Consider the following 115,001-nt stretch of genomic DNA (forward strand, 5'->3'; position numbering starts at 1 on the left):
GGCGAGTTCCAGCTGGGCATGGAGCTGCATGGCAAATACACCATCTTTGCCGAAGGCTCGCGCGGCAACCTGGGCAAGCAACTGATCGCCAAGTTCAAGCTCGACGAAGGCAAGGACCCGCAGACCTATGGCCTGGGCGTCAAGGAATTGTGGGAGATCGATCCCCAGCGCCACCAGCCCGGCTTTGTGATGCACACCGCCGGCTGGCCGATGAACAACGACACCTATGGTGGCGCCTTCCTCTACCACCTGGACGACAACAAGGTCACCTTGGGCTTCATTACCGGTCTGGATTATTCGAACCCCTACCTGTCTCCGTTCGAGGAGATGCAGCGCTGGAAGACCCATCCCAACATCCGCTACTACCTCGAAGGCGACGAGTCCAAGGGCATCAAGCCGGCCAAGCGCATTGGCTATGGCGCGCGCGCCATCACCGCCGGCGGCCTGATGAGCCTGCCCAAGACCGTGTTCCCCGGTGGCGCGCTGGTGGGCTGCGATGCCGGTTTCCTGAACGTCAGCCGCATCAAGGGCAGCCACGCCGCGATCAAGACCGGCATGCTGGCCGCAGAAGCGGCCTTTGAGGCGATTGCCGCGGGCCGCCAGGGCGATGAGCTGAGTGCCTACCCTGCCGCTTTTGAAAAGAGCTGGCTGTACGACGAGCTCAACAAGAGCCGCAACTTCAAGAGCTGGTTCAAGAAGGGCCTGGTCACCGCCTCCATCATGAATGGCCTCGAGCAGTTTGTGCTGCGTGGCAACATGCCCTGGACCCTGCACCGCGACAAGCCCGACCACGCCTACCTCAAGCCCGCGTCGGAATGCAAGCCCATCGTCTACCCCAAACCCGATGGCAAGCTGACCTTTGACCGGCTCTCGAGCGTCTTCATCAGCGGCACCAACCACGCCGAGGACCAGCCCGCCCACCTGACCTTGAAAGATGCCAGCGTGCCGGTGCAGATCAACCTGGCCCAGTACGCCGGCCCCGAGCAGCGCTACTGCCCGGCAGGGGTCTATGAGTTCGTGGCAGATGAAAGCCAGGGCGGCAACGCCCAGCGCCTGCAGATCAATGCGCAAAACTGCGTGCACTGCAAGACCTGCGACATCAAGGACCCGACCCAGAACATTGTCTGGGTCACGCCCGAAGGCGGCGGCGGCCCCAACTACACGGGCATGTAAACACCGCCGTTAGCACTGCTTCTTGCGGGTTTCCATGGCAGGGCAAACACGGGCCGGCCCGCGATCGATTGCCGAACTTGGCCGACAAGCGCGCCCTGACGGGCGTGCAGACAATGGTCCTATGTTTGTCTGGTCACGCTTCCCACGCCTTTCAGTTCAACCCAGCCCCTGCCAGGGCCGGGTGCCGGCGGGCAATGCTCGGACCCATCCTTTGCTCCAGCTGGTAAGCGCACTGCTGGCCGGCGTGCTCTGGGCCGGTGGCAGCATGGCCACCCCCGCGGCGGATGCGGCGCCCGCTGCATCCAGCAAACGCGCCAAGCGCCCCCCTCCTGCTGCGGCACCCAAGGCTGCCGCGCCATCGCATGCTGCGGCGGTGGCCCCTGCCCCTGCCCCCCTGGTATCGGCTGCCAACCTCGATCTGGAGCGCTTCATGGGCCTGTGGTACAAGGTCGCCAAGGTCGAGGAGCCGCAGGACGCGCTGCGCACCCGGGAGCGCTATGAGTTTCTGCAGCGCTACGACGGTGGCGTGCGGGTGATAGCGACCTCGTACGACCCCCTGTCCAACCGCTGGGACCGCCGGCAGGATTACATGGCGCCGGTCGATGCCAAGGGCGCGGCGCTGAGCAGCCACTACCAGTTGCCGATACCCGTGCATTTCAGCATCAGCCGCTTCGGGCCCTTTGGTGTCAGCTACTACGTCGTGGCGCTCGACCCTTACTACCAATGGGCGATGGTGGCCGGACCCGGCCCCAGATCCTTTTCGATCTTGAGCCGCCGCAGTGAGCTCGAGCCGGAGATGCGCACGTCGCTCGAGCAGCTGGCGACGCGCCAAAACCTGCTCAAGGCCGCCTTGCAGTGGGCCGGCCCCGATCAGGAATCTGCGCCTCGGTGATTACCCGCAGTGCGGGAAATCGCCGCATGCTGGCTTTGCAGCAGGCCAAATTCCACGCACAGTTTTATTGCCACAGCGCTGCATATTTCTCAGCCAAACACATTTTTATTGATCAAAAATACTATTTTGAGAAATATTACTGCGATCATGTGGCCACTTGCGCAAGCCAGCACAGCTTTTCAGGCAGGGCTGCAACTAGGGCAATCCCATAGATCACAAATGTGTCATCCCATGGGTGCTGGAGTGTAGACTGCTGCTACCTGTTTGCCACCTGTTGTTACTGGGGCAGATGAAGCGGTAGTGGCTCTGGGGCACTACCGCAGGCTATTCAACAAACCTGGCGGAGATATACGCATGAAGAAATTGGCTTGGGCCCCCTTGGGCGCAGTGGCACTGGCAATCGCGGCCATCGCGCCCGCACAGGCAGCAGACCAGAAATCTGTAGCTGTGACGGCCATCGTGGAGCACCCTGCGCTGGACGCAGTGCGCGACGGCGTCAAGGCGGCACTCAAGGCCGAGGGCTTTGAAGAAGGCAAGAACCTCAAGTGGCAGTACCAAAGCGCCCAGGGCAATCCTGGCACCGCCGCGCAGATCGCCCGCAAGTTTGTCGGTGACAAGCCCGATGCCATCGTGGCCATCGCAACGCCTTCGGCACAAGCCGTGGTGGCTGCCACCAAGACCGTGCCCGTGGTGTTCTCCGCGGTGACCGACCCCGTGGCCGCCAAGCTGGTGCCCAGCTGGGAGCCATCGAAGAACAACGTGACCGGTGTCTCCGACCTGCTGGCGCTGGACAAGCAGATGGAACTGCTCAAGAAAGTGGTGCCCAACGCCAAGCGCGTGGGCATGGTCTACAACCCCGGTGAGGCCAACTCTGCCGTGGTGGTCAAGGAACTCAAGGAGCTGCTGCCCAAGATGGGCATGACCTTGGTCGAAGCCGCAGCGCCCCGCTCCGTCGATGTCTCCAGCGCAGCGCGCTCGCTGGTGGGCAAGGCCGATGTGATCTACACCAACACCGACAACAACGTGGTGTCGTCCTATGAAGCGCTGGTCAAGGTCGGCCAGGACTCCAAGCTGCCGCTGGTCGCCTCGGACACCGATTCCGTCGCCCGTGGCGCCGTGGCAGCCCTGGGTATCAACTACCGCGATCTGGGCGAGCAGACCGGCCGCATGGTGGCCCGCATCCTCAAGGGTGAAAAGCCCGGCGACATCAAGACCGAAGTCTCGAGCAAGATGGAGCTGCATGTGAACCCCGGTGCCGCCGAAAAGCAAGGCATCAAGCTGTCCGACGAGCTGGTCAAGTCGGCTGCCAAAGTCATTCAGTGATGGATGCCGCCTCACCTGTGGCTGTGCAACCCGCACAGCGCAGGGGGTGACAAGACGCAGCCCCGCCAGAAGCGGGGCTTGTTTGTTATCCGGACTAGCTCTGATAAGAAAACTCCATGACCTTATTTTCATTTTTGGGAGCCATCGAGATCGGCCTGATCTTTGCGCTGGTCGCGCTCGGTGTGTTCATCTCCTTTCGCCTGCTGCGCTTTCCTGACCTGACGGTCGATGGCAGCTTTCCCTTGGGCGCCGCCGTCTGCGCGGTGATGATCACCGGCGGCTACAGCCCCTTTCTGGCCACCATCGGTGCCACCTTGGCTGGTGCGGTCGCTGGCCTGATCACCGGCTGGCTCAACGTCAAGCTCAAGATCATGGACCTGCTCGCCTCCATCTTGATGATGATCGCGCTGTACTCGATCAATCTGCGCATCATGGGTGGCCCCAATGTGCCGCTGATCAACGACCCCACGCTCTTCAACCAGCTGCAACCGGCCGGCATTGAAGACTATGTGTTCCGTCCGCTGCTGATGTGCGCGATTGTGGTGCTCGCCAAGCTGGCGATGGACTGGTTCTTCCTGACTGAGCGGGGCCTGGCCATTCGTGCCACCGGCACCAATGCCCGCATGGCCCGCGCGCAAGGCGTCAACACCGGCGGCATGATCTTGCTGGGCATGGCGGTCTCCAACGGCCTGGTCGGCCTGGCCGGCGCGCTGTTTGCGCAGACCCAGGGCGGCGCCGACAGCTCGATGGGCATCGGCACCATCGTGATCGGTCTGGCAGCAGTGATCGTGGGCGAGTCCATCCTGCCTTCGCGCAAGCTGATTTGGGCCACCTTGGCCGTGGTCCTCGGCGCCATCGTCTACCGCTTCTTCATTGCGCTGGCGCTCAACAGCGACTTCATCGGCCTCAAGGCCCAGGATCTGAACCTGGTCACCGCCTTGCTGGTCACGATCGCGCTGGTCATCCCCCAGCTCAAACGTCGTTTTGCGAAAAAGCACTGACAAGGAGAGAGACATGCTGAGCGCAAAAGACCTCAAGATCACCTTCAACCCCGGCACCCCGATCGAAACCCGCGCGCTGCGCGGCATGGCGCTGGATATTCCCGCCGGCCAGTTCGTCACCGTCATCGGCTCCAACGGCGCGGGCAAATCGACCTTTTTGAACGCCATCTCCGGCGACCTGATGGTCGACTCGGGCAGCATCGTCATTGACGGCGAAGACATGACGCGCAAGCCCGTCTGGGACCGCGCGCACAAGGTGGCCCGCGTGTTCCAGGACCCGATGGCCGGCACCTGCGAAGACCTGTCGATCGAAGAGAACATGGCCCTGGCGCATGAGCGCGGCAACTTTCGCGGCCTGTCCAAGGCCGTCAAGCAAGCCAACCGTGCGCTCTACCGCGAAAAGCTCGCCACGCTGGGCCTGGGCCTGGAAAACCGTTTGACCGACCGCATCGGCCTGCTCTCGGGCGGCCAGCGCCAGGCCGTCAGCCTGCTGATGGCAGCGCTCCAGCCTTCGCGCATTTTGCTGCTCGACGAGCACACCGCTGCGCTCGATCCGCGCACCGCCGATTTTGTGCTCAAACTCACCGCCCGCATCGTCGAAGAAGGCCAACTGACCACGATGATGGTCACCCACAGCATGCGCCAGGCGCTCGATGTGGGCGACCGCACCGTGATGCTGCACCAGGGCCAGGTGGTCCTCGATGTCAGCGGCGAGGAACGCGCCAAGATGGACGTGCCCGATCTGCTGCAGATGTTCGAGAAGGTGCGCGGCGAAAAACTCGCCGATGATGCGCTGCTGCTGGGCTAAACAGCCGCTCCTGCACCGCCACAACAGCGGAGACCACGCAGGTGGCTCCGCTGTTTTTTTATGCCTCAGAGCGCTGCAGCACGGCGCAAAAATCGCCGCAGTGACCAGGCCGCTAATGCAGGGAACAGCGCAAACACGGCAAACAACCAGAGCGCCGAGCGGCCCAGCGCTGCCGGGTCGCCCAGCGCGGTCAACCCCAGCGCATTGGCCACCAGGCCCACCAGCGCTGCGCCCACTGCCATGCCATAGAGCTGCACCATCGTGATGCCCGAGGCGGCGCTGTCGGCCTCCTGGGCACTGGCGCTGTGCATGATGGCATTGAGCACATGGGGCCAGGCCATGCCCACCCCCAGACCGAGCACAGCCAGCGCCAGGCCGCAGACCACCAGCGCCGCCTGGCCCTGCCAGGGCATGGCCAGCGCCAAGGCCACCAGGGCCAACGTGCACAGCACCGGGCCGATCAGCATCAGTGCCCTGCCGGCCCGGCCACTTTTGCCCGAGAACAACACCGACGCCACCGACCAGCCGCCGGCGAGCAAAGCCGTCACATAGCCCGCCGTCAGCGGTTGCAAGCCATGCAAGTGCTGCAGCAGATAGGGCACAAACACCTCCGTCATCGTCCCCACCAGCAGCAGTGCGATGGCGGCGTACAGCATGCCCAGCGGCTGGCCGAGCGCCGTGCTGCCCTCGGGCAGCAGGCGGCGGCTGGCGCGGCGCTCATGCCAGATCGCAGCCGCACCGGCCAGCAAGCCTGCCGCGCCCAGCAGCCATTGCCAGAGCGGTGCAGTCACCACACTGGCCGCCGCCACCAACAGCACCGACAGCGCCAGCAGCACAATCTGCAGCCCGGCAATGCGGCCGTCCTGCGCGGGTGTGCTGCGCAGCAGGCGCTGCGGGGCCAGTTGGTGCTGCACCAGCAGCATTTGCAGCACTAGCGAGGGCAACAAGGCGCCAAAGGCCAGCCGCCAATGGCCGGCCTGGGCGAACAGCCCGCCTACCGCCGGGCCGCTCAGGGTGGCCACGCCCCACATCGCCGAGATCAGCCCAATCGCACGCGGCCACAGCGCGGGCGGAAACACCAGCCGGATCAAGGTGTAGCTCAGCGCACCCACTGCCCCGCCCCCCAGGCCCTGAACTGCCCGGCCCAGCAGCAGCATCGGCATGGACGGCGCCATCGCGCACAGCAGGCTGCCCAGGCTGAACACCAGCAGGCCTGCGAGCATGGCACCCCGCGCGCCCCAGCCGGCCAGCATGCGCACCGCCAGTGCAGCGCCGATGATGGAGGCCACGACAAACAAGGTGGTGCTCCAGGCATACCAGGCCAGGCCGCCGATCTCCTGCACCACCGAAGGCAGGATCGTGGTGACGATGTGCACATTGATCGCATGCATGGCCACCGCGCCGGTCAGCGCCAGCGCCTTGAGGCCATGGGGCCGGCCCAGCAGCTGGGCCCAGCCGGCAGGCGCTTCGGGCACGGGCGCGGCGCCTGTGGTGAGGGGTGATGAAGTTGAGGATGCCATGCCATTCCTGGTTGTGAAATAATGCAAGTATTGTCTTTGATAATCCCACGCTCTCAGCAATAAAACAAGCTATCACTTGTATAAATAAATGCCATCGCTCCCCATCGACCCCTCGTCCACCATGCGCATGCTAGAAGCCCTGAAGCGCCAGGCCCCCGCCAGCACCGCCGACTTGGCGCGCACGCTGCAGATGACGGCCGAGGCCGCTCGCCAGCAGATCAACAAGCTGGCTGACCAGGGCCTCGTGCAGGCCGATCTGCAAAAACCGGCGGGCGCGGGCCGGCCGCGCCAGCTGTGGACCTTGACGGCTGCGGGCCAGCGTTACTTTCCCGATGCCCATGCGCAACTCACGGTGCAGCTCATTGGCGCCATCGAAAAGCTCTTTGGCCAGCAGGGCATGGACGGCCTGATCAGCGAGCGCGAAGCGCAATCACGCAGCCGCTACCGCCAGGCCTGCACCGCCCCCGGACTGCCCGAGCGCCTGGCGCAGCTGGCCGAGGTCCGCACGCAAGAGGGCTATATGGCCCATGTCGAGCCCCACCCGCAAGGCTGGCTGCTGGTGGAGCACCACTGCCCCATCTGCGCTGCGGCACAGAGCTGCCGGGGCTTTTGCCGTTCGGAGCAGGCGCTGTTCCAGGAGGTGGTCGCAGGCTTGGCTACGTTGGAGCGCAGCGAATACCTGCTCGACGGCGGCCAGCGCTGCGTCTACCTGGTGCAGCCGCTGTAAGAACCTGTTCAAAGTCTCCTCGCGCCGCGACAGTGTCTTTGCGAGATGGGATGCGAGGGGGGCGCCCAGCCGCGCAATACCGCCGCAATAGCCCAGCTATTGCGAGGATTTGCAACGACGCAGACCTCCCCTGCCCGGTCGGCCCTCGCCGGGTGCCCCTTCCCGGGCAGCGCAAAGCCACTGTCCCGAAGGGTTGGAGTGAAATCGGGCGATTTCTGCGCGCTGGCCCTTGCTTGCACCCCGGTGCAAGCTGCGTTCCATCCCTTCGAACTCATCCCGATTGCACTCCAACGCGGCTGCGTAGAGACTTTGAACAGGTTCTAAGGCCGCCGCCTGACGCAGCGCAGCTGGCTCAGGCGCAAGCCGCTGCTTCGCCATCCTCCTGGGATGCACTGCGGGACTGGGTCTGCGGCTTGGCCATGCGCAGACATACCAGCCAGGCCAGCAAGGCCAGGCCCGCGGCACCCCAGAGCGCATGCTGCAGGCCCCGGGCATTGGCCTGGCGGATGGTCTCAGCGCCAGCCCCTTCCAGCCCAGCCAGCGGCGCGGCCGCCAGCATCACCAGCAAGGCCAGGCCCAGCGCCGCGCCCACCTGCTGCGCGGTGGCAGCCACACCGGACGCCACGCCTTGGCGCGCCGGCGCAATACCCTGGCCCACGAGCACCCACATGCCGGTCCAGCTCGCACCCTGGCCCAGGCTCATCACCACAAAGCCGGGTACCAGCCCGGCATAGTTGCCGGCCAGCGGCAGCACCGCAGCTATCCAGACCATGCCCAGCACTCCGGCGGCCCAGCCCCGCAGCAGCACGCTGCGGGTGCCCTGCTGCGCCAGGCCGCGCTCGGCCAGGCGTATGCCCCAGGTGCACACCGCCGTCGGCAGCACAAAGGCCAGGCCGGCCTGCAGCGGGCTCCAGCCCAGCACCTGCTGAAAATACAGACCCAGAAAGTAATACTGCACGCCGTAGCTGCTCATGAACAGCATGGCCAGCAGCATGCTGGTCTGCAAGCTGCCCACCCGCAGCATGGCCAGCGGCATCAGGGGCGCAGCCACCCGCGCTTCGGTGCGCCAGAATAGACCGAGCGCGGCCAGCGCCAGCAGCAGCAGGCCCAGTGTGCGCCCGTCAGCCCAGCCCCATTGCGGGCCCTGCACCAGCAGCGCCACCCAGGCGCTGGTACCGACGGTCACGCTGATGCAGCCCAGCAGGTCAAAGCGGCGCTGTGCAGCCGGCACTGCTGGCATCGCAGGCAGGTAGCGGCCAGCGGCGAGCGCGCAGGGCCAGGCAATCGGCACCAGCACCCACAGCACCCAGTGCCAGCCCAGGGTCTGGGTGAGCAAGCCGCCCAGCAAGGCGCCAGCCGCCAGGCCGCCGGCACTGGCCATGCTCCACACGGCCAGCGCACGGTTGCGCGCAGCGCCTGCGGCATACAAGGTATTGATCATCGACAAGGTGGCCGGGAACAGCAGCGCCGCTGCCACCCCCTGCCCGGCACGCGCCGCCACCAACTGCCAGGGCAGATGCGCAAAGCCGCCAGCCAAGGAGGCCAGGCCAAACAGCGCCATCGCTGCCACATACATGCGGCGCTGGCCCAGCAGATCAGCGCAGCGCCCGCCCAGCAGCAGGCAGCCGCCAAAGGCCACGCTGTAGCCGCTGATGACCCATTGCAGGTGGCGGGCATCGAGCTGCAGCTGCTGGCCCATGGCATCCAGCGCGACAAAGACAATCGTCGCGTCGAGCGCAATCAGCAGTTGCGCAAACGACAGCAAGGCCAGCGCGGCGCGCGGATGGCGCAGCAAAGCAGGCTGGCGCAGGGGTTCTTCAAGGGTCACGTCATCACTCCGACAAGGGAAAAAGCATGCGGCGCGGTCTGCGCGCAGAAAACCTGCAGCACTGGGTGCCTGCAGGCGGGTGATGACCGGTCATGGCGCCATGGTATTTAAATCAATAACGAAGATAAATAGCAAAAATATCTTTTACTTATGCAAAAATGAATCAATACCCTTGCTGGAGCCATCCATGGATTTGAACGCGGTACAGATGCTGATCAAGGTGGCCGAGCACAAGAGCTTTACCCAGGCCGCGCACAGCCTGCGCACCACGCAGTCGCGCATCTCCCGCGCCATTGCACAGCTGGAGGCCGACCTGGGCACGCGCCTGCTGCACCGCAATACCCGCAATGTGTCGCTGACCCCCGATGGCTGCCTGCTGGTCGACCGCAGTGCCGCGCTGATCGCCGGGCTGGACGATGCCAAGCAGCAGCTGTTGGACCGGCGCTGCGAGCCCACCGGCGTGCTGCGCATGACGGCGCCTTCGGTGCTCGGCCGCATGGTGCTGACACCCCTGCTGGGCCAGCTGCTGCAGCAGCACCCGGGTCTGCAGATCGAGGCCAGCTTCACCGACCGCCTGGTGGACATGGTGGACGAGGGTTTTGACGCTGCGGTGCGCATCGGCCCCTTGCTCGACAGCCGGATGATCGGCCGGCCGCTGCCGCCGCTGCACTGGGTGACGGTCGCCTCACCGGCCTATACCGCCCGCCACGGCCGGCCGCAAAACCTGCAAGAGCTGGCCACGCACCGCTGCCTGTCGGTCTACAACCACTACCGGGGTTTTGCCGTTCCCTGGCAGTTTCGCCACCCCAACGGCAGCACCATCGACTGGCCCGCGCCCCACGCGATCAGATTCGACAGTGGTGACCCGTTGATCGAAGGCGCGATTGCCGGCCTGGGCGTGGCCCAGGTGATGGGGTTTGCGGTGCGCGATGCGCTGGCCGATGGCCGGCTGGAGCGGCTGCTGCCCGCGCTGGAAGGCCGCAGCCGCGCGCTCTCCGTGGTCTACCCGCGCACGCGCCATGCCTCACCCAAGGTGCAGGCGCTGTGCCAGCTGCTCTTGGCGCGCAGCGCCTGGTGATCGCACCAGCCCAGGAAGGCTCTGGCGCGCCATGCCGGCTGGCGGCGATTGTTCAAATCCATGCAACGCTGCGTTCAAACCCGGGGCACCCCAAACAGGCGCAGACGCCCTACAGTAGATCCAGGCGCCAAGAACGGATCGCATACCGGTTCTGGAGACGCTCCCACCGCTGTAGCGGTCCCTCTTCATCGACAAAGGAAATATTCACCATGGCTAAAGTTCTGGTTCTCTACCATTCCATGTACGGTCACATCGAGACCATGGCCGGCAAGATCGCCGAAGGCGCACGCAGTGTCGCCGGCACCGAGGTGGTCATCAAGCGCGTACCCGAGACCATGCCGCAAGAGGCTTTCCAGGCCGCTGGCGGCAAGGTGGACCAGGCAGCCGCTGTGGCCACGCCAGCCGAGCTCGCCGAGTACGACGCCATCATCTTTGGCACCCCCACCCGTTTTGGCAATATGAGCGGCCAGATGCGCAGCTTCCTCGACCAGACTGGGGGCCTGTGGGCCAAGGGCGCGCTGTCGGGCAAGGTCGGCAGCGTGTTCACGTCGACGGGCACCTTGGGCGGCCAGGAAACCACCGTGACCTCGTTCTGGAACACCCTGGCCCACCACGGCATGGTGATCGTGCCCGCCGGTTTTGGCCTGCCTTCGCAGTTTGACCTGTCGCAGGCCAAGGGCGGCTCGCCCTACGGCGCAGCCACCCTGGCCGGTGCCGATGGCTCGCGCCAGCCCTCCGCCCCCGAGCTGGAACTGGCCTTTGCCCAGGGCGCCAAGGTTGCTGCACTTGCTGCCAAGCTGAGCGCATGAACCGCTGCCGGCCCGCCCGGCGGCAACCGTCCTAGAACGTAAAAAAGCCAGTCAGATGTTCTGACTGGCTTTTCCGCTTTTGTGCCTTGGGGCGTCTGCCACCGGAGTGGCGGCAGGGCAATGCCGCTTACTTGGCGGCCAGGCGCTGCCAGGTGTCGATCACACTGTCGGGGTTCAGCGAGATCGAGGCAATGCCCTTGTCCGCCAGCCACTGCGCAAAGTCCGGATGGTCCGAAGGGCCCTGGCCGCAGATACCGACGTACTTGTTCTGGGCCAGGCAGGCCGTGATGGCGCATTCGAGCATCTTCTTGACGGCAGGGTCGCGCTCGTCAAAGTCGGCAGCCAGCAGCTCCAGACCGGAGTCACGGTCCAGGCCCAGCGTCAGCTGGGTCAGGTCGTTCGAGCCGATCGAGAAGCCATCGAAGTACTCCAGGAACTCATCGGCCAGGATGGCGTTCGAGGGCACTTCGCACATCATGATGACTTCCAGGCCGTTCTCGCCGCGCTTCAAGCCATTGGCCGCCAGCAGCTCGGTCACGCGCTTGGCCTGGTCCAGGGTGCGCACGAAGGGGATCATGATCTTGACATTGGTCAGGCCCATGTCGTTACGCACGCGCTTGAGCGCTTCGCACTCCATCTTGAAGGCTTCGCCAAAATCCTTGGAGATGTAGCGCGCCGCACCCCGGAAGCCCAGCATCGGGTTTTCTTCATCGGGCTCGTAGCGGCTGCCGCCGATCAGCTTGCGGTACTCGTTGGACTTGAAGTCCGACATGCGCACGATGACGGGCTTGGGGTAGAAAGCCGCCGCAATCGTGGCCACACCTTCGGTGATCTTGTCGACGTAGAAAGCGCGCGGCGAGGCATGGCCCCGGGCGACGGATTCGACGGCCTTCTTCAGATCGGCATCGACGGCGGGGTAGTCCAGGATGGCCTTGGGGTGCACGCCGATGTTGTTGTTGATGATGAATTCCAGACGTGCCAGACCCACGCCATCGTTGGGCAGTTGGGCAAAATCAAAGGCCAGCTGGGGGTTGCCCACGTTCATCATGATCTTGGTCTTGATGGGTGGCATCTCGCCGCGCTTGACCTCGGTGATCTCGGTTTCCAGCAGACCGTCATAGATGCGGCCGGTGTCGCCTTCTGCGCAGCTCACCGTCACCAGGGTGCCGTTCTTGAGTAGCTCGGTGGCATTGCCGCAGCCCACGACGGCAGGGATGCCCAGCTCGCGCGCAATGATCGCGGCGTGGCAGGTACGGCCACCGCGGTTGGTGACGATGGCCGCGGCCTTTTTCATCACCGGCTCCCAATTCGGGTCGGTCATGTCGGTCACCAGCACATCGCCGGCTTCAACCTGGTCCATCTGCGAGATGTCGGAGACCAGGCGCACGCGGCCGGTGCCGATCTTCTGGCCAATCGCGCGCCCTTCGGCCAGCACGGTGCCGCTGCCCTTGAGCTTGTAGCGCTGCTCGGCCTGGCCCTTGGACTGGCTCTTCACCGTCTCAGGGCGTGCCTGCAGGATGTAGAGCTTGCCGTCGGTGCCGTCCTTGCCCCACTCGATATCCATCGGGCGGCCATAGTGCTTCTCGATCACCAGCGCGTACTGCGCCAGCTCTTGCACTTCGGCATCGGTGAGCGAATAGCGGTTGCGCAGCTCGGGGCTCACATCGGTGGTGGCCACCAGCTTGCCCGATGCCGCCTTTTCTTCGGGCGTGGCAAATACCATCTGCACCAGCTTGGAGCCCAGGTTGCGGCGGATCAGGGCCTGCTTGCCCGCTTCGAGCATGGGCTTGTGCACATAGAACTCGTCCGGGTTCACGGCGCCTTGCACCACGGTCTCGCCCAGGCCGTAGCTGGAGGTGATGAAGACCACCTGGTCAAAGCCCGACTCGGTGTCGATGGTGAACATCACGCCAGCAGCGCCTTTATCCGAGCGCACCATGCGCTGCACACCGGCCGACAGCGCCACCACGTCGTGGGCAAAGCCCTTGTGCACGCGGTAGGAAATGGCGCGGTCGTTGTAGAGCGAGGCAAACACCTCCTTCATCTTGTGCAGCACATCGTCGATGCCCACCACGTTCAGGAAGGTTTCTTGCTGGCCAGCGAACGAAGCGTCGGGCAGGTCTTCTGCGGTGGCCGACGAGCGCACGGCAAAGGAGGCCTCGGTATTGCCCGCTTGCAAGGTTACAAAGGCCTCGGCAATGGCTTGTTGCAAATCGAGCGGGAAAGGCTGGGCCTCGACCATGGCACGGATCTCGGCGCCGACCTGAGCCAGCGCGCGCACATCGTCCACATCCAGCGCCGCGAGCTTGGCGCTGATCTTGTCAGCCAGGCCTTCGTGGGCCAGGAACTCGCGAAACGCATGGGCCGTCGTGGCAAAGCCGGTCGGCACGCGCACGCCTTGCGGCAATTGCGAGATCATTTCGCCGAGCGAGGCGTTCTTGCCGCCTACGACCTCGACGTCGGTCATTCTCAGGTTCTCAAACGGTACGACCAGGGCGGTCGCGCTGTAGAGGTTGGACATGGTGAAGCTCCGGAAGTTAAAAACTGGCTCGGGCGCCCATGGCCGCAGTGGGGGCAATGGCACGCACGCATAGACTCCTGCCGGGCCGCTGCGGGCTCGGACATCTGGCTTTGTATTTGTACTGGTAGGCCGGAGTACATGCGGGAAATGTGAATAATGGGCGTCATTGTAGGCGTGCTGCTGCCATTTTGCTTGCGACTTGCTGAACACCGTGGTCAACAATGACAAACCCCGCACGCAGCTGTGCGCAGCCTGCGCCAGAATTCGCCCGTTACCGCCGATGTACCACCATGCACCAACGCACCATTTTCTTTATCTCTGATGGCACCGGCGTGACAGCCGAGACCTTTGGCCGCGCCATCATGAAGCAGTTCGACATCACCACCCGTGCGGTGCGTCTGCCCTTTGTGGACACGGTCGACAAGGCCCACCAGGCCGTGCACCAGATCAACCACACAGCCGAGAAAGAGGGCAAAAAGCCCATTGTGTTCACCACCTTGGTCGAACCGGAGACCGTCAAAGTAGTGCATGAGCACTGCAAGGGCCTGGTGATGGACATGTTTGCCACCTTTGTGCAGCCGCTCGAAGACGAGCTGGGCGCCAAGTCGCACCACCGCATCGGCCGCTTTACCGACATCAGCGAGAGCAAGGAATATTTCGACCGCATGGAGGCGATCAATTTCAGCCTGGCGCACGATGATGGCCAAACCAACCATGACCTGGCCGGTGCCGATGTGATTTTGGTCGGGGTCAGCCGCAGCGGCAAGACCCCGACCAGCCTGTACCTGGCAATGCAGTTTGGCCTCAAGGTCGCCAACTACCCGCTGATCCCCGAGGATTTTGACCGCCAGCAGCTGCCCCCGGCCCTGCTGCCCTATAAAAAGAAGATCTTTGGCCTGACCATTGCACCCGAGCGCCTGTCCCAGATCCGCAATGAGCGCCGCCCCGACTCACGCTACGCCAGCCTGCAAAACTGCCGCATGGAAGTGGCCGAGGCCGAGTCGATGATGCGCCGCGCCGGCATCCAGTGGCTGTCGACCACGCACAAGTCCATCGAGGAGATTGCCGCCGTGGTGATGCAGGGACTGAAGCAGGACGAGTGAGCGGCGCGCTGCCGATCGCTGCAAATCGCTGCCCAACACGGCCCCTGGCTATTGCCTAACGCTGCGCGGTAGGGATGCGCAACGTTACCCTTGCTTCGCACAGCTTTACAGCAGGCCGCATGCGCGCCTGCTATAACCAAGCGATCACGGCCCCGTGTGGATGGGCCGCCGCTCAGGAGTTCAAGCATGAACACAACATTGACCTGGATCGCCAGCGCCGGCCTCTGTGCCGCGCTGCTGGCCGCCCTGTCCGCCCAAGCCGCCCAGCCGGGCGCTTTTTCCGTGACCGAGACCAAATCGGCCATCGGTAACAAACCCGCCAAGGCCCCGCGTACCAAGGACCGCTGCATCGGCCCGGAACTGGTGGACAAGGACGGCTTTCTCTATCCCGATCTGATCCTGTCCAAGCATTTCAGCCAGTGCCGCATCAAGGACAGCAAGCTCTTGGTCAAGAACAACAAGAGCTGGACGGTGACCTGCGGCAAGATGCTGACCGCCCAGGCCAAGCAAACCAATACCGGTGACAACTTTCATCTGCACATCGATGCAGCACTGCTGGGCGGCGCGATGAAGCAGACGCTGGACTATGAGGCGCAGAGCTTGAAGCGCCAGTGCACGCCCGAAGACGAGCCGCTGGAATAGGCCCAACCCTACCGCCAAAGAATCAGTGGGCCTTGGCCCACTCGGTTTCATACCAACAGCGGCCAGGCCCTGCCCTATGGTGCCTTGTCGGCTAGCGTGGAGGTCACCTAGCTGATTACTTCAGCCACTTCTGCGCCTCTTGCTGCAGCACGCCGCGCAGTGCCAGCACATCCCAGGTGAACTGCATCACGCGCTGGTAGTCGGCATCGTCCACCGGTAGCATAAAGCCCAGTTGGTTGACGGGGGTCAGCGGCTTGTCCAGGTAGGCGGCGTAGAGGCGCGGGTCGGCCTTGCTGTAGTGCAGCGCCTCATAGGTCTCGGTGATCATCGCATCGCCCTTGCCCTCGGCGATCAGGCCCGGAATCTCGGCGTTCTTGTCATGCGTGCTGACCTGGGCGTTCTTCAGGTTCTGCAGCACATAGGCTTCGTTGGTGCCGCCAGGGTTCTTGATCACGCGCACGCTGGCCTGGTTCAGGCTTTCGGGCGTGGTGAATTTGTCCTTGTCAGCCGCACGCACCAGGGCCACCTTGCCAAACGGCGCGTAGCCCGGCAGCATCTGCACCTTGCTCAGGCGCGCCACATTGCGCGTGATGCCGCCCACGGCCACATCGAACTTGTTGTCCTGCAGGTCCTGCATCAGCTTGGGCCAGCTGGTGTCCACATATTCGACCTTGACCCCCAGCTCCTTGGCCATGGCCTCGACCACCTCGATGTCATGGCCGGCGTATTTGCCATCGGCCTTCATCGCAAAGGGGCGGTAGTCGCCCGGGGTGCCTACGCGCAGCACCTTGGCCTGCATGATGGCATCGAGCCGGGGGCCCGCCTGGGCAGGCAGCGACAGGGCCGCAAGCGCCGTCGCACTGACGGCCATGGCGGCAAGAGTGTTGGTTGTCTTCTGGAACATGGTGGCACCTTGGTGGGGTCAACTATCGGGAGGGAAGATCACGCAAAAAAAGCGTGCACACCGTTGCGGTGTACACGCTTTTTGAGACACGCGGCGCCATTGTGTCCCAGCGCCAGCCGCCTGCCCATCGGGGTTCACCCAAGCCTGGCAGGCGCTGCGCCGATCAATAGCGCGAGATCTGGCCCTGGTTGATCTGCACGCGGTCGCCCGGGCGCAGATCGCCGGGGTTGGGCACATCAAAAATGCGCTGGCCGCCGTTTTGCAAGTTGATATGGATGCGGTAGCCGCTGACGGTGCTGCGGCCGCTGCTCGACGACTGCTCCAGCGCATTGCCGGCCGCTGCACCACCGGCCACACCCGCTGCGGTGGCGGCCATGCGGCCAAAGCCGCCGCCCACCTGGTTGCCCAGCACGCCGCCAACCACGGCACCCAAGATGGCGCCTACGCCGGAGGTGCTGCGCGACTGCGAGCGCAGCTCTTCAATATTGCCTACGGTGCCATATTCCATGCCGTAAGGCGCTTGCTGCGGATAGCCGCCCTGCTGCGGGTAGCTGCCCTGTTGCTGGGGCGCCGGGCCTTGCGGGTAGCGGTTGTCATAACGGGGCGGTGCCTGGACGCAGGCGGCGAGCACCGAGGTGGCCGCCAGGGCCAGGCCCAGCTTGCTGGCGCGTTGCAGCAAGCTGCGCGAGCTTGAATTCGATGGGGACATTGCGCTCTCCTTTCAGATCACAAAAATGACGTTGCGGTCAAGGCCATCGTGGCCCTGCCAGTCTCAATACGGTGGGGCGGCCTATTTGGTGCCGGTGGAGCCATAGCCCCCGGCGCCACGCTCGGACACATCGCCAAAATCTTCCACTACCTGAAAGCTCGCCTGCACCACGGGCACGATCACCATTTGCGCGAGGCGCTCCATCGGCTCCAGCACAAAGGGCTGGCTGCTGCGATTCCAGGCGCTGACCATCAGCTGGCCTTGGTAGTCGCTGTCGATCAGGCCAACCAGGTTGCCCAGCACGATGCCATGCTTGTGGCCCAGGCCCGATCGCGGCAGGATCATCGCCGCGTAACCAGGGTCGCGCAGATGGATGGCCAGGCCGGTGGGCACCAGTTGCCAGGCGTTGGGCTCCAGGGTCAGGGGGGCATCGAGGCAGGCGCGCAAGTCCAGGCCGGCGCTACCAGGGGTGGCGTACTGGGGCAGCTGCGCTTGCATGCGGGGGTCGAGAATCTTCAGGTCAACAATCATGGTGGTGGTTCAGCTATCAATGCAGCGAAGGCTAGCATATACACAACGCCCGCCAGCGCAGTTGGTGCACCGGCCTACAGCCATTTACCGTATGCATACAAATGCAAGGATTTGCAGCCACAGCCGCCAAGCAACCCGCCGCCCCAGACCGTGACCGCATTCTGGCGGGCCCTGGGATGCCGCTTAGTCTTTCTGGGACCAGCCCTTTTTGAAGGCCGCAATCAGCATCACGATGCCCAGCGGCGGAAACATGATGCCCAGGATCGCGGCAATCAGCACCCCGATGAGCTTGAAGCCGCTGAACGACTTCTTGCTGGCCGTACCACTGCCGGCAGAGGTAAAAATCGATGTGGTAGATGCGCCTGAACTGCTGCGCGTTGTGGTGGTCAGCGTCTGCGCCGCGCCCTGGCGCCTGCCCTTGCGCGTCTGGTCCATCTGGCGGATGCGGTCGAGCAGCTCCTGGGCCTGGTCGGCGATCGGGTTGCTGCTCGCGTGGCTGGATGCAGCCGATGGCAATGGCGCCTGGCCGTGGCCTGGCCGCGCCGGGCGCTGCATGCTACCCATCGTATGGGCGGCACCGGAGTTCTGCCGGGCGATGAGCTGGTCCACATAGCGCACAAAGTCGCCGTGCGGTGGTGTGTCATAGACAGACGCGCTGTCCCTGTTCAGCAGTGCCAATGGCCTCTCCTCTTGCCGCCGTCGCTTGCAAGCGGCAGCAGCGATTGATAGTTTCAAACTCCGGCATAGCAGCTGTGCATGCCTGGACCCTCTCGTCCCTCTGAGAGTGCATTGTGCTTGACATCTGGCGCCCCCACAACGCGTCAGATGCGGCGCGCGCTGCCTGCACCCGGCCTTGCTTTCTGTCACAATGGCCTCAACTTTTGTCCATGGCGCAACCCCTGGCGCCAAAAAACCCAAAATTTAACGAGGAACCTGCCATGTCGGAATCCCTGATCAAGCACACCAACGAAGCCAGCTTTGAAGGCGATGTTCTGCAACCCAACACCAATGTTCTGGTGGACTTCTGGGCCGAATGGTGCGGCCCTTGCAAGCAGATCGCTCCCGTGCTGGAAGAAGTGTCGGTCAGCTACAAGGACAAGCTGCAGATCGCCAAGGTCAATGTCGATGAAAACCGCGCCATCTCGGCCAAGTTCGGCATCCGTGGCATCCCCACGCTGATGCTGTTCAAGAACGGCGAACTGGCTGCCACCAAGGTGGGCGCACTGAACAAGGCCCAATTGACGGCCTTCCTGGACGAGCAACTGGCCTAAATCGAACCGCTGGATGCGCAGCCAGCGCGTCTGCATCCCGGCATGGCTGGCCAGATCTGGCGGCCATCGCCTACAAAGCACGGTTTTGGCCGTGCTTTTTGCATTTTTCAAGCATTTGATTTTTCTGTATTTTTATAAAAAAATCAAAAATCCTAGCCGCTCTCTGTCCCGCCTGATACATATAGTTGATAATTCAGGCAGGATGATCCTGCAGCAACCTGTCTATAATCGACATTTAGATCACCGATCGTATTCCGACCAAGAATAGATCAAGCATGGTCTCCGGCTTCGCGGTCTCCCGCTTATTGCACCGGCTCTGCATCCCCCCTACCTCTAACAGTTACTCCGTTCTGGAGTCTATCCATGCACTTAAATGAGCTCAAGGCACTGCATGTGTCTGAAGTCCTCAAGCTGGCAGAAGAGCTTGAAATTGAAAATACTGGCCGCATGCGCAAACAGGAGTTGATGTTTGCGATCATCAAGAAGCGAGCCAAGGCCGGTGAACAGGTTTTTGCCGATGGCGTTCTGGAAATCCTGCCCGACGGATTTGGCTTTCTGCGAAGCCTCGACACCAGCTTTACCGCCAGCACCGACGATATCTACATCTCCCCCAGCCAGGTGCGCCGCTTCAATCTGCACACCGGCGACATGATCGAAGGCGAAGTGCGCACCCCCAAGGATGGCGAGCGTTACTTTGCCTTGACCAAGCTCGACAAGGTCAACGGCCTGCCTCCCGAGCAAAACAAGCACAAGATGATGTTCGAGAATCTGACGCCGCTGTTCCCCAAGGAACAGATGCGTCTGGAGCGCGACATCAAGGCCGAGGAAAACATCACCGGCCGCCTGATCGACATCATCGCGCCGATTGGCCGTGGCCAGCGCGCACTGATCGTCGCGGCCCCCAAGAGCGGCAAGACGATGATGATGCAAAGCATTGCACACGCCATCACCGCCAACTACCCCGATGTGCACATGATGGTGCTGCTGATCGACGAGCGTCCGGAAGAAGTGACGGAAATGCAGCGCTCGGTCAAGGGCGAGATCATTGCATCGACCTTTGACGAGCCCGCCGCCCGCCACGTGCACGTGGCCGAGATGGTCATCGAGCGCGCCAAGCGCCTGGTGGAAATGGGCCAGGATGTCGTCATCATGCTCGACTCCATCACCCGCCTGGCCCGCGCCTACAACAACGTGGTGCCTTCGTCGGGCAAGGTGCTCTCCGGTGGTGTGGACGCCAATGCGCTGCAGCGCCCCAAGCGCTTCTTTGGCGCGGCCCGCAATGTCGAAGAAGGTGGCTCGCTCACCATCATCGCCACCGCACTGGTCGACACCGGCAGCCGCATGGACGAAGTGATCTTTGAAGAATTCAAGGGCACGGGCAACAGCGAGCTGCACCTGAGCCGCCGTCTGTATGAAAAGCGCGTCTTCCCGGCCATCGAGCTCAACAAGAGCGGCACGCGCCGCGAAGAGATGCTGCTCGCTCCCGAGATCCTGCAAAAGACCCGCATCCTGCGCCAGTTCATGTACAACATGGACGAGATCGAGTCCATGGAACTGATGATCAAGAACATGAAGCAGACCAAGAGCAATGTCGAGTTCTTCGACATGATGCGCCGCGGCGGCTAAACCCCGCCCTGCGCCCACCGGCCTGCCAACCCTCCGCTCAACACGGAGGGTTTTTTCATGCCTGCGCTGGCCTGTGCGTGCCCGCTACCGTCCAGGTCACACCACGGCCCGGTTGCACGGGCAGGCTCGATCACACCAGGCCAGGAGGCCCAGGCGCTGGGACGGCTGGATTTCCCGATGGCGCCCGTCTGGCTGCATGCGGGGCGCAAGCCGGGCTAAAGGCCTTCCCATCAAGACTTTGCCATGGCGTCGCGTATCCCGCAAATGGACATCAGCCGACTGAAACCCCAGGTTTTGCTGAAAACAAACCCATCCTATGCAATAATGGAGGGCTTTTATTGCGGAAAGTACGCCCAGTTTACTGGGATGCAAAGGTTGCATCCGGCTTGGCACGGCTCCCGCACTTGACCTAAGGAAGAATCATGAAAGAAGGCATTCACCCAGACTACCGCGAAGTGTTGTTCGTGGACCTGTCCAACGGCTTCAAGTTTGTGACCCGCTCGTGCGTGAACACCAAGGAAACCGACACCTTCGAAGGCAAGGAATACCCGCTGTTCAAGCTGGATACCTCGTCTGAGTCGCACCCTTTCTACACCGGCACCCAAAAGTCGGTGGACAACATGGGCGGCCGTGTGGAGCGTTTCCGCAACCGTTTCGGCAAGAAGTAATTTGCTTGGCAAAAGGGCTGCGGGCCGCAAGGCCTGGCGCCCTTTTTGTCTGTGCAATCCAAAGGCAGTGCGACACCGTACTGCCTTTTTTTATTGACCCGCTTGGCGGACCCGCAGACAATGCGCGGTTCTCCTACATTTCTGGTGCAGGGCCTGATAAGCTGCTGAGCCTTGCTCCCTTTGGTAAGCCCGTGTGAATTTTCCGACCCCAGCCATCGTCTCCCAAGCCGCTGTACGCCCTCTGCCGCGTGCACTCCTGCTGCTGCTGTGCCTGGCCTATGTGGTGCCCGGCTTTATCGCCCGCGCACCCTGGAAGACCTTGGACATCACCAGCTATGGCTACGCCTTGGCGCTGGCAGAAGGCCGGACCCCCTGGCTGGCGCCGGAGATTCTGGGCCTGAGCCCGGACACCGAGGGTCTGATCCCCTACTGGCTGGGCGCCTGGGCCATCCAGGCCTTTGGCGACTTCATCTCGCCTGAGCTGGCCAGCCGCCTGCCATTTGCCGCCCTGCTCTGGCTGGCCTTGATGGCCACCTGGTATGCCGTGTACTACCTGGCGCGCAGCCCTGGAGCGGGCCCCGTGGCCTTTGCCTTTGGCGGCGAAGCCAACGAGATTGACTATGCGCGCGCGATGGCCGATGGTGGCCTGCTGGCGCTGATTGCCTGCCTGGGCCTGGCCCAGCCCTCGCACGAGGCCAGCAGCTACGTGGTGCAGCTGTCGGGCGTGTGCTTTGTGTTCTATGCGGCTGCCTGTATTCCCATCCGCTTTGGCACGCCGCTGTGCATAGGCGCGGTAGGCTTGGTGATGCTGGCGCTGAGCGGCGCGCCCACCTATGCGGTCTGCCTGGGTCTGGGCGTGGCCTTGATCCTGGCGCTCACCCCCGTCGATGCCAAGCTGCGCGCGCGCAGCCTGCAGGCCGCAGGCGTCTTTGCCATTTTGGGCGTGGCCGCCTTGCTGCTAGCCGTCTACCTGCACCAGTGGCAATGGCGCATCCTGCCGGCCGAGCATTTCCGCCAGTTGCGCCCGCTGTTTGAGCTGGTGGTCTGGTATGTGTGGCCGGCCTGGCCGCTGGCGCTGTGGTCGCTGTGGATCTGGCGCCGCCAGGTGGCCGACTGGCGCTTTGTGCACCGCCATCTGTGGCTGCCCATCCTGCTGGGCGCCTTGGCGCTGGTCAACACCGTCATCACCACCCCGTCCGATCGCGCGTTGCTGCTGGGCCTGCCCGCGTTTGCCGCGTTGGCCGCTTTTGCGCTGCCCACCTTCCGCCGCGCCATGGCGGCGCTGATCGACTGGTTCACCCTGCTTTTTTTCAGCGCTGCGGCCATCACCATCTGGGTGATCTGGCTGGCGGTCTACACCGGCACCCCAGCCAAGCCAGCGGCCAATGTGGCCCGCATTGCCCCTGATTTTGTCGCGCAGTTCTCGCTGCCGCAGTTTGTCATTGCCGTGCTGGCGACCTTGGCCTGGTGCGCACTGGCCTTCTGGCGCGCGCGCCGCAACCGGCCCGAGATCTGGCGCAGCCTGGTGCTGCCTGCGGGCGGCACCGTGCTCAGCTGGATCTTGCTGATGAGCATCTGGATGCCGATGCTGGACTATGGCCGCAGCTACACCGCCCAGGTGCAGGCGCTGGGCAAGGTGCTTCCCGCCCCCGCATCGGCCGGCTGCGTGGCCGCCTGGGGCCTGAGCCGCTCGCAGATTGTGGCCATGCAGGCCCAGGGCGGCTGGCAGCTCAAGACCTTGACCGACCCCACCAGCGCATCGTGCAACTGGCTGGCCATGCCGCTCGAATCACAGCGCACCCCGAGCAACGAGGTGCTGGGCCCTGAGTGGACGCGGCTGGCGGCCGTTGCCCGCCCGACCGACAAGAACGCGGAGATCGTCATCTACCGTCGTCAACCGGGTTGAAGGCGCGTATGCGGGAGATGTTGACGCGCCTGCTGGCAGGCCGCGATATGCGGGTGCTGGCCAAACATGCGGGCACGGTGTTTGTCGGCCAGATCGCCGTGATGGGCTTTGGCGTGGTCGACACCATCGTTGCCGGCCGCCATGCCGAGGCGTCTTTGGCCGCGCTGTCGGTGGGCTCGGCCATCTTTGTGACGGTCTATGTCTCTTTGATGGGCCTTTTGCAGGCACTGATGCCGATCTGGTCGGAGATGCACGGCGCGCGCCGCCACGGCGACATTGGCGCATCGCTGCGCCAGTCTCTCTACATCTGCCTGGCCGCCACCTTGCTGGGCTGGGCCGTGCTGTTCAATCCCGCGCCCATCCTGCGCTGGACCGAGGTGCCGCAGGAGTTGCAGTCGCTGGTCAAAAGCTACCTGGCCATCATCGGCTGGAGCCTGCCTGCCGCGCTGCTGTTCCGCATTTTCAGCACCTTGAGCCAGTCGCTGGGCAAACCCAAGATGGTCACCTGGCTGCAGGCCATGTCCCTGCTCGTCAAGCTGCCGCTGTCCATCTGGTTCACCTTTGGCGGCCTGGGCCTGGCACCGATGGGCGTGCTGGGCTGCGCCTGGGCCACGTTCTTGGTCAATTTCCTGCTCTGCGGCCTGGGCTGGTGGCTGCTGCGCAGCCAGTCCGTCTATGCGCCTGCCGATATCTGGCGCCCACTGGAGCGCCCGCACTGGCCCACCTTGGCGCAGTTTGCGCAGCTGGGCGTGCCGGCCAGCCTGTCGATCCTGGTCGAGATCACCTCGTTCACGCTGATGGCGCTCTACGTGGCACGCATGGGCACGGCTTCGTCGGCCGCGCACCAGATTGCGGCCAATGTCACGGCGCTGATGTACATGGTGCCGCTGTCACTCGCCATTGCGACCAGCGCGCGCGCCAGCTATTGGCGGGGTGCGGGCGATGAGGCGCGGGCGCGCCAGGTGGTGTTTCTGGGCCTGTTTGCCGCGATGGGCTTGGCCACCACACTGGCGCTGCTGGTCTGGCTCGCCAAGGGCTGGATTGTGCCCATCTACACCGCAACGCCCGAGGTCGCGGCCATCGCGCTGGGCCTGCTGGGCTGGGTCAGCCTCTACCACCTGGCCGATGCCAGCCAGACCGTGTCCATCTTTGTGCTGCGCAGCTACCGCATCACCGTGATGCCCTTGCTGGTGTACTGCAGCCTGCTCTGGGGCGTGGGCCTGTGGGGTGGATTTCAGCTGGCCTACCACGGCATCGCCGGCCGCCCGGCGATGGACTCCCCCATCGCTTTTTGGATGTGTGCGGCCTATGCGCTGGTACTGGCAGCGGCCTGCTTTTTGGTCTTGCTGCAGCGCGTCACCAAAAACGCGGTGCGGCAAAGCGCCTAAACGAGCTCCTCGGTCAGCTGCTTGCGCACGCGCGATGGTGGAAACACCACGCTGAACTCCGACCCCTTGCCGATCGTGCTGCGAATCTGCAGCTGCGCGCCGTGGCGCTGCAGCACATGCTTGACGATAGCCAGGCCCAGGCCCGTGCCGCCGGTATCGCGCGAGCGGCTGCGGTCGAGGCGGTAGAAACGTTCGGTCAGGCGCGGGATATGCTCGGGCGCAATGCCCGGGCCGGTGTCGGTCACACTGACCCGCCCCGAGCCATCGGGCTGGCGCGTGAACTGCACACGGATTTCGCCGCCCGCCGGCGTGTAGCGCACGGCGTTGTTGACCAGGTTGGACAGCGCGCTTTGCAGCTCATTGCCGGCACCGGCGAGCTCGTAGTGGCCGGCATCGGCATCTTCTTGCGGAAAGAACAGCTGCAAGGGCTTGTCGCCATCCTTGGCGATCATGCGTGCCAGGCCATGCGCATCTTCTTCGCAGCGCTTGAGCAGGCTGCCCACACTGACCCATTCGTTGAGGCTGGGCGGCGGGTTGCCCTCCAGGCGCGACAAGGTCAGCAGATCGACCACCAGCCCCTGCATGCGGTGGGCCTGGTTGGACATCAGCGCCAAGTACTGGGTGCGCTCCTCTGCGCTCAGCGGCAGGGTCTGCAGCGTTTCAATGAAGCCGGTCAGCACCGTCAGCGGCGTGCGGATCTCGTGCGAGACGTTGGCCACAAAGTCGCGCCGCATCGCATCGGCCAGCTCCAGCGAGGTGACATCGCGCGAGAGCAGCAGCTTGCGGTTGCCGCCATAGGGGAACATCTGCACCGACATGCGCATCGGGCTGGCCGCGCGCATTACCGGGCTGACCATCACCACATCCTTGCTGAAGTTGTTGGCGTTGAAATAGCCGATGAACTCCGGCGCGCGCACCAGGTTGGTGATGACCTGCATATGGTCGCGCTCGAGGTTGAAGCCGAAGTGGTCGCACGCGGTCTGGTTGCACCACTCGATATGGCTGTGCTCGTCGAGCAGCACCACGCCATTGGGCGAGGCCTGGATGGCCGTCAGCACCTGGTGCAGCCGGTCATCGGACTGCGCCTCGTTCTTTTGCAGCTGGCGCACCAGGCGCCGCGCCCGGTCGGCCGCCTCGCCCCACATGCCCATCAGCTGCGGGGCGCTGTCCGCGTCGCCATGCCGCAGCCAGCCCACCACCTTGTTGCCGCGCCACACATCCACCACAAACCAGCACCAGGCGCCTAAGATGGCCGCCAACAGTGCGCCGGGCAACTGCCCCAGCCACCAGCCCAGGGCCGCGCCCAGGGCCTGAAAAAACAAAAAACTGACAATGCGAAACAGCATGCAGGCCTAACGCTCAAAAACAAAAAAAGCTGCGACCAGCGCAGCCTACAAAAAAGAGCAAGCTGCCCGAATGCGGAAGTATCCCCGCATCACAGGCAGGCTGCAAGCTAAGCGCGCTGCAGCGCCTGGGGCTGGCCGGTGATGCGGTAGCCGGCCCCACGTACGGTCTCCACCATCACATTGGCAGCGCCCAAGGCCTCGCGCAGACGCTTGACATGGACGTCCACGGTGCGCTCCTCGATGAACACATGGTCGCCCCAGACCTTGTCGAGCAGCTGCGAGCGCGAGTGCACACGCTCGGCATGCTTCATCAAAAAGTGCAGCAGCTTGAACTCGGTGGGGCCGAGCTTGAGCAGCTCACCCTGGAACGTGACACGGTGCGTGGCCGCGTCCAGCACCAGCTCACCAATCGTCACACTGTCGTTGACCTGCTCGGGAATGCGCCGGCGCAGCACCGCACGGATGCGGGCCAGCAATTCCTGCGTGGAAAAAGGCTTGGTGATGTAGTCATCGGCACCGGCATCGAGCCCGGCGATCTTGTCAGGCTCGTCGCCGCGGGCGGTCAGCATGATGATGGGAATGCCCTTGACGCGGGCATCCGCACGCCATTTGCGCGCAAGCGACAGGCCGCTTTGGCCCGGCAGCATCCAGTCCAGCAAGATCACATCGGGCAGCACCGCGTCCAATTCGCGCTGTGCGGCATCACCATCCTCTGCCCAGATCGGCAGGCAGCCGTTGTGTCGCAGGTTTACCGCGATCAGCTCGGCAATCGCGGGCTCGTCTTCGACAATGAGTACGCGTGGCAGTTTTTTCATAACTCAGACTCTACAAAACACTCGATTCGATTTCTTGCATGGTGGTGTGGCGCACATCGATACCCTTGACCAGGTAAATGATGAGCTCGGCAACGTTTTTCGAGTGGTCACCGATGCGCTCGATCGCCTTGGCCAGGAACAGCAGGTCCAGGCTCGGGGAGATCTTGCGCGGATCTTCCATCATGTAGGTGATGAGCTTGCGCACAAAACCGTCGAACTCGGCATCGATCAGGTCGTCTTCCTTGAGGATCGACACGGCCGCCGTGGTGTCCAGGCGGGCAAAGGCGTCCAAGGTCTTGCGCAGCAGGCCCGAGGCGAGCTCGGCAGCCACACGCAGGTCCGACGTGGGCAGCGAGCGGGCGGCGCCGCTGTCGATGATGGAGCCGACCATGCGGGCCATCTTGTGCGCCTCGTCACCCATGCGCTCCAGATTGGCCGTGGCCTTGGAGAACGCGATCAGCAGGCGCAGATCACGGGCCGTGGGCTGGCGGCGCGCAATGATGGTCGAGAGTTCGTAGTCGATGTCCACTTCCAGCTGGTTGACGCGCTTTTCCTGCTCTTCGACCCTGGCGACGGCCTCGGTGCTGAACTGCGACAGCGCGTAGATGGCCTGCTGGATCTGGGATTCGACCAGGCCGCCCAACTCCATCACCCGGGAGGAGATGCTGTTGAGTTCGCTGTCGAACTGTGATGAGAGATGTTTTTCCGTCATATCAGGCTCTTTTCGTTGTAGTGGAGGGCGTGACCGCGCGGGCTTAGCCGAAACGACCGGTAATGTAGTCTTCGGTCTCTTTGCGCTGGGGCTTGAAGAACATCTGCTCAGTGGCACCGAACTCCATCAGGCTGCCCAGGTACATGTAGGCGGTGAAATCGCTGCAGCGCGCGGCCTGCTGCATGTTGTGGGTCACGATCACCACGGTGTAGTCGTCTTTCAGCTCAGCGATCAGCTCTTCGATCTTGGCCGTGGAGATGGGGTCCAGCGCCGAGCAAGGCTCGTCGAGCAGCAGCACTTCGGGCTTGATCGCGATACCGCGGGCAATGCACAGGCGCTGCTGCTGACCACCGGACAGGCCCGAGCCGCTTTGGCCCAGCTTGTCCTTGACTTCGGTCCACAGCGCGGCCTTGCGCAGCGCCCATTCCACGCGCTCTTCCATGTCGCTCTTGCTCAGGTCCTCGAACAGCTTCACACCAAAGGCGATGTTGTCGTAGATGGACATCGGGAACGGCGTGGGCTTTTGGAAGACCATGCCAACCTTGGCGCGGATCAGGGCCACATCCTGCTTGCTGGTCAGCAGGTTTTCACCATCCAGAACAATATGGCCTTCGGCGCGCTGCTCGGGATAGAGCTCGTACATGCGGTTGAAGGTGCGCAGCAAGGTGGACTTGCCGCAGCCCGAGGGACCGATGAAGGCCGTGACCTTGTTTTCCGGTATTTCCAGGTTGATGTTCTTGAGCGCGTGGAACTTGCCGTAGTAGAAGTTCAGGTCGCGCACCGAGATCTTGGAGTTCAGTGCACTGGCGTTAGCCGCATTGGTTTTTGTCAACATAGGGTTCACCTGTGAATACTTATTTTTGGCGCGCCATGCTGCGCGCAAGAATGTTCAGACCCAGCACGGCCAGCGTGATCAGGAAGACACCTGCCCAGGCCAGTTGCTGCCAGTTTTCATAAGGGCTCATCGCAAACTTGAAGATGGTGACCGGCAGGCTCGCCATCGGCTTGGACAAGTCGGTGTTCCAGAACTGGTTGTTCAGTGCGGTGAACAGCAGCGGAGCGGTTTCGCCAGCGATACGGGCCACGGCCAGCAGCACACCGGTGATGACACCGGCACGGGCGGCACGCAAGGTCACCATGCTGATCACCTTCCACTTGGGCGTGCCCAGTGCGTAGGCCGCTTCACGCAGGCTCGAAGGCACCAGGATCAGCATGTTCTCGGTGGTACGGATGACCACCGGAATCACGATCAGCGCCAGCGCAACCACACCGGCATAGCCCGAGAAGCTCTTGAAGCGGATCACGATCATCGAGTAGACGAACAGACCGATCACGATCGACGGAGCCGACAGCAGAATGTCGTTGACAAAGCGGGTCACCGATGCGAGCCAGCCGGTCTTGTTGTACTCGGCCAGGTAGATACCGGCCATCACACCGATGGGCGTGCCCACGAAGGTGGCCAGGGTCACCATCACCAGCGAGCCCCAGATGGCGTTGGCGATACCGCCAATTTCATTGGGAGCCGGGGTCATCTGGGTGACCAGGGCCACACTCAGACCGCCCACGCCCAGGCGCAGGGTTTCCCACAGAATCCAGATCAGCCAGAACACGCCAAAGGCCATGGCTGCGAGGGACAGGGCAATCGCGACCTGGTTGACGCGGTTGCGTGCTCGGTACTTGGCAGCGCGCTGGCTGGCCAGATCGGATGCCTGGATCAAGCTTTCTCCGGTGGTCATGAACGGGCTCCTTCATTCTTTTGCAGGCGGCTCAGCATAAATTTGGAGCAGGCCAGGACGATGAACGTGATGAAAAACAAGGCCAGACCCAGGTAGATCAGCGATGCCTGGTGCAGACCTTCGCCGGCTTCTGCGAACTCATTGGCCAGCGCCGAGGTGATGCTGTTGGCTGCTTCAAAGATGGACAGCGAGTTGAGCTGGTTCATGTTACCGATCACGAAGGTGACGGCCATGGTCTCGCCCAGTGCGCGGCCCAGGCCCAGCATCACGCCACCGAACACGCCGGTCTTGGTGTAGGGCAGCACGACTTTCCACATCACTTCCCAGGTGGTCGAGCCCAGGCCGTACGCCGATTCCTTGAGAAGAGCGGGGGTGACTTCGAACACATCACGCATCACCGATGCGATGAAGGGGATGACCATGATGGCCAGGATCACGCCGGCCGAGAAAATACCGATACCCACGGGTGGGCCGGAGAAGAAGGCTTCCATATAAGGAACGCCTTGGAACAGGGTCTGCAGCGGCTGCTGCACATAGGTGGCCAGCAAGGGGCCAAACACCATCAAGCCCCACATACCGTAGACGATGGAAGGCACGGCAGCGAGCAGTTCCACGGCGGTACCCAGCGGGCGCTTGAGCCAGACGGGGGAGAGTTCGGTGAGGAACAGCGCAATGCCAAAGCTCACGGGCACGGCGATCAGCATCGCGATGAACGAGGTGGCCAAGGTGCCATAGATCATCACCAGACCGCCGTAGCGGTTCTGGACGGGATCCCATTCGCTGTTGAAGAAAAATCCGATGCCGTATTCACGGATGGCAGGCCAGGCGCCGACGATCAGCGAGCCCATGATGGCCAACAGCAGGGCCAGCGTCAGCACCGCAGCGCCACGGGCGAGGAACGCAAAAAAGCCGTCAGCGACGGAGTTGGAGAGCCAAGGCTTGCGCGTTGGCGGTTGGCTGGATTGCATCTGCGCTTTGCCGGCGGCAACCGTTTTGTTTTGAACAGGAAAGGATGTCGACACGTTTGATTCCATTCAGTGTGGAAAAGGGCCGCTACCCGAGCGACCCATCATTTTCGACTTACTTGGCGAACACAGCCTTGCCGCTGCCGTCCTTGATCTCGCCCCAGGACTTGTAGATGATGTCCTTGACGCTGGCTGGCATGGGCACATAGTCCAGGCCGTCAGCAGTGCCATCACCAGAGGTGTAAGCCCACTCGAAGAACTTCAGCGAGGTGGTGCCCTGGGCTGGCTTTTCCTGCAGCTTGCGCATCAGGATGAAGGTGGCCGAGGTGATAGGCCATGCATCCTTGCCAGGCTGGTTGTTCAGGATCTGGTAGAAGCTCTTGTTCCAGTCGGCACCGGCAGCAGCGGCCTTGAAGTTGGCGCTTTCCGGGCTGACAAAGTTGCCATCGGCGTTTTGCAGCTGGGCGAAGACCATCTTGTTTTGCTTGACGTAGGCGTATTCCACGTAGCCGATGGAGTTGGGCAGGCGGCCCACATAGGCGGCCACGCCTTCGTTGCCCTTGCCACCGGCACCGGTAGGCCAGTTCACGGCAGCGCCCTCACCCACTTTTTCCTTCCACTCGGTATTGACCTTGGAGAGGTAGTTGGTGAAGCCGAAGGTCGTGCCCGAGCCGTCAGCGCGGCGCACCGGAGCGATGGTGGCATCTGGCAGCGCCACGCCGGGGTTCAGCTTGGTGATCGCTGGGTCATTCCACTTGGTGATCTTGCCCAGGTAGATGTCGCCCAGCACTTGGCCGTTGAGCTTGAGTTGACCGGGGGTGATGCCCTTGATGTTGACCACGGGCACAATGCCGCCGATCACGGTGGGGAACTGCACCAGACCCTTTTGTGCCAGCTCTTCATCCTTCAAAGGCATGTCGGAGGCACCGAAGTCCACGGTCTTGGCATCGATTTGCTTGATGCCGGCGCTCGAACCCACCGATTGGTAGTTGATCTTGACGCCAGTGGCCTTGTTGTAGTCGGCAGCCCACTTGGAATACAGTGGAGCTGGGAAGCTTGCACCGGCACCCGTAGCCTCTTCGGCCTGCACCTGGGCAAACGCACCGGCGGCAACCAGACCAGCAACCAGCACTCGAATCGCGGACACTTTCATGAAAACTCCTGTTGGTGATGAAACGCAATGGAGTGAACTGTAAAAAATGTATATGACACTGGCATGACATTTTTCACCCCATTTGCCTCTGAAGGGGATCGATGTCACACAACAACAGCGCATAAGATTGTCATATTAGATTCACGGGAAAGACTTACTTTTAAGTTTTGTCAGCATGCCGCTGTATAGCGGACGTACACAGGAGACGAGGGATCCTGTGCAAAGCCCTCGCCAAGCGGAAGAACGCGGACAGTCTAAGACCGCGCACAGCCCACGGCAGGGAGCTTTGCACAGGGTGCTCAGGTGCTATGCTGCCTGCCTAGACTGCAGAACCGATAGATGACGACACTTATGCTTGATGGCACCTTGCTTGCCGCGGTGGATCTGGGATCCAATAGTTTCCGCCTGGAAGTTGGCCGCTATGCCGCGGGCCATATTGAACGCGTGCAATATTTCAAGGAGATGGTCCGCCAGGGCGCCGGTCTCGATGAGCAAGGCCTGCTGACGGCCGAGGCCATGCAGCGCGGCTGGGATTGCCTGGCGCGCTTTGCCGAGCGCCTGCAGGGCTTTCCTGCCGCCCATGTGCGCGCCGTAGCCACCCAGACCTTGCGCGAAGCGCGCAACAGCGATGTCTTCATCCAGCGCGCCAACCAGATTCTGGGTTACCCGATCAGCATCATCTCCGGGCCGGAAGAAGCGCGCCTGATCTACCAGGGCGCGGCCCACTCGCTGCCCCCATCGGACGAGCGCCGCCTGGTGGTCGATATCGGCGGCCGCTCCACCGAGCTGATCCTGGGCCAGCGCTACAGCTCGCAGCGCGTGGCCTCCTTCCCCGTGGGCAGCGTGGCCTGGTCGCTGCGCTATTTCCCCCAGGGTGAGTTCAGCAAATCGGCGCTGAAAACCGCGCAGATCGCCGCCCAGGCGGTGATGGAAGAAGCAGCCCACCATTTTGTGCCCGGCAGCTGGGACTGCGCCTATGGCACCTCGGGCACGGCCAACGCGATTGCCGATGTGCTGGCGCTGCACGGCGGCCAGCCCGACGTGGTCACGCGCGAGCAACTGCACTGGCTCTGCGACCAATTGCTGGCCGCCGGCAATGCCAGCGAGCTGCGGCTCGAAGGCCTCAAGGAAGAGCGCCGGGCGGTGATTGGCGGCGGCGTGACCGTGCTTTGCGCGGTGTTTGATCTGCTGCAGATCGGGGAGCTGCGCATTGCCAGCGGCGCGCTGCGCCAGGGCCTGCTGCGCGACATGGTGCAGCACGAGGAGTTCAGCGATATCCGCCACCGCACTATCGCCGCGCTCAAGGAGCGCTACCAGGTCGATCGCACCCAAGCGGGCCGCGTGCAGCGCACTGCCGCCACCTTGTACGAGCAGGCACGCCGCTATGCGGGTTCGACCGCGCCGGCCGAGCTGCAGTCGCCGATGCTCGACTGGGCCAGCCAGCTCCATGAGATCGGCTGCCTCATCTCCCACACCGACCACCACCACCACGGCGCCTATGTGCTGGGCCACAGCGATGTGCCCGGCTTTACGCAAACCGAGCTGTCCCACCTGGCAGCCCTGGTGCTGGCGCAGAGAGGGAAGCTGCGCAAGGTCGATGCCTTCTTGCAGGACCGCGATTTTGCGCTGGAGCTGCTGTGCCTGCGCCTCGCGACCCTGCTGTGCCATGCGCGCCGCGACCCGGCGCTCGACCAGATCTGCCTGCGCGACAAGACCGAAAAGTGGTCGCTCAAGGTAGCCCCCGGCTGGGCCGAGCAGTTTCCGCAATCGGCCTACCTGCTGGGCGAGGAGGTGCTGGCCTGGCAGAAGACGCCCTACCCCTTCCAGTTCAAGCAGGCGCTGGGCATCACCGCCAAATAAGGCGCGGCACACCCAGGCCGGTGACCGCATGGGTGTTTTTTCTGCCGAGCCTTAAGCGCCCAGATTCACGGGCGCGACGGCGCCCTTGCCCGAGAACACACCCGTCAGGTTGCCGATGAACTGCGTCAGGCTCGCCTGGGTGGCCTCTGGCGACCAGCCCGCCACATGGGGCGTGATGAGGATGTTGGGCAGGTCGATCAGCGGCTCGGGGCGATGCGGCTCACTCTCATAGACATCAATGCCGGCACCGGCAATGGTGCCGTCCTTCAAGGCGGCCGCCAGCGCCAGCGTATCGACCACCGAGCCCCGCGCGATATTGATCAGGTAACCCTGGGGGCCCAGCGCCTGCAGAATCTCTGCATTGACCAGGTGCTTGGTGCCCGGTCCGCCCGGCGTGGCGCAGACCAGGATGTCGGCCCAGCTGGCCAGCGCATGCAGCGAATCGAAATAGCGGTGGCCCACCCCTGCCTTGGGCTGGCGGTTGTGGTAGCCCACCGGCATGTCAAAGCCTTCAGCACGCCTGGCAATCTTCAGGCCGATATGGCCCAGGCCCAGAATGCCCAGCTTCTTGCCCGACACGCTGGGCGGATGGGCCAGGCTGTAGCGGTCGACACCGGCGCGGGCCTGCTGGTCCAGGGTGCGGAAGTTGCGCATCGACGCCAGAATCAGGCCAAAGCTGTGGTCGGCCACGCTGGTGTCGTTGGTGCCCGCCCCGGTCGCCAGCACAATGCCGCGTGCGCGCAGTGCATCGAGCGCCAAGCCTTCATAGCCGGCACCCAAGGTGCAGGCCAGGCGCAGCTGCGGCATCTGGGCGATTTCCTCGGCCGTGAGGCCAATCGAGCCAATGGTCAACACGGCCTGTGCCTGGGCGCCGTGCGAGGCCACCGCGCTGGCGCGCAGCTCGGGGGTGGGTGCATACACCACGTCAGCATGCGCGCGGATCTGGTCGAGCAGCGGCTCGGCCATGGGGTTGAACACCAGCAAGGTAATCGGCGGTTGTGGGGATTGCGAGAGAGAGCTCACCATAGGTCCTTTGGATAGCAAAAAACACTGCTTGCAGCACAAGCAGTGTTTTGATTATGAGGACTTTCCACTAGGCCTATATGCATCCATTCTGTATGCCTACGTTGCCGCCTTGGAATGGATCCGAGAGGTGAACCGTCACTTGCGTCCGGCATCCTTCAGAAGGGGATGCGCAGCGCTAGCAAGCGGCTTGCGCCATCAACCCAGAAAGTGCTTGCGGTAGCGCGCAGGCAGGCGGTCGAGCTGCATCAGCATCGGCAGATCAGCGGTGTTGAAGTCCGGATCCCAGGCCGGCGCGCCGATCACCTCGGTGCCGACCCGCAGATAGCCCTTGATGAGCGCAGGCGGCTCTACATCGACCTGGTCATTGAGTTGCCCCAGCGGCAGCGGCAGGTGCGGCACGACGCTGTATTCCTGGGAGATCTGGCCCTTGGCCAGCAGCTGGCGCCAGATGCTGGCAGCGGCATCGCCACTGACAATGCCGTTGTGCCACATGGGGATGCTCGCGCAGCCCATCATCACATCGAGCTTGTTACGCAGCATGAAGCTGGCCAGCGCGCCCCACAGCGCCATGATCACCCCGCCCTGGCGGTAGTCCGGATGCACGCAGCTGCGGCCGAGTTCCACCATGCGCGGGCGCAATGCATCAATGGCGCTCAGGTCAAACTCTCCGTCAGAATAGGTGCGGCCGGCGCGCAGGGCCTGCGCGGGGGTCAGCAGGCGGTAGGTGCCGATCACCTGCTTGCTCTGGCCCTGGCGCACCAGCAGGTGCTCGCAGTAGTCATCAAAGCCGTCGACATCATGGCCTTCCAGGCTGGTTTGCAGCTGCGCGCCCATCTCGCCGGCAAAAATCTGGTGGCGCAGACGCTGGGCTTCGCGCACCTCGTCGAGGTGGCAGGCCCAGGAGACCTCGATGTCCAGCGGGTTGGCCGCCGCGGCGGTTGCAGGCAGGCTGGCCTGCGGTTTCGGCGCCGAGGGCGTGACAATGGCGGTCTCGGATGCGCTGAAAAAGCTGTGTTTGTTGTGCATGGCAGAGCTCCTGTAGCGCCCTGCCGCCCTTGCATGGTGCCAGACCGCCGTGCGGCCCCGGCTGCTCGACGGGCTGATACAGAGCGCCTTCAGTGTCCTGCGCGCAGATGACAGTGCCATGTGCAAAACATGACAGTTGCATGACGCTGTGTGCCTACCACAGCACCCTCAATGGGCTGCGCGCACGCAGCCGCTCGTCAGGATTGGCGGGCCACTTCGGCCAGCTGCTCGGCGCAGCGGCTGGCCTGGGCCGCATCAAAGGCCTCGACCATCACGCGCAACAGCGGCTCGGTGCCGCTGGGCCGGATCAGCACCCGGCCCTGGCCGGCAAAGTCGTCGGTGATGCTGCGCTCCAACTCAAACAGCTGGTGGTTGTTGCGCCAGTCCTGCCCGGGCTGCAGGCGCACATTGAGCAGCACCTGGGGGCACAGATCCACGCCGTCGAGCTGCTCGGCCACGCTCTGGTTGCGGCTCACGCAGGCCTGCAGCACCTGCAGGGCACTCACCAGGCCGTCACCCGTGGTGTGCTTGTCCAGCGCCAGCAGGTGGCCCGAGCCCTCACCGCCCAGCACCCAATTGCGGCGCTGCAGCTCTTCGAGCACATAGCGGTCACCGACCTTGGCGCGCACCAGCTCCACGCCCTGCTTTTGCAAGGCCGCCTCAACAGCCAGGTTGGTCATCAAGGTGCCCACGACGCCGGGCAGCTTCTTGCCCCGGCGCAGCCGGTCCATGGCCATCAGGTAGAGCAGCTCATCGCCGTTGTAGAGCCGTCCCTTGGCATCGACCAGCTGCAGCCGATCGGCATCACCATCGAGCGCCACGCCCAGATCGGCGCCGTTGGAGCGCACCGAGCGCACCAGCGCATCGGGGTGGGTGGCCCCCACATCCTGGTTGATATTGAGGCCGTCGGGATTGCAGCCAATGGTGATGACCTCGGCGCCCAGCTCATGGAAGACCTTGGGCGCAATATGGTAGGCCGCGCCGTGGGCCGCATCGACCACGATCTTGAGTCCGCGCAAGGTCAGCCGGTGGTCAAAGGTGCTCTTGCAAAATTCGATATAGCGGCCTGCGGCATCGTCGAGGCGGCGGGCCTTGCCCAGTGCTGCGGACGGCACCCAGTCAAAGCCCTCCATCAACGCCGCTTCCACCGACTCTTCCCAGCTGTCGGGCAGCTTGGCGCCCTCGGCGCTGAAGAACTTGATGCCGTTGTCGTCAAAAGGGTTGTGGCTGGCGCTGATGACCACGCCCAGACTGGCGCGCTGGGCGCGCGTGAGGTAGGCCACGCCAGGGGTCGGCAATGGGCCCAGCAGCACCACATCGACACCGGCCGAATTGAGGCCCGACTCCAGTGCGCTTTCGAGCATATAACCCGAGATGCGCGTGTCCTTGCCGATCAGCACCGTCGGGCGCTCCTGCTCACGGCGCAGCACCCGGCCCACGGCATGGCCCAGGCGAAGCACAAAGTCAGGGGTGATCGGTGGCTTGCCTACCGTGCCACGGATGCCATCGGTTCCAAAATACTGTCGTGCCATAGTGTTCTTGCTTGTTGGGGGCCTGAGAGAAAGTGAAAAGGCGCCATCGGTGGTTTATGGCGCAGTAGCAGTGTAGCGCCTGACCAACGATGCCAGGCGCAAACCGCGTCAGCCCTGCGTATCCAAAGATTGCGGGGCGCGCATCGCCTGCAGCACGGCCAACGCATCGCAGGTCTCGCGCACATCGTGCACGCGCACAATGGCTGCGCCATGCTCCACCGACAGCAGGGCCGCCGCAATGCTGGCGGGCATGCGCTCGGCCACCACCCGCCCTGTGACCTTGCCCAGCGAGCCCTTGCGCGACCAGCCCGCCAGCAGCGGGTAGCCAGCTGCCGCCAGCCGGGGCTGCTGCTGCAGCAGCGCAAAGTTCTGGCTCGGGCTTTTGCCAAAGCCGGTGCCGGCATCCCAGACGATGCGCTCGGCCTGCACGCCCAGCGCTTGCAGGCTGCGGGTATGGGCCTGCAAAAAGTCCAGCACCTCGGCCGCCACATCGCTCTGGGTGGCCATGTGCTCTTGGTGCATGGTCTGCGGATCGGCATGCATGTGCATCAGGCAGACGCCGCATTGCGGGTGGGCCGCCACCACGGCCTGCGCGCCGGGCTGGCGCAGCGCCCAGATGTCGTTGATGATGTCCGCGCCCAGATCCAGCACCGCCTGCATCACCTCGGGCTTGTAGGTATCGACCGAGATCGGCACCTGCAAGGCCACGGCCGCCTTGACCACCGGCAGCACCCGGCGCAGCTCTTCGTCCAGCGGCACCGCAGGGCTGCCCGGGCGGGTGGACTCACCGCCAATGTCCAGGATATGCGCGCCATCGGCCAGCAGCTTTTCCGCATGGATCATCGCGGCCGAGACGCCTTCGTGGCTGCCTCCGTCCGAGAACGAGTCCGGCGTGACGTTGACGATGCCCATCACTTGCGGCGCGGTCAGGTCAATACGAAAGCGGGTGGTTTGCCAGTGGCGCATCAGAGGTGTCCTTTAAAAATAAGAAAAGCGCTCGGGCAGAGCGCTTTTCGCCAGGGTCTGTCGTGATCAGACCGGATTGTGTGCCGGCTCCGTCACCACGGTGGGGCTGCCGCCTGCGCCGCCGTCATTGCTGCTCGACGGTGGGTTGCGTGGCGTCCAGTCCTTGGGCGGGCGCGGTGCCTTGCCCGCCATGATGTCGTCCAGCTGCTCGGAATCGATGGTTTCCCACTCCAGCATGGCCTTGGCCATCGCATGCATCTTGTCGCTGTGCTCTTCGATCAGGCGGCGTGCCAGACCATACTGCTCATCGATGATGCGGCGAACCTCGGCGTCCACCTTCTGCATGGTCTCTTCGCTGATGTTGCTGGGCTTGCTCATCGAGCGGCCCAGGAAAGGCTCGCCTTCCTGCTCGGCATAGACCATCGGGCCCAGCGCATCGGTCATGCCGTAGCGGGTCACCATGTCGCGCGCCAGCTGGGTCGCCTTGTTGAAGTCGTCCGATGCGCCAGTCGTCATCTGGTTCATGAACACTTCTTCGGCAATCCGGCCGCCAAACAGCATGGCGATACGGCTCAATGCCCATTCCTTGTCGTAACCGTAGCGGTCCTTCTCGGGCAGCGTGAAGGTCACACCCAGCGCGCGGCCACGCGGCACGATGGTGACCTTGTGCACCGGGTCGCACTTGGGCAGCAGCTTGCCGATCAGCGCGTGGCCGGCTTCATGGTAGGCGGTGTTCTTCAGCTCTTCGGGGTCCATCACCGCAGACTTGCGCTCGGGGCCCATGAAGATCTTGTCCTTGGCCTTTTCGAAGTCCTGCATCTCCACGGTGCGCGCATTGCGGCGCGCGGCCATCAACGCAGCTTCGTTGCAGAGGTTGGCCAGATCGGCACCGGACATGCCGGGCGTGCCGCGGGCGATGATGTTGGGGTTCACATCCTGGCCCACCGGGATCTTGCGCATGTGCACATTCAGGATCTGCTCGCGGCCACGCACATCGGGCAGGGTCACGTAGACCTGGCGGTCAAAACGGCCAGGGCGCAGCAAGGCGGCATCGAGAATGTCGGGGCGGTTGGTGGCAGCCACCACGATCACGCCCATATTGGTCTCGAAACCATCCATCTCGACCAGCATCTGGTTCAGGGTCTGCTCGCGCTCGTCATTGCCACCGCCCATGCCGGCGCCACGCTGGCGGCCGACGGCATCGATTTCGTCGATGAAGATGATGCAAGGCGCATTCTTCTTGGCGTTCTCGAACATGTCGCGCACGCGGGCCGCGCCCACGCCGACAAACATTTCGACGAAGTCGGAGCCCGAGATCGAGAAGAACGGCACCTTGGCTTCGCCGGCAATGGACTTGGCCAGCAAGGTCTTACCGGTACCGGGAGGGCCGACCAGCAGCAGACCACGGGGAATGCGGCCGCCGAGCTTTTGGAACTTGTTGGGGTCTTTGAGGAAGTCGACAACTTCCTTGACTTCTTCCTTGGCCTCGTCGCAACCGGCCACATCGGCAAAGGTGACGCTGTTGTTGTTTTCGTCGAGCATGCGCGCCTTGGACTTGCCAAAGCTGAACGCACCGCCCTTGCCGCCGCCTTGCATCTGGCGCATGAAGTAGACCCAGACGCCGATCAGCAGCAGCATCGGGCCCCAGCTGATCAGCAGGCTCATCAGCAGCGAGCCTTCTTCGCGCTCCTTCACGTCAAACTTGACGTTGTTGTTGATCAGGTCGCCAATCAGGCCACGGTCCATGTAGGTCGCGGTGGTCTGGAGCTTGCGATCGTCACCCGTGGTCGCCGTGATCACCGTGCCGGCAGGGCTTTCCTGTAAGGTCGCAGTCTTGATGCGGCCATTGCGGACGTCTTGCAAAAACTCGGAATACGGGATCTTGTTCGCGCTGGCGCCTGCACGGTTGTCCAATTGCTTGAACACGGTGAACAGCACCATGGCAATGACAAGCCATACGGCGATCTTAGAAAACCACTGATTGTTCAAGGGGGCTCCAGTAGTAGGAAATCGGGAAAGACACAGAATCTGTTATGTCAGATATGCACTATTTTAGGACTTTCAAGGGCCAATGCTTGCGCTTTCCCCTTGGTGGCACGCAGGATTGCTCAGTAAAGGCCATTGTCTCAGTGTTTCAGCAAGCTTGGAGCATGCGCCAGGCAAAGCAGGCATTGGCAAGGGGTGCTCAACGCTGCGCTTCGGGTTTGAGGCGAATACCAACCAAATAGGTCTCGGACGATTTATCGCGCGAAGCCTTGGGTTTGTAGGGCTTGACCACCTGGAAGGTCTGCTTGAACAAGTCCACCAGCTGCGAGTAACCACTGCCATGGAACAGCTTGACCACCAAGGTGCCCTCGGGCTTCATGTGCTGGCAGGTGAAGTCCACCGCCAGCTCGATCAGATGCGCGATACGGGCAGCATCCACGTTCTCCACCCCTGAGAGGTTGGGCGCCATGTCCGAGATCACCACATCAACGCGGCGCTTGGCCAGCGTCTGCTCCAGCTGGTCCAGCACCTCCTGCTCGCGAAAATCGCCCAGGATGAAGTCCACGCCCTCGATGGGCTCCATCGGCAGCATGTCCAGGCCGATGATTGCGCCGTTGAGCTCGCCCACCGCCGCGCCATCGGGCGAGAGGCGGCGGCGCACATACTGGCTCCAGGCGCCAGGCGTGGAGCCCAGATCGACCACCACATCGCCCGGCCGGATCAGCTTGAAATGCTCATCGATTTCCTTGAGCTTGTAGACCGCGCGGGCGCGGTAGCCGTCTTTTTGCGCGGCCCGCACATAGGGGTCGTTGATGTGCTGATTGAGCCAAGTCTTGTTGACCTTCTTGGTTTTAGTACTTACTTTCATGTTTTCTCCCCGGAGCCCCGATAATACGGGCTATGCCCCAAATACAACTCACTCCCGCCCAACGTCGCGAGCACCGCGCCGAAGCCCACCACCTCGACCCCGTGGTTCTGATTGGCGGTGACGGCTTGACCGAAGCCGTCGAAAAAGAGGTCGACCTGGCCCTGAATGCCCATGGCCTGATCAAAATCCGTGTTTTCTCCGATGACCGCGCCAACCGCGAGGCCATCTTCCTGAAGCTGACCGACTCGCTCAATGCAGCGCCTATCCAGCACATCGGCAAGCTGCTGGTCCTGTGGCGCCCGATGCCCGAGAAGGAAAAGCAACTCGACGAAGACCGCAAGGCCGGCCCGCGCGAAGTCAAGGTGCTCAAGTTCAGCAAGAACGTCTGGCAAAAGCCCGAAGTCAAGCAGATCCGCATCCTGGGTAACCAGCGCCTGACGGCCGGCGGCCAGGTCAAGCGCGCCAAGCCCAAGCAAAAGTCGATCAAAAAGCAGCAGGGCAGCTAGTGTGACCGATCGCCACATCCTTTGCATGAAATGGGGTACCAAATATGGCCCCGACTATGTCAATCGGCTGTACGCCATGGTTCGCCGCCATCTGAGTGGCGATTTTCGCTTTGTCTGCCTGACCGATGACACGCAAGGGATTCGCAGCGAAGTGGAATGCCACCCGATTCCAGACCTGAACATCCATCTGGCCCCCGGCCAGCGGGATGGCGCCTGGAAAAAGCTCACCACCTTCGAGCAGGACCTGTATGGTCTGCAAGGCCAGGCGCTGTTCCTGGACCTGGATGTGGTGATCGTCGGCAGCATCGATGAGTTCTTCACCCTGCCGGGTGAATTTCGCATCATCCATGACTACCCGCGTTTTTGGCGCTTTGGTGAGCGCATTGTCGGCAACTCCTCGGTCTACCGCTTTACCTTGGGCGCCCACGCCGATGTGCTGGCCAACTTCCGTGCCAACACCGAGCAGCTGCGCGCCCAGTACCGCAACGAGCAGGAGTACCTGTCACACTTTCTGCACCAGCAGGGCAAGCTCGATTACTGGCCGGCTGCCTGGTGCCCGAGCTTCAAGTACTACTGCATCCCCACCTGGCCGAGCAACTACTGGAAGGAGCCGGTGCCGCCTGCCGATGCGCGCATCGTCATCTTCCACGGCGAGGTCAACCCGCCCGACGCGCTGCAAGGCCTGCGCAACAAGCGCTTCCACCATATCCAGCCGGCCCGCTGGATTGAAAAGGCCTGGGGCTGAGCCGCACTGCGCATAAAAACCAAAGGCGTTGATCCCTGCGATCAACGCCTTTTTTGTGGCCCGCAGTGGGCTTTGGCGCAGCTGGTCTAGCGCTGGTCTGCCGCCACCAGCGCATGGCCTTGCATGCGCGTCAAGATCGCCAGCGGGCTTGCGTCGGGGTTGTATTCCTTGCCGGGGGGCAGGAAGAAGGTCTGCTCCAGCATGTACTGGCCCGACATCACCGCATGCACCGCCTGGTCCGAAAAGCAGACCCAGCTGGAGCCGGCGGCAAAGGGCACGGTCTCCTGCGGCGCATTGCGCTGGTAGTCCATGTCGCCCTTCATGCCATCGTGCAGCTGCAGCATCAGGTGGTCATACTCGCTGCGAAGCGACTTGGTCACATGCAGCATCGCCAAGACCTTGGCCTGCCAAGGCACATAAGGCTTGGCGCGTGGCAAAAACTTGCGCGCCACATCCTCGAAAGGCTCACCCACGCGCCAGACCCGGGGCTGGCCATCGGGATTGACATTGCTGAACACGCGCAGGATGCGCTCGCCGTAGTTGGGCCGCGAGGGAAAGGCGTCGACATGCATGCGCTTGTCGTCGGCACGCCAGGACTGGGCACGGGTCTCGACCTGCGAGGGCCGGTAGCTCGTTGGCGCCATGCGCACCAGCGGCATGTAGTCGGGGAACAGACCGGCAATCAGCGCGGTGGCCTGCGCGCGAAAACGCGTGACCATGGCCGCCACGGCGGCCTGCGTTGCGGCATCACCGGCCACGCCCTTGATGCTGCCATCCACATTCAGGCTGATGTTGCGCGACTTGGGGTCGCGCACATCGGGGCGCAGCAGCGTCTTTTCCTGCTCGGAGAGCGCAAATGCGAGTTGGGGGAAATAAAGCACCTTGCCCGATTCAACGGCGGCCGTCCATTCCGGACGGCCCGGTGTGTTGCGCCAGTCATTGGCGTCGATGGAAACGATGGGAGATTGCATGGCCCGCCCAGTGTAGCGCGGCGGCGGGCGATTGCCTTGGGCCAGATCAAGGCCGCGATGCGGGTGCGGATGCCCGCCACAGCACGAGGGCCGCGCACAGCCACTGCAGCGCATACAGCAAGGTGCCCAGGCCGTGCCAGAACTTGAAGTTCTCGCGCTGCACGATCTTGGGCGAGATGCCGTACTGCACGACCAGCGCCATCAGCATGCCGGCCAGCACAAAGCCCAGTGCCGCACGCGCCCAGGGCTCGATGGTGTTGCTGGCCTTGTCCTTGGCCAGCACCAGCAGCACCAGGCCGCAGGCCAGCGACACCCAGGTCTGCGCTGCAAACAGCTTGGCAGCCATAAAGCCCGCCATCGATGCCTGTGGCAGGTTGGCAAACAGCATGGGCACGGCCATGAAGCCAATGGCCGACAGGCTGCCCCACCACAGGGCGGCTGCGAAAACGGGCAGGCGGTGCTTCATCGCGGGCTCGGTGCGCAGTGGCCGATGGCTTTAGAGGTAGCGCACGGCCACGACTTCGTAGCGGCGCTCGCCACCGGGGGCCTGCACGACGGCGGTGTCGCCCTCTTCCTTGCCGATCAGCGCGCGGGCAATGGGGCTGGAGACATTGATCAGGCCTTGCTTGAGGTCGGCCTCGTCCTCGCCGACGATCTGGTAGGTCACCGGATCGCCGCTGTCCTCATCGGCCAGGTCCACGGTCGCGCCAAACACCACCTTGCCGCCCGCATCGAGCTGCGAGGGGTCGATGATCTGGGCGGCCGACAGCTTGGCCTCCACTTCCTGGATACGGCCTTCGATAAAGCCTTGGCGGTCTTTGGCCGCATCGTATTCGGCGTTTTCGCTCAGATCGCCATGCGAGCGAGCTTCCGCAATGGCCGCGATGACGCCGGGACGATCCACGGTCTTGAGGCGTTGCAGCTCTTCTTTGAGCTTTTCTGCACCGCGCTTGGTAATGGGGATAGTGGCCATCTCGGTCTCCACAAACAGTCGCGATGCCAGCGCTGTGGCTGGCATCTGATAGACATCATCCGCCTGCTATGCGGCGGGGGTTCAAAAGCAAACCGCCGCGCTGGGGAGCGCGGCGGTTGCGAGGCAGTCTCTATTATGCCGATTTTTGAGCCTTGCAACAAAAATCGGCCAACGGCGATGCGATCAGTGCTGCAAGCTGGCGTGCAGCTCCTGCACCGAGTACACCTCCAGGTCATCCATGTTGCGCAGGCCTTCGACAGCGGCCTCGGCACCAAAGATGGTCGTGAAGGTGGTCACGCGGGCGAGCAAAGCGCTGGTACGGATCGCACGCGAGTCGGCAATGGCGTTGCGGCGCTCTTCCACAGTGTTGATGACCATCGCAATTTCATTGTTCTTGATCATGTCCACGATGTGGGGGCGGCCCTCGGTCACCTTGTTGACCGTTTGCACCTCGATACCGGCATCGGCAATCGCAGCCGCAGTGCCACGGGTGGCGCAGAGCTGGAAGCCCATGCTCGCCAGCTCCTTGGCAATCTGCACGGCGCGTGGCTTGTCGGCATTCTTCACGGTCAGGAACACCTTGCCCGAGCGGGGCAGCTTGGTGCCTGCACCCAGCTGGCTCTTGACATAGGCTTCGCCAAAGGTCTTGCCCACGCCCATCACCTCACCAGTGGACTTCATCTCGGGGCCGAGGATGGTGTCCACACCGGGGAACTTGACAAACGGGAACACGGCTTCCTTGACGCTGAAGTACGGTGGCGTCACTTCCTGGATGATGCCCTGCTCTTCGAGCGTGTCGCCTACCATGCAGCGTGCGGCCACCTTGGCCAGCTGGATGCCGGTGGCCTTGGAGACAAAAGGCACGGTACGCGAAGCGCGAGGATTCACTTCCAGCACATAGATGATGTCCTTACCATCGCGCTCCTGGATCGCGAACTGCACATTCATCAGGCCCACCACGTTCAGGCCTTCGGCCATGGCCGCGGTCTGGCGCTTGATCTCATCGACCGTCGCCTTGCTCAGGTAGTAAGGCGGCAGCGAGCAGGCCGAGTCACCGGAATGCACGCCCGCTTGCTCGATGTGCTCCATCACGCCGCCGATGAACACCTTGCCGGTGCGGTCACGCACGCAGTCCACATCGCACTCGATGGCGTTGGACAGGAAGTGGTCCAGCAGCACGGGCGAGTCGTTGGAGACCTTGACCGCTTCACGCATGTAGCGCTCCAGGTCACGCTCTTCGTGCACGATCTCCATCGCGCGGCCGCCCAGCACATAGCTGGGACGCACCACCAGCGGGTAGCCCAGTTCGCGGGCGTGTTCCATCGCCTGCGCCTCGGTACGCGCGGTGGCGTTGGGCGGTTGGCGCAGGTTCAGCGTCTGCAGCATCTGCTGGAAACGCTCGCGGTCTTCGGCCGCGTCGATCATGTCCGGCGTGGTGCCGACGATGGGCACACCGGCCTCTTCCAGCGCCAGGGCCAGCTTCAGCGGCGTCTGGCCGCCGTACTGCACGATCACGCCCACGGGCTTTTCAACGGCCACGATCTCCAGCACGTCTTCCAGGGTCACGGGCTCGAAGTAGAGGCGGTCCGAGGTGTCGTAGTCGGTCGAGACGGTCTCGGGGTTGCAGTTGACCATGATGGTTTCATAACCATCTTCGCGCATCGCGAGCGCCGCGTGCACGCAGCAGTAGTCGAACTCGATGCCCTGACCGATGCGGTTGGGGCCGCCACCGAGCACCATGATCTTTTTCTTGTCGCTGGGCTGGGCTTCGCACTCTTCGTCGTAGGTCGAGTACATATAGGCCGTGTTGGTCGAGAACTCGGCCGCGCAGGTGTCCACCCGCTTGAACACGGGGCGCACATTCAGCGCATGGCGCGCTTCGCGCACGGCCTTGTCGCTGGTGTGCAGCAGCTTGGCCAGACGGCGGTCGGAGAAGCCCTTTTGCTTGAGGCTGCGCAGATCATCGGCCGACAGTGCGGCCAGCGCCTTGTCGTCGCCCTGTGCTTCGGTGTGCTTGTCCAGTGCCAGCTCGAGCTTGACGATCTCTTCGATCTGCACCAGGAACCACTTGTCGATCTTGGTGATGTTGTGCACTTCATCGAGCGACCAGCCGGCGGCAAAGGCATCGCCCACATACCAGATACGGTCGGGACCGGGCTCGCCCAGCTCCTTTTCCAGGATCTCGCGGTCCTGGGTCTTTTCGTTCATGCCGTCCACGCCCACTTCCAGGCCGCGCAGCGCTTTCTGGAAGGACTCCTGGAAGGTGCGGCCCATGGCCATCACTTCACCCACGGACTTCATCTGCGTGGTCAGGCGGTTGTCGGCCGTCGGGAATTTCTCGAAGGCAAAACGCGGGATCTTGGTGACCACGTAGTCGATGGTCGGCTCGAACGACGCGGGGGTCTTGCCGCCGGTGATGTCGTTCTTGAGCTCATCCAAGGTGAAGCCCACGGCCAGCTTGGCCGCGATCTTGGCAATCGGGAAACCCGTAGCCTTGGAGGCCAGTGCCGACGAACGCGAGACACGGGGGTTCATCTCGATGACGACCATGCGGCCGTCCTTGGGGTTGATCGAGAACTGCACATTGGAGCCACCGGTGTCCACACCGATCTCGCGCAGCACGGCCAGCGAGGCATTGCGCAGGATCTGGTATTCCTTGTCGGTCAGGGTCTGGGCAGGGGCCACGGTGATCGAGTCACCGGTGTGCACGCCCATCGGGTCCAAGTTCTCGATTGAGCAGACGATGATGCAGTTGTCGGCGGTGTCGCGCACCACTTCCATCTCGTACTCTTTCCAACCCAACAGCGACTCTTCGATCAGCAGCTCGTTGGTGGGCGACGCCTCCAGACCGCGCTTGCAGATGACTTCGAACTCTTCGGGGTTGTAGGCAATGCCGCCGCCGGTGCCGCCCAAGGTGAAGCTGGGGCGGATCACGGTGGGGAAGCCCACCTGGCGCTGCACGTCCCAGGCCTCTTCCATGCTGTGCGCAATGCCCGAGCGGGCCGAACCCAGCCCGATCTTGGTCATCGCGTCCTTGAACTTGAGACGGTCTTCGGCCTTGTCGATGGCCTCGGGCTTGGCGCCGATCAGCTCGACCTTGTACTTGTCGAGCACGCCGTTCTTCCACAGGTCCAGCGCGCAGTTCAGCGCGGTCTGGCCACCCATGGTCGGCAGGATGGCGTCGGGGCGCTCCTTGGCGATGATCTTCTCGACCGTCTGCCAGGTGATGGGCTCGATATAGGTGACATCGGCTGTGGCCGGGTCGGTCATGATCGTCGCAGGGTTGCTGTTGATCAGGATGACCTTGTAGCCCTCCTCGCGCAGCGCCTTGCAGGCTTGCACGCCGGAGTAGTCGAATTCGCAGGCCTGGCCGATGATGATCGGGCCAGCGCCAATGATGAGAATGCTTTTGAGATCGGTGCGTTTAGACATGAGGCTCGCCTTGCAGTCGCGCGCGCTGGCTGGCTGTCCTGGTGGGCAGCCGCCCAGCGCTGGGTTTATACGCGGTCGGTATCTAATTTGTTCAAAATGGCCAGGACACGGGCCTCGGGCAGGCTCTTTTGCATCAGCTGCAGCAGACCATCCCCTTGCACCATGGGGCGCAGAACCTGCGCCTCGGCTTCGTAGAACTTGGCGTCCCACTCGGCCATCACCTGGTCGAATTCCTCGTCCGTCATGGTCTTGCACTTGGACACGATGGTCACCAGCGGCAAGGCCTTGTTGTCGAGGAACGATTTCTTGTAGGGCTTTTGCTGCCAGCGCGCCATAAACCATTCCTTGTGCTCGGCAGGCAAGGTCATGATGCGCTTGCTGATCGCTTTCTCTAAGGTGGCGACAGGAAAAGAAAACAGTTTCACGGCAGCATATTCCTTGGGTTCATCGTGCGCAGGTTCGGGCGCGGGCAACAGGCGCCTGGCATCAGGCCTTCTTGTGCTCGCGCATCAGGTTCACAAAACGGTCGAACAGGTACGACACGTCATGCGGGCCTGGCGAAGCTTCGGGGTGGCCCTGGAAGCAGAAGGCCGGGCGGTCGGTGCGCTCCATGCCTTGCAAGGTGCCATCGAACAGGCTCACATGCGTGGCACGGGTGTTGGCCGGCAGCGTCTCCAGGTCCACGGCAAAGCCATGGTTCTGGCTGGTGATGCAGACGCGGCCCGAGTCCAGATCCTTGACCGGATGGTTGGCACCGTGGTGGCTGTTTTGCATCTTGAAGGTCTTGGCACCGCAGGCCAGCGCCATGATCTGGTGGCCCAGGCAGATGCCAAAGGTCGGCACGCCACTGTCCATGATGGTGCGCGCAGCCTCGATCGCGTAGTCGCAGGGCTCCGGGTCGCCAGGGCCGTTGGACAGGAACACGCCATCGGGCTGGTACTTGAGCACTTCGACCGCAGGCGTCTGCGCTGGCACCACCGTCACGCGGCAGCCGCGCTCGGCCAGCATGCGCAGAATGTTCTTCTTGACGCCGTAGTCAAAGGCGACCACGTGGAAGGCATGGTCCTGCAGCTTGCCGTAGCCGGGCGTGCCATCGGCGCGCGCCAGTTGCCATTCGGTCTGCACCCATTCGTAGGACTGCGAGACGCTGACCACCTTGGCCAGGTCCAGACCCTTCATGCTGGGCGCAGCCTGGGCGGCGGCGATGGCTTCGTCGATGCGCGCTTGCGAGACCTGCTCGCCAGCGGCCAGGCCAACGATGGCGCCGTTTTGCGCACCCTTGTCGCGCAGCAGGCGCGTGAGCTTGCGGGTATCGATGTTGGCGATGGAGACCGTCTTGCTGCGGACCAGGTATTCCGACAAGGTTTCCGTGCTTCGGAAATTGCTGGCCAGCAGGGGCAGATTCTTGATGATCAGGCCAGCAGCAAAGACTTTGTCGGACTCAATATCTTCCGCATTGATCCCGTAGTTGCCGATGTGCGGATACGTGAGTGTCACGATCTGCTGGCAATAGCTGGGGTCGGTGAGGATTTCCTGGTAACCGGTCATCGCGGTGTTGAACACCACTTCGCCGGTCGTGGTGCCTTGCGCACCGATTGAGTTGCCAATAAAGACCGTGCCGTCTGCGAGCGCCAGAATGGCGGGAGGAAACGCGCTCTGTTGAGACAAAAACACTGGGTTCTCCGGATGGTTACGGGTCGCCCGGAGTCTGAGGTGTCCCGGAGGATCACCGCGAAGACTGTGCTTATGAGAGATTGCTTTGAGTGCAGCCGGGCGACGTGATTACTTGAAAGCCACCCATTGTAGCGTGCAAGCTGCAATCTGAGTGGAGGCAGGGGATGATTTGAGGGTCAAATCGCTAAAAATTACACACTCTGCGCAGCATTGCAGTAACACAGAGCGTAGTAGTAACGGAGAAAATACGCAAAGCGCATACTCGTTATCACTAAATCACCTGCGCCTCAGCACTACCCTATCGCCGCATCAATCTGCACGTGCCGCTGCGCTGGCATGCAGGCAAATGGCCGCGGCCGCGCCCACGTTCAGTGATTCCTCACCGCCGGGCTGGCTGATGCGAATATGCTGGTGTGCGGCCGCCTGCAAGGCCTCGGACACACCCTGCCCCTCATGCCCCATGACCCAGCTGCAAGGCCAGGGCAAGGCGGCGCGGTGCAGCCAATCTCCCTGGTGCGAGCTGGTGACCAGCAGCGGCTGCTGCAAGGCCAGCACATCGTCCTGCGATGCATTCTCGACCAGGTGCAGCGCAAAATGCGCGCCCATGCCGGCGCGCAGCACCTTGCCACTCCACAGCGCAGCCGATCCCTTGAGCGCAATCACCTGGCCAAAACCAAAGGCCGAAGCACTGCGCAAGATGGAGCCCACATTGCCGGCATCCTGCACACGGTCAAGCACCACGGCGGCCACACCGGGCTGGATGCCCGCCTGCTGCAGCGGCAAGTCCATCAAAAAGCCAAAAGGCGCAGGCGACGGCAGTGGGCTGAGGCTGGCCAACAAGGCCGTGTCGATGACGATATTGCGGGCGGCCGCATGCGCATAGACGTTCTCGGGCGACTGCCAGAATTTCTCGGAGAACACGGCCACTGCCGGCTTGACGCCACGCGTCAGCGCTGCGCGGCAGAGGTGGTCGCCCTCGATCCAGTAGCGCCCCTGCTTGCGGTAGGCCGCGCCCTCTTCCATCAAACGGCGCAAATCCTTGACCAAGGCATTGTCACGCGACTGGATAAAAACGGGAGGATGCGCAGCAGGGGACACAGATGATTCCTTTGCGCAGGCTTGGCGCCTGCAAACAGCGAGGGCGGAGATTTAGGCGCCCGTCTTGACCAAGGCCAGCGCCTGGGCCACCGGAGAGAACGAGCGCCGGTGCTCCGGGCAGGCGCCAAAGCTCTGCAGCGCCGCCAGGTGCACCGCGGTGCCGTAGCCCTTGTGCGCGGCAAAGCCGTACTGCGGGTAGAGCCGGTCGATATCCTGGCACCAGCGGTCCCGGTGCACCTTGGCCAGAATCGATGCCGCCGAGATGGCTTGCACCAGCGCATCGCCTTTGACGATGGCCTCGGCAGGCACCTCCAGGCGCGGAATGCGGTTGCCATCGACCAGCACGCGCACGGGCTTGAGACGCAGGCCGTTGACCGCGCGCTGCATGGCCAGCATCGTGGCTTGCAGGATATTGAGGCCATCGACTTCTTCAACGGAGGCCTGCGCAATCGAGCAGCACAGCGCCTTGCCGCAGATCTCGTCGTAGAGGCGCTCGCGTGCGCGCGCCGTGAGCTTCTTGGAATCGGCCAGCCCGGCAATGGGCGAGCGCTCATCCAGAATGACCGCTGCCGCCACCACCGGACCCGCCAAGGGTCCCCGACCTGCCTCATCCACACCCGCAACCAAGCCCGGCGGATGCCAAGGCAAGGAGGCCTGGTCAGGCAGAGAGAATTTTTTGGATGGCATCGGCAGCAAGCTTTGGGGTATCCCTGCGCAGTTCCAGGTGCAGGTCATGAAAACGCTGCTCCAACTGGGCCAGGCGTGCTGGATCAAGGCGTGGCGCGTCCAACCATTGCGCCACTGCCTCGGCCAAGGCCTCGGGCGTCGCCGCCTCTTGCAAAAGCTCGGGCACGACAAAGTCTTGACACAGGATATTGGGCAGGCCCACCCAGGGCTGCAGCTGCTTGCGGCGCATCAAGCGCCAGCTGATGGCATGCATGTGGTAGCTGATGACCATGGGCCGCTTGAACAGCGCCGCCTCCAAGGTGGCGGTACCGCTGGCGATCAAGGTGCAGTCACAGGCCTCCAGCGCCAGGTGCGACTGGCCACCCAGCACTCGGATGCGCTCCAATATCCCGCATTCAGCAGCCAGCGCATCAATGCGTGCGCGCAAAGCCGGAACGGCAGGGACGACGATTGTAAGCGAAGGTCGCGCCTGCAAAAGGCGCGCGGCGGCCAGAAAAAATGGCTTGGCGATGTAGCTCACTTCCGAGGCGCGGCTGCCCGGCAGTACGGCCAGCACTTCACCCTCCAGCGGCAAGCCCAGCTGCTGGCGTGCCGCTGCACGGTTGGGTTGCAGCGGGATCACATTGGCCAGCGGATGGCCCACATAGGTGCCAGCAATGCCGTGCTGGGCGAGCAACGCTGGCTCAAACGGGAAAATGCACAGCACATGGTCGGCCGAGCGGCGGATCTTCTCGACCCGCTCAGGGCGCCAGGCCCAGATCGAGGGGCAGACAAAATGCACGGTCTTGATGCCCTGGGCGCGCAGGCGCTCTTCGACACCGAGGTTGAAATCGGGCGCATCGACACCGACGAATAGCCGGGGCGGCTGCGCCGTCAAACGCTGCACCAGTTGCTTGCGGATGCGCAAAATACCCCAGATGCGCCGTACCAGCTCGGCGCTGTAGCCATGCACGGCCAGGCGCTCGCTGGGCCACCAGGCCTCAAACCCAGCCTGGGCCATGCGCGGCCCGCCAATACCGGCAGAGCGCAGGCCGGGAAAATCCTCAGCCAGCCCCTGCAGTACCAAGCCGGCCAGCAGGTCGCCCGAGGTCTCGCCGGCCACCATGGCCAAGAACATCTCTTGCTGTGGATCCATGACGGCAGGCGCAGCCATCAGCGCACAATGCCGCGCTTGGATTGCTGCAGAAAGTCGAGCATCAGCTGCACATCGGCCTGGGCTTCTGCCTCACAGCTGCCCTGCAGGTTGTCCAGCGCTTCAACGGCCGCCTGCAAGGTCAGGCCGCTGCGGTACAGCAGCCGGTAGGCCTGCTTGATGACCGCCAGGCGCTCGGCGCTGAAACCGCGCCGGCGCAGGCCTTCCAGGTTGAGACCACGCACCGCCAGCGGGTGGCCTTCGACCATGCAGAACGGGGGGACATCCTGGCTGATATGGCTGGCAAACCCGGCCATCACATGGGCGCCCACCTTGGTGAACTGGTGCACGCCCGACAGACCGCCGATGATGGCCCAGTCGGCCACATGCACATGGCCCGCCAAGGTGGCATTGTTGGCCAAGATGGTCTGGTTGCCGACCTGGCAGTCATGGGCAATATGCACATAGGCCATGATCCAGTTGTCGTCGCCGACACGGGTCACGCCGCCATCCTGGGCGGTGCCGGTGTTGAAGGTGCAGAACTCGCGAATGGTGTTGCGGTCACCGATCTCCAGCCGGGTCGGCTCACCCGCGTATTTCTTGTCTTGCGGCACGCCGCCCAGCGCAGCATGCGAATGGATCACATTGGATTCACCGATCGTGGTGATGCCCTCGATCACACAGTGCGCACCCACCTGGGTGTGGGCGCCAATGCAAACCTGGGGGCCAATAACTGCGTACGGCCCAACTGACACCGTGGGGTGCAACTGGGCCGCAGGGTCAACGATCGCCGAAGGGTGGATGGGACTGACCGCCGTCATCTACCGTTATTCCACGTGGCGCATGGTGCACATCAGCTGTGCTTCTGCAGCGACTTCGCCTTCCACGCTGGCCACGGCATTGAACTTCCAGATACCGCCGCGCACGCGGTCAATGGTGATCTCCAGCACCAGCTGGTCTCCCGGCACCACCGGGCGCTTGAAGCGCGCCGAGTCGATACCGACGAAGTAGTAGATATTGTTTTCATCGGGCACCTGGCCCATGGCATCAAAGGCCAGCAGGCCCGCGGCCTGCGCCAAGGCTTCCAGGATCAGCACACCAGGCATCACAGGGCGGCCCGGGAAGTGACCGGTAAAGAACGGCTCGTTGAAGGTGACGTTCTTGATCGCCTTGATGCGGGTGTTGCGCTCAAGCTCTTGCACGCGATCCACCAGCAAGAAGGGGTAGCGGTGAGGCAGCTGCTTGAGAATTGCTTGAATATCCATCATTGTGAACTCGGCTTAGCCGTTTTTCTGAGTTTGCTCCAAGGCCTTGATTCGGTCCCTCAACGCATGGAGATGTTTTAGGGTAGCGGCGTTCTTTTCCCAGCTGCCATTGTCGTCGATGGGGAAGAAGCCGGTGTACTGACCCGGCTGCCTGATCGAGCGACTGACCACGGTGGCCGCCGAAATATGTACATTGTCGGCGATTTCCAGGTGGCCCAGAATCATTCCAGCGCCTCCGATCGTGCAATGGCGTCCGATTTTGGCGCTTCCGGCGATGCCGACGCAGCCGGCCATGGCCGAATGCTCACCAATCTCGACGTTATGGCCGATCTGCACCTGGTTGTCGATCTTCACGCCATTGGCAATGAGGGTGTCGCGCAGCGCTCCGCGATCGATGCAGCTGTTGGAGCCGATCTCGACATCATCGCCGATCTGCACACCACCCAATTGCTCAATCTTGATCCAGCGCCCGCCCTCATTGGCAAAGCCAAAGCCGTCGCCGCCGATGACCGCACCGGGCTGCACCAGCACACGCTCGCCCAGCACGCAGTCGGCCCCGACGGTCACCCGTGAGGTCAGCACCGAATCGGCACCGATGACGGCACCGCTGGCGACATGGCACAGCGGCCCAATGGACGCAGAAGGGTGCACGATGGCACCCTCTTCCACCACCGCAGAGGGATGGATACCGGCGGGCACCGGACGTATCGCATGGTGCTTGCGCCACAGCTGCGTCAGCCGCGCAAAGTAGAGATAGGGGTTGTCCACCACCAGGTAGGCGCCGCCACGCTGGCGGGCCTGCTCCTGCATCTGCGCACTGACGGCGATGCAGCCGGCCTTGGAGGCCAGCATCTGGGCTTGCAGCTTGGGGTTGCTGAGAAAACTGAAGTCCTGCGGGCCGGCATCTTCGAGCGAGGCGATGGCCTGGATCTCCATCGCTGGATCCCCTTGCTCAAGCGTCCCTCCCAGGGCCTCCATGATCTGAACTAGCTGCAGGCTCACGCGTACCTCTGTCTTACTTGGCAGGGGCAGAAGCGTTCAGTGCCTTCAGAACCTTTTCGGTGATGTCGAACTTGGGGTTGATGTAGACCGCTTCTTGCAGCACCACATCGTATTTTTCCTGCTCGGCCACTTGCTTGACGACCTTGTTGGCGCGCTCGAGCACCTGGGACAGCTCTTCGCTCTTGCGGGCGCTGAGGTCTTCCTGGAATTCACGGCGCTTGCGCTGGAATTCACGGTCCTGGTCCACCAGCTGGCGCTGGCGCGTCACGCGCTGGCTCTCGGACAGCGTCGGCGCGTCGCGCTCGAACTTCTCGCCAGCGGTCTTCAAGGCATTGCCCTGGTCCAGCAGGTCCTTTTCACGCTTGGAGAACTCGGCCTCCAGCTTGGTTTGCGCAGCCTTGGCGGCGTTGGCTTCGCGGAAGATGCGATCTGTATTGACGAAACCTGCCTTGAACTCTTGGGCCTGCGCTGCAGCGCCAAAAGACAGCGCTGCTGCCAATACCAGCAATGGGAAAGAACGAGATACGGTTTTCATTAGAAAGATGTTCCGATTTGGAATTGCAATTTCTGGATTTTATCGCCTGTGAATTTGCGAAATGGCTGAGCATAAGCCAAACGCAGCGGTCCCAGTGGGGAAATCCAGCTCAACCCGATACCTGCAGACGCACGCATTTCATTCAGTTTCAAATCCTGTCCATCACCCCAGACATTGCCCGCGTCCACAAACGCAAACCAGCGGAAGGTGCGGTCATTGCCGGTGCCGGGCATGGGGCCGATGAACTCGGCATTCAACGTGACCTTCTTGGCACCACCCAGCGTGGCGCCGGTCACATCACGGGGACCCAGGGTATTTTGCTCAAAGCCGCGCACCGAGCCCAGACCACCGGAGAAGTAGTTCTTGAACACGGGGAAGACCTTGCCGCCCATACCCTTGCCCCAGCCAGCCTCGCCGTTCAGCGCAATGGTGTAGCGCTTGTTCAAAGGCAGGTACTGCTGAATCTGGTAGTTACCCTTCAGATAGCGGGCATCACCAAACAGCGACCATTCTGAGTTCAGCTTCTGGAAGCGGCCCGAATTGGGCGCCAATGCGCTGTCTCGGCTGTCGCGCGACCAACCCAGCGTCAGCGGGAAGTTCAGGCTGGTGTCGCCGTAGCGGGTGGCGTAGTCCAGGTAGGCCGCAGGCATGTTGGTGCCCAGCTTGATGCGGGTGTTTTCCAGACCACCGCCGACATAGATGGTGTCGAGCTCGCTGAATGGAATGCCAAAGCGCACGCTGGCACCGGTGGTCACGATCTGGTAGTTGCCGCCCTGCTCGTCATACGGACGGTCGGTGCGGTAGTACATGTCATAGGTACGCGAGATACCGTCCGGCGTGAAGTACGGGTCGGTGGTGCTCACCACCAAGGTACGGTGGTACTTGCTGGTGTTGACATCGATACCCAGGTAGTTGCCCGAGCCAAAGACGTTTTCCTGCTTGATACCAAAGGTCAGCGAGACCTTTTCAGCGCTGGAGTAACCGGCACCCAGCTGCAGCGAGCCGGTGGGCTTTTCCTGCACGGTGACGTTGACGTCAACCTGGTCGGGCGCGCCGGGCACCTCTTGCGTGTCGATCGCGACATCGTTGAAGAAGCCCAGGCGGTCCACGCGGTCGCGCGAGAGCTTGATCTTGTCCGAGTCATACCAGGACGCTTCGTACTGGCGCACTTCGCGGCGCACCACCTCATCACGTGTGCGGTTGTTGCCGGCCACGTTCACGCGGCGCACATAGGCACGGCGCGAGGGTTCGGCCTTGAGCACCAGCTCGACGCGGTTGTTCTCGCGGTCGATCTCGGGCACCGCTTCCACGCGGGAGAACGCGTAGCCAAAGCTGCCGAAGTGGTCGGTAAAGCGCTTGGTGGTTTCGGTCACGCGGTCGGCGTTGTAGGGCTCACCGGGCTTGATCGAGATCAGCGACTTGAACTCGTCATCGCGCTCCAGGTAATTGCCTTCGAGCTTGACGCCCGAGACCACGTACTTGGGGCCTTCATGGATCTGCAGATTGATCGAGATGCGCTCCTTGTCCGGCGAGATCGACACTTCGGTAGACTCGATGCGGAACTCCAGGTAGCCACGCGAGAGGTAGTAGGACTTGAGCGTCTCCAGGTCGGCATTGAACTTGGAGCTGGAGTAGCGGTCGCTCTTGGTGTACCAGCTGAGCCAGCCGCCGGTGTCCTGGTCGAACAGGTCGGTCAAGGTCGATTCCTTGAAGTCCTTGTTTCCGCTGATGTGGATTTCCTTGATCTTGGCCGCATCCCCTTCGGTCACGGTGAAGGTCAGGTTCACGCGGTTGCGTTCGATAGGCGTGACCGTGGTCACCACTTCGGCGGCATACAGGCTCTTGTTGATGTACTGGCGCTTGAGCTCTTGCTCGGCGCGGTCGGTCAGGGCCTTGTCGTAAGGACGGCCTTCGGTCAGGCCCACATCCCGCATGGCCTTTTTCATCGCGTCCTTGTCGAACTCCTTGGTGCCCAGGAAGTCGACGTTGGCGATCGTGGGGCGCTCTTCCACCACCACAACCAGCACATTGCCATTGGCTTCCAGGCGCACGTCCTTGAACAGGCCCAGCGCGAACAAGGAGCGAATGGCTGCCGATCCCTTTTCGTCGTTGTAGTCATCGCCCACATGCAAAGGCATGGACGCAAAGATGGTGCCCGGCTCTACGCGCTGCAGGCCTTCCACACGAATGTCTTGGATAGTGAATGGGTCCAAAGCCCACGACAGCTTGGCAAGCAGCATCAACGCAGCTGCAGCCGTGGTCTTGCGAAGAAGCGAAGAAGGGATGGAATATGTCATTTGTGATAGCAACCAGAGCCGCTCATTATGCAGCAGGGGCAAGAAAGTCAGCCCAAGAGCCGAGACAAATCGTTAAAGAACGCAATGCACATCATGAGCAGCAAAACGGCTATACCGCCTTTTTGCAAGCGCTCCATCCATTGCAGGGTGGGTGGCTTGCCAGTGACAGCCTCCCAAAGATAATACATCAGGTGACCGCCATCGAGCACCGGTAGCGGCAGCAGATTGAGCACGCCCAGACTGACGCTGATCAGGGCCAAAAAGGCCAGGTATTGGGTGAGGCCGACCTCGGCAGATTTGCCCGCGTATTCGGCAATCGTCAGCGGCCCGCTGATGTTCTGCAGCGAGGCTTGGCCGATAACCATCTTGGCCATCATCTTGACCGTCAGCGCCGAGACTTCCCAGGTCTTTTGCGCACCCCGGGCAAGGCCTTCCCAGGGGCCATAGCGCACATCCACCATCGCAGGCGGCGCGCCGATGAACGCGCCCAGGCGCCCGATCTTGCTGCCCTTGTCCTCGCTTTGCGCGAGCTGCACCGGCACATGCAGCTGCGCGCCGTTGCGCGACACCAGCCAGTCCTGCAGAGCAGGCACGCCCTGCTCGCCCGTTGCGCGGATCATGCGGCGCAGCTCGCCGCCATCGCCCACGCGCTGGCCATCGATGGACAGCACCTTGTCGCCCTTGCGCAGCGCCGACTGGGCTGCGGCACTGCCCGCCTCAAAGTCGCCGAGCATGGCATCAGTCCAGGCGTGGGTCAAACCAATTTTGTCGACCAGCTTGGCATCGGCCTCGCGGGCATCGATGGTGGACAGCGGCAAGCGGTAGCTGCGCTCTGCCGCGCCGGCACCGGGGCGGGCGCTCAGCACCACATCCTTGCCACCCAGCGCGGCCTGCGCCACAAACCAGCGCAGGTCGTCGAGCGAGCGCACCGCTTCAGGTTCCGCATCGGGGAAACCCATGGACACAATTTCTTCACCGCCTTGCAGGCCTGCCTGCGCGAGCAAGCTGGCAGCCGGCGGCGTGCCAACAATGGCGGCGGGCTCGCGCACGCCCACCCAGTTCACGCAGGCATAGAGCAGCACGGCCAGCAGCAGGTTGGCCAGCGGCCCGGCGGCGACGATGGCGGCGCGCGCGCGCAGCGGCTGCACATTGAAGGCCAGATGGCGCTCATGCGCGGCGACCGGCGCCTCGCGCTCATCGAGCATGCGCACATAGCCGCCCAGCGGAATGGCGCTGATGACGAATTCGGTGTCTGCGCCTTTTTTCTTCCAGCGCAACAGGGGGCGGCCGAACCCCAGCGAGAAACGCAGCACTTTCACGCCGCAAGCCACGGCCACGCGGTAGTGGCCATATTCGTGCACGGCGATCAAAACGGCCAGCGCAACGACAAATGCAACAACGGTCAACATTGCTCAAGCCCTTGCTATGAAAAACGCGATTCTACTGAGCCGGACAATAGCCCTGTCAAACGGCCAGCTCCGAAATAAGGCCTTGGGCGTAGGCGCGCACCTCGGCATCGAGCGCCAGCAGCGCATCGATGCTGTCGGGCGCCTGCGGCTGCACGCCTTCGAGCGCCTGCGCATTGACCTGGTAGATCTGGTCAAAGCGCATGCGGCCATCCAGAAAAGCGGCGACGGCCACTTCGTTGGCGGCATTGAGCACCGTGCTCGTGCCATGGGGCGCACGCAGCGCCTGCCAGGACAGGTGCAGGCCGGGAAAGCGTGTTGCATCGGCCTCTTCAAAGGTCAGTGCCGAGAGCTTGGCGAAATCCAGTGGCGCGGCGCCACTGGCCACGCGCTCGGGCCAGGCCAGGCCACAGGCAATCGGCACGCGCATATCGGGCGTGCCCAGCTGGGCCAGCACCGAGGCATCGCGCAACTGCACCATCGAATGCACGATCTGCTGCGGATGGATCACCACCTTGATCTGCTCGGGCTGCAGGTTGAACAGCCAGCGCGCCTCGATCACCTCCAGCGCCTTGTTCATCATCGTGGCCGAGTCGATCGAGATCTTGCGGCCCATCGCAAAGTTGGGATGGTTGCCGGCCTGCTGCGGCGTCACATCGCGCAAGCTCGCTGGCTCACGGGTGCGGAAGGGCCCGCCCGAGGCCGTGAGGATGATGTGGTCCACGCGCTGGGGCCAGACCGCGGGGTCTTCGGGCAGGCACTGGAAGATGGCCGAATGCTCGCTGTCGATCGGCAGCAAGGTCGCGCCGCCGTCAGCGACCGCATCCATAAAGAGCTGGCCACCGACGACCAGCGCTTCCTTGTTGGCCAGCATCAAGCGCTTGCCGGCCTTGGCCGCAGCCATCGCCGGGCGCAGGCCAGCGGCGCCCACAATGGCCGCCATCACCGCATGTACATCGCTGTGGGAAGCCACCATCTCCAGCGCCGCCTCGCCTTCGAGCACTTCGACCCGGCTGCCTGCCGCTTGCAGGCCTTCGCGCAAAGCGGTGGCGGCGGTGGCACTGGTCATCACCGCGTAGCGCGGCTGGAACTGCAGGCACTGCGCGAGCATCAGGTCCACGCGCGAATGCGCGCTCAGCGCAAAAACGCGGTAGAGGTCGGGGTGGCGCGCCACCACATCGAGCGTGTTGGTTCCAATCGAGCCCGTCGATCCGAGCACGGTAACTTGCATGGTCATCGCGAGGTTCACTTATCCAAAAATTGCAGCAGCATCAGCGCAAGCGGCACGGTCGGCAAGATGGCATCGATGCGGTCGAGCACGCCACCATGGCCGGGCAGCAGATGGCTGCTGTCCTTCATGCCGGCGCTGCGCTTGACGAGGGACTCTACCAGGTCACCGGCCACGCTCATGCCAGCCAGAAACACGCAGGACAGCACCATCAGCCAGGGCGAAAAATCCCAGAGCCGGCTGTAGAAGCTAGGCACCTGCGCGCCAAAATGGCGATCTGCCCAGCTCCACACCAAGGCCATCAGCAGCACGCCCAGCGCGCCGCCCCATACGCCTTCCCAGCTTTTGCCCGGGCTGATGGCCGGCGCGAGCTTGTTCTTGGTAAAACGCAGACCGAACTGGCGGCCTGCAAAATAAGCGCCAATGTCGGCCATCCACACCAGGGCAAAGACCGACAGCAGAAAATTCACACCCATCCACTTGGCCTGTGCAATGGCCAGCCAGGCCACCCACAGCGCCAGCACACCCACGACCAGGCGCAGCGCACGCGGAATGGGCGCCCAGCCAGGCACGCCACCCTTGAGCAAGAAGGCGGCCATCAGCACCCAGGCGGCACCAGCCACCAGCCACACAGTGGGCAGCGCCGCCTGCGTCCAGCCCATGGCCCAGGCAGCGCCGCACAGCAGCAACGCGACAGCCCCCAGGCCGTACGCGGCCATGCCTTGCAGGCCATTGAGGCGCCCCCACTCCCAGGCCGCGGCGACCACGGCCAACAGCATCAACGCAGCAAAGGGAACCGGATTGGCCGCAGCGATGGCGGGCACCAGAATCAGCAGGAGAACAATGGCCGTGATGATGCGTTGTTTGAGCAAATGGATCTCCTGAAAAAACAAAACTGATGCCTACAGTAGCAGGCATCAGCGGGCAGGTGCACTACGAGGGGGACTGGACCAGTTGCTCGGACGTCTTGCCAAAGCGGCGCTCGCGCCGCTGGAATTCGGCCATCGCCTCGTCCAGAGCCTGCTCGTCAAAATCAGGCCACCACTTGTCACTGAAATACAGCTCCGAATAGGCCGATTGCCACAGCAGAAAATTGCTGATGCGCATCTCGCCACCGGTTCGGATCAGCAGATCGGGGTCCGGCACATGGGCCAGCGCCATGGCATCGTTGAGGGCCACTTCGTTGATGGCCTGGCCCGCAGCGGCCAGCTTGGCCGCCGCCTGAGCAATATCCCAGCGGCCGCCATAGTTAAAGCAGACATTGAGCACCATGCGGTCGTTGTGGGCCGTAGCCTGCTCGGCTTGCGCCAGGCCCGCCTGCACCTTGGCAGACAAGGAAGCGCGGTCACCGACAAAGAACAAACGGATGCCATCACGGGCCAGCGATGGCACCTCCTTGGCCAGTGCGCCGGCCAGCAGGTTCATCAGGCCATCGACCTCGTCGGTTGGCCGGTTCCAGTTCTCGGAAGAAAAGGCAAACACGGTGAGCACCTTGACGCCGCGCTCGGCACAGGCCTTGGCGCAGCGGCGCAGCGAGTCCACCCCTTGCTTGTGGCCTGCCAGGCGTGGCAGAAAACGGCGTTTGGCCCACCGGCCATTGCCATCCATCACGATGGCAATGTGGTGCGGTATTGCAGCAGCAGTCATGCGCGGAAAAACAGATCCAGACCTGGATCAGACCGCCATGATGTCTTTTTCTTTCTCGACCACCAACTGGTCGATCAGCTGGATGTGCTTGTCGGTGATCTTCTGCACCTCGGCTTCCGAGCGCTTTTGGTCGTCTTCCGACGCTTCCTTGTCCTTGACCAGCTTCTTGACGCCTTCGTTGGCATCGCGGCGCAGGTTGCGGATGGCGATCTTGGCGTTCTCGCCTTCGGCCTTGACCAGCTTGGTCATTTCCTTGCGGCGCTCTTCGCTCATCGGCGGCATCGGCACGCGGATCAGGTCGCCCATCGAGGCGGGGTTCAGGCCCAGGTCGCTTTCGCGGATGGCCTTTTCGACCTTGGCCGCCATGGCCTTTTCCCAAGGCGTCACGCTGATGGTGCGGCTGTCTATCAAGGCCACGTTAGCCACTTGCGACAGCGGCATCATCGAGCCGTAGTAGTCAACCTGGATGGTGTCCAGCAGCGCGGGATTGGCGCGGCCGGTGCGGATCTTGGTCAGGTTGTTTTTGAACGCGGCAATCGATTGGTCCATCTTGCCTTCGAGATTCTTCTTGATTTCAGCGACTGTCATTGTCAACTCCTAACTACCACATTCTGCACTTGCACACGCCAGCCGCCCATCAGGCGTAGACCAGCGTGCCCTCATCTTCACCCATCACCACGCGCTTGAGCGCGCCACTCTTGACGATGGAGAATACACGGATGGGCAGTTTCTGATCACGGCACAGGGCGAAGGCCGTCGCATCCATGATGCCCAGGTTGCGGCTCATCGCCTCATCAAAACTCAGCTTGGTGTAGAGCGTGGCATTGGGATCCTTCATCGGATCGGCCGTGTAGACACCGTCGACCTTGGTGGCCTTGAGCACCAATTCTGCGCCAATTTCAGCACCGCGCAGCGCCGCTGCGGTATCGGTGGTGAAGAAGGGGTTGCCCGTGCCTGCGGCAAACACCACAACCTTGCCCTCTTCAAGGTACTGCAGCGCCTTGGGGCGCACATAGGGCTCGACCACCTGCTCGATGCCGATGGCCGACATCACGCGGGCTGTCAGGCCCTGCTTGTCCATCGCATCGGCCAGCGCCAGTGCATTCATCACCGTCGCGAGCATGCCCATGTAATCGGCAGTGGCACGGTCCATGCCGACCGAGCCGCCGGCCACGCCGCGGAAGATATTGCCGCCACCGATCACGACAGCGACCTGAACGCCCAGCCGAGTCACCTCGGCAATCTCCTCGACCATCCGCACAATGGTTGCGCGGTTGATGCCAAAAGCATCATCCCCCATCAGAGCTTCACCGGAGAGTTTGAGAAGAATGCGCTTGTGGGCAGGGCTTTGGGACATGGTGGAGAGCTCCAGGTGTGGGGGATGGGTGAAAAAACGATAGGTGAAACAAAGGGGCCGTAGCCCCTTTGTCAGGATGATTACTGGCCCTTGGCGGCCGCAACCTGCGCGGCGACCTCGGCAGCGAAGTCATCCACCTTCTTCTCAATGCCCTCACCCACCACGTAGAGCGTGAAGCTCTTGATCGAGGTGTTGGCGGCCTTGAGCATTTGCTCGACGGTTTGCTTGCCGTCAGCGGCCTTCACGAAGACCTGGTTGAACAGCGAGACTTCCTTGAGGTACTTCTGCACAGCGCCGTCCACCATCTTGGCGGCGATGTCAGCGGGCTTGCCCGACTCTTCCGCCTTGGCGGCAGCGACGGTGCGTTCCTTCTCGATCAGCTCGGCAGGCACGTCAGCGCTGGTCAGCGCCACGGGCTTCATCGCAGCCACGTGCATGGCCACGTCCTTGGCCGCTTGCGCGTCGCCTTCGAACTCGACCACCACACCGATGCGGGTGCCGTGCAGGTACAGCGCCAGGTTGCTGCCTTCGAAGCGCTTGAAGCGGCGGAACGACATGTTCTCGCCGATCTTGCCGACCAGGCCCTTGCGCACGTCTTCCAGGGTGGGGCCAAAGCCGTCTTGCTCGTAAGCCAGTGCGCTCAGGGCCGCCACGTCGGCAGGGTTCTTTTCGGAGACCAGCTTGGCCGCTGCATTGGCCAGGGCGATGAAGCTGTCGTTCTTGGAGACGAAGTCGGTTTCGCTGTTGACTTCGATGATCGCGCCGTTGTTGCCTTCAACCACAGCGGCGATCACGCCTTCAGCGGCAATACGCGATGCTGCCTTGCCGGCCTTGGTGCCCAGCTTGACGCGCAGCAGCTCTTCGGCCTTGGCCATGTCGCCATCAGCCTCGGTCAGAGCCTTCTTGCATTCCATCATGGGCGCGTCGGTCTTTGCGCGCAGTTCTGCCACCATGCTTGCGGTAATTGCCATTTTTCTCTCTCCGTATTCAGTTCAGTTGGGGTGATTGTGGAAACGTAGGTAAAAAAAACGGGGCTAATCTGGAGCCCCGCTTTTCATTCGCGGCCCAATGGGCAGCCCTGTGGATTAAGCAGCGGTGTTTTCCACTTCCACAAACTCGTCGCCTTCTTCGCCGGCAGCAGCCTTGACCACGTCGTTCACGGCGTTGGCACGGCCTTCCAGGATCGCGTCGGCGATACCGCGAGCATACAGCTCCACAGCCTTGGCCGAGTCATCGTTACCAGGGATCACGTAGTCGATACCTTCTGGGTTGTGGTTGGTGTCAACCACGCCGATCAGAGGAATGCCCAGCTTCTTGGCTTCAGCGATGGCAATCTTGTGGTAGCCCACATCGATCACGAAAATGGCATCTGGCAGTGCGTTCATGTCTTGAATGCCGCCGATGTCCTTTTCCAGCTTTTCCAGCTCACGAGCAAACATCAGTTGCTCTTTCTTGCTCATCGATTCCAGACCTGCTTCTTGCTGGGCCTTCATGTCCTTCAGACGCTTGATCGAGGTCTTGACGGTCTTGAAGTTGGTCAGCATGCCACCCAACCAGCGTTGGTCGACGTAAGGCACGCCAGCACGTTGTGCTTCGGTGGCCAGGATTTCGCGCGCTTGGCGCTTGGTGCCCACCATCAAGATGGTGCCACGGTTGGCCGACAGCTGCTTGATGAACTTTTGTGCGTCCTGGAACAGAGGCAGGGTCTTTTCCAGGTTGATGATGTGAATCTTGTTGCGGCTACCGAAAATGTACTGGCCCATCTTGGGGTTCCAGAAACGGGTTTGGTGGCCAAAGTGGACGCCGGCTTCCAGCATCTCGCGCATCGTAACGGACATATATCTTCTCCGAAGGTTAGGTCTAAAATTCTGCCCCACTATCACGGCAGCCGTGCCTGTGCACCGCATGCCGCAACACCTTAGGTAGGCAGGTTTGCGATTTCGTTTTGAACCGATGCGGCAAGCCACACTCGGCAAAACCCTAGGATTCTAACATAGTCCGGCATGGGTCGCGAAGAAGTTGCACCAACCCCCACCTTGACGATTGCTTGCGTTTTTTGAACCACAGTGGCGCGCCTTACCACGGCAAGCGCAAAAAACTAGGCACAATCTGGCACTCGAACGCACGGCTTTTGCAAATGCTTGCACCGGCCGCGCCCCATCCTATGAACGGCCCCCTGTTTTTGTTGTTATGAAGATTGCGATCGTTGGAGCAGGCATTGCAGGTATAGCAACGGCCTTCGAGCTGATGGAGGCCGGCAACGAGGTCAGTATCTTCGAGCAGCACCGCGCAGCTGGCGAGGAGGCCAGCTTTGCCCCCTCAGGGCTGATGTGGCCTTGCGCGATCAATCCCTGGGGTGCCACCGCCTTCCAGCAAGCCTTGCAGCTGGGCATGTCGCGCCCGGCGTTTGCCGAGCTGCAGGTCCAGGGCAGCGTGCTCTCCTCTCCCCGCCGCTGGGCGCGCCGCCAGCAAGGCATTGCCAAAAAGCTGCGCGACCGCGAAACCCTGCCTGCGCTGCAGTCGCTGGAGCTGCTGGCCATGCAGCGCATGCAGCATGTGCAGGAAATGCTGGAGATCAACGGCCAGTTCAGCCAGGGCCTGCTGCTGCCGCTGCGCAAGGAGCCCAGCGCCGCTGCGCTGTATGAACTGACCCGGCGCCTGTCGGCCGCGCATATTGACTACCAGCGCTGCGACGAAGCCCAAACCCGCGCCATCGAGCCGGGCCTGGCCACCGAGATCCAGATCGCCGGCGCCCTGCACCTGCCGGAAGCTTGGTCGGGCAATGGGCGCTTGTTTTCGCAGGGGCTGCTGCAGGCGCTGCAAGCGCATGGCCTGCAGCTCCATACCCAGCAGCCCGTCAGCGGCATCCAGAGTGCAGGCCAGGGCGTGCGCGTGCAGCTGACCGCCGGCACGCAGGATTTCGATGCGGTGGTGCTCTGCGCCGGCGCCCACACCAACCAGCTGCTGCGCCCGCACCATGTGCAGCTGCCCAGCGCGCCTATCTATAGCTATAGCGCGAGCATCCAGATCAGCGAAGAGTCGCTGGCCCCGCGCCGCGCAATCATCGATCTGGAAAACAACATGATCCTGACGCGCCAGGGCTCGCGCCTGCGCATCAGCGGCGGCGCCGAGCTGGGCTACGCCGACAGCCCCGAGCGCAGCGATGACGCCCGCCACGCCCTGATCAGCGTGCTGCTCGAGTGGTTCCCCGGCTGCATCCAGCCGAGCCAATCGATCCTGCAGATGTGGCGCGGCGCGCGCCTGACGGTGCCCGATGGCCTGCCGGTTGTGGGCGCCTCCGGCATCCCGGGCGTCTGGCTCAACACCGCCCACGGCGGCTATGGCTGGGGGCTGTCGATGGGCTGCGCCCACCATGTGCGCCAGCTGGTCATGGGCCAGAGCACCAGCACCGCCCCCGAAGCGCTGGATCTTCACCGCCTGCGCTAACCAGCTGTACCAGCCACCCAGGCCAGGGCCTGCGCTACGATGGTGCCATGCCCGCTTCTGCCACTCTGCCCTATCCCGCCCTGCTCTCCAGCGACCAGGTTCGCGCGCGCGAGCAATCGCTGGCGGCCACGCTGCCCCACTACCGCCTGATGGCCCGCGCTGGCGAAGCCACAGCCCGCCTGGCCCTGGCGATTGCGCCGCATGCCCGGCATATCTGGGTGGCCTGCGGCGCCGGCAACAACGGCGGCGATGGCCTCGAAACCGCCATCCATCTGCGAGCCGCCGGCAAGACCGTGCATATCAGCCTGCAGCCCAGCGCCGGCAAGGCCCTGCCCGCCGATGCCGCCCATGCGCTGCAACGCGCCCAGGCCGCAGGCCTGGCGATCAGCGCGCAACCGCCCGCCCATTTCGACCTGGCCATCGATGCAGTCTGGGGCATTGGCCTGAGCGCCGGCCGCAGCGCCCCCACCGAAGGCCCCGCGCTGGCCTGGCTGCAGCAGCTGCTGGAAACCGATCGCGATGTGCTGTGCATCGACACGCCCTCGGGCCTGCTGGCCGATACCGGCGCCTGGCTGCCATGGCTAGAACCCCTGGTGCCACAAGCCCCCAGAGGCCGCCGCTTCACGCTCAGCATGCTGGCCCTCAAGCCCGGGCTTTTTACCCTGCAGGGGCGCGACTGGGCCGGCGAGGTCTGGCTGGCACCGCTGTCGGCCCACAACCCGGTCTGGCGCTGTGACCGGATTCCTGCCGCCGATATGGATACCTCCTCAGGCACCGGCCAGTTGGTCATCCGCGCCCAAAACCCTCTGCCCACCCACAACAGCCACAAAGGCCTGTTTGGCGATGTCGGTGTCATCGGCGGCCAAAGCGCCAGCCACGATGGCCAGGGCATGGAAGGCGCCGCCATGCTGGCCGCCAGCGCGGCGCTGCATGCCGGGGCCGGCCGGGTCATGCTACATCTGCTGGGCAGCAGCTGCACATCGCCCAGGCCTGGCGGCATCGCGGCCGACATCATGCTCCGATCGCTGGAGGCCATGCGCGCACTGCGCGGCAGCCTGGTCTGTGGTTGCGGCGGTGGCAGCCTGGTCAGCGATGTGATTCCTCAGGCCTTGCCGCATGCAGGCAGCCTGGTGCTCGATGCCGATGCGCTCAACGCCATCGCCGCCCAAGCCGCTGTACAAACAGCGCTGCTGCAGCGGGCAGCCCAAGCCAGTGCGACTGGGCCCACGGTGCTCACCCCCCACCCACTGGAGCTGGCGCGCCTCTTGGGCAGCAGCACTGCGCAGATCCAGCGCGACCGCATAGGCGCCGCGCGCCAGGCGGCGCAGCAATGGCAGTGCCTGGTAGTGCTCAAGGGCAGCGGCTCGGTCATTGCCGCGCCAGATGGGCGCTATGCCATCAACCACAGCGGCAATGCCCGCCTGTCGATTGGCGGCACCGGCGATGTGCTGGCGGGCTGCATCGGCGCGCACCTGGCAGCGTTGCCGCCCGGCAGCAGCTGGGCGGAGGCCTGGCAGCCGCTGCTCCATGCCGTCTGGCTGCATGGCCATGCGGCCGATATCTGGCCGCCGGCACGCATGCTGACGGCATCGCGCCTGGCGCGCAGCCTGCAACGGCCAGGCTGACAACCAGACTCGGACTTAGCCGCGCCCCACAAACGGCATCTTGGTGGCCATCACCGTGTGGAACAGCACATTGCATTCCAGCGGCAGATTGGCCATATAGAGCACCGACTGGCCCACAACATCCACATCCATCAGTGGCTCGGGCGCAATCTCGCCATGCGCCTGCATGACGCCCTGGGTCATGCGCATCGCCAGCTCGGTGCCGGCATTGCCCACATCGATCTGGCCGACAGCGATGTTCCACTTGCGGCCATCGAGCGCGGCGGTCTTGGTCAGGCCCATCACCGCATGCTTGGTGGCGGTATAGGCAATCGACATGGGCCGGGGCGCATGGGCCGAGATGGAGCCGTTGTTGATGATGCGCCCGCCCATCGGCGACTGCTGGCGCATCACGCGAAAAGCCTGCTGCAAGCAATAGAACATGCCGTTGAGGTTGACATTGACAACATCCTGCCAGGTCTCGACCGGCAGCTCATCGATCGGCACCGCAGGCGCGCCGCGCCCGGCGTTGTTGAACAGCATGTCCACGCGGCCAAACTGGGCCACGGCCGCATCGAACAAGGCCTTGACCGCCACCGGGTCGGCCACATCGGTGGGCACCACCAGGGCCTGGCCGGCGTCTGCCACATGGCTGGCCACTTCCTGCAAAGGCTGCGCGCGGCGGCCGGCCAGCACCACCGACCAGCCGTCCTTCATCAAGGCCAGCGCCGCTGCGCGGCCAATCCCGGTGCCCGCACCGGTCACCACTGCAATCTTGCGCGTCTTCTCGGTCATCCGTACTCCTTCGATAGTTCTCAGCTCTGTGAACGAAAAAAGCCAGGCCATCCCGGGGATGGCCTAGCTTCGATCATAGTGAATTCACAGCCGATCAGCGGCGTTTGCGCGGTGTCTTCTGTCCCGGTTGTTTGCTCGCGCCGGCGCCCCGGTCATTGCCACGCGGCTTGCCGGCAGCATGCGCAGCACCCTTGGCCTTGCGCTTGAGGCTGGCGCGCTGGGCGTCATAGGCCTCATCGCGCCCCTCGCGCTGGCGGCTGGACGGCGACGACGCCACCTTGGCCGCACGGCCGTTGGAGGCCGGTGCGCGGGCTGCATCCTCACCCTCGCGCACCAGGCGGAAGTCGATCTTGCGCGCATCCAGATCCACGCGGCTGACCTGGATCTGCAGGCGGGTGCCAATCGTGTAGCGGATGCCGGTGCGCTCGCCGCGCAGCTCCTGGCGCATCTCGTCAAAGCGGAAGTAATCACCCCCCAGCTCGGTGATGTGGATCAGGCCTTCGACATAGAGCTGGTCCAAGGTCACGAACAGGCCAAACGAGGTGACGGCCGAGACCATGCCGCTGTACTCCTCGCCCAGGTGCTCGCGCATGTACTTGCACTTGAGCCAGGCTTCGACATCGCGGCTGGCCTCATCGGCACGGCGCTCATTGGCACTGCAATGCAGGCCCGCCGCTTCCCAGGCCTGCACTTCGCGCGATACGCGTTGCACACGCTCGGCCTGCAGCTTTTGCTTGGGGGCAGCCACCCGGCTGGCCAGCCGCTTGGCCAGCTTGGCCTCGGCCTCTCCAGGCGTGGGCAGCAGCGGCAGCTGGTAGCGCTTGCCCAGCAGGGCGGCCTTGATAACGCGGTGCACCAGCAAATCAGGGTAACGGCGGATCGGGCTGGTGAAGTGGGTATACGCCTCGTAGCCCAGGCCAAAGTGGCCGCTGTTGATCGGCGTGTAGATCGCCTGCTGCATCGAGCGCAGCAGCATGGTGTGGATCTGCTGGGCATCGGGCCGGTCCTTGGTGGCCTGGGCAATGGCCTGGAACTCAGCCGGACTCGGGTCGTCGCTGATCGACAAGCCCACCCCCATGGCCTTGAGGTAGCCGCGCAGGATGTCCTGCTTCTCGGGCGTCGGGCCTTCGTGCACCCGGAAGAGCCCGGGCTGGCCGCTTTGCTGGATGAAATCTGCCGCGCAGACATTGGCTGCCAGCATCGCCTCTTCAATCAGGCGGTGGGCCTCGGTGCGGGTGCGGGGCACGATTTTCTCGATGCGGCCGTTCTCGTCACAGATGATCTGCGTCTCGGTGGTCTCGAAATCCACCGCGCCGCGACGGCCACGCGCCGACAGCAAAGCCTTGTACACATCGTGCAGGTTGAGCAGGTCAGCCACACGCTCCTTGCGCTTGATCGCTTCCTGGCCCCGGGTGTTGGCCAGAATGGCCGCCACCTCGGTATAGGTAAAGCGCGCATGGCTGTGCATCACCGCAGGGTAGAACTGGTAGGCCTGCAGCTCACCATCGGCGGTGACCAGCATATCGGCCACCATGCACAGGCGGTCCACGTTGGGATTGAGCGAACACAGGCCGTTGGAGAGCTTCTCCGGCAACATGGGGATCACGCGGCGCGGAAAGTAGACGCTGGTGGCACGGTCGTAGGCATCAACGTCGATGGCATTGCCGTTCTGCACATAGTGGCTCACATCGGCAATCGCCACCAGCAGGCGCCAGCCCTTGGTGCGGCCAATCTTGGCGGGCTCGCAGTACACCGCATCGTCAAAATCACGCGCATCTTCACCATCGATGGTGACCAGCGGGATATCGGTGAGGTCGATGCGGGCCTTGCGGTCGGCCAGGCGCACCTTGTCCGGCAGCTTCTTGGCCAGCGCCAGGCACTCGTCCGAGAACTCATGGGGCACGCCATATTTGCGCACCGCAATCTCGATTTCCATGCCGGGGTCGTCGATCTCGCCCAGCACCTCGACAACGCGGCCCACCGGCTGGCCAAACAAGGCTGGGGGCTCGGTCAACTCCACCACGACAACCTGGCCGGTCTTGGCCGCGCCAATCGCCCCATTGGGGATCAGCACATCCTGGCCATAGCGCTTGTCCTCGGGCGCTACCAGCCAGACGCCGCTTTCCTGCAGCAGCCGGCCAATGATGGGCTGCGCGGAGCGCTCGATGATTTCAACAATGCGGCCCTCGGGGCGGCCGCGGCGGTCGGTGCGCACGATGCGGGCGCGGACCCGATCACGGTGCAGTACGGCGCGCATTTCATTGGCCGGAATGTAGATGTCGCTTTCGTTGTCATCCCGGATCACAAAGCCGTGGCCTTCACGGTGGCCTTGGACTACACCTTCAATTTCTTCTGACAAATTATCTGCTCCTGTTTTGGAAGCCGTTTTTTTGATATACAATCTGATTCTTTCCTGAAATGCCCAGGTGGCGGAATTGGTAGACGCACTAGTTTCAGGTACTAGCGGGTAACTCCGTGGAGGTTCGAGTCCTCTCCTGGGCACCAAGTTTAACGACAAGTACAACTTGTTTTGTGAAAACGGTGAAAAATCAGTCTTAACGGGCTGGTTCAACAGTGGTTTTTTAGGAAAGTCGATAAGGGGCACTGCCCTGCATCATCAGCCCAGGTGGCGGAATTGGTAGACGCACTAGTTTCAGGTACTAGCGAGTAACATCGTGGAGGTTCGAGTCCTCTCCTGGGCACCAGACATAAGCCGTTGCACTTTCGTGCAGCGGCTTTTTCTTTGTCTGCGATGGGCATCGACGGCGCAAACCGCATCTTTGCGCTCCCGATATAGCCTGCGCTCGGCAGGCACCACACCATCAGCTGCAGAGGTGGCAGACCCCCCCCTCGCCACACTCCTCTGTACAGTGATGCCGTATTCTCTTGGGCGCCATGCCAGCTTGCATCACTTGCCAAACCTGGCCGGCACCAGCCACTGCAACCGCTCGCAGCACCTTGGAACTGGGGCAGCCGCTGAGCGAAATGGCACCCCCACCCGGCGCTCTGAAAAATTTTCCGAATTTGCCCCGAAGCGGTCAAAAATCACCCCTATAATTGCGGCTTCCCTGAAAGCCCAGGTGGCGGAATTGGTAGACGCACTAGTTTCAGGTACTAGCGGGTAACTCCGTGGAGGTTCGAGTCCTCTCCTGGGCACCAAACAGCAAAAGCTGCTGCACACACGATGTGCAGCAGCTTTTTTGCTTTGGGCCGGGCATGCTTTGCGGCAGCGCACAGCCACCCGCAGTCTCACGCTATCTTTTTTGAGAAAAATTTTGCAGTTTTTCTAAAACCGCCACCAACACCCTCCTATAATTGCTCCATCCTGAAAGCCCAGGTGGCGGAATTGGTAGACGCACTAGTTTCAGGTACTAGCGAGTAACATCGTGGAGGTTCGAGTCCTCTCCTGGGCACCAAACATCAAGCCATTGCACCCATGTGCAATGGCTTTTTTGTTGTCTGCTTGCACGCAAGCTGCCAGCCCGCAGCCACCACAGGACCCGCCCTTCACTCCCCTCTCCACCAGGTAAGCCCAGCACCAGGCCCATAAAAAACGCCCTGGCGTTCAAGCACAGGGCGTTGTGAGGGCGGCGCTGTAGAAGGCTTACTTCTTCAGCAAAGCCTTCAAGGCATTTTGCAGGCGGCGGGCCGAGGCCTCGTCGCTGCTGGTGGCCAGTACCTTGGCAACATCCTGCTGCCAGGTCTCTTGCGGCGAAGGATCATTGCGGCGCGTCAGCAGCTGCAATTGCAGTGCACGGCGGGCATTGATGTGCTCGGCAGGGGTGGGCACTTCCGCTGCCATCTCCAGGCGCAGCATGGCTTCGCGGCCATCACCGGCAGCAGGCGCGGCAATGGCCTGGCTCCAGCTGTTGCGCGAGCCGCTGGCAAGGCGTCCCAGATCCTGGGCCTGGGGCAGCAGCGCGGCATCGCGCTTGCTCCATGCATCCATCATCTGCGTCAGCGCCTGGCCATGGGCCTGGGTGGCGAGCTTGCGCAGCGCAGCCTGGGCATGCTCCACCGCATCGCGTTGGGCGCGAAAGGCGGCATCGCCCAGACGGGGGCCCCGGTCTTCGCGCGGCGCTCGGTCCATGCGCTCACCCCGGCCAAAGCGGTCATCTCCACCACGGCGCTCCTGGCCACGGTCGCTGCGCGGGCCACGGCTGTCGCGGCCATCGCGGCTGTCACGGCGATCGCCACCAGGCTTGCCGGGGCGGCCAGCGGCTGCGGGCGCATCACGGCGCATACCGGGGCGGTCATCGCCGCTGCGCTGGGCAATCACGGGCTTGGGGGCCACAGGTGTTGGCGCTGGTGCCGGAGCAGCAGCGGCCTCTGCATCGGCACCCTCCTGGGCTGCAGGTTCTGCTGGCTGCTCCGCATCCACTGGTGCTGCCGCATCTACAGCAGCCGCATTTGCTGCAACCGCTTCTGGCGCCGCTGCCTTTGGTGCAGCGGCAACAGGCTCGGCCGCCACTGGGGCTTGCTGGGCCTGCAGCGCTTGCTGCAAACCATTGAGCGCGGCCTGGATCTGGGCAGCATCGCCACTGTGGTTGGCCGCTTCGAGCGCCTTGGAGGCGTCGAGCACGGCCTGGTCGCGGGCGCTCAGCTGGTGCTGCACACGTTCGCGCTGCTGGGTCTTGCGGGCAAAGGCTTCATCGAGTGGCTTGCGGAACGCATCCCAGAGCTTTTGCTCATGGCGGCGGTCCATCGGCACGGACTGGGCTTCGGTCTGCCACTGGCGCTGCAGCTCACGCACGGCGTCAATGTTCAGGTTGGGCGCAGCGGCCAGCTCCACGGCCTGGGCCACCATGGCTTCGCGGCGCGCAATGCTCTGCTTCTGGGCTGCATGCAAAGGCGCAGAGGCCTCGTGCAGCGCGGTCTTCCAGGCCTCTTGCAGCTCGGCATAGGCCTTTTCGCCCACATGGCCACTGGCGCGCCAGCGGTCACCAAACTGGAACAGGTCGCGCTGAATGCGCTTCCAATCGGTCGATGGCTTGTGCGCCTCGACCCAGCCCTTGAGCTCGGCAATCAGGGCCTCGCGCTCGGCGCGGTGCTTGGCGCCCTCTTCGCGCACCTTGGACAGCCAGACCTCGACATGCTTGTAAGCAGCGTTGCAGGCCTCATCAAACTTCTTCCACAGCGCATGGTTGGTGGGGCCGCTTTGGTCGGCCTTCTTCCAGTCCTCGCGCAGCTGGCGCAGCGCTTCTTGCAGCTTGCGGCCGCCCAGCTCCTGGCCTTCGGGGCGGGCGAGCAAGCCCTGGGCCTTGGCCAGCAGCTCCTCGCGCACCTTGTCGGCGCTCCAGCGCTGCCAGCCTTCGAGTTCACCGGCGGCGATCAGCGCGGTGTTGACCTGCGATTCCAGGTCCTGGTCGATCAGCTTGCCGTGCTGCTTGAGGGCAGCGCGCAGCTGCTGCGCCGCGCTGGATGCGCCCTTGCCATGGCCTTCGGCCGTATGGGCCTGCAAGGCTTTCAGCGCTTCTTGCACCGCATGCTTGGCGCGTTTGGCTTCCTGCGGGTCGGCAGCGGGCTTGGCAGCAGCGGCACGGGCGGCAGCTTGCTCCACTTCGGTGGGCAGGCCGCGCCCGGCGCGGATCTCGTCGGCCCAGACCGGCACCGTGGGCAGCGGCGCTTGCGCATCTTCAGCGGCAGCCAGGGTTTGCTTGAGGGCGGACTGGAACGCATCCCAGACCAGCAGCAGCTGCGACTTGGAGGCGTCGAGCATGCTCGGGTAGCGCGCTTCGACGCTGCCCCAGCTGGCATCGCCTTCGAGCACGGCAGCTTGGTCCTGCCAGTGCTGCACATCGGTGGCCAGTGCCGCCTGGGCAGCCTGGGCATCCTTGTAGGACTTGGTGGAGAGCACTTCGACGCGCTGGGCCAGCAGCACGGCGGCTTCGCGCTGCACCTGCACGCGGTGCTGCAGGTCTTCAATCGTCTTGATGCGGTCGGCCAGCTGGATCTTGAGCGCGGCCAGCGGCTCGCGCGACAGCGGCGCGCCAGCCTTGGCGGCGTCACGCTGCCAGGCCAGGGCATCGGCAATGTTCAGCTTGGAGGCGCCCAGCAGCTTCTCGGCCTTCTCGGCCCATTCCGCGGCGATGGCCTCCTGGCCCTTGGCGCGGCGCATCTCTTCCATGCGCTCACGGATAGCCTTGGCAGCGCCCTTGTCGCGGGCAGACAGCTCCTTGAACACTTCCTGCAGCTGCTCGGCACCCGGGTTGGTCGCCAGCCATTCGCGCACCTTGGCTGCACGCTCGCCCGAGGTGGCAGCCGAGAAAGCACCACCGGTGACGCCATCGAGGGGATGGGGGGCAGCGGCCGCCTTGGCGGGTGCGGGTGCGGGCTCAGGGGTTTCGGGCGTCTTGTTGCGCGAGATAAAGGGGAACATGGAGTCAGTTCAGTCGTAAATACGGCCTGCATCGCAGCGCAATGCAGCGCAATGCAGCGCAATGCAGCCATTGGCACATAAAAAAGAGGGAAGCCGGCCCAAGGGAGTCTCTGCGAAACTGCCTGGCCTGCATCCAGGGTGCTATTTTGACCCGGTTTGGCAAGGACTCCAAGCACACGGGCATCGCTATCAGGTAATTCGGCCGCAGCATGGCCAAAAACAAAGGGCTGGCGCCCTGCGGCCCAGCCCTTGTTCAATGGTGTGTCAGCGCTCAGCGCGGCGCCAGACTGAGCTCGGCATGCGGCGTCCAGTCCTTGTCCTCACCAAAGCCCTCGGTCTTGGCATTGCCCAGGAAGAGGCGCTCCAACTTGACGCCCTTGCTGGCCAGGTAGTCACGCACCGTCACGCCCCGGGCCAGCGCCAGCTCGCGCATCGCATTGTCGGGCACGCTGATGCTGGTCAGCAGCAGGGTTTCCATCTCGGCCACCGGGATGTCGCTGGCCATGCCCACCAGGTTGCGCGGCTTCTGGATATCGGCACGTTTGTACACCTCCTTGAGCAAGGCGGGGTACTCGGCAGCGCTCACGGCCTGCACGTCTTCAGGCTTGCCACCGGCGCGCACAGCGCTGCGGCGCTTTTGCGCCAGCACCAGGTCATCGATGCGGGCCTTGCGCCAGCCGTCCTTCTCGCGCTCCAGATCGGCCTGGCCGGCAACGGTCAGCTGCAGCGCCGGGCGGTCTTCCAGCGCCTTGGCCACCTTATCCAGGCTTTGCTTGCTGTCCGCATCCAGCACCGCACTGCCGGGGGCAAAGGGCACATGGCTGGCTTCGCTGCCGCCACCAAAGGCGCCCGAGAGCAGCGCAAAGGGCGAGGTCACCGCCTTCATGATCAGGTTGCCAATCACCTTGAAGATGATCGGCGCCAGGCGGAACTGCGGATCATTGAGCGAGCCGCTGATGGGCAGGTCCAGGTCGATCACGCCATTGCGGTCGGCCAGCAAGGCCACAGCCAGCTTGACCGGCAGGCTCGCTGGCGCGCCCTGCACCGCATCGCCAAAGGTCAACTGGTTGAGCACCAGCTTGTTGCTGGCCGTCAGCATGCCCTCGGGCGTCACGTCGTACTGCACATCCACGCTCATCTTGCCGCGCTCGATGCCATGGCCGGCGTACTTGATGCTGTAGGGCGTCAGCGGAGACAGCTCCAGATCGCGCACCTTGCCATGGATATTGAGCGCCAGCGGCTTGACCAGCGGGTTGAGCTTGCCGGTGATCTCCAGCGACGCGGTGCCTTCTGCCTTGCCGCGCAGCTCTAGCTCGGCCAGCTGCAACTGGCCGGCCGTCGGCTCGGACGAAAACGCGCCCATGCGCCCGGCCAGCTCGGACAGGTCGGCCGAGTAGTTGGGCCGCACAAACTGGTCGCTGAACTTGACGGTACCGCCGGCCAGCGTGATCGGCCCCATGTCGATAATCGGGCCGGTGGCTGGCTCGGGGCTGGCAGGCGAGGCCGGTGGGCTGACTGCCGCGCCGCCCGAGGCCTCGACCACCACGCCTTCGGATGGCTCCGCCGCATTGCCAGCGCCCGCAGCACTGCTGCCGCCCAGGTCCTGCAGATTGAGCTTGCCGTTCTCCTGCACCACGAGGCGCGCATAAAAGTCGGTCAAGGCCGTCTCGCCGACCTGCACCTTCATGCGCTGGCCCGGCACCATGTCCACGGCCAGGGCGCGCAGGCTCAGCAGCTTCCAGTTCAGCAGGTCATCGCCCGCCCCCATCAACCCAATGCCCAAGGTACCTGTACCCCGGTTGGCAACAGGTGCAGCCGCTTTGCGGCCGGTCTCGCTGGCGCCATTGCCATCGTCATCACTGGCATCATCACCTCTGGCCAGCGCTGCGGCGGCCACCAGGGGGCGCACGCGCACATCATCCAGCCCAGCATCGCCCTTGATATGCAGCACCGGCCCCTTGTCCGATTGGCTGAAGTCCACCGTGCCCCGGAAGTTGGCATCCGCGCGCACGAGGCGCACCGGCAGCAGAGCCGCCGCATAGGGCTCAAAGGCGTGAACGGGCAGCTGGCTCACATTCAGACGCCCCACGGCCGACACTGGCGCCAGGCCCAGGCTGCCGTCATAGGCGATGCGGCCGGGCTCGGCGCGGCCGCTGCCGATCCGGCCCGAGAGCTTGAGCGGCGAGGGCTTGGCCTTGGCCGCCAGCGGCGCATAGTCGCGCAGCTCCAGATCCCAGCCGGTCAGGCGAAAGGCGACCTTGCGTGCGGTCGATTCATCCTGGAAGGCGAGCTGGGCGCCCTTGATCGCGATCACATCCAGCTGCACATCCCAGGGTTTGCTGGCTGCGGCCTTGCTAGAAGTAGCAGGCTTTGCGGGCGCCTTGGCCTCGCTCTGGCGGGCCTGCGATGCCACGAGCCAGTCTTCAAACATCATGCGGCCGTCCTTGGCGCGCGAGACGCCCAGCACCGGCTCAACCAGTTGCACCGAGCCGAGCTTGACCTGCTGGGCTTCGGTGTCCAGCACGGCATCCTTGACTAGCAGCTGGCGCAGCTCCAGCAGGTTGTTCTTGCCCTTGAGGCCGATGGCCGGGCCATGGGGCGGCGCGCAGTTGGCCTTGCTGTTGCACTGCAGGGCCACGTCCGATACGCGCATCTGCGCCAGCGTCAGCTTCAGCGCCGCGCCCAGGCGGCTCAGGTGCATCTCGCTGTCTATCGTGCCCAGCAGGCCCGGCTCAATCACGCCGGTCAAATAAGAAGCCCCCAACTGCAGCGGCAGGCCCGTGGTGGTCACATCCACCTCGGCCATCTGGTCGGTCGCCTTGCCCGAGAACACCAGGCGGCCGGTAGACGGCACGCCCTGCGCACCCGAGAGCCCCGACGAACCCTCAAAACTGAAAGGCTGCTTGAAGGGCCAGGCAATCTGCTGCGCCTCCATGCTGAAGTCATCGAGCTGCACGCGCGCGGGCAGTGGCACGCTCTCATCGACCCAGACTCCCTTGAGACGGCTGAGCTTGAGCGCATCGACCCGCACCGACCAGGCAGGTTGGCCGCTGCTGGCTTTGCCTGCGGATGCGCCAGCTTCTGCAGCGACTGCCTGAGAGTCCGCGTTGTCGGCCTTGTCAGCCTTGTCATCCTTCGCTTCGGGGCTTGCACCATCTGCACTGGCCACGGAGGTTGCAGGCTCTGCCTTGTCTGCGGCGGCAGCGGTTTCTGTGGACTTGGCGGCCTGCGGGGCATCCTCAGCCCGGCGCGGCAGTGCCTGGCCCTGGGCATCGAGCAGGCTCAGCTGGCCATTCTTGCCCCGCTTGAGCGACAGCTGCACCCCATCGAGCGCCAGCTGGGCGATATGCACCTGCCCCAGCAAGGGCTGCACATCGGCCAGTTGCACATCGAGCCGCTCCCAGCCCAGCAATTCGCCGTTGGCCGCGTCGTGCAACTGCACAGCGCTGGCATGCACCTCGCCGCTCAGGCGCACCTGTGTCTTTTCACGTTGTTCAAAGGCCAGAGCCAGGTCGGCATTGAGCACGCCGGCCACCAGCTTGACGGGCAAGGACGCGGGGATATAGGCCAGATAGGGCTGGAGGTCGAGGTCCTTGATCGCAAACTTGGCCTCGGCCTTGCGGTCATCAGCAAAAGGCGTGGCCTCGGCATGGCTGGCAAACTGGCTGCCATTGAGCACAAAGGCCAGCTGGGGCAGCACCTTGATCTCGCGCTTGGATTCGAGGTTGCTCAGAAAGGGAATGCCCAGCTGCAGACCCTGGAGTTCATGGGTCTGGCCCACCGTGTCATCGCGCAAGGCCACCTGCCCGTCTTTGAGCTCGATGTTGTAGAGCGCAAAGTGCGCCGTCTTGCCGTCATCGGCTTTGGGCTCAGGGCTGCGCAGCTTTTGCAGTATGTCGTCAAAATCAAATTTTCCGGGGGCGGTCTGCGCGATGCGCAGCACCGGCTTGTCCACCTGGATGGCATCGAGCACCGGTGCGAGCCTGAACACCGACTGGATATCAGCATCCACATAGATGCGCTCGACCGCCAGCATTGCCGCGCTGTCGGCCTGGGGCCCGGCGATCTGCAGATCGCGCACGGTCAGCTCCAGCGACCAGGGCTTGAACTCCACCGCACCGATATGCACCGCCCGCCCGAGTTTTTCCGTGCCCAGCTTCTCGCCCTGGGTGCGCAGCAGCCAGGGCAGCAGCAGCCACGACAGCGCCCACAGCAGCAGCAGCGCCAGCAGGCACCATCCCAGCCGGCGCAACCAGCGCATCGCGACGACCCTTTTCTTGTTTGTTTCTTGCGTTTCGCTCACGGCGATGATCCTCACTCTGAGTCAGTACGGCCCACCCCATGGCAGCCATGGCAGGCCCAAGATCCATTGTGCACAAATAAGCCGCTGTAGCGGTGCTGGCATAGCACACAAAAGCGGCATCGGTAGCTGGTTCACAATCGTTCAATTCTTGCAGGTTGCCCCCAGGAAACGGTGTGCCTCTCTATATATAGAGGACAGACGCAGTTTCTATGGAGGCGCGCCCTGTAGTAACACCACGGCCAGGGTCGAGAGCAGCAGGGGGCGCTGCCGCGATGCACGGATCCAACAGCCGGATCGGGCATCCGCCCGTCCGCCCGCCCTGGACACCGCCGTGCTTTTCACACTGCGGCATGCCAAACCGCAGCGCGGAGCCGTAAAAACACAACGCCAGGCCTTGCTTTTTTGCGTCCATCTATTTTTCACCCAGGTATAAATGCCAAAAACCTGATGTAGCCATGGGTTATTGGCTGTTTTATCCTGGTTTTTATACAGTTTTTTGGCCTTTTGATGTGAAATTTGTGCGTGCGCAGATGACCGCATGATGACCAAGACCTGCCCGCCCAAATCAGGCCAGTGTTTTGCGCGGCCGGCAACGGTTCCTTGCAGCTATTGGCAGGCGGCACCCGGGCTCCCTCCTAGGCTGCAAAAACGCAAATGGAGCGACTCGCTACACCAAAAACAGAGCACAACAGCCGCGCAGCATTTGATAAAGATTGACTTTTTGCTGCATCCTTTATATCAATCAATGTATTTAAAAGATTAAATATAAGCTATTGAACCCATAAAACGGGGTCCCCAACAGGCCCCTGATCCGGTGCTTTTTCTGCCTGCCATCCCCGCTGCAGGGGCGGCTACCGCCCCAGCCCGGATACGGCCCTGCGGTGAACCGCTATACACGTTTTTTTATTACTTTTTTTTCTCATTTTTTAATTCAATAGTGTTGACCGAGTATTAAGCAAGCTTCTAGAATTCAGCCCATTGCATTGATTGCTGATTTTTTAGTCAACACCCCTCACGGTGTTTTGATCGTAGCCCCTGACACGCAAGAGCGTGCTTGAAACGACAAGGGCCGTCTGCAACGCAGACAGCCTGCCGGAGACCGCACAGGACAGTGCGGCTCCACCCTGCCAAACCCCAGCCCGGTGCACTATCCGCCGGGCTCTTTGTTGGAGGTGGCGGGACTTAGAAAGGAAAAATCCCTATGACGGCTCCCGCGCAAGTGGATGCCGGTGCGCGCTCTTTAAGCGCCACCATCAGCCGTGGTCTGATGACCATGGCACACAACAGTTTTGCTTTGATTGGTCTGGTAGTGGCGTTTTGCGCCCTCACCCTGGTGTCGCGTGATGACCTGCGCCACGCCGGCGAGGCGCAATTGCGCAGCTGGCTGCAGGCCCGCACGCATGCGCCAGCCGTTGACCTGGCAGGTGCCGATGCGGACGCATCCAATGGCGACGATGCCGCCATGGTGGCGGCCGTGGACCGTGCCACCGCCAGCAACCCCCAGCAATTGCCCCGCAACCAGGCCAATGTGGCCTATTGGCTGGCCAAGAAATACCGCGTGGCGCCAGAGCCACTGGCCGTGCTCGTCTCCGAAGCCTACCTCGTGGGCAAGGAAACCAAGCTGGATCCCACCTTGATCCTGGCGATCATGGCCGTGGAGTCAAGCTTCAACCCCTTTGCCCAAAGCTCGGTGGGTGCGCAAGGCCTGATGCAGGTGATGACCAAGATTCACACCGACAAGTACGAGCACTTCGGCGGCCACTTTGCAGCCTTTGACCCGGTGACCAATCTGCGCGTGGGCGTCAAGGTGCTGCAGGAGTGCATCGAGCGCGCAGGCTCGCTCGAAGGCGGCCTCAAATACTATGTGGGCGCAGCCAACCTGCCGACCGACGGGGGCTACGCCGCCAAGGTGATGGCCGAGCACTTCCGCATCAAGCAAGTGGCCGAAGGCCGCAGCAACACGCCCAAGGCACCGGTGGCCCCCGCTGCCAAGCCTTCGCTGTCGGCCCAGGCGGATACGCCCGCCGCAGCCGGTACCGTGGCCGACAAGGCCAAGGCCGCCAGCAACAGCGCAGCTGCAGGCAACGCTTCTGAAACCGTGGCCCTGGCCGACAAGCAAGCCGCGCTGCCAGCAGCGGCCAAGGCCGAGGCCACCGCCGTGGCCATGGGTTCCTGATCTGCCCCTCCGGCTCATTGCCCACTTCGCCCTCTTCGCACAAGCACCCAGCCGGGTGCTTTTGTTTTTGCAGGCCTTGACGATGGCTCCAAGAACCGGTTCTTAACCCGCCTTGGCGATCAAGCCATTGCGGCAAGCCTGCGCCGCCTCGGCTACACTAGCCGGGTACGCGACTGGCGATAGACATCTGTATGACCGGATTGTTGACGTGGAATGCAGGCCCGGCCTGCAGCAACCACCGGGGAGCGTACCGTGCAGTGCCAGGGCGAGCGCATCGCCCCCCGCACCCGCCACGTGTTAGCCGTGCGCCTGGGCAGCCCCTGTTTTCGCCAACCTCACTGTTGGCAGGCAGGGCTCACTTCTGACTCCAACGACCGCCATGTACCAACGTAACATCCTTGTCGAACAGACCGACGCAGAACTCTTTGCGGCCATCCAGGCCGAAAACCAGCGCCAAGAGCAGCACATCGAGCTGATCGCCAGCGAAAACTATGCCTCCCCTGCCGTGATGTGGGCCCAGGGCACCCAGCTGACCAACAAGTACGCCGAAGGCTACCCCGGCAAGCGCTACTACGGCGGCTGCGAATTTGTCGATATCGCCGAGCAGCTGGCCATCGACCGCGTCAAGCAACTGTTTGGCGCTGATGCAGCCAATGTGCAACCCCATTGCGGCGCATCGGCCAATGAAGCGGTTTTCCTGGCTTTCCTCAACCCCGGCGACACCATCATGGGCATGAGCCTGGCCGAAGGCGGTCACCTGACCCATGGCATGCCACTGAACATCTCCGGCAAGTGGTTCAACGTCGTCTCCTACGGCCTGAACGAAAAGGAAGAGCTGGACTACGACGCCATGGAAAAGAAGGCGCACGAGACCAAGCCCAAGCTGATCATCGCTGGCGCATCCGCTTACTCGCTGGAAATCGACTTTGCCCGCTTTGCCAAGGTGGCCAAGGATGTGGGCGCGATCTTCATGGTGGACATGGCCCACTATGCCGGTCTGATCGCCGCTGGCGAATACCCCAACCCCGTGCCCCACGCCGACGTGGTGACCACCACCACCCACAAGAGCCTGCGCGGCCCGCGCGGTGGCGTCATCCTGATGAAGGCTGAGCACGAGAAGGCCATCAACTCGGCCGTGTTCCCCGGCCTGCAAGGCGGCCCGCTGATGCACGTGATCGCAGCCAAGGCCGTGGCCTTCAAGGAGGCGCTGACGCCTGAGTTCAAGCAGTATGCCCAGCAGGTCAAGACCAACGCCCGCATCGTGGCCGAGACCCTGACCGAGCGCGGCCTGCGCATCATCTCTGGCGGCACCCAAAGCCACGTGATGCTGGTGGACCTGCGCGCCAAGGGCATCACCGGCAAGGAAGCCGAAGCCGTGCTGGGCGCTGCCCACATGACGATCAACAAGAACTCCATCCCCAACGACCCGGAAAAGCCGATGGTCACCAGCGGTATCCGTATCGGTACGCCCGCGATGACCACCCGTGGTTTCAAGGACGAAGAAGCGCGCCTCACGGCCAACCTGATCGCCGACGTGCTGGACAACCCACGGGACGAGGCCAACATCGCTGCCGTGCGCGCCAAGGTCAACGCCCTGACCGCACGCTTCCCCGTCTACCGCTGATCTGACCTGCGCCCGCGCCTATGAAATGCCCCTTCTGCAGCCATCCCGATACCCAGGTGGTGGAGACCCGTGTTGCAGAAGACGGCGGCTTTGTACGGCGCAGGCGCCAGTGCGGCAACTGCGAAAAGCGCTTTACCACCTATGAGCGGCCTGAGGTCAGCCTGCCAGTCATCGTCAAAAAGGACGGCCGGCGCATCGACTACGACCGCAGCAAGCTACGCGGCTCGTTCAGCCTGGCGCTGCGCAAGCGCCCGGTCCCCATCGACAAGGTGGACCTGGCGCTCGAGCATGTCGAGGACAAGCTGCGCACCTTGGGTGCGCGTGAGGTACAGACGCATTTGATCGGCGAGCTGGTCATGGCCGAGCTGCAAAAGCTCGACAAGGTGGCCTACATCCGCTATGCCAGCGTCTACCGAAGCTTCGAGGACATTGACCAGTTCAAGTCCATCGTCGACGAGGTAACGACCCCGCCGCCCGAGCCCAGGAAAGACAGCGCCCGTAAAAAGGACTGAGGCACAAAAAAATGCGAACCCCTGGGTTCGCATTTTTCTTTGGAGACCAGCCACGGAGCCGGCCCGGGCTGCGCCTTGTCAGTCTTGCGGCGCCTCGGCGGCAATCGGCCCCACCGCCTGCACCACATCGCTGTTCTGGGCGCGGTGGCGCAGCGCATGGTCCATCAGCACCATGGCCAGCAAGGCCTCGGCAATCGGTGCGGCGCGGATGCCCACGCAGGGGTCATGCCGGCCCTTGGTGATGACCTCGGTACTCTTGCCCTCGGTATCGATGGACTCGCGCGGGCTGATGATCGAGCTGGTGGGCTTGATGGCGATGCGGATCTCGATGTCCTGACCAGTGCTGATGCCGCCCAGAATGCCGCCGGCATTGTTGCTGCGAAAGCCCTGGGGGCTGAGCGAGTCGCCATGCGTAGTGCCGCGCTGGGCCACGCTGTCAAAACCGGCACCAATCTCGACCGCCTTGACGGCGTTGAGGCCCATCATCGCGTAGGCGATGTCGGCGTCGAGCTTGTCATACAGCGGCTCGCCCAGGCCGACCGGCACGCCGCTGGCCTGCACGCGGATCAGCGCGCCGCAGGAGTCGCCCGCCTTGCGCAGCGCATCCATATAGTCTTCATAGCGGGTCACATCGGCCACCGGCGCAAAAAACGGGTTGTTAGGCACATGCGACCAGTCCTCAAAAGGCAGGGCCACCTCGCCCACCTGCAGCATGCAGGCGCGGAATTCGGTACCGAACTTCTCTTTGAGCCACTTTTTGGCCACAGCGCCAGCGGCCACGGTGGGCGCGGTCAGGCGGGCCGAGGAGCGGCCACCACCACGCGGGTCGCGGATGCCGTACTTGTGCCAGTAGGCATAGTCGGCATGGCCGGGGCGAAAGCTCTGCGCAATATTGGAGTAGTCCTTGCTGCGCTGGTCGGTATTGCGGATCAGCAGCGCAATCGGCGTGCCCGTCGTCTTGCCCTCGTAGACGCCCGAGAGGATCTCCACGCTGTCGGGCTCATTGCGCTGGGTGACAAACTTGCTGGTGCCGGGGCGGCGGCGGTCCAGGTCCTGCTGGATATCTGCCTCGCTCAACGCCATGCCCGGTGGGCAGCCGTCAATCACGCAGCCAATCGCGGGGCCATGGGATTCGCCAAAGTTGGTAACAGTAAATAAGGTGCCGAAGGTATTGCCGCTCATAGCCCGCCATTATCACTGATGCCGGTGCCCCACGCAGCCCCACAGGGCTCACCAGCGGGGCGGGTCACCGCCGGGCGGCTGGCCGGCATGGGGCCAGCCGCCTGGCAGACCCTGCAGCACCGCACTGTGGCGCACCGCACGCAGGCGGCCAAAGCCAGTGTCCATCTCTTCCAGATAGGCGTCGGGCGGCGCGCCGCTGGGTGCCGTAGCCGCCGCAGCGGCTACCGGCCGCTGGCCCATGGACTGCAACCACTGTGCGACGCGTGCCAGCGACACCTGCACATGCCAGCTGCCGCCCTGCTTTGCCTGGCGGTAGAGCGCAGCCTGGATGCCAAAGGCCAGCAAAAAGCCCGCGCTGTAATCGAGAATCTGCAGCGGCAGCGCCCGCAGCCCCGCGCTGCCAAACGCCTGGCCTTCGGCCCAGTTGATGCCGCAGACGGTCTGCACCAGCGAATCAAAGCCGCGCCGGTCGGCCCAGGGGCCGCTGCGGCCATAGGCTGACAGGCTGGCATAGACGATGCCCGGCCGCTGCCGGGCGGCAGACTGCGGATCCAGCCCCAGCGCATCCAGCGCGCCCGGCCGGTAGCCTTGCAGCAGCACATGGGCCTGATCCAGCAACGCGGCCATCTTTTGCTGGCCTGCCGGGGTTTTCAGATCCAGCAAGGCCGAGCGCTTGCCCCGGCTCATATCGGCAATGGCCTCGATATTGGGCAGACCCGGCCCATTGAGCATCAGCACATCGGCCCCTTGCGCCGCCAGGCTGCGGGCTGCCACGGGCCCCGCCAGAATGCGGGTCAGGTCCAGCACGCGCAGGCCAGCAAGCGGCCGGTGCTGGGCAGGCGCGGGCCCATCGCGGGGCGCGGCGGGCTGGTCGCTGTCCAACTGCGTGATCGACAGCAAGGGCTGCGCGGCCACCGCCGCACTTTGGGGATGGGCCTGCCAGGCCTCAGGGCTGCGCGCAGCTGCCACCACGAGGCCCAGCGCTGCGGCGCGCTCCTCCGCTGCCTGCGCCGTCCAGCCTTGGAGCGCGTCCGCCACCTGCTGCCGCGTGGTGGCAGCGCCCGTGGGCAGGCCCAGGAGCCGCAACACGCCATCGCGGTGGTGGTCAAAATTGGCATGGATGCGCAGCCAGCCCGGCTCGCCCACATCGGCGCCGCAGGCATAGAGGCCCGAGATGGGCGCCCACAGGTTGGGCTGCTCGCCGTCCAAGGTGAAATAGCCACTGCACTCGGCCAGCACATGGCCCACATCCACCTGGAACTGGGGCATGGCCCGCTGCTGGCGGCGCTGGTACAACAAGGCACTGGCCAGGCCGCTGGCCGCCACGGCCGCAGGCGCTGCCACATCCAGGCAAAAACTCGAGGGGTAGGCAGCGCCATCGCCGCTGAGCGCCAAAGCGCCCTGCTCCAAAGCCTGCGCTGGCAGGCCCGCTTGCTGCCAGAGCATGTGCACGCTGGCCTGTATGGCCGCATGCAGCGATTGCTGCGCCAGGTGGTGGCTGGTGGGGCTGTGGTTGTTAGTAGTTGGCAAGACGTTCTCCTGGTTGGCACATGGCCGCCATTGCATACCTGCCGCACCCCGGGGTCAATCTTGATTGGGCCGATACACATACCATTCAACTCGCCTTGCAGTAGCATGGCCCATGGTTGCTTCACGTCCCTCTCCCACCCCACCTTCCGAAGACGACAGCCCCTGGCTCAGCAGCCAGCAGGCCGCCGCGATGCTGGGTGTGCAGCGCGCCAGCCTCTACGCCTATGTCAGCCGGGGCCTGCTACAGGCGCACCGCCAACCGGGCCTGCGCGGCCATGTCTATGCCCGCATCGATGTGCAGCGCCTCGCGCGCCAGCGGCACACCGTGCGCAACCCCGCGCAGCTCGCCCGCTCCACCCTCGACTGGGGCACACCCGTGCTGCGCTCGGCCATCACACAGGTGGCCCAAGGCCAGCTGTACTACCGGGGGCGCGATGCCCTGCAATGGGCGCAGCACGCCAGCCTGGAAGACACCGCCGCGCTGCTGCTGGGCCAGCCCATCGCGGCGCAGTCCAGCAGCGCCCGCATGGCCCCGACCAAGGCGTCCGCAGCATCGCCCGTGCCACAACCCCGGTCACCCGACCAGGCGCTCAGCGCCTGGCACAGCCTGCCCACCAGCGAGCCCACGCTGGCCAGCCCCGGCTGGCCCCGGCCGCTGCTCCAGCAGATGCTGTGGGTGCTGACGGGGCTGCCGCCGCCTCCTGGTGCTGCGCCGCCCCAGGCCGAACGGCTGGTCCACCAGCAGCTCGCTGCACTCTGGCGTGTGGATGCCGCCGGCGAAAGCACCCTGCGCCAGGCGCTGGTGCTGTGCGCCGACCATGAGCTCAATGCCTCCAGCTTTGCAGCCCGGGTGGTCGCATCAACCGGCGCCAGCCTGCATGCCAGTCTGGGCGCAGGTCTCGCCGCGCTGACCGGCCCACTGCACGGGGGGATGACGGCGGTGATCGACCAGCACTGGGACGACTGGCATGCGGCGCCACGGGCTGGCGATGCACTGCACCCATCGCTCACCCAGCTGCTGGCCGACACCCGCACCCATGGCAGCCCGCATTACTGCGCAGGCTTTGGCCACCCGCTCTACCCGGCAGGCGACCCGCGCAGCCAGCGCCTCATCAGCCTGCTGCCGGCCGATGCGCACCGCAATGCCTTGCTGGCAACAGTGCACCGCCAAACCGGCCTGCACCCCAGCCTGGACTATGCGCTGGTCGCCATCCAGCGCGGCCTGGGCCTGCCCGCGGGCGCTGCCTTTGTGCTGTTTGCACTGGGCCGCACGGCAGGCTGGCTGGCCCATGCGCTGGAGCAGCGCGACAGCGGCCAATTGATCCGCCCCCGCGCCCAGTATGTGGGCCTGCCAGCGCAAACAGATGCTCAGGCTGAGAACCCAGCCTCCACCGATAACACGGTCGGCCGCATCCCCGGGCGCATCATCCGTTTCTGACCAATACCCAGCATCTGTTCCAAAGCAAAGGCGCAAAAAAGCGGCCTCGCGGGCCGCTGCAGTAGCGGTTGTGGAAGTCGCCGGCTCAGCCGCCAAGCTGCGCCGGTCCCCCATCAAGAATCCGTCTCGCCTTCCACCGGCCAATCGCGGATATAGGCCTTGAGCATCTTGTTCTCGAAATTCTGGCTGTCGACGACGGCCTTGGCCACGTCGTAGAAGCTGATCACGCCCATCAGCATCTTCTTGTCCATCACCGGCATGTAGCGGGCATGGCGGTCGAGCATCATGCGGCGCACCTCGTCCATGTCGGTTTCCATCGTGCAGGTAAGCGGTGCGTCGTCCATCACGCTGCGCACAAGGATATTGCCTGCAGTGCCGCCGTTGTTGACGATGGCCACGATCACCTCGCGGAACGTCAACATGCCCACCACATCGCCGTGCTCCATCACCACCAGTGAGCCAATGTCCTTCTCCGCCATGGTCTGGATCGCGTCGCCCAGAGGGTCGTTGACGCTGGCCGTGTAGAGAGTGTTGCCTTTGAGGCGGAGGATATCGCTGACTTTCATGGGTGTCTCCTTGTACCGTTCTCCGATGCTGGCGGGGCCCACCTGCGTGCACACGCATCGGCGACAGGCCTGCCCGCCCAGGTCTGCTAAATATAGCCGACAATGCCCGTCCAGAACGACAACATCGCGGAGATACGCCATGCCCGGTTACACCGACCCCGGCTTTGACACCCTGAGTCTGCACGCTGGCGCCCAGCCGGACCCGGCCACCGGGGCTCGCGCCGTCCCCATCCACCTGACCACCTCCTTCGTCTTCGAGTCGAGCGACCACGCAGCCAGCCTCTTCAATCTGGAGCGGCCCGGCCATGTCTACAGCCGCATCAGCAACCCCACCAATGCGGTGCTGGAGCAGCGCGTCTCGGCACTTGAAGGCGGTGTGGGCGCGATCGCGGTGGCCAGCGGCCAGGCCGCGCTGCACCTGTCGGTTGCCACCTTGATGGGCGCGGGCAGCCATATCGTTGCCAGCACCGCGCTCTATGGCGGCAGCCAGAACCTGCTGCACTACACCCTGGCCCGCTTTGGCATCGAGACCACCTTTGTCCAACCCGGCGATATCGACGGCTGGCGCGCTGCGGTGCGGCCCAACACCAAGCTGTTTTTTGGCGAGACCGTCGGCAACCCCGGCCTCGATGTGCTGGACATCCCCACCGTCTCGGCCATGGCCCATGAGGCCGGCGTGCCCTTGCTGGTCGACTCCACCTTGACCTCGCCCTGGCTCATCAAGCCCTTTGCGCATGGCGCCGACATCGTCTACCACTCGGCCACCAAGTTTCTCTCCGGCCACGGCACCGTCATTGGCGGCATCGTGGTCGACGGCGGCAGTTTTGACTGGGAAAAGTCGGGCCGCTTCCCCGAGCTGACCGAGCCCTATGACGGCTTTCACAACATGGTGTTCAGCGAGGAATCGACCACCGGCGCCTTCTTGCTGCGCGCGCGGCGCGAAGGCCTGCGCGACTTTGGCGCCTGCATGAGCCCGCACAGCGCCTGGCTGATCTTGCAAGGCATCGAGACCTTGCCGCTGCGCATGGAGCGCCATATGCGCAACACCGAAAAAGTGGTGCAGTTCCTCGCCAGCCACCCGATGGTCAGCCGCGTGGGCCACCCGATGCTGGAGAGCCACAGCTCCTACGCGCTGGCGCAAAAGCTGCTGCCGCGCGGCGCAGGTTCGGTGTTCAGCTTTGACATTGCCGGCAACCGCAACCAGGGCAAGAAGTTCATCGAGACGCTCAAGGTCTTCAGCCACCTGGCCAATGTCGGCGACTGCCGCTCGCTGGTCATCCACCCGGCCAGCACCACGCATTTCCGCATGCACGACGACGCCTTGGCGCAAGCGGGCATCAGCCAGGGCACGATCCGCCTGTCCATCGGCCTAGAAGACGCCGACGACCTGATCGATGACTTGAAGCGCGCGCTCAAGGCCGCAGAGAAGGCCGCATGATGGAAATCCGTGTCTTTGCACTGCAAGATGCGCCTGCCGTCGTTCAGCTGTGGAACGACTGCGGCCTGACCCGCCCCTGGAACGACCCGCACAAGGACATTGCGCGCAAGCAGAGCGTCTCGCCCGAGTTGTTCTGGGTCGGTGTCGATGAACAAGGCGCGGTGATCGCCAGCATCATGGTCGGCTACGACGGCCACCGCGGCTGGATCAACTACCTGGCCGTGCACCCCCGGCACCAGCGCCAGGGCCATGCGCGCCAGCTGATGCAGCGGGCCGAAGCCGAGCTCACGGCGCTGGGCTGCCCCAAGCTCAACTTGCAGGTGCGCGCCGGCAACGAAGCGGTCATCGCCTTCTACGAAAGCCTGGGCTATGCCAACGACCAGACCGTGAGCCTGGGCAAACGCCTGATTGCCGACATCTAGCCTCAGCCACACCATCGGAGCACAGACATGCAAATCCAAGTACAAGGTGCCGACCTGTATGCCTACACCGGCGGCAAGGCGCTGGATGCGAACCAGCCCACTGCCATCTTTATCCACGGCGTGCTGTGCGACCACAGCGTCTGGGCGCTGCAAAGCCGCTACCTGGCCAACCATGGCTGGAACGTGCTGGCCATCGATCTGCCCGGCCACTGCAAAAGTGCCGGCGCCGCGCCGCGCACGGTGGAAGAAGCGGCCGAGATCATCGCGCAGCTGCTCGATGCCGCAGGCCTGCAGCAGGCGGCCCTTATCGGCCACAGCTGGGGCAGCCTGATAGCGATGGAAGCGGCCGCACGCCTGGGCGCGCGTATCAGCCACCTGGTGCTGGTCGGCACGGCCGACCCGATGAAGGTCGCCCCCGCTCTGCTCGAGCAAGCGCTCAGCGCTACCGACCAGGCGATTGCCATGGTGCAGACCTTCTCGCGCGCAACCCTGGCCCCACCCTCAGGCGCGGGCAGCTGGGTATTTGGCGCCGGCATGGCGCTGGCCCGCCGCGTGCAGGCCAGCAACGGCGACACCAACCTGCTGCACACCGGCTTTGTGGCCTGCGATAGCTACCGCAATGGCCAAGCTGCGATGGCCGCCCTCGCCTGCCCGGTGCTGTTTGTGCTGGGCGAGCAAGACCAGATGACGCCTGCCCGCGCCGCGCGCAGCCTGGTGGACGCCGCCAAAGCCGCTGGCAAGCAGGTGCAGGTCCAGATGGTGCCCAGCGGCCACAACCAGATGACCGAGTCACCCGACGCGACCCTGTTTGCGATCCACCATTTTCTGCAGGCACAGGCCGCAGCGCCGCAGCTTCCCGCCTGAGGGCCTGCTGCAGCGATCCGTCGCGCTATCAGCTTTGCAATTGCGATATTGCTTTTGTTTTTATAGCAGAATATCAAGTATGTATCTGGCGTAAGAAGGCGTAAGCCACCGCAAAAAATGCCGCAATGCGGGCATCAAATGCGTTAGCCTATCTGCCAGGCCGATGGAGGCCCAGACAGCTGCACCTGAAAAGCTGCAGACCCGATACATACGACTTATGCAATACAAGGCCCTTCCCTGTTTGCTGCAACACTGCCAGGCGCAACCCTGGCATCTGCTGCGGCCACGCGTGGACATGGACCTGGAGCGATGGGCAGAGACCTGGGCGGACCAGTTGTCAAGCCTGCATGAATTCTCCAGCCATGGCTACTATGGTCTGGATGTGCAGGATCTGGACGCCGACAGCCAACGCGCTGCCCGGGCTGGCTGGTGCCGCGCGGCGCTGCAATCGCTGGCGCTGTTGGATCTGGCCTACAGCCGGGGGCTGCCGCCTCGCGCGATGGAAAGCCTGTTCGAGCATGTGCTGCACTGGTGCAATGAGTATGCGGTCTTCATGCGCAGCGATGCCGCAGCACCGGCGCAAGCGCGCCAACCCATCAACCCCGCCTCCAACAGCTACCCGGCCGCCGTGCAATTGCTGGCGCTGCCGGTATTGCTCGAGCGCCAGGAGCTGATTCCCGGCATTGTCGAGCGTCTGTTGGGCAACCGCTGTGACTGCCTGCTCGACTACCTGAGCGCCGTCGCCTGTGAAAAGGACGAAGCCTCCGCCCAGGTCTTCTGCCCCAAGCCCTATGCCGATCTGACCGCCTTCTTCGAGCAGTCCGAGCTGGGCACCGAGCCCTTGCAAGCCTATCTGGACGAGAACTACAGCAGCCAGCTGCACCCTGCGCTGGCCGCCATTGGCCGGCTCATTGGCATGGGCGAGCACCACCCGCGCTGGGCCTGGGAAGTCGCCGCCCTGGTGGTGCTGTACGAGCTGGACGACAGCACCCTGACCGCCTACAGCAGCTACCCCGCCGACATGGTGGCGCTGGCGCGCCAGCGCCTGGCCTTCAATGAGGCAAGCTTCGCCGCCCACTGAGCGGCTTCAGCGATCTCTGCGCATCGCCATCAGGTAGGCCGCTGATGGGCAGCCCCTCTCAGCGATCAAACTGCCCTCAAGCCCTGGGCTGCAGGGCTTGGGTCTCATCACCCAGCGCAGGCTCCAACTCCTGCGCTACTGCTTCCACCTCTTGCGCAGGCACCTCCTCCGGCAGCCACTGGCGGCGCTCCAGCAGTGCAATGAGCGCGATCTGGTCGAGACCGCTGTGCCACCACAAGGGCTCGGTGGCCTCGTTGCGGTCCAGCATCAGTGCACTGACCAGCGGCGCAGCCAGGGTCTGCGCGGGCTCGATCAGCAGCACATAGCGCATGTCATGCTGGCTCTCGGTGGCTCCCGTGCTGGTCCGGCGCTCATCCACATCGACGACGGCGCCCACCCAGTCGAGCTGGCACAGCACATCGAGCGCGCGGTGCAGCTGCACATCCTCCACCTGCATTCGGGTGGCAAGCTGGTGCAGGTAGAGGCCCTTCTCGGGCTGGTAGCGCATCAGGTTGAGCGCGCGTAGGCATTCGAGCGCCAGCTGAAAATCCCAGCTCTGCGCCAGCGGCAGCCGCGCCACGCCGGCCAGCAGGCTGGGCAGGTAGGCGGCCACCACGGCACCCAGCAGCACAATCACCCAGGCCACGTAGATCCAGATCAGCAAGATCGGCAAGGTGGCAAAGGTGCCGTAGATGGTGGAATAGGTCGGCACATGCACGAGGTACAGGGTCAGCACCTTCTTGGCCACCTCGATGCCCACGGCCACAAACAGCCCGCCGGCCAGTGCATCGCGCCAGCGCACATGGGTGTTGGGCACATAGCGGTACATGGCGGTCACACCCGATGCCAGCAGCACAAACTCCAGCGAATCAAAGGCCAGGCGAATGAGGTAGGGCAGCTCGCCCATCGCGCTGCGCGAAGCGGCCACCACCGACGAGGTCAGCACCAGGCTGGAGGCCAGCACCAGCGGGCCCAGCGACATGGCCGCCCAGTAGATCAGCACCCGCTGGCCCAGTGGCCGCAGCTGGCGCACGCGCCAGATGTTGTTGAGCGTGCGGTCCATCGTCAATATCAGCGCCAGCGCCGTCACCAGCAAAAAGCTCAGGCCCGCCAGGCCCAGGCGGCTGGCCTTGGAGGCAAACTGCGTGATGTAGCCCAGCACCTGGCTGGCGATGGTGCTGGGGATCAGGCTCTCGATCAGCCAGCGCTGCAGTTGCGCCTCGACCGTGGCAAACATCGGGAAAGCGGTGAGCAGCGCCAACGCCACCGTGAAGAAAGGCACCAGTGCCAGCATGGTGGTAAAGGTCAGGCTGCTGGCCGTCAGGCCCAGGCGGTCCTCGCCAAAGCGCGTGCGCAAGGTATTGACGGTATTGCGCCAGGGAAACGCAGCAAATTGCTGCCACCACAAAGCCCATCCCTGGCGCGGTTGCACCTGCAAAGATGCTGCGTTTTTCTCATCACTGACGTACATACCGATATGATGCCATTTCCATGCCTGCATCGACCCCTGAACCCGCCGCAAATCTGCCTGATTTGGTAACGCCTGCCCCGGCCAGGGCAGCGGCGCAGTTTTCGCGCTGGCTGGCCGTGGCGTCCCTGCTGGGCCTGGTGCTGTTGTGCCTGGCCTGGGAGCTGTGGCTGGCCCCGCTGCGGCCGGGCGGCTCCTGGCTGGTGCTCAAGGCCTTGCCGCTGTGCATTCCGCTCGCCGGCCTGCTCAAGCGCCGCATGTATACCTACCGCTGGCTGAGCCTTCTGGTGTGGCTGTATTTTATTGAGGGCGTGGTGCGCGCCTGGGGTGATGCGCCGCCCAGCCGCTGGTGCGCGCTGGCCGAGATCGCACTGTGCCTGCTGCTGTTTGCCGCCTGCGTGCTGCATATCCGGGGCCGCCTGCGCGCCGCATCCCCGGCCGCCCAGCCCGCAGCCGCTTCCTAGAACCGATTTCTTTTTATTTGCTGAGACTTCCGATGACCGACCTGATTGCGAGCTTGCGCCAGATTGTGGGCGATGCCCATGTGCTTACCGAGGGCGACCTGACGGCCTATGAGCAGGACTGGCGCCGCCGCGTCCACGGCAAGGCGCTGGCGGTGGTGCGCCCCGCCACGACCGAGCAAGTGGCCGCCGTCGTCAAGGCCTGCGCGGCCAACGGCACCTCCATCGTGCCCCAGGGCGGCAACACCGGCCTGGTCGTGGGCTCCACGCCTGATACCTCGGGCCAGCAGGTGGTGCTGAACCTGGGGCGCATGCAGGCGATCCGCGCGATCGACAAGGACAACCTGACCGTCACCGTCGAGGCCGGCTGCATCCTGCAGACCCTGCAGGAGCGCTGCGAGAGCCAGGGCTATCTGTTCCCGCTGTCGCTGGCCGCCGAAGGCAGCTGCACCATTGGCGGCAACCTGGGCACCAATGCCGGCGGCACCCAGGTGGTGCGCTATGGCAATACGCGCGAACTGTGCCTGGGCCTCGAAGTGGTCAACGCCCAGGGCGAGATCTGGAACGGCCTCAAGGGCCTGCGCAAGGACAACACCGGCTACGACCTGCGCAACCTCTTCATCGGCAGCGAAGGCACCCTGGGCGTGATCACGGCAGCGACGATGAAGATCTACCCCTTGCCCGCGAGCCAGCTCACCGCCTGGGCGGCGCTGCCGTCGTTCGATGCTGCCGTGCGCCTGCTGGCGCTGGCGCACCAGTACCTGGGCGCGGGTCTGACCGGCTTTGAGGTGATGAACCGCTTTGCGCTCACCCTGGTCGACAAGCACATGCCCCAGCTGCGCGTGCCCTTTATCGACAACCCCGCCTTCCCCTATGCCGTGGTGTTGGAGAACTCCGACAGCGAATCGGAAGAGCATGCCCGCAGCCGCTTTGAAGCCTTGATGGAAGCGGCATTCGAGCAAGAGATCGTGCTCGATGCCGTGGTCGCCGAGAACCTGGGCCAGGCCCACAACCTCTGGCATATCCGCGAGAGCATTCCGCTCGCCCAGGTCGAGGAAGGCCTCAACATCAAGCACGACATCTCCGTGCCCATCTCGCGCATCCCGGAGTTTGTCGAGCATGCCACCCAGGTGCTGAACGACAAGGTGCCGGGCATGCGCCTGGTCAATTTCGGCCACCTGGGCGACGGCAATCTGCACTTCAATGTGCAGGCACCCGAGGGCGGAGACGCCAAGCAATTTCTCGACGAGCGCGAGCACGAGGTCAACCACATCGTCTATGACGCAGTGGCCGCCTTTGGCGGCTCCATCTCGGCCGAGCACGGCATTGGCACGCTCAAGGTAGACACCTTGCCGCAGTACCAGTCGCCAGTGGCCCTGTCGATGATGCGGGCGGTGAAGGCTGCGCTGGACCCGCAGAACATTATGAACCCGCATGCCATGATCACACGCGCTTAGAGCCACTAGCACAACCCTTGATACGTCGTTGCCTCGCCGGCCGCGCCAAGCCTTGTCGTACTACTGTACTGCCTGCAGCTTGACGCCTCGTCTCAACCGCAAACCTTCGGTTTGCTGGGTCGTGTTAGCAGCTCCTAAAACCCAGCGCCAAAACAAAACAGGGCGGCCCTCGCAGAGGTGCCGCCCTGTTTTGTTTATGGAAGCATCACGACGCCGGCGTGCCCACCGCGTTGCTGATCATCTGGTTCACATCCTTGGGCCAGGAAAACGCTGCGCCCGGGTCCTGCACCACACGCGGCTGGCCGTCCTGCAGCCACCAGATGCGCATGGTGTTGCTCTTGGCATCCAGCGCCACGGCGGCGGCATTGTGGCCACCATCGTGCTGGCGGTTGCCGGTGATGTAGTAAACGGAGCCCTGTTTGCTCAGCGGCCCGCTCACCTGCAGGTTCTGCATGAAGGCGGCGCGGTGCTCGCCCAGCAGGTGCTGCATGCGCGCAGCCATCACGCCTTGCTGCAAGAAAGCGGCATCCTGCGGGTACTGGCCCACCTGGGCCTGCAGCTGGTTCCAGGCCTGCTGGCCGCTGGGGTTGCCGCCAGCGGGCATGGTCTGGCAACCCGCCAGTGCCAGCGCCGCAGCAGCGCCCAGGGCCAGGCCCCATTTTTTCGTCATCATCCACATAGTCAGGTGTCCTTGGTGCGTTTGCCGCGCCCTCTCCTGCGCCAGGCAAACTGTCGATGTCCCGCTGCCCACCTGTGCTTGCCACGGCCATGCACCGCCGGCCCCGGTGGGCCCGGGCGCCAAAGCCGACACCCTACACCAATTTTTGGGCCGCAAGGGCGGCCGCCGCCATCACCCACGTGGGCTTATCCTTACGGCCTACGCAAAAAACGCAGGCATCGTACAGTAGGCCCTTTGGGCCTTGCCCCCAGCCCCGCCCTCGCAGTGCGCCCATATCGCACCGGGCCAGGCAGCGCCTCGGCGCTCCAGGGGCGGCCAGGCCCCACTCTCGATCAGGCCAGAAGAACATGAAGCAATACCTCCAACTCGTCCAGAGCATTCTGGACCAAGGCTCCTGGCAGTCCAACCGCACAGGCATCCGCACGCTCAGCATGCCCGGCGCCATGCTCAAGTTTGATCTGCAGCAAGGCTTTCCGGCTGTCACCACGAAGAAGCTGGCCTTCAAATCGGCCATCGGCGAGATGGTGGGTTTTCTGCGTGCGGCGCGCAGCGCTGCCGATTTCCGCGCGTTGGGCTGCAAGGTCTGGGACCAGAACGCCAATGAAAACCAGGCCTGGCTGGCCAACCCCTACCGCCTGGAGGCCGACGACCTGGGCCCCGTCTACGGCGTGCAATGGCGCCAATGGCCGGCCTACAAGCTGATCGACCAGGCCCAGCCCCAAGGCGCCGCCCAGGTGGCCGACGCGCTGGCCAAGGGCTACACCCAGATCGGGGAAGTGGCCGAAGACGGCAAGCGCCAGATCGTGCTCTACAAGGCCATCGACCAGCTGCGCCAGTGCCTGGACACCATCATGACCGACCCGGGCAGCCGCCGCATTCTCTTCCACGGCTGGAACTGGGCCCAGCTCGAAGAAATGGCCCTGCCGCCCTGCCACCTGCTCTACCAGTTCCTGGTTGACCAGAGCAAGCGGGAGATCTCGCTGTGCCTGTACATCCGCAGCAATGATGTGGGCCTGGGCACCCCCTTCAACCTCACCGAAGGCGCCGCGCTGCTGCACCTGATGGGGCGCCTGAGTGGCTACACCCCGCGCTGGTTTACCTATTTCATCGGTGATGCCCACATCTACGAGAACCACCTGGACATGCTGCAAGAGCAGCTCAAGCGCGAGCCTTTTGAGTCGCCCCAGCTGGTGCTGTCGGACCGCATCCCCGACTATGCGGTGACCGGCCAATACGAGCCGGAGTGGCTGGAGAAGGTGGAGCCTTCGGACTTCTGGCTGGAAGGCTACCAGCACCATGCGCCGTTGACGGCGCCGATGGCGGTGTAAACAAAAACGCCCGCAATTGAACTGACCCCAAGAAGTTGGACAGTTGGAAGCTAGGGACTGAAGGCCTGAATCCGGTATTGCACCGGACTCAGGCCTTTTAGTTTTAGCTTGATGCGTTGGTGATTGTAGTAATGGATGTAGTGGTGAAGACCTTCTTGAAGCTGCGCCACACTGCTGAACTTGTTGAGGTGGAAGAACTCGGACTTCAAGGTTCCGAAGAAGCTCTCCATCGCTGCGTTATCCAAGCAATTGCCCCGACGTGACATGCTTTGCACCAGGCCATGATCGGCCAGCAAGCGGCGATAGGCACGACTTTGGTACTGCCAGCCCTGGTCGGAATGCAGCAATGGTTTTTCCTCCCTGCCCAGCTTGCCTAGCGCCTTGCGCAACATGTCACCCACCATCTTCAAGCGCGGTTGCGTATTCATCTGATAGCTCACCACCTCGCCATTGAATAGATCCATGACAGGCGACAGGTATAGCTTTTTACCCAAGACGTTGAACTCTGTCACGTCCGTCACCCATTTCTGGTTAGGCTGCTCGGCCATGAACTGGCGCTGCAACACATTGGCCACGTCCGCGTGCTGCCCGGCGCGATAGGAGCGATATTTCTTGGGCCGAACCAGGGACTTCATCCCCATTACCTGCATCAGGCGCTGCACGCTCTTGTGGTTCACATGACAGCCATTGCGCTTGAGTTCAAGCGCAATACGCCGATAGCCATAGCGTCCTTTGTGAAGCTCGTAGACAGATCGGATCTGAGCCTTGAGCTCAGCGTATTTGTCGCCTCTCCTGTGCACTTGAGCCTGGTAATAGAAGGTGCTGCGCGCCAGCTTACCTGCCCGCAGCAAGTCCTTGAGGTCGTGATCTGGCCTTAGCTCAAGCACTATCCGCGCTTTTTCTGCGCAGCTTGTTTTTTCGCCTGAACCAAGGCCTCCAATTTTTTTAGGTACGCCACCTCCGCGCGCAGGTACTTCACCTCTTTGAGCAAATCTGCGTGCGAACGCGTGTCGTCCGCAGACATAACTGCTTGTGCCTGTGCGGGCTTGGCTGTGGGTGGGTTTGGCATCTTCTTGGAGCGTCCTCTTGGCCGGGGTGCAAGTGCTTGCGGCCCACCGTCGTGATATTGCAGCTCCCAGGCGCTGATGACACCCGTGCCACCCCGGATATCAAACAAGGTAATCGTCTCTCGTGCAGACAGATCATCTCGCCACATCCGCTGCAACACTGCCAGTTTGAAGTCAGCGCTGTAGCGACTGAACTTCTTGCGCAACCCTGATAGGCCATGCTGCTGGTAGCTCTTTACCCAACGTCGCACTGTCGCTTGGTCGAGACCGTGAGCATGGGCCAGTGCTCTGAACCCATGCTGCCCCTGCACGTAGCCCTGGACAACTTCCAGCTTGTAACTCTCGTCGTACTTCGCCATGAAAAACACCCCAAAGGTTGGATGGATGTCCAACTTTTGGGGTGCAGTTCAAATCGCGGGCGTTTTGCTGAAAGGGGATCTTTAGCCGCCGCAGCGCTCTTTCAGCGCTTCAAACGACGCCCGCTTTTGCTTGCGGATCGGCAGCGGCAGCGCAATCGATTCGGCCTCGATCTGCATGCTCTTCATGCGCTCCGGGTCGGGGCAATCGGCCGGGCGGGGTTCTGGCGCATCGGCGGGTGCAGCTGCTGGTACGGACGGCGGTGGGTTATCCGTTGGACGGCTGGTCACCGGGCGGTCATGCTCGCGCGGGTTGATGCCCTGGCTGGAGGGCGTCACGGTGATCGCCTCGGCCTTCTGCCCGGCTGCGCAGGGCTCATCCTGAAAGCTGGTGCGGCCCTGGGCATCGACGCATTTGTTGATGGCCCAGGCCGGTGCGCTCAGCAAAGACGCTGCCGCGAGCAATCCGGCAGCGAGGGTATGGCGGGCGTAGGGCATGGGCAATCCAGACAGGTGGCAAAAAGCCCATTATGCGGCAGGCCCCCCACCCGCCCCGGCTCAATCCAGATCAATGCGCACGCCGCTCTGGAGGAGCGCCTGCAGCTTGCGGGTTTCGGCCTGCAGAAACTGGCCAAAGGCCTCGGGCGTGGACAGCGACACCAGCAAGCCGGTCTTGGCAATCTGGGCGCGCACGGCAGGGTCTTCAAGGGCGCGGTGCAGGTCGGCATTGATCTGCCGCACCACCGCATCGGGCGTTGCAGCCGGCGCCAGCATGCCAAACCAGCTGCCACTGACAAAATCCATGCCCAGCTCCTTGAAGGTCGGGATCTCGGGCGCGCCGGGGTGGCGCTGCTCGGCAGCGATGGCCACGGCTGCCACCTTGCCCGACTTGACCAGCGCGTACGACGACATGCCGTCAAACATGCCATCGACGACACCCGCCATCAGATCGGTCATCGACGGCCCCTGGCCCTTGTAGGGTACATGGGTAAAGCGGATGCCCGCCTTGGTCGCAAACAGCTCGGCCGCCAGGTGCGGGCTCGACCCTGGTCCGGACGAGGCCAGCTTGAAGCTGCCCGGCTCGGCCTTGGCGCGGTCGATCAGGTTTTGCAGCGACTGGCCACGCAAGCGGTTGGTGACCAGCAGCACATTGTGGCTGGAGCCCAGCAGGCCCACAGGCCGGAAAGCGTCGGGCCCATAGGGCAGCTGCCGGCGCAGCACCGGGTTGGAGGTGTAGGCATAGCTGGTGAACAGCAGCGTGTAGCCATCGGCTGGCGTACGGGCCACGGCGCTCGTGCCGATGATGGTGCCTGCGCCATCGCGGTTCTCCACCACCACCGGCCGGCCCCAGAGCGTCGCCAGCTTCGCCGCCAGCGACCGGGCCAGCGTATCGGTCAGCCCGCCGGCAGAATAAGGCACCACGATGGTCACGCGCTTGTTGGGGAAAGCGGCCTGAACCTCAGCGGCCGGTGCAGTGGCCGCGCAGCAAGCCAGGCCCAGCCCCAGCGCGGTAGCGCGCCAAAAAATCCTGATCGACATAAGACCTCCTTAGGGATACTCTGCAAGACTCCCTGCCGTGGTCTGAATGCGGGCTCGGGCGGTTCGCTGCGTTGTCTTCCTTGTCAATAGCTACGGCTATTGACTGCGAAAGACGCCTTGCGCCTCATCCCGATCCGCGCCCATCCCGCTTAGCGAGGGTCTTGCAGAGGATCCCTTGCCCAGCCTGTCTGCCGGGCAATCGCCATACCATCGCAAGAGTTGGCTGTGCCAATACGGCACAGAGGGTCCCGGGGCAGGGCTGAAGAGCCTTCAGCCCCGCTGCCTGCCCCGGGGCGTCGCTCAATCGACCTTGAGCTTGGCCACCTTGGCCAGCTGCTGCCACAGCGCCATGTCGTTCTTGACGACCTGGCTGAACTCGGCGGCCGACTTGTGCGCAGGGATCAGCATGTTCTGCTCGGCAAACTTGGCCTTCATCTCGGCGCTGCCCAGCACCTGGCCCAGATCGGCATTGATGCGGTCGATGATCTTGGGGTCCGTCTTGGCGGGCGCAAACACGCCGTACCAGCCATCGGCATCAAAGCTGTAGCCCTGCTCGGTCAGTGTGGGCACATCCTGTAGCGCCGGGCCGCGCGCCGATCCGGTGGCGCCCAGCGCACGCAGCTTGCCGCTGCGGATATGGGGAATGGGCGAGGCAATGTCCATAAAGCCCACGCCAATCGTGTTGGCCAGCAGATCGCCCAGCTCCACGGCAGTGCCCTTGTAGGGCACATGGGGCATGTCCAGGCCGTAGTGGGCCTTGATGCCCTCCATCACCAGGTGGCCCGTCGAGCCGCTGCCCCAGGAACCATAGGCCAGGCGGCCCGGGTTGGCCTTGGCGTACTGCACCATGTCGGCCAGCGTCTTGAGGCCAGTGGCTGGGTTGGCCACCAGCAAAATGCCCGCAGCCCCCACCTGCGCCACCGGTGCCAGGTCGCGCATCGCGTCATAGGGCATCTTGGGCTGGATGATGGGGTTGATCGCAATCGACGACGACGGCGAGAACAGCAAGGTATAGCCATCGGCCTGGGCCTTGGCCACATGGTCATTGCCGATGATGCCGTTGGCACCGGCCTTGTTCTCGACATAGAGGCTTTCCTTGAGCGTCGACTGCAGCGGAGGCAGCAGCAGGCGCGCAAAGATGTCGCCGCCCGAGCCCGCTGGCCCCGGCACGATCATCCGGATCGCCTTGTTGGGCCAGGCCGTATTGGCCCAGGCCGTGCCGGTGCCCGCTGCGGCCAGCAGGCCCAGCAGCATCTGCCGGCGGTTGAAGCTTGCGCATGAATCGGTCATTTTTGTCTCCTGTGGATTGCCGGTGGCCGGCCTTGCGGCGACCACCTGGTTCTTGGGTTTGCTGTGAGCAGCGGCCCGGGCTTGTAGCGCCCGGTGCAGCCGCCAGCGCGCTCGTTACGACATCTTCAGATCGGCCAGCTTGGCCAGCCCACCCCAGATCTTCATATCGGACTGGATGGAGCGGGCAAACTCTGCCGCCGGTTTGACGGCAGGCAGGGCCATGTTCTGGTCTTCAAACTTTTTGCGGATATCGGCGCTTTGCGCCACCTGCGCCAGGGCGTGGTTTAGGCGCTCCACCATCTGGGGGTTGGAGCTGCCGGCGGGCAAAAACACGCCATACCAGCCGTCGGCATCAAACTTGAAGCCCTGCTCGGTAAAGGTGGGCACCTGCGGTGTGGCCGGCGCGCGCTGCGTGCCCGTCACGCCGACTGCCAGCAGCTTGCCGTTGCGGATATGCGGCACGGGTGACGCGATATCCATAAAGCCCATGGCAATGTTGTTGCCGATGATGTCGGACAGCTCGGTGGACAGCGCCTTGTAGGGCACATGGTGGATGTCGATGCCGTAATGGGCCTTGAGGCCCTCCAGCGCCAGATGGCCCGACGAGCCATTGCCCCAGGAGCCGCAGGACAGCTTGCCCGGGTTGGCCTTGGCATAGCGCACCAGATCGGGCAAGGATGCAATGCCGGTCTCCGGGTTGGCGACCAGAAAAATACCGGACAGCCCGATCTGGCCGACGGGCAGCAGATCGCGTTGCGTGTCATAGGGCAGCTTGGGCTGGATAAAGGGGTTGATCACGATGGCTGATGACGGCGCAAACAGCACCGTGTGCGCATCGCTGCTTTTGACGACAAAGTCATTGGCGATGATGCCGTTGGCGCCCACCTTGTTTTCCACATAGAAGGGCTGGCCCAGCGCTGCCTGCAGGCCGGGCGCCAGCAAGCGGGCAAACACATCGCCGCCCGATCCGGGCGAGCTGGTCACCACCAGGCGCACCGGCTTGCTGGGCCAGGGCGTGGCTGCCCGTGCCAGAGGAAGGGCTGCAGGCAGTGCGGCGGCCATGGCCGCCATCAGCAGGGTGCGGCGTTCGGTACGCAGCTGGTTCATGTTTGTCTCCTTGTCGTTCGATGTCATGCGGCGTCGAGCTCAGCCAGCACCGTGATGCCCAGCGCCGTGCCATGCACCGCCAGGTGCGCGCCCATCTGGATGACCTGCACCACCGCTTCGCGCGCCACGCCCAGGCCCTGGGCCTGCTGCAAGGCTGCGCGCAAGGCCTCGGGCTGCATCGCTGTAAAGCAGGCATGCAGCGCAACCGTGATCAGGCAGCGCTCGCCGGCGCTCAGGCCCTTGCCGCTTTCGGCCGTGCTGGCTAGCGCCTGCAGATGGCCAAAGTAGGCCGGGTCGATGGCCTGCAGCCGCGCCCACAGGTCTGGCTGCTGGCCGTCCACCGTGGCCTCCGCCTTGGGTGGCAGACCATACACCTGGGCCACCTCCCCTAGCGCTGCCGCTGTCGCGCCTGCGCCTTGCAGGCAAACCAAGGTCAGCACATCGAGCAGGTCGTCATCACTGGCGCCGCAGGCCAGCGCCTTTTGCATGTGCAGCTTCAGGCCGCTGGCAAACAAATGGCTGGCCGATGCGTCGAGTGCCACATAGACCAGTTCCACCATGCGCTCGCTTAAGGCCCCGCTGCGCGCCGGGTAGCCGGCATAGTGGGCATAGGCCTGCAAAAACGCCGGGCGGCGCGCCAGCAGCTGGGCATTCCAGGGCCGCCAGTAGCCGCGCTCCTGGCGGTACAGCGCCTCGACGGCGGCGGTGTCCAGTTCAGCCATGGGCGCTCTCCTCGGAGCCCGAGATATTGAGGCACTGTCCGGTGACAAACTGCGCCTGTGCCCCGGCCAGAAAACGGACCAGCGGCAGCAGCTGCGCCACCGCTGGCCCACGGGTCTGCTGGGGCGACAGCAGCAGTGCATTGATGCGCAGGCCTTGTGTGGCCCATTCACAGGCCAGGGTTGCCACCAGCATGCGTGCGGCAGCCAGTGCCGTCTGGTGCTGCCAGGCGGGCACGCCTTCGGGGGCAGTCGCGGGCAGCAGGAGCACCAGGCTGGCATCGCGCGCATGGGTGGCTGCAAACTGCTGGGCGGCGCTCAGCACGGCTTCCACAAGATCACCACCAGCAGGGGCCAGCGCCTGGGTGCTGACCAGGCCTTGGCAAGGCGCGGCCGTTGCCGCTACCTGCTCGCCGTCCGCTGCCTGCAGCGCTTGCAACCAGGCGCCATCACAGGCGCTATCACCTGCGGCATCGCTGCCCGCTTGCAGCTGCAGATGCAGCGGGGTCTGCAACGGTGCGGGCACGGCGGTGCTCAGCGCGCAGCGGCTGCTGCCGCCGTAAATGCCCGATCCGCCATCGACCGACAGGACCTGGCCCGACAGCACCCGGGCCTGGGGCTGCGCCAAAAACACCAGCGCTGCGGCCATTTCTTCGGGCTCGGCCAAGCGGCCCAGCGGGATCTTGGCAACAGCATCGGCCAACGCCAGGCGCCCGGCATCCATCAGGCCCTGCACCAGCTCGGTGCGCACAAAGCCGGGGCACAAGGTGGTCACGCTCAGCTTCGGGTAGCGCCGCGCCAGGCTTTGCGACCAGGCGATCAGACCGGCCTTGCTGGGGCTGTAGAGCCCGCGCCAGGGAATGGCCTTGTGCCCCGCGCCGGAGGACACATTGACAAGGCGCGCATCGGCCTTCAAACGGGGCAGACAGGTCTCGAACAAGGCCTGCGGTGCCTGCAGGTTCAGCCGTAGCAGGCGCTGCCACTGCGCGGGCGCCTGCTCGGCCAGCGGCCGGCCGCTGCTGTCCGAGATACCGGCGTTGTTGACCAGCGCATCGAGTGCTGGCAGCGCAGCCAGTTGGCGGCCCAGCTGGACCAGCGCCTGCGCATCGGTCAGATCCAGCGCAAAGGCCTGCGCACTGGCCGCGCCTTGCGCCAGGCACTGCTGGGGCAGCTCGGCAATCGCGGGGCTGATGTCGGCCAGCAGGCAGTCCCAGCCCTGCTGCGCAAACTGCAGCGCGGCAGCGCGGCCAATGCCGGAGGCAGCACCAGTGATCAAGACAGCGGGCATAGGCTTCAGATGTTGGTGAAGGTAATGCCGCCATCCACCACCAGCGCCTGCGCGGTGGTGAACTGCGAGGCATCGCTGGCCAAAAAGCAGATGGTGCCGGCAATATCGTCCACCGTGCCCAGGCGCCCCATCGGTGTCTTGGCCACGCGGCCGGCATCGCGCTCGGCATTGCGGTTGCGCTGGGTGCCCTCGGTCGGTACGGCAGACGGGCAGACCGCATTGACGCGGATATAGCGCTCGCCCAGCTCCGCCGCCGCAGCGCGGGTAATACCCAGCACACCAGCCTTGATGCCCGAATACACCATCGAGCTGCCGGCCGAGCGCAGCGCCGCGACCGAGGCCACATTGATGATGCTGCCACCGCGCTCGGCATCCATGCGGGCAGCGGCGGCCTGGATGCCCCAGAGCACCGCCTTGAAGCCGATGTCCAGCATGCGGTCCACCGTCTCGGGCATGATCTCGCTCACCGATTGGTAGCGCACCCAGGCGGCGTTGTTGACCAAAATATCGAGCCGCTGGTGGCGGGCATAGGCCTCGTCCACGGCGGCGGTCATCTCTTCGCGCGTGGCCACGTTCTTCACCACGCCAAAGGCCTGGCCGCCCTGGGCGGTGATGGCAGCCACCGTCTCTTCGACCAGCGCCTCCTTCAGGTCATTGACCGCCACCACGGCGCCGCGCGCGGCCAGTTGCAGCGCTGTGGCGCGGCCAATGCCGGCACCTGCGCCGGTGACCAGGGCCACGCGGCCTTCCATATCTCTTGCTATTGCGCCTGTCATTGCGTCACCTCACAACGGTCGATAAAGTCAGCGCCCACGGCGCGCATCACAGCCCCCGCCCCCAGGCAGGCGTCGAGCTTCTTGAGCTCACGCAGGCTGCGGTGCAGCCCCAGCTCCCAGGTAAAGCCCATGCCGCCATGTAAGTGGATGGCCTTTTCCAGCACCCAGGCGCCCTGGCTCAGTGCAGCGGCCAAGGCGCTGTCCGCCTGGCGGGGATTGCCCCACTCATCGGGGCGCAGCGCGCGCCAGGCCTGGGCGCTCGATGCCTCCAGCAGCAGGCGCATGCGCGCCAGGTGGTGGCGCACCGCCTGCTTGGCCGACAGCGGCCGGCCAAACTGCACGCGCGCCTGCAGGTAATCAGCAGTGCGCTCCAGCGCGCCGGCGCAAAGCCCGTTCAGATACTCGGCCCAGAGCAGCTTGGTATCGGCGCAAAAATCCTGCGACTGCTGCGCGTCCAGGCTCAAGAGCGGCGTGGCACCGGCGGCCGATACCCACAGCTGGGGCACCTCCGGGTCCAGCATTTCTTCGGCCTGGCAGCGCAAGTCCGCCTTGTCGTAGAGCGCAAAACCGGCATCGGTCTGCACCAGCGCATAGTCGGCCTGCAGGCCATTGCGCGCCACCCCACTCCAATCGCCAGCGGCCTGCGCGGCCATCACCACGCACAGCGATTTCTCGCCGCGCAGCAGCTCGCCGCCCACATCCGTGCCTTGCAGCGCCTTGCTGGCGGCAATCTGCTCGGGCAGGGGGTAGGACAGTTGCATCTGCCCTGCCACCCGCACCACCGGCATCGCAAATGCCAGCGGCAGGCCCAGGCCGCCCTGCGCTTCATCGGCGCAGATGCCAAACAGGCCGGCATCGGCCATGGCGGTGGCCGCCTCGGCCGGGCCTTGCCCTTGCAGCGCCGCGATGACCGCCTGCGCCGCCTGCCCAAACTCCTCGGGGTGCAGCTCTTCAGTTTGCATCGTCATCCCTTTAGTCCTTGGTCAGCTGTTGAATGCGCTGGGCAATGACATCCAGCTGCACTTCGGTGGTTCCGGCGTAGATGCTCTCGGCGCGCGAGAACAGATAGGCCTGCGTGAAATGGGCCTTGGCGCGCTGCGCCAGCGCGCTGTGGCCAGGGTGGATATCGGCCACCATCGCCAGCGCCAGCGACGCAAAGGCCTGGTGGCATTCAGACCAGTACAGCTTGGTGAGCGAGCCGCGCGCACCAATGGGCTCACCGGCCTGCAGCTGCTCCACACTGCGCTCGACCAGGCCCTTGAGCCCGTCAATCTGGCTCGCCACCTGGCCGATGGCCTGGCGCAGGCCGGGCTCTTGCAAGCGAGCGCGCAGCGCGGGCTCGGACTGGTAGGCCCGCACCAGCTGGCGCAGCTCGCACGCAAAGCGCCAGGCGCGGTACATGCGGTTGGTGGCGCGCTCGATCGACAGCACCCGAATCGCCGCGCTCCAGCCTTCATCGGCAGCGCCCAGGCGGGCCGAATCGGGCACGCGCACCTGGTCAAAAAACACCTCGGCAAAGGACTGCTTGTTGTCGATGGAGCGGATCGGCACCACGCGGATGCCGGGCGTGTCCATCGGTACCGCAAACATCAGCAGGCCCCGGTGCTTGTCGGCCACCGTACCGGTGCGGGTCAGCAGCAGGCAGTAATGGGCCTTGGCCGCGCCGCTGGTCCAGATCTTCTGGCCCTGGATGAGCCAGTCATCGCCATCGGGCGTGGCCTTGGTGCGCAGCCGCGCGAGGTCCGACCCGGCCTCGGGCTCGGAAAAGCCCTGGCACCAGTACTCGCGCATCTCCAAAATGGCGGGCAAAAAGGCCTGCTTTTGCGCCTCGGTGCCCACGGCCATGATGATGGGGCCGGCCAGCTCCTTACCAATTGAGCTGACGCTCTCGGGCATGGCCAGCGCGCCCACTTCCTTGTTCACCGCCAGGTGCTCGCGCAGGCTCAGGCCATGGCCGCCGTACGCGGTCGGCCAGGTCATGCCGGCCAGGCCCGCCTGGTACATGCGCGCTTCCCAATCGCGGCACTCGTCCAGGCTGGGCATGCGGTAGTCCACGCTGTCGGCGCGCATGTGGGCGGGCAAATGGCTGTGCAGCCAGTCACGCGCATATTGCCGGTAGGCACCCGGGCCCGATGCGGCATCGGGGCGGGCGAAATTCTCTTCCTGTTTCATCGCATAGTTCCGATCAAAGTCTGCATGGCGCTGCGCATCAGGCCTGCGGCGGGGCCGCCACCATCAGCGCATCGACCGCAATCACGCCCTCGCCGGCAGGCTGGACCAGCACCGGGTTCAGGTCGATCTCGGCGATCTCGCCGGCATAGGCCAGCGCCAGCTCCGACAGGCGCGCCACCGTGGCGGCCATGGCCTGCACATCGGCAGCGGGCTGGCCGCGCACCCCTTGCAGCAGCGGGTAGAGCTTGAGCGACGCAATCATCTGCAGCGCCTCGGCCTGCGTCACCGGCGCCACCTGCACCGCCACGTCCTTGAGCACCTCGGCATAGATGCCGCCCATGCCCACCATCACCACCGGGCCAAAGGCCGCGTCGTGTGAAACGCCGGTGATCATCTCCACACCGCCGCCCACCATCGGGGCGACCAGCACGCCATCGATCTGCGCCTGCGGCGCGCGCTCTGCCACCCGCGCCAGCAGCTGTGCATAGGCCGTGCGGGCCTGCGCGGCGCTGCGGATGTTGAGCTCCACGCCGCCGACCTCGGTCTTGTGGGCAATGTCGGGCGAGACAATCTTGAACACCACCGGAAAACCGATCTGCTCGGCCGCCGCCACCGCCGCATCGGCGGACTGCACCACCTGCTCCTGCGTCACTGGCACACCGGCGCGCGCCAAAAAGGCCTTGGCATGGAACTCGTTGCGGAAGACCTGGGCATCGAGCGGCTCCCAGTGCTGCGCGGCAGCGGGCGCAGCTGGCGGCTGGCCCAGCGTCTGGCCCAGGCGCACCAGTCCGGCCAGCCCACGGGCTGCCGCATCAATGGTCGGGAAGATCGCAATGCCCGCGTTGGCAATGCGCTCGGTCACCTCAGCCGGGCCCTGGCCAATCAGCACGATCAGGCGCTCGGGGTAGTCGCGCCGGATCTGCGCCAGCGCCTCCTGGTACACCCCGCTCAAACGCGGGTTGTGCAAGGACAGCGACAGCAGCAGCACCAGGGTGCTGCGCGATGCGTCTTCCAGCAAGGCCGTCAGCAGCTTGTACAAGATATCGGGCCGGCTGGACATCTGCGCCGTCGCATCGACCGGGTTGCGGGTGCCGGCCACCGGCACCGCTTCCTGGATACGGGCACGCGTCGCATCCGACAGCTCGGGCAGGTCCAGGCCGGCCTGCACCATGGCATCGGCCATCATCACGCCAAAGCCGCCCGATGCTGCCACCAGGGTCACACCCCGGTTGCGCGGCAGCAGCGCCTGCGGCAGCACGGACAGCGCGGCCGTCAGCTCCACCATGTCTTCGATCGACTGCACCGTCAGCGCCCCCGCGCGGGTCAGCGCCGCTTCGATCACGGCGTTGGACCCCGTCAGCGCGCCGGTGTGCGAGGCGGCGGCCGCCTGGCCTTGCTCGGTCGCGCCAATCTTGAGCACCACCACCACCTTGCCGGCGGCGCGCGCCGCGTCCAGCGCCTGCAGCAGCTTGCTGCCATCGCGGCAGGTTTCCATGCAGCACAGGATGATGCGGGTCTGGCGGTCGCCGGCCAGCGCGGCAATGCCGTCGGCAATGTCCACATCGGCCTCGTTGCCGGTCGCCATGAAGCGGCTGATGCCCAAGCCCCGGCGCACCACCGATTGCATCGTGAAGCTGCCCAGGTTGCCCGACTGCGAGACGATGCCCACCTGGCCGGCGGCTGGCAGCTTGTCTTCCAGCGCCACCGAGAACGAGCCAATCACCCGCGCCTCGATCCCCACCGCGCCCAGGCAGTTGGGCCCCAGCACGCGGATCTGGCGCTCCCGCGCAATCTGGCTCAGCTGCCGCTGCAGCGCAGCGCCCTCCTCGCCCGCTTCTATGAATCCGGACGACAGCACAATCGCCGCCTGCACGCCCTTGTCTGCGCAGTCGCGCAGCGCAGCGGGCGCCATCGCTGCCGGCACCGCGATGATGGCCAGCTCGGGCACCTGCGGCACATCGCGCACGCTGGTGTAAGCGGGCAGCGACTGGATGCTGCCGCCCTTGGGGTTGATGGGGAACACCGCGCCGGCATAACCATGCTTTTGGAGCAGATGCAGCGGCCGCCCACCAATCTTGGTGGGGTCGTCAGAGGCACCAATGATGGCGATCGCGCGTGCATTGAAAAACGGATCAAGACCTGCACCGGGCTGCAGGCGGGTTGTCTGCAGCATGCTCAGCGTCCTTTGAAAACGGGGGCGCGCTTTTCCAGGAAGGCCATGCGCGCTTCCTTGGCGTCTTCGGTCTTGGCCAGCGCCATCGTGAACTCCTGCTCAAAACGGTAGGCATCGCGCTGGGGCATCAGGTCCACCATATTGGCGGCGCGTTTGGCATAGATCACCGCCAGCGGTGCCTTGGACGCAATCTCGCGCGCCATCTCCATGGCCTTGGGCAGCAGCGCTTCGGGCGCCAGCACTTCTTCGACCACATTGCGCTGCAGCATCTCCTGGGCCGTCAGGCGCTGGCCGGTAAAAAACATGCGGCGCATCGTCGAGCGTCCCAGCAAGGTCTTGAGCATCGAGGCCCCGCCCGCCAGGCCCACATTGATCTCGGGCATGCCAAAGCTCGCGTTCGACGAGGCATAGAGAATGTCGCAGGCCGCAGCCAGGCCCATGCCTGCGCCCAGAGCCGTGCCGTTCACCGCCGCAATCACCGGCTTGGCGCATTCCTTGATCGCATTGCCGGTTTCGCGGGTGACGCGGTTGTGCTCCAGAAAGTCACCGGCCACCTCGGCATTGGGCCGGTCCTTCAGATCGGCGCCGGCGCAGAACACCGAGCCGGAACCCGTCAGCACCGCGCAGCGCACATCGTCGCGTTCGGAGATCGCATCAAAAATCGCCACCAGCTCGCGCCGCATCGCCCGGTTGAGGGCATTGACCGGTGGGCGGTTGAGCGTGACCAGGGCCACGCCATCGGCGACTTCCAGCAAAACGGAGGGCTCAGACATGGCGGCCTCCCCGGGTGTGGATTGCTACCGCGGTGGCCAGGGGGTGGATGGCGGCGCAGCGCGCAGCCTGCGCAATAGGCGCTATCACTTGCATGTTGTCTCCTTGGATCTTGGCCGCTCATGGCGAGCGCCTGTTTCGAATCTGTGTTTGATTCTAGGAAGGAACCCTGCAAATGATTTCCCCCCGATTGGTTGAATCTGTTCTGCGTTCCCCGGGGTAGTGGCGCCCTGGGGCAACCCTATGATGGACAGCAACCTACGTGCAGCTCGGCTCCACCTCAGGAGCCCCAACCTCAAGCCCCCCATGCATATCCAGCCCCTGATCCCGCAACGCCTGGCCCTGGGTGAATGCCCCCACTGGGATGCCAGCACCGGCCAGCTCTGGGCCATGGACTGCCGGCGCGGCCTGCTGCTGCGCATCGACCCGGCCAGTGGCCAAACGGAGCAGCACCTGCTGCCAGCGCCCACGGGCTCATTCGCGCTGAATGCGGACGGCAGGATCGTCATCGCAATGAAGGAGGCGCTGGGCCTGTATGACCCTGCCGGCCGCCAGTTGCAGACCCTCGCCGAGCTGGATGAGCACCTGCCCCATCTGCGCTTGAACGATGGCTGCGCGCTGCCCGATGGCCGCTTTCTGGTCGGCAGCATGCACCTGCACCTGGAAGCAGGCGAAGCACCCAGGGGCGGCATCTATGTGTTGGAGCGGGATGGGCAGTTGCAGCGCATAGGCCCGGCCCTTACAACCGCCAATGGCCCGCTGATCCACCCCAGAAGCGGCCGCCTCTTTATTGCCGACAGCGCCGCGCAAAGCATTTATTCCTTTGATATCAGCAGCGGCCAGGCGCAGGACCAGCAGCTGTTCGTCAGCACCCAGCCCCAACAATCTGCGCCCGACGGCTGCTGCTGGGACAGCGAGGGAGGCCTCTGGACCGCCTTGGTACGCACCGGCCAGCTCGCCCGCTACGATGCCCAAGGGGCGCTGAGCCAGTTGATCCGCCTGCCCATGGCCCACCCCAGTGCGCTCTGCTTTGGCGGGCCGGATCTGGCAGACTTGTATGTGACCAGCATCTCGGACAGCGGCCGCCTGCGCGCCAGCGGCCCGCTCGATGGTGCCATTGTGCGCATCACCGGCCTGGGCTACCGGGGGCTGGCCAAGCCCAAGGCGCGCATCCTTATTACCGACTAGTCACTTGGGCAGCGCAAAGCGCTGCGCCTCCCCCGCCACCTGGCTGGCGACAAAATCCAGAAATAGCTTGACCTTGGCGGGGATAATCGCCGAATCGACAATCGTCGCAAACATGCCTTCTTCGAACGTGGTATTGCTCACCACATAATCTGGCAACAGCCGCACCAGATTGCCCGCCGCCAGATCGGGGTAAACCGTGTAATCATCGAGCAGCGCAATACCCTCGCCCAATTTTGCCAACTCCAATAAAGCAATGCCATTGTTGGTCAAATGACGCGGAGAAAATCGAATATCTTCAACCCCTGCATCATTCTTGAAATGCCAGATATGGTCTTTGCCTGGCAAATAATAGGCCAGACATTGGGCCTGCAATAAATCAGCGGGTTGATGGATAGCAGGCATTTTCTCGGCATAAGCGGGTGACGCCACCAAATAACGCTGACTGTGAAACAGCATGCGCCGCTTGACGCCCGCTTCCACCGGCGGCGATATTCGGAAATCAATATCGATATTGTTCTTGACCAGGTCCACCTTGGTCTCGGACAGCAGCAGCTCCACCAGTATCTCGGGGTGGGCCTGGCGAAAGCGCGCGATGAGGCCGGGCAGCACGCGCTGGCCGAACATGGTGCGTGCGTGCACGCGCAGGCGCCCCTGCGGGGCAGAGCTGATGGCGGTGATGCTGGTGTGCGCCTGGTTGATGGTCCAGAGAATGCCCTCCAACTGGGCCGCATACTCCTGACCTGATTCGGTCAGCGACACCTGGCGCGTGGAGCGCAGCAGCAGCTTGACCTGCAGCCCGTCTTCAAACTCGGTGATCATTCTCGACACGGCGGTAGCCGAGATGCCAAACAGCCGCGCCGTCTCTGAAAAACTGCGGGTCTGCGACACCGACAGGAACAGCTCCATCGCTCTCAGACGGTCCATGATTCCTCCAGTTTGCGCAGTACTGAATCTCGATTTTCACGCATACAGATCTCCTGACCCCACCCCTAGAATGATTCCATATTGCCCATCATCAAGGAGACATCATGGAATTTGGCGTATTCATTCTGGCGCAGCAGCGCGGCTACCACCAGCGCTCTCAGGACGTTATCAACAACTCCATCGAACAAACCGTGGTGGCAGAGCAAGCGGGTTTCAATACCGCCTGGTATGCCGAACACCATTTCAACAATTACTCGCTGTCGCCATCGCCATTAATGACCGTGGCCCATGCCGCGGCCAAAACCAAAACCATTCGCCTGGGCACGGCGGTGTGCATTTTGCCACTCTACCACCCCGCCCGCTTCCTGGCCGAGGTCGGCTTTGTCGACACCGTGTCCAATGGGCGACTCGAGCTGGGCGTGGGCTCGGGCTACCAGCAGTTTGAGTTTGAACGCTTTGGCGTCGAGATCGCCAATTCCGGCGCGATCTTCAATGAGTTTCTCGACATTATTCCCAAGGCCCTGACCCAGAAAATATTCGAATACCAGGGCGAATTCCTGAATATCCCCCCCAGCTCCATCGCTGTGCGCTGCGTGCAAGACCCGATGCCCCCGCTCTGGGTCACCTCGGGCAACCCCGTTACCCTGGGCCGTGGCGTGCGCGAAGGCCACAACCTGTTTGTCACCGCGCTGCTCAACGGCAACGAAGCGATTGCCGGCCTACGCACCAAGCTGGAAAACATTGCCTCGGCCGAAGGCAAGGACCTGGACAGTGATGTGAAGTTCGGCTTTCTGCGCTGCGGCTATGCCTCGGACAACGAATCCGAAATCAATGCCTACCTGGACTGCGCCCGCTTTCAGCGCCGCATCTCCGAGAGCCTCAAGTTCCGCCGCGCTCAGTCCGAAGACGGCTACATGGTCAAAGAAGTGCCGACCGAGACCGACCCGACCTTCGAGCAGCTGCGCAAGAACCTGCCCGTCGGCTCGGTCAACGAAGTGATCGACAAGCTGCTCGAAGAGATCAGCATCCTCAAGCCCAAGCACATTGCGCTGCAAACCCAGCTGGGCGATTTCGACCAGAAGACCATGCTCAAGCAGATCGAGCTGTGGGGCGACAAGATCATTCCCGCCGTGAAAAAAGAAGTGGGCCAGGCCGTAGCGCTGGCGTAAAGGAGACAGGGCCATGCGCGTTCACCTCAGCAACTGCGGCTCCATCAGCCTGATGGATGCCCACAATTTTCGGGCACTCGACGTGCTGATCGAGCCCCAGCCCGAGCCCCAGCTCGCGCAGGCCCTGACCCGTATTGGCACGCGCGACGGCGACAGCCATGTCTGGCTGTTTCCCCAGGTGCTGCGCTTTCTGGCCTGCCAGGCCGCAGACAGCGAATGGGACACGGGCTTTGCCGCCATGCTGGCCTATGCGCAGCAGCACGGCTGGGTCAACGACCAAGGCCAGGTGCGTGCCCATATCACCTTGGCCGCGGAAGACCAGGTCGTCTCGGTGGCCGACTTCAAGGCCGCGATGCGCGCCCTGCCCGCCGGCATCAGCGCCGTGACCACCGGCCAGGGCAAGGACGTCGCCGGCATGATCGTCTCCAGCCTCACCTCCATCTCGGCCGAGCCCCCAATGGTCGGCTTTTTTGCCCACAGCGCCTCGTCGATGGGTGATACCTTGCTGCAAACGGGCAAGTTTGTCGCCAATGTGCTGGGTGAGGAACACAGCCAGATCATCGCCAGCTTTCTGAGTCAGCCCCAAGGCGAGGCCCGCTTCAAGGAAGGCCGCTGGCACAGCAGCGAACACCAGCTGCCCGTGCTGAGCGACGCGCTGGCCAGCATGGAATGCGACATTGTCTGCACCCACACCCTGGGCACGCACAAGCTGGTGGTCGGCAAGATCCGCAAGTCCTCCTGCAACAGCGCCAGCCCCGTGGTGAACTTCAATGCCAGCACGCACAAGCTGGTGCCCTTGGCGGCCTGATCGCAGACCAGAAAAGGGCTTCAAGCATGGACTGGCTGCAATTGGACCTACGCATCTGCGTCGTCACCGGCGGCGCCAAGGGACTGGGCGCCGGCATTGTGCAAGCACTGCTGGCGAGCGGCTGCCGCGTGGCGGTGCTCGACCACGACAGCGATGCGCTGGCGCAGCTCGCCGCCACCCATCCCGATGGCCAGCGTCTGCTGCCGCTGAGCGCCGATGTCTCATCACCCGCTGCGGTAGAGGCTGCGTTTCAAACACTGCAACAGCACTGGGGCGCCGGGCCCAGCGTGCTGGTCAACAACGCCGCCATCACCAGCGCCGCGCCGCTGGCCGAGCTGGACCCTGGCATCTGGGAGCGCCAACTGCAGATCAACCTGGGCGGCTACCTGCGCATGGGCCAGGCCTTCTACCGCCATTCCGACGCCAGCCTGCCGCGCGCCATTGTCAATATCGCTTCGATCTCGGCCCAGAACGCCCAACCGCTGAGCGGCGGCTACAGCATGAGCAAGGCCGCCATCCGCATGCT

The 115,001-nt window shown here is 63.8% G+C and carries 99 protein-coding genes, 4 tRNA genes and 1 riboswitch (2 of these 104 cut by a window edge); of the genes, 39 read left to right on the forward strand and 64 right to left on the reverse strand.

Annotated elements, in window-relative coordinates; genetic code table 11:
• From F0Q04_RS16220 to F0Q04_RS16240, 5 genes are all read left to right on the forward strand, one after another.
• Positions 1-1,173: the 3' portion of an electron transfer flavoprotein-ubiquinone oxidoreductase gene (locus F0Q04_RS16220; RefSeq protein ID WP_116924158.1), read on the forward strand. The gene continues 534 nt to the left of window position 1, outside the view; only the last 1,173 of its 1,707 coding nucleotides appear in the window; the start codon falls outside the window, past its left edge; it ends in the stop codon at positions 1,171-1,173.
• 211 nt (positions 1,174-1,384) lie between these two features.
• Entirely contained in the window at positions 1,385-2,065 is a 681-nt protein-coding gene (locus F0Q04_RS16225; protein WP_182342128.1) for a lipocalin family protein, read from the forward strand.
• Between the two features lie 354 nt (positions 2,066-2,419).
• Positions 2,420-3,388 carry an ABC transporter substrate-binding protein gene (locus F0Q04_RS16230; protein WP_116924161.1) on the forward strand — a complete coding sequence of 323 codons (969 nt, stop codon included), beginning with the start codon at positions 2,420-2,422 and terminating at the stop codon, positions 3,386-3,388.
• A gap of 116 nt (positions 3,389-3,504) precedes the next feature.
• Positions 3,505-4,389: an ABC transporter permease gene (locus F0Q04_RS16235; protein WP_021025995.1), complete on the forward strand. Its 885-nt coding sequence runs from the start codon at positions 3,505-3,507 to the stop codon at positions 4,387-4,389.
• Between the two features lie 13 nt (positions 4,390-4,402).
• Positions 4,403-5,197 carry an ABC transporter ATP-binding protein gene (locus tag F0Q04_RS16240; RefSeq protein ID WP_116924162.1) on the forward strand — a complete coding sequence of 265 codons (795 nt, stop codon included), beginning with the start codon at positions 4,403-4,405 and terminating at the stop codon, positions 5,195-5,197.
• A gap of 65 nt (positions 5,198-5,262) precedes the next feature.
• Here the strand turns inward: F0Q04_RS16240 and F0Q04_RS16245 are convergent, their stop codons facing one another.
• Positions 5,263-6,717 (reverse strand): MFS transporter, encoded by a 1,455-nt coding sequence (locus F0Q04_RS16245; protein WP_182342131.1) that lies wholly within the window; start codon positions 6,715-6,717, stop codon positions 5,263-5,265.
• An 88-nt stretch (positions 6,718-6,805) separates the two neighbouring features.
• Between F0Q04_RS16245 and F0Q04_RS16250 the strand changes: the two genes are divergently transcribed.
• Positions 6,806-7,444, forward strand: a complete 639-nt coding sequence (locus F0Q04_RS16250; protein ID WP_182342134.1) for a helix-turn-helix transcriptional regulator — start codon at positions 6,806-6,808, stop codon at positions 7,442-7,444.
• Between the two features lie 352 nt (positions 7,445-7,796).
• Here the strand turns inward: F0Q04_RS16250 and F0Q04_RS16255 are convergent, their stop codons facing one another.
• Positions 7,797-9,272 (reverse strand): MFS transporter, encoded by a 1,476-nt coding sequence (locus F0Q04_RS16255; RefSeq protein ID WP_182342137.1) that lies wholly within the window; start codon positions 9,270-9,272, stop codon positions 7,797-7,799.
• 187 nt (positions 9,273-9,459) lie between these two features.
• On the opposite strand from F0Q04_RS16255, the gene F0Q04_RS16260 reads away from it, so the two are divergent.
• Together F0Q04_RS16260 and wrbA are read left to right on the forward strand one after the other, a co-directional pair.
• Positions 9,460-10,350 (forward strand): LysR family transcriptional regulator, encoded by an 891-nt coding sequence (locus tag F0Q04_RS16260; protein WP_182342140.1) that lies wholly within the window; start codon positions 9,460-9,462, stop codon positions 10,348-10,350.
• Between the two features lie 209 nt (positions 10,351-10,559).
• Positions 10,560-11,159: an NAD(P)H:quinone oxidoreductase gene (gene wrbA, locus F0Q04_RS16265; RefSeq protein WP_116924166.1), complete on the forward strand. Its 600-nt coding sequence runs from the start codon at positions 10,560-10,562 to the stop codon at positions 11,157-11,159.
• A gap of 127 nt (positions 11,160-11,286) precedes the next feature.
• On the opposite strand, the gene ppsA is transcribed toward wrbA, so the two are convergent.
• The gene (gene ppsA / locus F0Q04_RS16270; protein WP_182342143.1) at positions 11,287-13,680 is read right to left on the reverse strand and encodes a phosphoenolpyruvate synthase; all 2,394 of its coding nucleotides are present in this window, start codon (positions 13,678-13,680) and stop codon (positions 11,287-11,289) included.
• A gap of 290 nt (positions 13,681-13,970) precedes the next feature.
• Here ppsA and ppsR point away from each other — a divergent pair, with 290 nt between their 5' ends.
• Both ppsR and F0Q04_RS16280 read left to right on the forward strand, forming a co-directional pair.
• Positions 13,971-14,783 carry a pyruvate, water dikinase regulatory protein gene (ppsR, locus tag F0Q04_RS16275; protein WP_116924168.1) on the forward strand — a complete coding sequence of 271 codons (813 nt, stop codon included), beginning with the start codon at positions 13,971-13,973 and terminating at the stop codon, positions 14,781-14,783.
• Positions 14,784-14,969: 186 nt separating this feature from the next.
• Positions 14,970-15,425, forward strand: a complete 456-nt coding sequence (locus F0Q04_RS16280) for a hypothetical protein (protein WP_182342146.1) — start codon at positions 14,970-14,972, stop codon at positions 15,423-15,425.
• A gap of 115 nt (positions 15,426-15,540) precedes the next feature.
• Here F0Q04_RS16280 and F0Q04_RS16285 read toward each other — a convergent pair whose 3' ends face one another.
• The 4 genes from F0Q04_RS16285 to F0Q04_RS16300 all read right to left on the reverse strand — a co-directional run bounded on the left by F0Q04_RS16285 (position 15,541) and on the right by F0Q04_RS16300 (position 18,247).
• Positions 15,541-16,329: a transporter substrate-binding domain-containing protein gene (locus F0Q04_RS16285; RefSeq protein ID WP_116924170.1), complete on the reverse strand. Its 789-nt coding sequence runs from the start codon at positions 16,327-16,329 to the stop codon at positions 15,541-15,543.
• Between the two features lie 163 nt (positions 16,330-16,492).
• Complete coding sequence (locus F0Q04_RS16290; RefSeq protein ID WP_116924171.1) at positions 16,493-17,038, reverse strand: glycine zipper 2TM domain-containing protein; 546 nt, start codon at positions 17,036-17,038, stop codon at positions 16,493-16,495.
• 81 nt (positions 17,039-17,119) lie between these two features.
• A complete protein-coding gene (gene dut / locus F0Q04_RS16295; protein WP_182342149.1) occupies positions 17,120-17,569 on the reverse strand; it encodes a dUTP diphosphatase in 450 nt (149 codons plus the stop codon).
• A gap of 183 nt (positions 17,570-17,752) precedes the next feature.
• Positions 17,753-18,247 (reverse strand): hypothetical protein, encoded by a 495-nt coding sequence (locus F0Q04_RS16300; protein ID WP_116924173.1) that lies wholly within the window; start codon positions 18,245-18,247, stop codon positions 17,753-17,755.
• 260 nt (positions 18,248-18,507) lie between these two features.
• Here F0Q04_RS16300 and trxA point away from each other — a divergent pair, with 260 nt between their 5' ends.
• The 5 genes from trxA to F0Q04_RS16325 all read left to right on the forward strand — a co-directional run bounded on the left by trxA (position 18,508) and on the right by F0Q04_RS16325 (position 24,428).
• Positions 18,508-18,840: a thioredoxin TrxA gene (trxA, locus tag F0Q04_RS16305; protein WP_027010832.1), complete on the forward strand. Its 333-nt coding sequence runs from the start codon at positions 18,508-18,510 to the stop codon at positions 18,838-18,840.
• 363 nt (positions 18,841-19,203) lie between these two features.
• Positions 19,204-20,466, forward strand: a complete 1,263-nt coding sequence (rho, locus tag F0Q04_RS16310) for a transcription termination factor Rho (RefSeq protein WP_021026598.1) — start codon at positions 19,204-19,206, stop codon at positions 20,464-20,466.
• Positions 20,467-20,888: 422 nt separating this feature from the next.
• The gene (locus tag F0Q04_RS16315) at positions 20,889-21,134 is read left to right on the forward strand and encodes a type B 50S ribosomal protein L31 (protein ID WP_116924174.1); all 246 of its coding nucleotides are present in this window, start codon (positions 20,889-20,891) and stop codon (positions 21,132-21,134) included.
• Between the two features lie 193 nt (positions 21,135-21,327).
• Positions 21,328-23,040 (forward strand): hypothetical protein, encoded by a 1,713-nt coding sequence (locus F0Q04_RS16320; RefSeq protein ID WP_116924175.1) that lies wholly within the window; start codon positions 21,328-21,330, stop codon positions 23,038-23,040.
• Between the two features lie 17 nt (positions 23,041-23,057).
• On the forward strand, positions 23,058-24,428 hold the full coding sequence (locus tag F0Q04_RS16325; RefSeq protein WP_116924176.1) for an MATE family efflux transporter: 1,371 nt from the start codon (positions 23,058-23,060) through the stop codon (positions 24,426-24,428).
• Here the strand turns inward: F0Q04_RS16325 and phoR are convergent.
• The 7 genes from phoR to pstS all read right to left on the reverse strand — a co-directional run bounded on the left by phoR (position 24,425) and on the right by pstS (position 31,155).
• Positions 24,425-25,774, reverse strand: coding sequence for a phosphate regulon sensor histidine kinase PhoR (gene phoR, locus F0Q04_RS16330; protein WP_182342152.1), 1,350 nt, complete (start codon positions 25,772-25,774; stop codon positions 24,425-24,427). The genes F0Q04_RS16325 and phoR overlap by 4 nt on opposite strands.
• Before the next feature lie 107 nt (positions 25,775-25,881).
• Positions 25,882-26,589 carry a phosphate regulon transcriptional regulator PhoB gene (phoB, locus tag F0Q04_RS16335; RefSeq protein WP_021026591.1) on the reverse strand — a complete coding sequence of 236 codons (708 nt, stop codon included), beginning with the start codon at positions 26,587-26,589 and terminating at the stop codon, positions 25,882-25,884.
• 10 nt (positions 26,590-26,599) lie between these two features.
• Entirely contained in the window at positions 26,600-27,301 is a 702-nt protein-coding gene (gene phoU / locus F0Q04_RS16340; RefSeq protein WP_116924178.1) for a phosphate signaling complex protein PhoU, read from the reverse strand.
• A 43-nt stretch (positions 27,302-27,344) separates the two neighbouring features.
• Complete coding sequence (gene pstB / locus F0Q04_RS16345; RefSeq protein WP_182342155.1) at positions 27,345-28,136, reverse strand: phosphate ABC transporter ATP-binding protein PstB; 792 nt, start codon at positions 28,134-28,136, stop codon at positions 27,345-27,347.
• A 19-nt stretch (positions 28,137-28,155) separates the two neighbouring features.
• Positions 28,156-29,037 (reverse strand): phosphate ABC transporter permease PstA, encoded by an 882-nt coding sequence (gene pstA / locus F0Q04_RS16350; protein ID WP_182342158.1) that lies wholly within the window; start codon positions 29,035-29,037, stop codon positions 28,156-28,158.
• Positions 29,034-30,005, reverse strand: coding sequence for a phosphate ABC transporter permease subunit PstC (pstC, locus tag F0Q04_RS16355; RefSeq protein ID WP_232539370.1), 972 nt, complete (start codon positions 30,003-30,005; stop codon positions 29,034-29,036). The genes pstA and pstC overlap by 4 nt, the downstream gene beginning before the upstream one ends.
• Positions 30,006-30,117: 112 nt before the next feature.
• The gene (gene pstS, locus F0Q04_RS16360) at positions 30,118-31,155 is read right to left on the reverse strand and encodes a phosphate ABC transporter substrate-binding protein PstS (RefSeq protein ID WP_182342164.1); all 1,038 of its coding nucleotides are present in this window, start codon (positions 31,153-31,155) and stop codon (positions 30,118-30,120) included.
• Positions 31,156-31,494: 339 nt separating this feature from the next.
• On the opposite strand from pstS, the gene F0Q04_RS16365 reads away from it, so the two are divergent.
• Entirely contained in the window at positions 31,495-33,015 is a 1,521-nt protein-coding gene (locus tag F0Q04_RS16365; RefSeq protein ID WP_313900087.1) for a Ppx/GppA phosphatase family protein, read from the forward strand.
• Positions 33,016-33,066: 51 nt separating this feature from the next.
• Here the strand turns inward: F0Q04_RS16365 and F0Q04_RS16370 are convergent, their stop codons facing one another.
• From F0Q04_RS16370 to F0Q04_RS16395, 6 genes are all read right to left on the reverse strand, one after another.
• Entirely contained in the window at positions 33,067-34,038 is a 972-nt protein-coding gene (locus tag F0Q04_RS16370; RefSeq protein ID WP_409935161.1) for a 2-hydroxyacid dehydrogenase, read from the reverse strand.
• 198 nt (positions 34,039-34,236) lie between these two features.
• Positions 34,237-35,067 carry a GNAT family N-acetyltransferase gene (locus tag F0Q04_RS16375; RefSeq protein WP_116924184.1) on the reverse strand — a complete coding sequence of 277 codons (831 nt, stop codon included), beginning with the start codon at positions 35,065-35,067 and terminating at the stop codon, positions 34,237-34,239.
• A 197-nt stretch (positions 35,068-35,264) separates the two neighbouring features.
• Positions 35,265-36,599: a phosphoglucosamine mutase gene (glmM, locus tag F0Q04_RS16380; protein ID WP_116924185.1), complete on the reverse strand. Its 1,335-nt coding sequence runs from the start codon at positions 36,597-36,599 to the stop codon at positions 35,265-35,267.
• 108 nt (positions 36,600-36,707) lie between these two features.
• On the reverse strand, positions 36,708-37,565 hold the full coding sequence (gene folP / locus F0Q04_RS16385; RefSeq protein WP_409935162.1) for a dihydropteroate synthase: 858 nt from the start codon (positions 37,563-37,565) through the stop codon (positions 36,708-36,710).
• Positions 37,566-37,631: 66 nt separating this feature from the next.
• Positions 37,632-39,554, reverse strand: a complete 1,923-nt coding sequence (ftsH, locus tag F0Q04_RS16390; protein WP_116924187.1) for an ATP-dependent zinc metalloprotease FtsH — start codon at positions 39,552-39,554, stop codon at positions 37,632-37,634.
• Between the two features lie 196 nt (positions 39,555-39,750).
• The gene (locus F0Q04_RS16395) at positions 39,751-40,419 is read right to left on the reverse strand and encodes an RlmE family RNA methyltransferase (RefSeq protein WP_116924188.1); all 669 of its coding nucleotides are present in this window, start codon (positions 40,417-40,419) and stop codon (positions 39,751-39,753) included.
• A 32-nt stretch (positions 40,420-40,451) separates the two neighbouring features.
• Here F0Q04_RS16395 and F0Q04_RS16400 point away from each other — a divergent pair, with 32 nt between their 5' ends.
• Both F0Q04_RS16400 and F0Q04_RS16405 read left to right on the forward strand, forming a co-directional pair.
• The gene (locus F0Q04_RS16400; RefSeq protein ID WP_021026578.1) at positions 40,452-40,925 is read left to right on the forward strand and encodes a YhbY family RNA-binding protein; all 474 of its coding nucleotides are present in this window, start codon (positions 40,452-40,454) and stop codon (positions 40,923-40,925) included.
• A gap of 25 nt (positions 40,926-40,950) precedes the next feature.
• Positions 40,951-41,670 (forward strand): hypothetical protein, encoded by a 720-nt coding sequence (locus F0Q04_RS16405; RefSeq protein WP_021026577.1) that lies wholly within the window; start codon positions 40,951-40,953, stop codon positions 41,668-41,670.
• Positions 41,671-41,756: 86 nt separating this feature from the next.
• Here the strand turns inward: F0Q04_RS16405 and F0Q04_RS16410 are convergent, their stop codons facing one another.
• From F0Q04_RS16410 to rpsB, 22 genes are all read right to left on the reverse strand, one after another.
• Positions 41,757-42,641: a Kdo hydroxylase family protein gene (locus tag F0Q04_RS16410; protein WP_116924189.1), complete on the reverse strand. Its 885-nt coding sequence runs from the start codon at positions 42,639-42,641 to the stop codon at positions 41,757-41,759.
• A gap of 46 nt (positions 42,642-42,687) precedes the next feature.
• On the reverse strand, positions 42,688-43,107 hold the full coding sequence (locus F0Q04_RS16415) for a DUF4149 domain-containing protein (RefSeq protein WP_182342167.1): 420 nt from the start codon (positions 43,105-43,107) through the stop codon (positions 42,688-42,690).
• A gap of 30 nt (positions 43,108-43,137) precedes the next feature.
• Positions 43,138-43,614, reverse strand: coding sequence for a transcription elongation factor GreA (greA, locus tag F0Q04_RS16420; RefSeq protein ID WP_027010824.1), 477 nt, complete (start codon positions 43,612-43,614; stop codon positions 43,138-43,140).
• 183 nt (positions 43,615-43,797) lie between these two features.
• A complete protein-coding gene (gene carB / locus F0Q04_RS16425; protein WP_116924191.1) occupies positions 43,798-47,046 on the reverse strand; it encodes a carbamoyl-phosphate synthase large subunit in 3,249 nt (1,082 codons plus the stop codon).
• 65 nt (positions 47,047-47,111) lie between these two features.
• Positions 47,112-47,471 (reverse strand): hypothetical protein, encoded by a 360-nt coding sequence (locus tag F0Q04_RS16430; protein WP_027010823.1) that lies wholly within the window; start codon positions 47,469-47,471, stop codon positions 47,112-47,114.
• A 61-nt stretch (positions 47,472-47,532) separates the two neighbouring features.
• Positions 47,533-48,720: a glutamine-hydrolyzing carbamoyl-phosphate synthase small subunit gene (gene carA / locus F0Q04_RS16435; RefSeq protein WP_182342169.1), complete on the reverse strand. Its 1,188-nt coding sequence runs from the start codon at positions 48,718-48,720 to the stop codon at positions 47,533-47,535.
• 309 nt (positions 48,721-49,029) lie between these two features.
• A complete protein-coding gene (locus F0Q04_RS16440; protein ID WP_232539371.1) occupies positions 49,030-49,818 on the reverse strand; it encodes a TrmH family RNA methyltransferase in 789 nt (262 codons plus the stop codon).
• A 51-nt stretch (positions 49,819-49,869) separates the two neighbouring features.
• Entirely contained in the window at positions 49,870-50,505 is a 636-nt protein-coding gene (gene rnhB, locus F0Q04_RS16445; protein ID WP_116924192.1) for a ribonuclease HII, read from the reverse strand.
• Positions 50,477-51,658 carry a lipid-A-disaccharide synthase gene (gene lpxB / locus F0Q04_RS16450; RefSeq protein ID WP_232539372.1) on the reverse strand — a complete coding sequence of 394 codons (1,182 nt, stop codon included), beginning with the start codon at positions 51,656-51,658 and terminating at the stop codon, positions 50,477-50,479. The genes rnhB and lpxB overlap by 29 nt, the downstream gene beginning before the upstream one ends.
• Positions 51,658-52,458: an acyl-ACP--UDP-N-acetylglucosamine O-acyltransferase gene (lpxA, locus tag F0Q04_RS16455; RefSeq protein WP_116924193.1), complete on the reverse strand. Its 801-nt coding sequence runs from the start codon at positions 52,456-52,458 to the stop codon at positions 51,658-51,660. Before lpxA ends, lpxB begins: the two co-directional genes overlap by 1 nt.
• 6 nt (positions 52,459-52,464) lie before the next feature.
• Positions 52,465-52,905, reverse strand: a complete 441-nt coding sequence (gene fabZ, locus F0Q04_RS16460) for a 3-hydroxyacyl-ACP dehydratase FabZ (protein ID WP_021026566.1) — start codon at positions 52,903-52,905, stop codon at positions 52,465-52,467.
• Positions 52,906-52,917: 12 nt separating this feature from the next.
• Complete coding sequence (gene lpxD, locus F0Q04_RS16465) at positions 52,918-53,904, reverse strand: UDP-3-O-(3-hydroxymyristoyl)glucosamine N-acyltransferase (protein WP_116924194.1); 987 nt, start codon at positions 53,902-53,904, stop codon at positions 52,918-52,920.
• A gap of 13 nt (positions 53,905-53,917) precedes the next feature.
• Positions 53,918-54,439, reverse strand: a complete 522-nt coding sequence (locus tag F0Q04_RS16470; RefSeq protein WP_021026564.1) for an OmpH family outer membrane protein — start codon at positions 54,437-54,439, stop codon at positions 53,918-53,920.
• Positions 54,439-56,679 (reverse strand): outer membrane protein assembly factor BamA, encoded by a 2,241-nt coding sequence (gene bamA, locus F0Q04_RS16475; protein WP_409935199.1) that lies wholly within the window; start codon positions 56,677-56,679, stop codon positions 54,439-54,441. The genes F0Q04_RS16470 and bamA overlap by 1 nt, the downstream gene beginning before the upstream one ends.
• 104 nt (positions 56,680-56,783) lie before the next feature.
• Positions 56,784-58,145, reverse strand: coding sequence for an RIP metalloprotease RseP (rseP, locus tag F0Q04_RS16480; RefSeq protein ID WP_182342171.1), 1,362 nt, complete (start codon positions 58,143-58,145; stop codon positions 56,784-56,786).
• Positions 58,146-58,200: 55 nt separating this feature from the next.
• Positions 58,201-59,379, reverse strand: coding sequence for a 1-deoxy-D-xylulose-5-phosphate reductoisomerase (ispC, locus tag F0Q04_RS16485; RefSeq protein WP_116924197.1), 1,179 nt, complete (start codon positions 59,377-59,379; stop codon positions 58,201-58,203).
• An 8-nt stretch (positions 59,380-59,387) separates the two neighbouring features.
• On the reverse strand, positions 59,388-60,242 hold the full coding sequence (locus tag F0Q04_RS16490) for a phosphatidate cytidylyltransferase (RefSeq protein ID WP_182342173.1): 855 nt from the start codon (positions 60,240-60,242) through the stop codon (positions 59,388-59,390).
• Between the two features lie 61 nt (positions 60,243-60,303).
• On the reverse strand, positions 60,304-61,017 hold the full coding sequence (gene uppS / locus F0Q04_RS16495; protein WP_116924198.1) for a polyprenyl diphosphate synthase: 714 nt from the start codon (positions 61,015-61,017) through the stop codon (positions 60,304-60,306).
• Positions 61,018-61,044: 27 nt separating this feature from the next.
• The gene (gene frr / locus F0Q04_RS16500) at positions 61,045-61,605 is read right to left on the reverse strand and encodes a ribosome recycling factor (RefSeq protein WP_021026558.1); all 561 of its coding nucleotides are present in this window, start codon (positions 61,603-61,605) and stop codon (positions 61,045-61,047) included.
• 49 nt (positions 61,606-61,654) lie between these two features.
• Positions 61,655-62,374 (reverse strand): UMP kinase, encoded by a 720-nt coding sequence (gene pyrH, locus F0Q04_RS16505; RefSeq protein WP_116924199.1) that lies wholly within the window; start codon positions 62,372-62,374, stop codon positions 61,655-61,657.
• 80 nt (positions 62,375-62,454) lie between these two features.
• Positions 62,455-63,345 carry a translation elongation factor Ts gene (gene tsf / locus F0Q04_RS16510; RefSeq protein ID WP_021026556.1) on the reverse strand — a complete coding sequence of 297 codons (891 nt, stop codon included), beginning with the start codon at positions 63,343-63,345 and terminating at the stop codon, positions 62,455-62,457.
• Positions 63,346-63,459: 114 nt separating this feature from the next.
• Positions 63,460-64,212 (reverse strand): 30S ribosomal protein S2, encoded by a 753-nt coding sequence (rpsB, locus tag F0Q04_RS16515; protein WP_116924200.1) that lies wholly within the window; start codon positions 64,210-64,212, stop codon positions 63,460-63,462.
• Positions 64,213-64,564: 352 nt separating this feature from the next.
• Between rpsB and F0Q04_RS16520 the strand changes: the two genes are divergently transcribed.
• The gene (locus F0Q04_RS16520; RefSeq protein ID WP_116924201.1) at positions 64,565-65,821 is read left to right on the forward strand and encodes an NAD(P)/FAD-dependent oxidoreductase; all 1,257 of its coding nucleotides are present in this window, start codon (positions 64,565-64,567) and stop codon (positions 65,819-65,821) included.
• A gap of 47 nt (positions 65,822-65,868) precedes the next feature.
• Positions 65,869-67,446 carry an NAD(P)H-hydrate dehydratase gene (locus tag F0Q04_RS16525; RefSeq protein ID WP_182342175.1) on the forward strand — a complete coding sequence of 526 codons (1,578 nt, stop codon included), beginning with the start codon at positions 65,869-65,871 and terminating at the stop codon, positions 67,444-67,446.
• Positions 67,447-67,461: 15 nt separating this feature from the next.
• Here the strand turns inward: F0Q04_RS16525 and F0Q04_RS16530 are convergent, their stop codons facing one another.
• Positions 67,462-68,220, reverse strand: coding sequence for an SDR family oxidoreductase (locus F0Q04_RS16530; RefSeq protein WP_116924203.1), 759 nt, complete (start codon positions 68,218-68,220; stop codon positions 67,462-67,464).
• Positions 68,221-68,314: 94 nt separating this feature from the next.
• A complete protein-coding gene (gene rnr / locus F0Q04_RS16535) occupies positions 68,315-70,621 on the reverse strand; it encodes a ribonuclease R (RefSeq protein WP_116924204.1) in 2,307 nt (768 codons plus the stop codon).
• A 19-nt stretch (positions 70,622-70,640) separates the two neighbouring features.
• Here rnr and F0Q04_RS16540 point away from each other — a divergent pair.
• The 4 genes from F0Q04_RS16540 to F0Q04_RS16555 all read left to right on the forward strand — a co-directional run bounded on the left by F0Q04_RS16540 (position 70,641) and on the right by F0Q04_RS16555 (position 71,636).
• Positions 70,641-70,725, forward strand: a tRNA-Leu gene (locus F0Q04_RS16540).
• Between the two features lie 115 nt (positions 70,726-70,840).
• Positions 70,841-70,925, forward strand: a tRNA-Leu gene (locus F0Q04_RS16545).
• A gap of 369 nt (positions 70,926-71,294) precedes the next feature.
• Positions 71,295-71,379: transfer RNA gene (locus tag F0Q04_RS16550), tRNA-Leu, on the forward strand.
• A gap of 172 nt (positions 71,380-71,551) precedes the next feature.
• A tRNA-Leu gene (locus F0Q04_RS16555) sits at positions 71,552-71,636 on the forward strand.
• 188 nt (positions 71,637-71,824) lie between these two features.
• On the opposite strand, the gene F0Q04_RS16560 is transcribed toward F0Q04_RS16555, so the two are convergent.
• Together F0Q04_RS16560 and F0Q04_RS16565 are read right to left on the reverse strand one after the other, a co-directional pair.
• Positions 71,825-74,599, reverse strand: coding sequence for a DUF349 domain-containing protein (locus F0Q04_RS16560; protein ID WP_182342177.1), 2,775 nt, complete (start codon positions 74,597-74,599; stop codon positions 71,825-71,827).
• Positions 74,600-74,870: 271 nt separating this feature from the next.
• The gene (locus F0Q04_RS16565) at positions 74,871-78,860 is read right to left on the reverse strand and encodes a DUF748 domain-containing protein (protein ID WP_420093987.1); all 3,990 of its coding nucleotides are present in this window, start codon (positions 78,858-78,860) and stop codon (positions 74,871-74,873) included.
• A gap of 1,243 nt (positions 78,861-80,103) precedes the next feature.
• Between F0Q04_RS16565 and F0Q04_RS16570 the strand changes: the two genes are divergently transcribed.
• From F0Q04_RS16570 to nrdR, 3 genes are all read left to right on the forward strand, one after another.
• Positions 80,104-81,078, forward strand: coding sequence for a lytic transglycosylase domain-containing protein (locus F0Q04_RS16570; RefSeq protein WP_182342181.1), 975 nt, complete (start codon positions 80,104-80,106; stop codon positions 81,076-81,078).
• A 159-nt stretch (positions 81,079-81,237) separates the two neighbouring features.
• Positions 81,238-81,400: riboswitch (ZMP/ZTP riboswitch) on the forward strand.
• A gap of 57 nt (positions 81,401-81,457) precedes the next feature.
• On the forward strand, positions 81,458-82,702 hold the full coding sequence (gene glyA / locus F0Q04_RS16575) for a serine hydroxymethyltransferase (RefSeq protein WP_182342183.1): 1,245 nt from the start codon (positions 81,458-81,460) through the stop codon (positions 82,700-82,702).
• A 20-nt stretch (positions 82,703-82,722) separates the two neighbouring features.
• Entirely contained in the window at positions 82,723-83,214 is a 492-nt protein-coding gene (gene nrdR / locus F0Q04_RS16580; RefSeq protein ID WP_116924208.1) for a transcriptional regulator NrdR, read from the forward strand.
• A gap of 78 nt (positions 83,215-83,292) precedes the next feature.
• On the opposite strand, the gene aroC is transcribed toward nrdR, so the two are convergent.
• Positions 83,293-84,396: a chorismate synthase gene (gene aroC / locus F0Q04_RS16585; protein ID WP_116924209.1), complete on the reverse strand. Its 1,104-nt coding sequence runs from the start codon at positions 84,394-84,396 to the stop codon at positions 83,293-83,295.
• A gap of 48 nt (positions 84,397-84,444) precedes the next feature.
• Positions 84,445-85,842 carry a CoA transferase gene (locus tag F0Q04_RS16590; protein WP_182345746.1) on the reverse strand — a complete coding sequence of 466 codons (1,398 nt, stop codon included), beginning with the start codon at positions 85,840-85,842 and terminating at the stop codon, positions 84,445-84,447.
• A gap of 196 nt (positions 85,843-86,038) precedes the next feature.
• Between F0Q04_RS16590 and F0Q04_RS16595 the strand changes: the two genes are divergently transcribed.
• Positions 86,039-87,364 carry a citrate synthase family protein gene (locus tag F0Q04_RS16595; RefSeq protein ID WP_182342186.1) on the forward strand — a complete coding sequence of 442 codons (1,326 nt, stop codon included), beginning with the start codon at positions 86,039-86,041 and terminating at the stop codon, positions 87,362-87,364.
• Between the two features lie 113 nt (positions 87,365-87,477).
• Here F0Q04_RS16595 and F0Q04_RS16600 read toward each other — a convergent pair whose 3' ends face one another.
• Positions 87,478-87,930: a CBS domain-containing protein gene (locus F0Q04_RS16600; RefSeq protein WP_021028721.1), complete on the reverse strand. Its 453-nt coding sequence runs from the start codon at positions 87,928-87,930 to the stop codon at positions 87,478-87,480.
• Between the two features lie 139 nt (positions 87,931-88,069).
• Between F0Q04_RS16600 and F0Q04_RS16605 the strand changes: the two genes are divergently transcribed.
• The 4 genes from F0Q04_RS16605 (at position 88,070) to F0Q04_RS16620 (ending at position 91,735) form a co-directional block, all read left to right on the forward strand.
• A complete protein-coding gene (locus F0Q04_RS16605) occupies positions 88,070-89,368 on the forward strand; it encodes an O-acetylhomoserine aminocarboxypropyltransferase (protein ID WP_182342189.1) in 1,299 nt (432 codons plus the stop codon).
• Entirely contained in the window at positions 89,368-89,790 is a 423-nt protein-coding gene (locus F0Q04_RS16610) for a GNAT family acetyltransferase (RefSeq protein ID WP_116924212.1), read from the forward strand. Before F0Q04_RS16605 ends, F0Q04_RS16610 begins: the two co-directional genes overlap by 1 nt.
• Positions 89,791-89,817: 27 nt before the next feature.
• The gene (locus tag F0Q04_RS16615; protein WP_182342192.1) at positions 89,818-90,654 is read left to right on the forward strand and encodes an alpha/beta fold hydrolase; all 837 of its coding nucleotides are present in this window, start codon (positions 89,818-89,820) and stop codon (positions 90,652-90,654) included.
• A gap of 217 nt (positions 90,655-90,871) precedes the next feature.
• Complete coding sequence (locus tag F0Q04_RS16620) at positions 90,872-91,735, forward strand: PoNe immunity protein domain-containing protein (protein ID WP_182342195.1); 864 nt, start codon at positions 90,872-90,874, stop codon at positions 91,733-91,735.
• 76 nt (positions 91,736-91,811) lie between these two features.
• Here F0Q04_RS16620 and F0Q04_RS16625 read toward each other — a convergent pair whose 3' ends face one another.
• Positions 91,812-93,206: a YihY family inner membrane protein gene (locus F0Q04_RS16625; RefSeq protein ID WP_232539374.1), complete on the reverse strand. Its 1,395-nt coding sequence runs from the start codon at positions 93,204-93,206 to the stop codon at positions 91,812-91,814.
• A gap of 20 nt (positions 93,207-93,226) precedes the next feature.
• On the opposite strand from F0Q04_RS16625, the gene F0Q04_RS16630 reads away from it, so the two are divergent.
• Positions 93,227-93,667 carry a DUF2069 domain-containing protein gene (locus F0Q04_RS16630; protein ID WP_182342200.1) on the forward strand — a complete coding sequence of 147 codons (441 nt, stop codon included), beginning with the start codon at positions 93,227-93,229 and terminating at the stop codon, positions 93,665-93,667.
• Between the two features lie 32 nt (positions 93,668-93,699).
• Positions 93,700-95,121 carry an FAD-binding oxidoreductase gene (locus F0Q04_RS16635; protein WP_182342203.1) on the forward strand — a complete coding sequence of 474 codons (1,422 nt, stop codon included), beginning with the start codon at positions 93,700-93,702 and terminating at the stop codon, positions 95,119-95,121.
• Positions 95,122-95,326: 205 nt separating this feature from the next.
• Here the strand turns inward: F0Q04_RS16635 and F0Q04_RS16640 are convergent, their stop codons facing one another.
• Complete coding sequence (locus F0Q04_RS16640; RefSeq protein WP_182342206.1) at positions 95,327-95,800, reverse strand: hypothetical protein; 474 nt, start codon at positions 95,798-95,800, stop codon at positions 95,327-95,329.
• A gap of 347 nt (positions 95,801-96,147) precedes the next feature.
• On the opposite strand from F0Q04_RS16640, the gene F0Q04_RS16645 reads away from it, so the two are divergent.
• Positions 96,148-97,128: a thymidylate synthase gene (locus F0Q04_RS16645; RefSeq protein WP_182342208.1), complete on the forward strand. Its 981-nt coding sequence runs from the start codon at positions 96,148-96,150 to the stop codon at positions 97,126-97,128.
• A 50-nt stretch (positions 97,129-97,178) separates the two neighbouring features.
• Here the strand turns inward: F0Q04_RS16645 and F0Q04_RS16650 are convergent.
• The 12 genes from F0Q04_RS16650 to F0Q04_RS16705 all read right to left on the reverse strand — a co-directional run bounded on the left by F0Q04_RS16650 (position 97,179) and on the right by F0Q04_RS16705 (position 110,388).
• A protein-coding gene (locus F0Q04_RS16650; protein ID WP_182345607.1) for an IS3 family transposase occupies positions 97,179-98,554 on the reverse strand; the annotation gives its coding sequence in 2 pieces (ribosomal slippage) (positions 97,179-98,065 and positions 98,065-98,554; 1,377 coding nt in all).
• An 81-nt stretch (positions 98,555-98,635) separates the two neighbouring features.
• On the reverse strand, positions 98,636-99,049 hold the full coding sequence (locus tag F0Q04_RS16655) for a DUF4124 domain-containing protein (RefSeq protein WP_116924219.1): 414 nt from the start codon (positions 99,047-99,049) through the stop codon (positions 98,636-98,638).
• A 60-nt stretch (positions 99,050-99,109) separates the two neighbouring features.
• Positions 99,110-100,090: a tripartite tricarboxylate transporter substrate binding protein gene (locus tag F0Q04_RS16660; protein WP_182342210.1), complete on the reverse strand. Its 981-nt coding sequence runs from the start codon at positions 100,088-100,090 to the stop codon at positions 99,110-99,112.
• Between the two features lie 300 nt (positions 100,091-100,390).
• Positions 100,391-101,380, reverse strand: a complete 990-nt coding sequence (locus F0Q04_RS16665) for a Bug family tripartite tricarboxylate transporter substrate binding protein (RefSeq protein WP_116924221.1) — start codon at positions 101,378-101,380, stop codon at positions 100,391-100,393.
• Between the two features lie 114 nt (positions 101,381-101,494).
• The gene (locus F0Q04_RS16670; protein ID WP_116924484.1) at positions 101,495-102,487 is read right to left on the reverse strand and encodes a Bug family tripartite tricarboxylate transporter substrate binding protein; all 993 of its coding nucleotides are present in this window, start codon (positions 102,485-102,487) and stop codon (positions 101,495-101,497) included.
• A 23-nt stretch (positions 102,488-102,510) separates the two neighbouring features.
• Complete coding sequence (locus F0Q04_RS16675) at positions 102,511-103,209, reverse strand: carboxymuconolactone decarboxylase family protein (RefSeq protein ID WP_182342212.1); 699 nt, start codon at positions 103,207-103,209, stop codon at positions 102,511-102,513.
• Positions 103,202-104,494: an SDR family oxidoreductase gene (locus tag F0Q04_RS16680; RefSeq protein WP_182342214.1), complete on the reverse strand. Its 1,293-nt coding sequence runs from the start codon at positions 104,492-104,494 to the stop codon at positions 103,202-103,204. The genes F0Q04_RS16675 and F0Q04_RS16680 overlap by 8 nt, the downstream gene beginning before the upstream one ends.
• Before the next feature lie 5 nt (positions 104,495-104,499).
• Complete coding sequence (locus F0Q04_RS16685; protein WP_232539375.1) at positions 104,500-105,270, reverse strand: SDR family NAD(P)-dependent oxidoreductase; 771 nt, start codon at positions 105,268-105,270, stop codon at positions 104,500-104,502.
• Positions 105,267-106,238: an acyl-CoA dehydrogenase family protein gene (locus tag F0Q04_RS16690; RefSeq protein WP_232539376.1), complete on the reverse strand. Its 972-nt coding sequence runs from the start codon at positions 106,236-106,238 to the stop codon at positions 105,267-105,269. Before F0Q04_RS16690 ends, F0Q04_RS16685 begins: the two co-directional genes overlap by 4 nt.
• 4 nt (positions 106,239-106,242) lie before the next feature.
• Positions 106,243-107,442, reverse strand: coding sequence for an acyl-CoA dehydrogenase family protein (locus F0Q04_RS16695; protein ID WP_182342216.1), 1,200 nt, complete (start codon positions 107,440-107,442; stop codon positions 106,243-106,245).
• 37 nt (positions 107,443-107,479) lie between these two features.
• Positions 107,480-109,615 carry an acetate--CoA ligase family protein gene (locus tag F0Q04_RS16700; protein WP_182342219.1) on the reverse strand — a complete coding sequence of 712 codons (2,136 nt, stop codon included), beginning with the start codon at positions 109,613-109,615 and terminating at the stop codon, positions 107,480-107,482.
• 2 nt (positions 109,616-109,617) lie between these two features.
• Entirely contained in the window at positions 109,618-110,388 is a 771-nt protein-coding gene (locus F0Q04_RS16705; RefSeq protein WP_116924227.1) for an enoyl-CoA hydratase/isomerase family protein, read from the reverse strand.
• 304 nt (positions 110,389-110,692) lie between these two features.
• Here F0Q04_RS16705 and F0Q04_RS16710 point away from each other — a divergent pair, with 304 nt between their 5' ends.
• Positions 110,693-111,574: an SMP-30/gluconolactonase/LRE family protein gene (locus tag F0Q04_RS16710; RefSeq protein ID WP_182342221.1), complete on the forward strand. Its 882-nt coding sequence runs from the start codon at positions 110,693-110,695 to the stop codon at positions 111,572-111,574.
• Here the strand turns inward: F0Q04_RS16710 and F0Q04_RS16715 are convergent, their stop codons facing one another.
• On the reverse strand, positions 111,575-112,480 hold the full coding sequence (locus F0Q04_RS16715) for a LysR family transcriptional regulator (protein ID WP_232539377.1): 906 nt from the start codon (positions 112,478-112,480) through the stop codon (positions 111,575-111,577).
• A gap of 122 nt (positions 112,481-112,602) precedes the next feature.
• Between F0Q04_RS16715 and F0Q04_RS16720 the strand changes: the two genes are divergently transcribed.
• The 3 genes in view from F0Q04_RS16720 to F0Q04_RS16730 are tightly spaced (at most 26 nt apart) and all read left to right on the forward strand, a layout consistent with a single transcriptional unit that may run on beyond the window.
• The gene (locus F0Q04_RS16720) at positions 112,603-113,667 is read left to right on the forward strand and encodes an LLM class flavin-dependent oxidoreductase (RefSeq protein WP_116924230.1); all 1,065 of its coding nucleotides are present in this window, start codon (positions 112,603-112,605) and stop codon (positions 113,665-113,667) included.
• 13 nt (positions 113,668-113,680) lie between these two features.
• Complete coding sequence (locus F0Q04_RS16725) at positions 113,681-114,475, forward strand: flavin reductase family protein (protein WP_182342223.1); 795 nt, start codon at positions 113,681-113,683, stop codon at positions 114,473-114,475.
• Between the two features lie 26 nt (positions 114,476-114,501).
• On the forward strand, positions 114,502-115,001 hold the 5' portion of the coding sequence (locus F0Q04_RS16730; protein ID WP_182342226.1) for an SDR family NAD(P)-dependent oxidoreductase. The gene runs 361 nt beyond the window's last position; 500 of the gene's 861 nt are visible here — the first part of the coding sequence; the start codon lies at positions 114,502-114,504; its stop codon lies beyond the right edge, outside the window.

Source organism: Comamonas koreensis, from assembly GCF_014076495.1.
Taxonomy (GTDB): Bacteria; Pseudomonadota; Gammaproteobacteria; order Burkholderiales; family Burkholderiaceae_C; genus Comamonas; species Comamonas squillarum.

Bases quoted from the DNA above. Each gene is read 5' to 3' on its own strand.
- F0Q04_RS16595 (WP_182342186.1), top strand. From the start codon at position 86,039: ATGGTTGCTTCACGTCCCTCTCCCACCCCACCTTCCGAAGACGACAGC.
- ppsR (WP_116924168.1), top strand. From the start codon at position 13,971: ATGCACCAACGCACCATTTTCTTTATCTCTGATGGCACCGGCGTGACA.
- aroC (WP_116924209.1), bottom strand. From the start codon at position 84,396: ATGAGCGGCAATACCTTCGGCACCTTATTTACTGTTACCAACTTTGGC.
- rnhB (WP_116924192.1), bottom strand. From the start codon at position 50,505: ATGCCATCCAAAAAATTCTCTCTGCCTGACCAGGCCTCCTTGCCTTGG.
- nrdR (WP_116924208.1), top strand. From the start codon at position 82,723: ATGAAATGCCCCTTCTGCAGCCATCCCGATACCCAGGTGGTGGAGACC.
- F0Q04_RS16615 (WP_182342192.1), top strand. From the start codon at position 89,818: ATGCAAATCCAAGTACAAGGTGCCGACCTGTATGCCTACACCGGCGGC.
- F0Q04_RS16590 (WP_182345746.1), bottom strand. From the start codon at position 85,842: ATGCTCTGGCAGCAAGCGGGCCTGCCAGCGCAGGCTTTGGAGCAGGGC.
- rseP (WP_182342171.1), bottom strand. From the start codon at position 58,145: ATGTTGACCGTTGTTGCATTTGTCGTTGCGCTGGCCGTTTTGATCGCC.
- lpxA (WP_116924193.1), bottom strand. From the start codon at position 52,458: ATGACGGCGGTCAGTCCCATCCACCCTTCGGCGATCGTTGACCCTGCG.
- F0Q04_RS16250 (WP_182342134.1), top strand. From the start codon at position 6,806: ATGCCATCGCTCCCCATCGACCCCTCGTCCACCATGCGCATGCTAGAA.
- F0Q04_RS16240 (WP_116924162.1), top strand. From the start codon at position 4,403: ATGCTGAGCGCAAAAGACCTCAAGATCACCTTCAACCCCGGCACCCCG.
- rho (WP_021026598.1), top strand. From the start codon at position 19,204: ATGCACTTAAATGAGCTCAAGGCACTGCATGTGTCTGAAGTCCTCAAG.
- F0Q04_RS16470 (WP_021026564.1), bottom strand. From the start codon at position 54,439: ATGAAAACCGTATCTCGTTCTTTCCCATTGCTGGTATTGGCAGCAGCG.
- F0Q04_RS16315 (WP_116924174.1), top strand. From the start codon at position 20,889: ATGAAAGAAGGCATTCACCCAGACTACCGCGAAGTGTTGTTCGTGGAC.
- glyA (WP_182342183.1), top strand. From the start codon at position 81,458: ATGTACCAACGTAACATCCTTGTCGAACAGACCGACGCAGAACTCTTT.
- F0Q04_RS16630 (WP_182342200.1), top strand. From the start codon at position 93,227: ATGCCTGCATCGACCCCTGAACCCGCCGCAAATCTGCCTGATTTGGTA.
- F0Q04_RS16675 (WP_182342212.1), bottom strand. From the start codon at position 103,209: ATGGCTGAACTGGACACCGCCGCCGTCGAGGCGCTGTACCGCCAGGAG.
- F0Q04_RS16280 (WP_182342146.1), top strand. From the start codon at position 14,970: ATGAACACAACATTGACCTGGATCGCCAGCGCCGGCCTCTGTGCCGCG.
- F0Q04_RS16610 (WP_116924212.1), top strand. From the start codon at position 89,368: ATGGAAATCCGTGTCTTTGCACTGCAAGATGCGCCTGCCGTCGTTCAG.
- F0Q04_RS16530 (WP_116924203.1), bottom strand. From the start codon at position 68,220: ATGACCGAGAAGACGCGCAAGATTGCAGTGGTGACCGGTGCGGGCACC.
- F0Q04_RS16565 (WP_420093987.1), bottom strand. From the start codon at position 78,860: ATGCGCTGGTTGCGCCGGCTGGGATGGTGCCTGCTGGCGCTGCTGCTG.
- pyrH (WP_116924199.1), bottom strand. From the start codon at position 62,374: ATGTCCCAAAGCCCTGCCCACAAGCGCATTCTTCTCAAACTCTCCGGT.
- phoB (WP_021026591.1), bottom strand. From the start codon at position 26,589: ATGAAAAAACTGCCACGCGTACTCATTGTCGAAGACGAGCCCGCGATT.
- F0Q04_RS16395 (WP_116924188.1), bottom strand. From the start codon at position 40,419: ATGAAAGTAAGTACTAAAACCAAGAAGGTCAACAAGACTTGGCTCAAT.
- F0Q04_RS16285 (WP_116924170.1), bottom strand. From the start codon at position 16,329: ATGTTCCAGAAGACAACCAACACTCTTGCCGCCATGGCCGTCAGTGCG.
- F0Q04_RS16570 (WP_182342181.1), top strand. From the start codon at position 80,104: ATGACGGCTCCCGCGCAAGTGGATGCCGGTGCGCGCTCTTTAAGCGCC.
- pstS (WP_182342164.1), bottom strand. From the start codon at position 31,155: ATGAAAGTGTCCGCGATTCGAGTGCTGGTTGCTGGTCTGGTTGCCGCC.
- F0Q04_RS16410 (WP_116924189.1), bottom strand. From the start codon at position 42,641: ATGCAATCTCCCATCGTTTCCATCGACGCCAATGACTGGCGCAACACA.
- F0Q04_RS16710 (WP_182342221.1), top strand. From the start codon at position 110,693: ATGCATATCCAGCCCCTGATCCCGCAACGCCTGGCCCTGGGTGAATGC.
- uppS (WP_116924198.1), bottom strand. From the start codon at position 61,017: ATGACTGCTGCTGCAATACCGCACCACATTGCCATCGTGATGGATGGC.
- F0Q04_RS16685 (WP_232539375.1), bottom strand. From the start codon at position 105,270: ATGACAGGCGCAATAGCAAGAGATATGGAAGGCCGCGTGGCCCTGGTC.
- F0Q04_RS16560 (WP_182342177.1), bottom strand. From the start codon at position 74,599: ATGTTCCCCTTTATCTCGCGCAACAAGACGCCCGAAACCCCTGAGCCC.
- F0Q04_RS16290 (WP_116924171.1), bottom strand. From the start codon at position 17,038: ATGTCCCCATCGAATTCAAGCTCGCGCAGCTTGCTGCAACGCGCCAGC.
- lpxB (WP_232539372.1), bottom strand. From the start codon at position 51,658: ATGGCTGCGCCTGCCGTCATGGATCCACAGCAAGAGATGTTCTTGGCC.
- F0Q04_RS16655 (WP_116924219.1), bottom strand. From the start codon at position 99,049: ATGCCCTACGCCCGCCATACCCTCGCTGCCGGATTGCTCGCGGCAGCG.
- greA (WP_027010824.1), bottom strand. From the start codon at position 43,614: ATGGCCACTATCCCCATTACCAAGCGCGGTGCAGAAAAGCTCAAAGAA.
- F0Q04_RS16375 (WP_116924184.1), bottom strand. From the start codon at position 35,067: ATGCACAACAAACACAGCTTTTTCAGCGCATCCGAGACCGCCATTGTC.
- trxA (WP_027010832.1), top strand. From the start codon at position 18,508: ATGTCGGAATCCCTGATCAAGCACACCAACGAAGCCAGCTTTGAAGGC.
- F0Q04_RS16405 (WP_021026577.1), top strand. From the start codon at position 40,951: ATGAAATGGGGTACCAAATATGGCCCCGACTATGTCAATCGGCTGTAC.
- pstA (WP_182342158.1), bottom strand. From the start codon at position 29,037: ATGACCACCGGAGAAAGCTTGATCCAGGCATCCGATCTGGCCAGCCAG.
- F0Q04_RS16325 (WP_116924176.1), top strand. From the start codon at position 23,058: ATGTTGACGCGCCTGCTGGCAGGCCGCGATATGCGGGTGCTGGCCAAA.
- glmM (WP_116924185.1), bottom strand. From the start codon at position 36,599: ATGGCACGACAGTATTTTGGAACCGATGGCATCCGTGGCACGGTAGGC.
- F0Q04_RS16645 (WP_182342208.1), top strand. From the start codon at position 96,148: ATGAAGCAATACCTCCAACTCGTCCAGAGCATTCTGGACCAAGGCTCC.
- F0Q04_RS16625 (WP_232539374.1), bottom strand. From the start codon at position 93,206: ATGTACGTCAGTGATGAGAAAAACGCAGCATCTTTGCAGGTGCAACCG.
- F0Q04_RS16715 (WP_232539377.1), bottom strand. From the start codon at position 112,480: ATGGAGCTGTTCCTGTCGGTGTCGCAGACCCGCAGTTTTTCAGAGACG.
- F0Q04_RS16640 (WP_182342206.1), bottom strand. From the start codon at position 95,800: ATGTGGATGATGACGAAAAAATGGGGCCTGGCCCTGGGCGCTGCTGCG.
- rpsB (WP_116924200.1), bottom strand. From the start codon at position 64,212: ATGTCCGTTACGATGCGCGAGATGCTGGAAGCCGGCGTCCACTTTGGC.
- F0Q04_RS16725 (WP_182342223.1), top strand. From the start codon at position 113,681: ATGCGCGTTCACCTCAGCAACTGCGGCTCCATCAGCCTGATGGATGCC.
- F0Q04_RS16245 (WP_182342131.1), bottom strand. From the start codon at position 6,717: ATGGCATCCTCAACTTCATCACCCCTCACCACAGGCGCCGCGCCCGTG.
- F0Q04_RS16260 (WP_182342140.1), top strand. From the start codon at position 9,460: ATGGATTTGAACGCGGTACAGATGCTGATCAAGGTGGCCGAGCACAAG.
- phoU (WP_116924178.1), bottom strand. From the start codon at position 27,301: ATGACGGAAAAACATCTCTCATCACAGTTCGACAGCGAACTCAACAGC.
- F0Q04_RS16620 (WP_182342195.1), top strand. From the start codon at position 90,872: ATGCAATACAAGGCCCTTCCCTGTTTGCTGCAACACTGCCAGGCGCAA.
- ispC (WP_116924197.1), bottom strand. From the start codon at position 59,379: ATGACCATGCAAGTTACCGTGCTCGGATCGACGGGCTCGATTGGAACC.
- bamA (WP_409935199.1), bottom strand. From the start codon at position 56,679: ATGCTGCTTGCCAAGCTGTCGTGGGCTTTGGACCCATTCACTATCCAA.
- F0Q04_RS16605 (WP_182342189.1), top strand. From the start codon at position 88,070: ATGCCCGGTTACACCGACCCCGGCTTTGACACCCTGAGTCTGCACGCT.
- F0Q04_RS16695 (WP_182342216.1), bottom strand. From the start codon at position 107,442: ATGAAACAGGAAGAGAATTTCGCCCGCCCCGATGCCGCATCGGGCCCG.
- F0Q04_RS16635 (WP_182342203.1), top strand. From the start codon at position 93,700: ATGACCGACCTGATTGCGAGCTTGCGCCAGATTGTGGGCGATGCCCAT.
- frr (WP_021026558.1), bottom strand. From the start codon at position 61,605: ATGACAGTCGCTGAAATCAAGAAGAATCTCGAAGGCAAGATGGACCAA.
- F0Q04_RS16700 (WP_182342219.1), bottom strand. From the start codon at position 109,615: ATGCTGCAGACAACCCGCCTGCAGCCCGGTGCAGGTCTTGATCCGTTT.
- F0Q04_RS16690 (WP_232539376.1), bottom strand. From the start codon at position 106,238: ATGACGATGCAAACTGAAGAGCTGCACCCCGAGGAGTTTGGGCAGGCG.
- dut (WP_182342149.1), bottom strand. From the start codon at position 17,569: ATGATTGTTGACCTGAAGATTCTCGACCCCCGCATGCAAGCGCAGCTG.
- F0Q04_RS16680 (WP_182342214.1), bottom strand. From the start codon at position 104,494: ATGCCCGCTGTCTTGATCACTGGTGCTGCCTCCGGCATTGGCCGCGCT.
- F0Q04_RS16400 (WP_021026578.1), top strand. From the start codon at position 40,452: ATGCCCCAAATACAACTCACTCCCGCCCAACGTCGCGAGCACCGCGCC.
- fabZ (WP_021026566.1), bottom strand. From the start codon at position 52,905: ATGATGGATATTCAAGCAATTCTCAAGCAGCTGCCTCACCGCTACCCC.
- F0Q04_RS16235 (WP_021025995.1), top strand. From the start codon at position 3,505: ATGACCTTATTTTCATTTTTGGGAGCCATCGAGATCGGCCTGATCTTT.
- F0Q04_RS16520 (WP_116924201.1), top strand. From the start codon at position 64,565: ATGAAGATTGCGATCGTTGGAGCAGGCATTGCAGGTATAGCAACGGCC.
- wrbA (WP_116924166.1), top strand. From the start codon at position 10,560: ATGGCTAAAGTTCTGGTTCTCTACCATTCCATGTACGGTCACATCGAG.
- F0Q04_RS16230 (WP_116924161.1), top strand. From the start codon at position 2,420: ATGAAGAAATTGGCTTGGGCCCCCTTGGGCGCAGTGGCACTGGCAATC.
- folP (WP_409935162.1), bottom strand. From the start codon at position 37,565: ATGCGCCACTGGCAAACCACCCGCTTTCGTATTGACCTGACCGCGCCG.
- F0Q04_RS16705 (WP_116924227.1), bottom strand. From the start codon at position 110,388: ATGTCTGAGCCCTCCGTTTTGCTGGAAGTCGCCGATGGCGTGGCCCTG.
- F0Q04_RS16365 (WP_313900087.1), top strand. From the start codon at position 31,495: ATGACGACACTTATGCTTGATGGCACCTTGCTTGCCGCGGTGGATCTG.
- ppsA (WP_182342143.1), bottom strand. From the start codon at position 13,680: ATGTCCAACCTCTACAGCGCGACCGCCCTGGTCGTACCGTTTGAGAAC.
- F0Q04_RS16665 (WP_116924221.1), bottom strand. From the start codon at position 101,380: ATGACCGATTCATGCGCAAGCTTCAACCGCCGGCAGATGCTGCTGGGC.
- pstC (WP_232539370.1), bottom strand. From the start codon at position 30,005: ATGCAATCCAGCCAACCGCCAACGCGCAAGCCTTGGCTCTCCAACTCC.
- pstB (WP_182342155.1), bottom strand. From the start codon at position 28,136: ATGTTGACAAAAACCAATGCGGCTAACGCCAGTGCACTGAACTCCAAG.
- F0Q04_RS16600 (WP_021028721.1), bottom strand. From the start codon at position 87,930: ATGAAAGTCAGCGATATCCTCCGCCTCAAAGGCAACACTCTCTACACG.
- F0Q04_RS16525 (WP_182342175.1), top strand. From the start codon at position 65,869: ATGCCCGCTTCTGCCACTCTGCCCTATCCCGCCCTGCTCTCCAGCGAC.
- phoR (WP_182342152.1), bottom strand. From the start codon at position 25,774: ATGCTGTTTCGCATTGTCAGTTTTTTGTTTTTTCAGGCCCTGGGCGCG.
- F0Q04_RS16415 (WP_182342167.1), bottom strand. From the start codon at position 43,107: ATGAAGCACCGCCTGCCCGTTTTCGCAGCCGCCCTGTGGTGGGGCAGC.
- F0Q04_RS16670 (WP_116924484.1), bottom strand. From the start codon at position 102,487: ATGAACCAGCTGCGTACCGAACGCCGCACCCTGCTGATGGCGGCCATG.
- F0Q04_RS16720 (WP_116924230.1), top strand. From the start codon at position 112,603: ATGGAATTTGGCGTATTCATTCTGGCGCAGCAGCGCGGCTACCACCAG.
- tsf (WP_021026556.1), bottom strand. From the start codon at position 63,345: ATGGCAATTACCGCAAGCATGGTGGCAGAACTGCGCGCAAAGACCGAC.
- carB (WP_116924191.1), bottom strand. From the start codon at position 47,046: ATGTCTAAACGCACCGATCTCAAAAGCATTCTCATCATTGGCGCTGGC.
- F0Q04_RS16660 (WP_182342210.1), bottom strand. From the start codon at position 100,090: ATGTCGATCAGGATTTTTTGGCGCGCTACCGCGCTGGGGCTGGGCCTG.